The organism is Sphingobacterium sp. BS-2, from assembly GCF_046161205.1.
GTDB lineage: Bacteria > Bacteroidota > Bacteroidia > Sphingobacteriales > Sphingobacteriaceae > Sphingobacterium > Sphingobacterium mizutaii.
Genome location: NZ_JBIXGO010000018.1, coordinates 173015 through 288357 on the forward strand (window position 1 = coordinate 173015; position 115343 = coordinate 288357).

Consider the following 115343-nt stretch of genomic DNA (forward strand, 5'->3'; position numbering starts at 1 on the left):
TTTTAGCGTCTCAGGTTTATGGTGGATATTTTCCTTGGTAGGAATTGGATATGGAGAATCCACATCGATCTTGAAGTCCGAAATGATATATAGGTGATCCCAAAGTTTATGCTTGAAATCAGATACATCACGTAGATGCGGGTTCAATACCCCCATCATATCAATGACAACCTGGGCTAAGCGGTTTCTTTCTTCCCTATCTGACAGCGTACAAATATAGTCGACCATATTCTGTACATTTCTGCCGTATTCCGCCAAAATCAATTTTGGTCTAGTGCTGTTATAATCAAAAATCATATGTTTATTTTGCTTTAACCCTATATAGGTGTTAAATATGTAATGCTAATTTGGGTATTAATTTACTATTCTAAGCTTGGCAAATTTAAGCAACAATTGCTTCTGTCCCAACTCTTTGAAGAAAATAGTTGCTTTTACGTCCGGTTTGTTTCCTTCCAGGTTAATTACCTTGCCAAATCCAAAGCGTTCATGTTCAACTTCCATACCAACCTGTAGACCCGAAGTATCCGATGGTGCAAAGTCCGCACTCGGCTTGTGCGCCTTAGGCAAAATCGAGGTCGTTTTCACCACTTTCGGCTTTGGTTTCGAGAATACATCACCGCCTGTATTGTTCTCCTTACGTTGCCATTGGACCCTTTCCGAGCCAAAATCATCATCCATCATCGCCCCTCCACGAGGTTTGAAGTCTAGGTCCAGACAGCTTGGATTCAATTCATCCAAAAATCTGCTCGGCTCGCAATTGTTCAAGGTTCCCCAACGGTAGCGAGATGTTGCATACGAAATATGCAATTTCTTCTCTGCCCGTGTAACAGCAACATAAAACAACCTCCGCTCCTCCTCCAGTTCCGACCTAGAATTCAACGAAAGCTGCGATGGGAAAAGGTTTTCCTCCAGCCCTACGATATGGACTACTGGAAACTCCAATCCCTTTGAAGCATGGATGGTCATCAATGAAACCGTATCTGCATTCGGATCCTTATCATTGTCATCATTGGTCAGCAAAGCAATGTCCTGCATAAAGACATCCAGACCTTTCTCTTCCAGGTCTTCCCTTTCCGAAAACTCCTTGATACCATTCAATAATTCCTGGATATTCTCATACCTGGCCAGACCTTCAACAGATTTATCTTCATATAGATCCTTCAGGATCCCAGAATGCTGTGCAATGTGCATGGCCGTATCAAATGCCGTGTTGGTTTTTGCGGTCGCCTGGAAACTCTGGATCATCAATCCAAAATTGGAAACCGATGCCGCACTCCTACCATCCAAGAACATTTGGGAATTAGCTACCACATCCCACAAGCGCAATTGCTGTTGGTCGGCAGCCACCATGATCTTTTCAACTGTCGTATCGCCAATCCCTCTACGCGGATAGTTGATCACACGTTTCAGGGCCTCCTCATCGTTCGGGTTGAATGTCAGCCTAAAATAAGCAATTAAATCCTTAATTTCCTTACGTTGGTAAAAGGAAGTTCCTCCGTACAATTTGTAAGGGACATTCAATTTCCGCAAAGCCTCCTCCAATGATCTAGATTGGGCATTTGTACGATAGAGAATAGCGAAATCCTTATACCTCAATCCTTTCAGGGATTTCTCCTGCGAGATGGCTTCAGCCACGATCTTTCCTTCCTCGTTGTCCGAAAAGGCGCGACTTACCTTGATTTTCTCACCATCCTCATTATCAGAGAACACGTTCTTTTCCAATTGATTCTTGTTGTTGGCAATAATGCTGTTGGCAGCATTCACGATCATCTTGGTCGAACGGTAGTTTTGTTCTAATTTGAACACCTTCACATCTGGATAATCCTTTTGGAAATTCAAGATGTTCTGGATGTTAGCGCCACGGAAGGCATAGATACTCTGCGCATCATCACCTACCACACAAATGTTCTCATTCACCGCAGCCAGTCTCTTCACGATCAAGTACTGCGAAAAGTTGGTGTCCTGGTACTCATCCACCATCAGGTATTTAAACTGATGCTGGTATTTATGCAATACCTCAGGATATTTATTGAGCAACACATTGGTCTTGAACAGCAAATCATCAAAATCCATCGCTCCAGCACGGTAACAACGCTGTGCATAAGCCATATAGATCTGACCCAACTGTCCTCTTCCATTTGATTGATCCTCGGCAAGGATCGCTTCGTTCTTATTATATTCCTGTGGGGAAATTAAATTATTCTTCGCTGATGAAATCCTCCCATAAACATGATTCACGTTATAGAGCTTGTCATCCAGGTTCATCTCTTTCAAAATGGTCCGCAACAGGCTCTTGGTATCATCTGTATCATAGATGGTAAAGTTCTTGGGATATCCCAAAAGTTCTGCTTCGACCCGCAAGATTCGCGCAAACACCGAGTGGAATGTACCCATCCATATATTCTTGGCTTCAGAGCCTACCACCTTCATGATACGTTCACGCATTTCCTTGGCTGCCTTGTTGGTAAAGGTCAGCACCAGAACGTTGAAAGGATCAACTCCTTTTTGTATCAAATGGGCTACTCTATAGGTAATTACACGCGTTTTTCCAGATCCCGCTCCAGCAACAATCATCACTGGACCTTCTGTTTGTTCAACTGCGGCTCGTTGTGAGGGGTTCAGTCCTGCTAAAAAATCCAAAATACTCTCCTAAATTTATCTTATGTAATGCCTCAAAAATGGGGACTCAAATTTAATAAAAATAGGCATACTATTTTAGAAAATTATCCACAGACACAAGAAGATAGCAAAAACCTAATCGATTTGATCTAGCAATTGCTGAAATCGCTCCATAAACAGACCCACATGGTAACCGTCGACCAAGGAATGATGCGCATGTAACGAAATCGCCATGGTCTTTTTCCCATTGCGGTCCATTAATTTGGCAAAGGAAATCTTCGGACAGGAATCCGGATAGTTGAAGTTCCTGGCATGGGAAAGCGAAGTGAAATTCACCCATGGCAACGCGGAACAATGTACCTCATTGATCCTCGCACCACTTAGATCCAATCCCGTCGAGGCCTTCACTTTTTCAATCGCTAGATTTGCCCCTTCCAAAAAAGAAGATTCATCTTCATGGAAATCGATGTAAGAGAAACCAAATGTATTATCTGCTCTCAGCACCGTGGTCGAGATATGCACCTGATCATACAGGTACAATTCTCCACTATCGATCCGAAGCCTGAAATTCTCGATCTCATTCATGGCCTTCAGCGCTCGGTACAGATAGTACATAAAGAAAGATTGCGATCTTTTCTTGGCTTCATGGTAAGCAATACTTAAATCCAACTCAGCAGTAATCCCATGGAACGGCTCTGGAAATTGGGAAAAGAACTCGAAATGTTCTCTTCTCGCCCAATTTGCTACATCAAATTTCTTTCTCATATTTCGACAAAACTAATCATTCCGCTTTTTTCCGAAAAACGATTGTGGATATTTACTTAACAAAAACCAAAACCTCCATAGAAGGTTTCAAACTTCCAAAGGTTTTTTACATTTGTCCTATAATCATCAAAACCATAGATCATGAAAACTCGGTATTTATTCCTTATACACCTGCTTGCCCTGAGCCTATTATTTTCTTGCGCCAGCCAGCGCGAGATCCCCAATACCTTTGTCAATCTAAAGGATCAGATCCCCAACCTTGAAATCGATCTGAGATATTATGGAAACCATAATTTCTTGGGAAGACGTGTCAAAGGCTATGAGGCCAATAAAGTCTTTATCAGCAAGGAAGCTGCAAACGCATTGGTCCAAATCCAAAAAGAACTGAACCAACAAGGTTTAGGAATCAAGGTATTTGATGCCTACAGACCGCAGCAGGCTGTAAACAACTTTAAGGATTGGGCTTTGGACATTGCCGATACCGCAGCTAAAAAAGAATTCTATCCTGATGTGGATAAACGAAACCTGTTTAAACTGGGTTATATTGCCGAAAAATCTGGCCATAGCCGCGGTAGTACCATCGACCTCACCATCATCAACCTAAAGGACAAAAAAGAATTGGACATGGGAACAGGATTCGACTATTTCGGCGAACCCTCACACCACGATTATAGCAACCTTTCAGCACAACAAAAGGCCAACCGAAAACTACTCAAGGACATCATGGAAAAACATGGCTTCAAAGCCATCGAAGAAGAATGGTGGCATTATACCCTAAAGAATGAACCCTTCAAGGATCAGTATTTTGATTTTAAGGTGAAGTAGGTTTGGGGAGGGGGGTTGAACCAGGATGGATGGGATAAGGGGTTCGACGGTTATCGAGCGAAGCCGAGATGCCGCTCACCCACCGGATAGACCAAGATCATGGATTGAACCAGGATAGAGAGGATGGGAGGATGGACCAAGATCATGGCATTAAAGTGGCCTCCTAGACTATATTTGGCCACAATTCTGTAGGGGCGTATCGCATACGCCCGCCGCATAAATTTGAATATATATTGCAGATTACATTGGCGTACAGGTTCTTTACCTTCGGTAAAGAATGACAGGCATTAATAATAGAGAACCGTACAGATTCTTCACTAATCGTTCAGAATTGGAGATTCCAGGGAGGGATTCAGAGTGAAACGAAGAATCTATTTTTTATTTTTTTATGGGCCGTTGTCATTGCTAAATCGTAAGATGAGCAAACTATTTTTTCTCTGCTGAAAGTTTTATTGAAAAATATTTCACCCCCGCTAGGGGTTATACGTCAAGCGATATTCCTTCCTACAAAGATTCCACCTGTTGATCTCGGCATCATAGAACCTAGAGCCGTAATCATATACCTACTCTACTTTGAACAATCTACATTAATGAGATAATCTCTTTTATCATAATCTAGCCAATTACCTACACTGTCTCCAACTTGGTAATAAGATACTGATTCCAAAACTCCGTTCTTATCAAACGTTTTCCACTCACCATCCATCTTTCCATTTTTATAGAATCCGATTTGACTAATTACGCCATTTTTATGCCAAATAGTAAATTTACCTTCCCGTATACCAGGTTCAATGTAGTATTCAATATAATTCAAGCTACCGTTCTTAAAATAACGTTTAGATGTATCTATCGGATTACCTAGAATATATCTTGAAGATGATTGTATTTTTCCATTTCTATACCATTGCATAATTTTACCATCAAATTCTCCTCTTAAGTAGTTATATTCTCCCAATTTGCTACCATCTTCATGCCATGTAATCCAATGTCCCTCCTTTTTCCCATTTTTCATATATCCTTCTCCAAACTTCTCACCTGTCGGATAATATTCAACTACTTTACCATTATCATATCGACATGATATAATTAGCAAAAATGCAGTCAACATGCAAAATGAAATTCTCATTATTTAAAATATTAACATCATTACTTATTCGGCCAATAATTCTTTAAAAAATTTAACCCGCCATTTATAACAATCTTAAAATTTAAGATTAATTGACGGACTCCATCAGGTTCAATTTACAAGAATAAGCACAATAAAAAAAACCGAACTTCCAGGGGTTTATACACTATCCTAAAATACCCCAATTCCGTAGGGGCGGATTGCATCCGCCCGCCGTATACATTTGAACCAGGATTAAAGGGATGCGAGGATAGACCAAGATCATACCGGAAAGGCAAGAGAGTTCGTAGGTGTATCGCAACCACCCGCCTAATACAAGCCATCAATAAACACCCATTTTGGGATATGATCTTTTTCAACTTTCCACAAAAAAAAGCACTCTTCCGGGTGCATTTATATTTTGTTTACATGATGGGGGCGTATGCGACACGCCCCTACAGTGTTTTTGCAATTCTAAAACGGTGCATCATCCGGCATATCATTCATTCGGGATGGCATGGTGATCCCTCCGCCGAAGTCGCCGAAATTACCTGATGGTTGGATTGCATTCCCCATTCCACCGCCGAAGTCGTTGAAGCTTCCGCCATCTGGACCCATTCCCGAGAAATCATCCTCAAGATCGACGAACTTCACATATTTACCGACGAAACGCAATGGAACAATACCGGTCTCACCGTTACGGTGTTTGGAGATAATAACCTCTCCCACCCCTACGGTGGATCTTCCTTCCTCATCTTCTAACAATCCGTAGTACTCTGGACGGTACAGGAACAATACCATATCGGCATCCTGCTCAATAGATCCAGACTCACGTAAGTCGGATAACATAGGACGCTTACTGTTACCTGGTCTAGACTCAACCGCACGACTTAACTGCGACAAGGCCAAAACTGGAATGTTCAATTCTTTCGCTACTGATTTTAGGGCACGTGAAATACTACCGATCTCCTGTTCACGGTTACCACCACCTTTACCATCAGCTTTACCATGCATTAACTGCAAGTAATCGACGATTACCATCTGTATATCATACTGAGCCTTCAGACGTCTACACTTAGCACGGAATTCAAACACATTCAGTGCCGGCGTATCATCAATAATCAATGGCGCCTCAGTCAAACGACCAATCCTGGAGTGCAATTGCTGCCATTCATGGTCGGCTAGATTTCCTTTTTTCAGTTTCTCTTGTTCAATCTCTGTTTCACCTGCGATCAAACGGTTCACCAACTGCACGGATGACATCTCCAGCGAGAATACAGCTACCGCTTTATTATGGTCTACTGCAGCATTACGCGCAACAGATAATACGAATGCCGTTTTACCCATCGCAGGACGAGCCGCGATAATCACCAAGTCAGAAGGTTGCCAACCTGAGGTCATTCTGTCCAATGCAGTCAGGCCTGAAGGAATACCCGTCAAACCATCGGTTTTATCACGTAGGGATTCCAATGAAGAAATCGCTTCCCGCATGATATCGTCCATCTTTCTGGAATCTCTTCGCAAGTTGTTTTGGGCAATATCAAAAAGGGATTTCTCGGCATGATCCAATAGATCGAAGATATCCGAGGTTTCATCATAGGATGAATTGATGATTTCCGTAGAAACCTTGATCAATTCACGCTGAATATATTTTTGCGAAATAATACGGGCATGGTATTCTATATTGGCAGCAGAAACCACACGGTCTGTCAACTGTGTGATATAATAGGCACCGCCCACCATTTCCAAGGCTCCCATCTGGCGCAGTTCAGCAACTACGGTCAAAATATCGATTGGGGAAGTCTTCTGGAATAGGTTATAGATAGCCTGGAAGATCTTCTGATGCGACTCTTTATAAAACGACTCTGGTTTCAAGATATCAATGACTTCACTTAGTGCATTTTTCTCCAACATCAGGGCACCTAACACTGCCTCCTCAAGGTCCAATGCTTGCGGAGGGAGCTTGCCTAGTCCGGAGACTAAGTTATTTAAGCTCGTTCTTTTCTTGTTGAAATTTGCACGACTAGGTTGTCCTGACGTACTGTTGTTAAATTCGTTTTCTAAAGACATACTAAAAAATATTTCTCGGCTTGATTCACCCTGTTTTCAAGGATAGGGTAACAAATGTAAGAAAAATAAAAGTCGCCCTACTATCAAGTTTTGAACAGTAAAAAATAGGTGCTCCAACAATCATGCAATAGCAGTTGTAAAACAGGGACTAATAATCAACATCAATTGTGAAGAACCTGTTAATAACTAAATATACGCATTAAAAATCAAGCCTTTACCCGAATGTGGATAAGATTGGCCGATGTGAATAACCTACCCGAAAGGGTCATGCAAACAGTTATTTTCAGGCCTTTTGCCCTCTTCAATTCATAGTCAACGAGTTAAGCGCTTTCAGGTACTCTTTAAGTTTATGAAAGCATTTGCAGGAACAGAAATTTTTAGTCTTTTGTTGTATATTTGTTATGTATCATAATCAAGCATCTACTGAAATTCCGGATCTCCATTCGGGAAAAAAGTATGAAGCCAAGTAAAATAAATTTCAATAAAATGAGGACAGTTTTAATCACGGGAGCTAGCTCTGGAATCGGAGAAGCTTGCGCCCTGGAATTGGCAAAAGAAAATAAATACAGATTTCTTTTATGTGCCAGAAGAGTTGAAAAACTGGAAGAATTGATTCAAAAAATCAAAACCATCAACCCTAATACCGAAACCCATAGCTTTAAATTGGATGTCCGCAATGCGGAAGAGGTAGAAACCACTTTATCCAACCTTCCACAGGAATGGAAAAAGGTCGATATCCTAATCAATAACGCTGGTCTTAGCCAAGGTTTAGACTCCATCCAAGATGGACAGATTGGCGACTGGGACCGTATGATCGACACCAATGTCAAAGGCTTATTGTATGTCAGCAAATTTGTCATCCCCATGATGGAAGGTAGTGAACAAGCTCATATCATCAATATGGGATCTATCGCAGGAAAAGAAGTCTATCCAAACGGGAATGTCTACTGCGCTACTAAACATGCTGTGGATGCTTTGACCAAAGCCATGCGCATTGACCTGCTGGCCAAAGGCATCAAGGTCACCAGTATAGACCCCGGCATGGTAGAGACCGAATTCTCCGAAGTGAGGTTCCATGGCGATAAAGATCGTGCAAAAACAGTTTACAAGGGATTGACCCCCCTATCAGGCCAAGACATCGCCGAGATCGTATCTTTCGTCCTTTCCAGACCAAAGCATGTCAATATCAACGACCTATTGGTAATGCCAACCGCCCAAGCAAACGGTACACTTGTTATTAGAAAATAAATACTATATATATGTCATTAGAAGCAAAAATAAACCAAGATATCAAAGCGGCAATGATCGCTAAGGACAATGTAAGGTTACGTGGATTGCGTGCGATCAAAGCGGCAATCTTATTGGCAAATACCGAAAAAGGCCATACGGAAGCATTGACTGAAGACACAGAGATCAAGGTTTTACAGAAATTAGCTAAACAACGCAAAGAATCGGCTGAAATCTATCAGCAACAAGACCGTAAGGATCTATATACCATTGAAATTGAAGAATTGGAGGTTATTGAAGAATTCCTTCCTAAACAACTAGATCGCGACGCCATCGAAAATGTAGTGAAAGGCATTATTGCAGAGACCGGAGCCTCATCGATCAAAGACATGGGTAAGGTTATGGGTGCAGCAAACCAAAAACTTGCAGGTCAAGCGGACGGAAGAACCATTTCTGAAGTCGTAAAATCATTATTAAGCTAGACGGGAAATGGACTGGAGAATAAAGTCCTTTGCAGAGCTAAGTTCCTTGGAACTCTATAAGATTTTGCAGCTCCGGATCAATGTCTTTATGTTGGAACAGGACTGTCTTTATCCAGAATGTGACGATAAGGACCTCAAAGGGAAACATCTCTTTGCCATGGATGGAGATACCTGCATTGCTTATGCAAGATTATTGCCACCAAATGTGTCCTACCCGGATTGCAGTTCGATCGGCAGAGTGGTCGTTCATGCGGATTACCGCAAGCATCAATATGGTCAGATCCTGATGGACAAAGCCATTGAACAAACAAAAATGGATTTTCCAGAGGTTCCGATCCGGATCAGCGCTCAGGAATACCTGACACGTTTCTATACCGGACTTGGATTCCAGATTGAGAGCGATGTCAATTTAGAAGATAATATCCCCCATTTAGAGATGGCTTTATATCCCTAGGATTAAATACAGCTCATACAAAAGCCCTCGATGTTGGTACATCGAGGGCTTTCTATTTTTATGATATAATATTATCCAATCTGTTTTGGCAGATCCTCTTGCTTTTGTTTTACTCTCATTCGAGGCATATTCGGAAATTTGAAAATATGGCTCGAATAAAACTAAAAGGAGGTCCCTAAAAAAGTCCAAAAAAAAGGTACTTTTTTATCCAACAGTTTATCTAGTCTTTACAGGACGATGGCCAAAGTGCCTGTCCCTTTCAAAGGTCGACATGTGTCTCTCCTTTTTCGCAGGGTAGATATCATCCAAGGTAATCATGATGCCGGTTTCTTCCACTTCCCCAAATTCATTGTTTCTAGCGGTACCGAAAACACGCATGGTTGGAGAAAGGTTCATATAGGTATTGATCAAAGGAGGGATATTCTCATCCAGTTCCCTGACCTTTGCATTCAGTACTTTATAACCTTCTTTATACTCCAAGCCATCAAAGATGCCTTCATGCTTAGAGATATCGGTTTTATATCCTAAATAAAGTTCTTTAGTAGGTTCTACCAAATTATCTTTATCTGGGAAGTAATGGTTCATGAAGTAGATCAGCAGATCCCTGGCTTCAGGGTTGTAATGCGGATACATCGTTACTTTACCGAATAGATATTTCACATCCGGATTGATCAGGACCAATGCCCCAAGACCGTCCCATAGATTGTCTAAGGAGAAGATTCCCTTTCTGTTGTCTATTGCGGGTTGATACTTAGGTTGAACCCAAGAACGTCCCAATTCAATGGTATAGGGCAGGAAATCTTTCTTGAATTTATCGGAGAAGTCAAAATAATGAGCTGTAGAAAGGTGGATTTCACCATCCTCAGCAGTTGCTTGGTCACATTTGATAACACGGTACCCTGCAATGATTTCTTCATCTTCGGGGTTCCAAGCGATCAATTGATCGTAATTATGTGTAGATGTATCGTTTTCGTCTATATCAAGAGGAAGACCAGTACCGCCACCAGCTCCCCTAAAGGTCAGCTCTCTCAATCTACCTATCTCGCGCATTATATTAGGTGCGGTATGATAGTTCACTAAATAGACCTCATTGCTGCCGTTATTGGTATAACGAACGAAGGCTTCTTTAGTAAGTTCTTGCTTGATTAGATCTCTATCTACCGGTTGAATTATTTCTTGCATAAATTATTATTTACCATGAGCCATGGCATAAACCATTTCTTTTACTTCAGCTGCCCATTGACGTTCATTTTTACTGGTGTCAAAATGGGTATAGGGAATTCTCTTCCCAATCCTGATGGTAATGTCCTTCCCCCTTTGGGAAAACATCTCATCAGGTAAATATAACATTTCAATATTTGCTTTTAATCCTATTTTGTGTCTTATTCTCGATAGGTTGTAAAAGAAATTCGAGTTGCGTCCTTCGATGTAGACAGGGACAATGTCTTTTTTATATTTTTTGGCTTTCGTAATAAAGCTTTTTTTCCATTCAAGGTCTACGATTTCCCCTTTAATCTTCCTAGAAACAAGTCCAGCCGGAAAAACAAGCAAAGCATGGTCCGAGGCATAGGCATTTTCGATTGCAGCTATTGCCGTTTTACTTTGACTACCGACTTTATTTACAGGAACGAATAAAGGTTCAAGGTTGCGGACATTCATCAAAATGTCATTGACCAAAAATTTCACATCTTTTCTGTACTTCCCGATGGCTTGCATAAAAGCTACCCCATCTAAACCACCCAAGGGATGATTGGAAGCAAAGATGACACTTTCATCTAAAGGAATATGCTCAGCGCCTTCCAAATGTACGTTAACCTTAAGCTCTTTTAATAATGAGTCGACAAAATCTAATCCCATATCATCATGATAGGTAGTCATGATGTAGTTTATTTCATCTTCGTGGATTGTCTTTGTGAGGTAACTCAATAATGGCTTGGGTATCCATTTGGCTAAACCTGGACTTTTCTTTCGTATTACTTCCCTGATTTCAATAAACTTCTCTTGCTTTTGTAAGCTCATATACTATAATACTCTTTTATAAAAGTTTTGTAAAATTACATAATTAGTTTTAAGATGACTAAAACATCTTTTTATTTTATATCAAAATAATATTTTCACTACCTTAGCGATAATCGCAATTTTAAACTAAAATTAAACGTTTTGCGTTTATTGTAGTTTAATAAATAAAAGGTTTCATGTATATCGGTGAAAACATATCAACGCTCTATACCGAAGTTCACCCGAACGATACGGTTGCTTTTTCGTTAGATAAAGTCAATGAGCTGCATTTCCATCAACTTCCTGTAGTAAAGGGCAAAGAATACCTCGGACTCATCACCGAGGAGGATCTGCTATCGGCCCAAGATGAGGAAACCCTGATCAAAGAACTGAAACTTACCTTTCCTTTTATTTATTTATACGACTATCAGCACATCTATGATGCCCTCCAATACTTGGAAACTTACCAGTTTGACCTGTTACCTATTGTCAACAAACAAAAAGAATACGTAGGGGTCATCACACAGAAAGATTTATTGAGATCGGTCAATCAAACCATCTCTAACCAAGATAAAGGAGCGATCATCGTTCTGGAGATGGAAGATAGGGACAATAGCTTAACCCATGTTGCCCATATCATAGAATCTGAAAACACCAAGATATTGAATACAGGGATCAGGCCTATCGAGAATTCCAGCAAGGTTGAACTGACCATCAAGGTAAATAAAAACAATATTTCCTCGGTCTTGGCTTCCCTATGGAGACATGATTATGTGGTAAAAGCTACCTTCAATGATGGCTCGGATCAAAATGATATTCAAGAAAGATATAATCTTTTAATGAACTATTTGAATATTTAATTCTTAGAATTTTTCATCTTTGCGCAAAATATTATCAAAAGCATGAAAGAGCTGTCCATAGCAGTATACGGTCGAGAGTTTAACCAATCCGTGATAGGATATGTCATTGAATTATTTACCTACCTGCGTGAAAAGAATGTGCAAGTATACATCCATCAGGATTTCCACAGTTTCCTTAAGCGCTTATGCAAGCTAGACTTTACCTTTAAGAAATTCAAATCCCATAAAGATCTTCCTTCGGATATTGCCTTTATGCTCAGCTTGGGTGGTGATGGCACCATGCTTTCTGCCGCGACCTTGATCAAAGATTCAGGGATTCCATTAGCAGGGATCAATTTCGGCCGGTTGGGCTTTTTGGCCAATATCTCCAAGAATCACATGGAAGAAGCATTGGACCAAATCCTTTCTAATAACTACCAAATCCAAAAACGTGCTCTATTACAGGTAGAGAGTTCGGATGGTACCTTTATTAAGGGCGAGGATTTTGCCTTGAATGATATCACTGTATTTAGGTCAGACTCTTCCGCCATGATCACCGTACATGCCGTATTGGACAATGAACTTCTTAACTCTTATTGGGCAGATGGATTGATCATCGCCACGCCAACTGGTTCTACAGCTTATTCCTTAAGCTGCGGCGGACCTATTATTATGCCTGGCAGTGGCAATTTTGTGATCACCCCTATTTCTCCACATAACTTAAATGTGCGTCCTATCGTGGTGAACGAGAATATGCAATTGCGTTTGGAGATTGAAAGCCGCACCGAGAAATATATATTGAGCTGTGATTCAAAAAGCCATACCTTGAGTACAAAAACCAGCTTATTGATCACTAAAGCCCCCTTCAGCATTAACCTGATCCGCTTGCAGAATGATCAATATTTTGGCATCTTGCGCGAAAAACTGCTTTGGGGAATAGACGTGAGAAATTACTAAGAAGAGTCCCTATTCTCCTTAATTCAATAAAATTTATATAGGGATAATCTTAAAACCTGTATCTTTACGATAAAATCTGAAACTATTGGGACCAACATTCGAGATGAAAAGCGAATCAATTTTATTTGATAATTCATTTGCAATCATTCCTATCAACAAAAATTTAGGACAAAAACAACTTGGCCTCCAGAGCGGATTAATTAACCTACATTATCAACAAACTCATAATTTACAAGCTATATTTAACCCTGCTGATTTTTCAGGATGGCATCAAGTATGGACTAGATTAGGGTTGACACAAAACTATTCAAAGAATTAATGAAATTATCTAATGAGTTTTAAAGATAAGATAGATAAAAACAGAATACCTCAGCATATTGCCATCATCATGGACGGCAATGGCCGTTGGGCAAAGGAAAAGGGCGAGCTTCGTGTCTTTGGCCATAAAAACGGTGTGACTGCAGTCCGTGAAGCATTGGAGGCCGCTGTTGAGATTGGCCTTAACTATTTGACCTTATATGCCTTTTCTACTGAAAATTGGAACAGACCGCAATTTGAGGTGGATGCATTGATGGAACTCTTAGTAAATTCATTGAACCAAGAACTACCCACTTTCCAAGAAAACAATATCCGTGTCAACAGTATTGGCCGTATGTCCGATCTACCTGCCCATTGTCAGGTGACGCTTCAGTCTACCATTGAACAAACCAAGAACAATACGGGTTGCACATTGACCCTAGCATTGAGCTATGGATCCCGCCAAGAGATCCTGGATGCGACAAAATCCATCGCTGAAAAAGTTAAAAAAGGTGAAATTTCTGTCGATGAAATCAATGAAGAAATGTTTAGCAACAATCTTTATACACATGGCATCCCTGACCCCGACCTTTTGATCAGAACAAGTGGTGAAGAGCGCATTAGCAACTATATGTTGTGGCAAATTGCGTACTCTGAGCTGTTTTTCTTACCTATCATGTGGCCCGAGTTTTCTAGGGAAACTCTATTTGAATGTATTTACTTATATCAAAATAGAGAAAGAAGATTTGGGAAAACTAGTGAACAATTATAAGAAATCATTACTTTTGCAACATTTTAATTTCGACAGGCTTACTGTCAGAAATTCGTAATATTTCTTTTAACAAAAATTAACAAGACTTTGCTGTACTTTAGCAGACATAATAAAAAGTAGATGAAGCGTATAATTAAACTTTCTATTTTACTCACCTTCTTAATTTGCAATTTCGCGCAGGCTCAGATAACAGGAAATAGGCCTTTGAATTTGAACAATCCAGACGACATCAGTTATTTGGACCCTAAGAACTATGTTATCGGTGGAGTAACCGTTACTGGTGCACAGTACCTTGACGCCGATGTCCTCATCACGATTTCCAAATTATCAGTTGGGCAATATATCGAGGTTCCAAGCGAACAAACATCAAATGTAATCAAGGATTTGATGGCGCAAAACCTGTTCGAAGACGTTCAATTATATGCTACCAAAATCCAAGAAGAAACCATCTTCCTAGAAATCAGGGTGGTGGAAAGACCGCGATTGACGAGGATTGACATCAATGGACTGAGCAAGTCCCAAACTGAGGAAGTCCGCAAGCGATTGAACACCAATGCCGGTAAAATTGTCAACGATAACCTATTGTTGACCACCAAAGCAACCATTGAAAAATTCCTAAGAGAAAAATCCTTCCTTTTCCCAGATATCAAGATCACGACCAAACCAGACTCTGGCCAAGCCAACAACGAGATTGTCGTGGTGGATGTGGAAAGGAATAAAAAGATAAAAGTAAACAGCATCAATTTTACTGGAAATGAGGAATTCAGTAATAAACAATTGACTAAGTTTATGAAAGGTGTACGCCCTAGAGCATGGTTCAGGGTATTTGGACCTGGTAAGTTCAAGGAAGATAAATATGAAGAAGCAAAAACAAACCTGGTCGCTAAAATGCAAGACAAAGGTTTCCGTGATGCGCAAATCTTAAAAGATACTGTAAGACGTCATGACAACAATGAGGTTGCCATTGACATCGATGTATACGAGGGTCCTAAGTACTATGTAGGTAATATCTCATGGTCTGGAAACTCAAAATTCAAAGACTCTACCTTAAATATCCTATTGGGTATCCAACATGGTGATGTCTATAGTGAAGAAAAATTGAACTCTAAATTGAGCGGTCCAACCAGGAACTCTGATGATATCGCTGCGATCTACCAAAACGATGGATACCTAACATTCAGTGTTCAACCAGTGATCAAACGTATCTATCAAGATACTATTGATTTAGAAATCCAGATGTTTGAAGGTAAGCAATATACCATCAACAATGTGATCTTAAAAGGTAACGATGTAACCAATGACCGTGTAGTGTTACGTTCCATCTATACAAAACCTGGACAGAAATATTCACGTGAGTTATTGGTAAGAAGTGTTCGTGAGATCTCCCAATTAGGAATGTTTGATGAGCAAAAGGTTCAGCCTATGCCTACGAACTTGAACTATGAAGAGGGAACGACTGACATTGAGTTTTCCGTTGCGGAAAAACCATCCGATCAGGTTGAGTTATCAGGAGGTTATGGTGCTGGTCAGGTAATCGGTACTTTAGGTTTAACCTTTAACAACTTCTCTACTAGCAATTTCTTCAAGAAAGAATCTTGGAAACCACTTCCTCGAGGAGACGGACAGAAATTGAGCATCCGTGGACAGACTTCAGGAAAACGCTATCAATCGTATAGCTTCTCATTCTCGGAGCCTTGGTTAGGTGGTAAGAAGCCTATTTACTTTGGTTTGAGTGCTTATATCTCGAATTCACAATTACAACGTTATAACTATTTGGAAAACCGTTATGAGGATTATGAGGGTATCCCTAAAATCCAAATGCACGGTGTAACTGCTACCTTAGGTAAACGTCTGCAATGGCCAGATAACTATTTCCAGATCAACAGTTCATTGTCTTACCAACGTTATTTCTTGGATAACTATGGTGGTATCTTCGTGTTCTCGGATGGTACTGCATACAACATCAACTTTACCCAAGAAATCAGCCGTAACTCCATCGATGCGCCGATCTACCCTACTTCGGGTTCAAACATCAAGTTTTCGGTTCAATTGACGCCTCCATATTCATTATGGAACAACATGAATTATGAAACTGTTCCGGATAATGAAAAGTACAAATTCACAGAATACCACAAGTGGAAATTTGACTCACAATGGTATACTAAGATTGCCGGCAAGTTAGTATTTAAAGCTCAGGCACAGTTTGGATACTTAGGAAATTACAGCTCACAGGCACCAATTTCACCATTTGAGCGTTTTAAATTAGGTGGTGATGGTATGCAAGGCTTTGACTTCTTACAAGGATCGGAGATCATTGCGATGCGTGGTTACGCAAATGGTGCATTGATTCCAGCCTCTACAGGAAGTAACCAACAAGGTATTGCCATCCAATCGGGTAGTCCAATTTATGCGAAATACCAAATAGAATTACGTCACCCGATCATGTTGAATGATCAGGCAACCGTATTCGCTTTAGCATTTGCTGAGGCAGGTAATACCTGGAACAAATTTGATGAAGTGAACCCATTCAAGGTTCGTCGTTCTGTGGGTGTTGGTGCACGTATCTTCTTACCAATCTTTGGTATGTTGGGTATCGACTACGGTCATGCACTGGATCCTATCCCTGGATTGACTACTGATCGCTGGAAACAAAACTTCACATTCAGTATTATCCAAAATATGGGTGGATTCTAATTAAACTTTTTAATAATTAAATTGTCTTAAACATAGAATTTAAAAAATAATATGTCGATGAAAAGAATAGGAATATTAATCGTGATGTTAACTATGTTGGCTTCGGTTTCGTTTGCCCAGAAATTAGCATATGTAGATTCGGAATATGTCATGAAGCATATCCCTGAATATAATTCAGCTCAAAAACAATTAGATGATCAATCTAAAGTATGGCAAGCTGAGGTTGATAAACAGTACGCAGAAATTGAAACCATGTACCAGTCGTACCAAAAGGATCAAGCGAACTTAAATCCTGATATGCGCAGACGCCGTGAGGATGAAATCGTGAACAAGGAAAAGGCTGTAAAAGAATTTCAACGCAGCAAATTTGGTTTCGAAGGAGAGCTTTTCAAACAACGTGAAAACTTGATGAAGCCTATCCAAGCTCGTGTCACTAAGGCTATCCAAGATGTAGCCGCTGCTGGTCAGTTTGATTTCATCATGGATAAAAGAAGTGAAAATGCATTCCTTTATGCCAATCCAAATTTGGATAAAAGTAACGATGTTATCACTAAATTAGGGTTGAAACCTAATCCTTCTTTAGCGAATTAATATTTTTTATTATAATTGCGAACTAATTTTATTATTTAACATAAAACAAAACAAGAATATCCTTATATCCGAAAATATAAGACTAACAAAAAAAGCATGAAAAATTTATTGAAAAGTGTAGTATTAGCAACAGGAATTTTATTGGCGGGTAACGCAGTAAATGCACAACAAAAAATTGGACATATCAACACAGCAGAAATTGTTCAGTCTACCAATGAATTCAAAGCTGCTGAAGGTCAAATGAAAACCTTGCAAGAGACTAAGCAAAAGGAAATTCAAGGTATGATCAGTGAATACCAAAAACAACAAAACAACGCGAACGAGAAATTGAGAAACCGTAGTGAAGCGAACAAAGAAACTGTAGACGCAGAGGTTCAAACTATCGCTAACACCATGCGTGAAATGGAAACTCGTATCCAAAGTGTTCAACAAGCTGCACAAGAAGAAATTGGTCAAAAACAACAAGAATTATACGCTCCAATCGAGCAAAAAGTAATGACTGCTATCAATGCAGTAGCTAAAGAAAAAGGCTATGCATATGTTTTAGATATCTCTTCTGGTAGTGTTCCTTACTTCCAAGGTGGTGACGATTTGACTGCAGACATCAAAACTAAATTAGGTGTTTCTGCTACTGCTGCACCAGCTGCTGCTCCAAAGAAATAATTCCAAAAGCTAAAGGATAAAAAAAAGGATCAACCATTGTTGATCCTTTTTTTATTTCCAGCCCTGTGCTTAAATATCTTAAATCTATAGGTTTCCCTTTTTCATTTCATCCATGGCAAAATTAGCAGCTCGGGCTGTCAATGCCATAAAGGTCAATGATGGATTCTGGGTTCCTGTTGAGGTCATGCTTGCTCCATCCGTGACAAAGACATTCTTGCATTCGTGTACCTGATTCCATTTATTTAAAATAGAGGTTTTAGGATCGGACCCCATCCTTGCTCCCCCCATCTCGTGGATATCCAAGCCCGGGTTTTGTTTGCTATTGTGCTGACTGATATTCTTAGCGCCGATATAATCCAACATCTCTGCCCCTTGATCTAGGAAATCCTGCATGCTTTTTTGGTCATTGTCATCATATCCTACGTGGAAAATCAGCTGCGCCATCCCAAATTTATCTTTGAGATCGGGACTTAGGCGGACATGGTTATCCTCTTTGGGAATGGTTTCCCCTTGCATCATCATGCCGATTCCCCAGCCTCCTACTTCCGATAGGCTATCCTTAAAATCTCCGCCTACCTGCATTTCACTGCTTCCTCCCCTTCCTCGATAGGCTCCAAAGAATGAAGCATATCCGCGAAGGAAATCCATTTCCTGCCTCTTTACATTTCTAAAATTAGGGATGATGGGTTGGGTCGGTCTACGACCGTAATAGTACATATCTTCAAAACCTTCAATGCTGGCTGAAATGGAACCAAGATAATTATGGAATGCAATGTATTTACCAAGCAGTCCGGAGTCATTGCCTAATCCATTTGGAAACCGCTTGGAAGTCGAGTTCAATAAAATCTGGTTACTGGCGATGGTAGAAGCATTCACAAAAATCACCTTCGCGAAATATTCGGAAGTCTTCTGGGTTTCGGCATCAATTATCCTCACACCTGTGGCTTTCTGTTGGTCCTCACTATAGATAATAGATTCCACGATGGAATTAGGCCTAATAGTTAAATTACCCGTTTTGGCTGCCCATGGCAAAGTAGAGGCATTGGAACTGAAATAACCTCCAAATGGACATCCCCGTTGACACATGGTCCTGTTCTGGCACTTGGTCCTACCCTGTTCAATATGGATAGGTTGTGGGTCTGTAATATGTGCACAACGACCGGCAATTACCTGACGGTCCTTGTATTTGCTTGGCAATTTCTTTTGGATCATCTGTTCCACGGCATTTAATTCGAATGCGGGAAGGAATTCACCATCTGGCATGGCGGCATTACCATCCCGATTACCTGAAACACCAATGAACTTTTCTACATGGCTATACCAAGGGGCTATATCGGCATATCGAATTGGCCAATCTAAGGCAAAGCCATCCCGGGCTGGTCCTGTAAAATCATGGTCGCTCCAGCGTTGCACCTGCCGTGCCCATAACAAAGATTTGCCCCCTACATGGTAGCCACGGATCCAATCGAAAGGTTTCTCCTGTACGTATTCCTGATCCTTGTCCTTCGTGAAAAAATGCATGGCATCTTCATTGAAAGCATAGCATCGGGCCGCAATGGGATTCTCCTGTTTGATTTTTAGTGGGACTTGCATATGATGGTCAAATTGCCAAGGATCCATATAGGCGGTAGGATAATCTTTAACATGCTGCACATCAAAACCGCGCTCCAAGACCAAGGTCTTGAATCCTTTCTCACAAAATTCTTTTGCTGCCCATCCCCCGGAGATCCCAGATCCAATGACGATTACATCAAAGCTGTTGTTACTATTTGCCATCTCTTGCTTTTTTGTAAAAATTAGCCTCTGTGGAAAATCGCGGTAATTACCAGAAATTCACATTATTTATCACAGGAGACTTGTTTTTTAAGGTTGATAATAGCTTGCAATATACAAAATGGGGCTTAATTTTAAGGGCTATTTGTTGTATCAATTATTATACTTAACTTGATTTCCAGGCTCTTAATCGTTATTGAATCCTGACAATTATTTTTAATCTTTCTAAATAATTTATTATGCATGCATAGTATAATCTGATTAATTATATTTGTTAACCTAAGTATTAAACTATGATAAGTCAACTGATTTTTGGTATTATCTTACTGGCGGCCTTGGTATTATTCTATAGGAACGCGAGTAAAATCTATAGAAATATTAAGCTGGGTAAATCCGTTGATCGCTTTGATCAACCCGGAGAACGGATAAAAATTATGTTGTTGGTAGCCTTTGGACAGAAGAAGATGTTCAAGCGACCGATTCCAGCTTTGCTCCATTTGTTTGTTTATGTAGGGTTCGTGATCATCAATATAGAGATGTTGGAGATCGTGATCGATGGTTTGTTTGGTACTCACCGGGTATTTTCAGAAGCCTTGGGCGGACTCTATGATTTCTTGATCTTCTCGTTTGAGATCTTGGCCTTCTTGGTACTGATGGGCTGTGTGGTCTTTATGATTCGCAGAAATGTTTTGAAGGTAAAGCGCTTGAACCAAAGCGAGCTGAACAATTGGCCAAAAACTGATGCGAACCTGATCCTGACGGCTGAAATCTTATTGATGGCTGCATTTTTAACCATGAATGCTGCCGACCTAAAATTACAGGTCCTAGGGGTAGAAGGATACCATGCAGTGGGTTCCTTTCCAATCAGTTCCTATCTAGTGGGAATCCTTCCAGATTCACCTTCCGTATTGATTGGGATTGAAAGATTCTGTTGGTGGTTCCATATCGTTGGAGTTTTGGCTTTCTTGAACTATCTGCCGATTTCCAAACATTTACATATCCTATTGGCATTCCCAAATACGTATTTCAGCAGATTGGAACCAAAAGGCGAATTTGACAATATGCCTTCCGTAACAGAGGAGGTAAAAGTGATGTTGGATCCAAGCCTTCCCCCTCCTACCGGCGAACCTAGTAGATTTGGGGTAAAGGATGTCCAGGATTTGACTTGGAAGAATCTATTGGATGCTTATACCTGTACCGAATGTGGTCGTTGTACCTCGGCCTGTCCAGCCAATATTACGGGGAAATTACTCTCCCCTCGAAAGATCATGATGGACACCAGGGACCGTGTGGCAGAGGTTGGAAAGAATATCGACAAGAATGGAAGCTTTGTAGAGGATGGAAAGGCATTATTGGACACCTATGTCAGCCGAGAGGAAATATGGGCTTGTACAAGCTGTAATGCCTGCGTGGAGCAATGTCCTGTCAACATCAATCCATTGGAAATTATCATAGGCTTAAGGCAGTATGCCGTGATGGAAGAATCACAAGCTCCATCCAGCATCAATAACATGTTCTCGAATTTGGAGAACAACGGAGCGCCGTGGAAATATTCACAGGCAGACCGTGCGAATTGGGCAAATCAATAAAATTAAAAATCATGGAAAATCAATTACATATACCTACAGTTGCAGAATTGGTAGCAAAGGGCGAAAGTCCAGATCTTTTGTTCTGGGTGGGCTGTGCTGGAAGTTTTGATGAACGTGCGCAACGTATCACTAGGGACATCTGCAAAATCCTCCAACATGTAGGCATCAAATATGCTATTTTAGGTACAGAAGAAAGCTGTACAGGTGATCCGGCAAAACGTGCAGGAAATGAATTCTTGTTTCAGATGCAGGCGATGATGAACATCCAGGTGTTGGATGGTTATGAAATCAAGAAAATCGTTACGGCTTGTCCGCACTGTTTCAATACCATCAAGAATGAATATCCAAGTCTTGGCGGCCATTACGAAGTGATCCACCATTCCCAATTGATCCAATCCTTGATCGATGAGGGTAAGTTGAGACCTGCCGATGGACATGAATTTAAAGGGAAGAAGATAACCTTCCATGATCCTTGTTATTTAGGACGCGGAAATGGAGTATATGAGGCTCCGCGTAAAGCTTTGGAAGTACTGGATGCAGACTTGGTCGAATTAAAGCGCTGTAAGTCAAATGGACTTTGTTGTGGTGCTGGTGGCGCCCAGATGTTTAAAGAACCTGAGAAAGGAGATAAGGACATCAATGTGGAACGCATCGAGGATGTCATTGAATCGAAGGCGAACATCGTTGCTTCCGCTTGCCCGTTTTGTATGACCATGTTGAGCGATGGGGTTAAGGTGAAAGAAAAAGAACAGGAAATCAAGGTATTGGATATTGCTGAAATTACAGCTAAGGCCAATAATCTATAGCAGATATCAGGCTTGTTAACAAGCCACAAAAAATCCCCTTTGTTTTCAGGACAAAGGGGATTTTTGTTGGACTTAATTGATGGAAATTAAAAAGGAGCTATCTAAATCAGATAACTCCTTTATTATTTTTTAGGGTGCCCAGGAGCAGATTCGAACTGCCACACCCAATCGGGCGCCACCCCCTCAAGATGGTGCGTCTACCAATTTCGCCACCTGGGCTTAGACATCGCAAAAATACTCTTTATTTTGATTTTTGCAACGGATTTAGACCTTTTCCTTCTTAAGATTTTTATTGATTAACGTTTGGATAATTCCATCTGCCAGACCGATACGCGGAGCCATGATATTCTTCAGGTGACCGACTTTCATAATCGTCAGGAAGATCTCGGAAGCTGGAATAATTACGTCTGCCCTATCTTGCTTTAATTCAAGGACATTGATCCTATCTTTCAGAGAATACGAATTCAGGTAAACATATAAAGCTTTCAGTTTCGCATAGGAAATGGGCTTATCAGCTTTTTCATTTGCCAATCGAGACAACTTGTTGATGTTGCCACCACTACCGATTCCATAAATATTCTTGTAACCCTTGGTAATATTCTTCACCCAAAGCTTCATATCATCCCAAGTCTCCGGGTTATCTTGGTTATCCAGGATACGGATCGTTCCTAGATTGAAAGATCTAGAAGCCACTAATTCTCCGTTTGCAAACAAGGAAATCTCAGTACTACCACCACCTACATCGATATACAGGTAAACCTTATTTCTATCCATGCTCGTATGGCTATGTACATTATAAATGATCTGAGCCTCAATAGCTCCATCTATGATATCAATATCCACTCCTGCTTCGCTACAGGCCTTGACAACGTCCTTTCCATTATCCGCATCGCGCATCGCTGAAGTCGCGCAAGCCATATAATCGGAAACTTTATAGACATCCATCAGGTTCCTGAAAGCACTCATGGTCTTGATCATGCTCTCAAATTTACCCTCAGAAATATGTTGATGTATAAAGGCATCGTCTCCCAATCGAAGTGGAACTCGAAGTAAAGTGTTTTTGTTAAATGTGATTTCGTTCTCTCTTACAATAATATCGGCAATCAACAGACGGACTGCATTGGAACCGATATCAATAGCGGCATATCTCACGTTATATTAGATTTGAAAAGTTTAACAATGTTAAAAATCCTAAATTAACTAAATGTAAACTTTATATTAAATAGAAGTTTTATTTATTCGGTTCTAAGATCTCCAACTGCCAAAGGATTTGGTCTTTACTGACAAAATAAGGCTCATCTTCACGAATCGTACGGTAGACTTCATTGAACAATCCCATATAATTGCCTAATTCTGCAGGAACAAACTTAGACACTAAATTACCTTCTTCATCAGGAATCGTCAGAACACCTTCCATCCCTTCCGGTTCGATTCCATAGGCTGGATTATTCGGTAACATGCCATCGATCAACTGCGCTTCTTGTACATCGGTCCTGTTCTTGACAAAACTACCTTTGGTACCATGTAGCACAAAACTAGCTTGTGGGTTTGCCACCAATAGACTGGCTGTGATATAAACATTTAATCCAGAAGTGTAATTTAGGATAATGCAACCATAATCGTCTACAATCGATCCAGGCCTATACACGCCCCTGACCTTGGTCATGGCTTTAGGCTTGCCGAACAAAGAAATGGCTTGGTCCAAAAGATGGGATCCAAGGTCATAAATAACCCCTGAAGCGGGCACTTTAGTTTCTTTAAACAGCTTGGGTCCTAAATCGGGTTTAAAACGATCAAAGCGAATATGCAATTCGATTGGACGTCCAACCTCATTGTTTTCTATCACTTTCTTTAACGCAAGGAAATCTGCATCAAAACGGCGGTTATGGAAAGGTAAGATGTGTTTCCCCATGTCTTCAGCTACTTTAAAAAGCACGTTGGCTTCGGGAGCAGTTGGTGCAAAAGGCTTTTCGATCAGCACATGTTTGCCGGCCTTTAGAGCTCTTAATGCGAATTCAACATGGGTATCATTTGGCGTATTGACGATGACCAGTTCAATCTCAGGATCGTTGATCAAGTCGTCCACTGAATCATAGCTGATGATATTTGGGTATCTTTCCTGCGCCAATTTCTTGGATCGCTCTACAATTCCTCTTAATTCGAAGTTGGGGTTAACCTCTATAAATGGCGCATGGAATACCCTTCCGGACATTCCATACGACAATATACCTGTAACTATTTTGTTTTCTGTCATTTATCTTTGCTTAGTGATGCGCATGGGCATCTGCTTTACCACCTACGGCAGTAAACAACTGAGCAACAGTTTCTGTTTGAGATTGCGCAAAATCTCTCAAGTCTTCATTGGTATTACGAGAAAGTCTTCTGAATTGTTCTTTAACCAAAGCAACTTGGTGTTGGATATGGGTTAAGTACTCTTGGTCAGAATAAACTTTTGAATGTTGCAAAGCCAAAGGAGCTACAGAGTCTGCAATAGTAGAATCTTGAACAACCACTGGAGCTTCATTAGGTTCAACTGCGATATTTTCTTGACTTTCACCTGTGAATTTCTCTGTTCCTAAGATTGGGAAATCAACTTTGTACTTGGTAGCCAAAGAATCCATTTTAGGAAGGATATCTGAGAAAAACTTAGCAGCTTTAGCGGCAGCATCTTTTGCTTGTGCATTACCCACAGTAGCTACATGTTCTGCGTAGGAAACCTCATAAGGTGCGATGGACCCTACTTGTCTGAAGAAAGCATACGCATCACCATCAACCAATGTCGTATGTGTGTATTTCAATTGGTTTTCTTCAGCCGTTTTGAAAACACAAGAAGATAAAGAAGTACTTGCAAGAACTGCTGCAACTAATAATGTATTTAATTTCATCGCTTTATTATTTTAAAAACACACAAAAATAAAAAAATATCCCTATTAATGCCTATTTCTATCTAATTCAAATTCAATCTAAGCTAAATTTCTTCCTGCATTCACCACTCCATATATGGTTCGGCCAATTAATTTGCGGTATGTTTCTGCTTTGGATTCCTCCATTTTCTGCTTTTCAAGCAAACGGATGGCATAATGCTGGATAATCAACAATGGAAGGATAATTTTTTCTCTTTCTAAAATTGATGCTCTTTCCACTGGATAATTTTCCATTAATTCTTTCATACCGGTCAGTTTCAACAGATATTTCTTGGTCAAATCGAATTCATCTTTCAACATTGTCCAGAATTCTCCAAATCTTGCATCATCTTTCATGTAAGATGTGATGTCAAAATTGGACTTGGTCATCGACATCATACAGTTGTCGATTACTGTATTGAACATACCGGAAGTTTCATATAGGTTCTTCACATAAGACCAAAGGTTATTGTCCTCTGCCCATTGCAAGGCTGAGCCAACGCCGAAGAATCCGGGGATATTCTGTTTCAACTGACTCCATGAAGTCACAAAACTGATGGCACGAAGGTCTTCCAACCGCAGCTCCCTTCCTGAATTTCTCTTCATTGGTCTACTTGAAATATTCATGCTGGAAAGCGATTTCAATGGACTCAAGGTTTCTAGATATTTCAGGAACAAAGGATGATGCCTTAATTCCAAGAATTTCTGATGGCTCTCTGCCGCCATGCGGTCGATCACATCTTTTTGTTTTGCCGTCAAGGTATCTCCTACCCTTTGTTGCAGGTCAGATATCAGACCAGCATGTAATAATTGTTCGATATTGTATTTTGCGGAATCCAATGAGCCATACTGACTACTGATAGTCTGTCCTTGGATAGTCAATTGAATATGGTTGTTTTCGATTTCTTTACCCATTGAAGCGTAGAAACGTTGGGTTTTACCACCACCACGAGCTGGAGGGCCACCGCGACCATCAAAGAAGATCAGATCCACATCATACTCCCTAGAAATGGCCGTCAATTCAATCTTCGCTTTGTAGATAGACCAGTTCGCCATCAGATAACCACCATCCTTGGTACTATCGGAGAATCCAAGCATAATGGTCTGTTTGTTTCCTCTTTTCTTTAAGTGAGCTGCATACACTGGATTTGAATACAAACTGCGCATCACATCAGCGGCATGCTTCAAATCATCTACGGTTTCAAAAAGAGGTACAAAATCCATGGTCAGGTCTTTCTTGGTCCAGCCTTCCCATAAGAATAGCTGCATCAAGCCTAAGATGTCAGAAGCTTTCTGGCAGTTGGAAATAATAAAACGTTGAACCGCTCTTTCACTTCCAGTGGATTGAATTTCTTTGATCAGACGGATAACCTTGATTGTATCTTCAACAAGTGGGTCAATACCATCTTGCAACTCTAAAGTTGCTTCCGTGAATTTGATATGTTTTTCTTTCTCTTCCTCAGAGCCTTCAATTTCTTTTATTTTAATTCCTGTCTCCTTTGGATAGGTTTGAACTAACCAATCAAAGGTACTTCGCAAGGCACTACTATCCTGACGAATATCAAGTGTCGTGAAATAACAGCCGAAAGTTTGGACTTTTCTTCTCAGGTCTTCCACAATCTCTACGAATAAGCCATCGTGGTTTTCTTTCAGGACACGGATGATCTCAGTTAAGTTATGTAAGATCCGCTGAGTTTCATCGACTGGAGTATCACTAGGGTTGAAGCTGTTTTCATAGAACAATTCTTGAAGCTCTTCCATGTACTGCTCGACGCCCCTGAAAGTAATCCTTCTTTTTACGATCCTGAAGTCACGATAATAGCACCTAAAGAGGATGGTTCTCAATAAATTGGCAACCTTTTTCGTGCTTTCCCAGGTTACGTTTGGATTACCGTCACGGTCTCCTCCTGGCCAAAAGCCCAGCTCTATCAGATGATTTACATCCTTAGGGTTGATTTCTAGTTCATCTTCAATTTTAGCTTCTATGCCTGATGCCACACTGTAGAATACATTCTCAAGAAACCAAGCCAAACTGATCGCTTCATCCACGGGAGTCGGACTTTGTTTATTAATAAATGGAGTCTTTCCTAATTGCTGAAGCAAAAGGTGTATGGTTGGAATATCGTTTTTCTTGAGCTCATCAATCAAGTCATTGATGATGGACAACACAGGTCCTGGATAGAACTGCGTAGGGTGAGCAGTCAACACTAACCTTACGGACATATCCTTCAACCTGGAAACGACCTGTTTCTTCAATTGTGGATTAGTCTGCGCTAGATTAAAAATGGATTCTAATCCGCCGGTTTCATCACTTTTACCAACGGCCTTGAACGCTGAATCTTCAACCGCATCAAATAATACAACTTGACGTTCTATATATTGAACAATGCGAAACAACAAGTCCAAACGGTCATCTTCTTGAACATACTGTTCATACTGACCGAAAAAACTATCAATGATTACCTCCGGTGATAAATGCTCTTCCACTCCCTTTTCACAATGGGTCGTAAAAAATGGCAGAATCGTTCCTGTGTGCTTTACCCGTTGGAAGGGTAAAGTCAAGAACAAACTTTTATATAAATCGAACCTCGTGAGGACTTCATTCTGAAAAGTTAATGTCTTTTGGCTTAATCTCATAGTAAGTAACGTATCTTGATTTTTGATAGTTGATTTGTGAACAAACACAAATATATCATTTTAATATCTTTTTCGATAACTAATTGTATTATTTACACTAACCAAACAAAAAATTTGCTATTTTGATAATGCAGGCAAAGTTTTTAAAATGATAATTTTTTAAGCATTCCCCATTTCCTTCAATTTAAGGAATGGTTATCAGAGTTTTGCATATCCGCGGTTTAAACCTTGAGATAATTAAAGATTTTATTGAATTTCATGCATTTTACTCCATAATTTAACCACTGCTTATGTATCTTTGTTTCAACAAAACATGAAAAAAACCAAAGAATTAAGCAATTTCTTCTACAGTCAGTATTTTGCTGACGGTCTACGCATTACCATTGGTTGTATTGTTCCTATTTTGATTTGTGCATCATTGGGCAAATTCCTTTTGGGAACTTATATTTCTTTAGGTGCATTATTAGTGGGGCTTTCGGATACTCCGGGTGCTCCTTCGCATCGTAGAACAGGTATGATTGCTTGTTTAATCGTCTGCATCTTGACCCAATTCATCACTTTTCTTGCGAATGGAAATATTTGGGTCATGGCCATTGTACTGGGTCTTCTTTGTTTTACCTATTCCATGTTTGCAGTCTTCAATGCCCGTGCTGCTACAGTAGGTTCAATGGGGATTCTGATCATGTTGATCTATGTCGATGACATCAATTCCTTCCAAGAGGAAATGATGCTCCTCTTCTATTTCACCCTTGGAGCAGTTTGGTATATGCTCATCAGTTTCTCGATTACCCAAGCCAGGCCTTATCGACTGGCCCAACAGGAACTCTCAGAAACCATTAGGCACGTTGGTGATTTCATCAGATTACGGGCGAATTTCTATGATATCCATAAATCTATCGACGAGAATTACAGCAAACTCATTGATAAGCAGATTGAGGTCCATGAGCATCAAGAAAATGTAAGGGACCTGCTATTCCAAAGCAAGAGATCCATTAAAGATACCACCAAGATCGGTCGTTACCTGACTTTGACTTTTAACGATGTGGTAGACCTCTTTGAGCAGTCTATGACAACCCATTATGATTATGAACTGATCCAAAAGGAATATGGACATACGGGGATCTTAAAGGATTTTAAGCATCTATTGCTGAAAATAGCAAATGAATTGGACCACCTGGCCTATCAATTGAATGCAAACCGTGTTCCCAAGCCATTATACAATTTCAAGGAAGACATCGAGAATATCATGCGATCTATTGAAGCGCTTGAAAAGAAAGATAAGATCAATAGCATCCCGCTGAAAAAGATTTTGATCAGTGTCAGGAACATCAGCATTTTTATCCATAACATCTATAATTATGCGGTTGTAAGACCGAATAGCATCAAGAAACAGGAAATTGAAGAGGCTTCGAAGTTTATCCAAACCGAGCATATCGACCCGAGAAAATTAAAGGACAACCTTTCCTTCAACTCGAGTATTTTCCGGCATGCACTACGGATGGCTATTGTGATGGCTATCACCTATATCGTGTTCAACCTTGACTTTTTCAACATAGGCACCATGGGCAGTTATTGGATATTGCTGACCATTATGGTGATCTTGAAACCAGGATTCGGATTGACCAAGGAAAGGAATTTCCAGCGTCTCCTTGGGACGATCATTGGCGGTATCATTGGTGCCATAATCTTGATGACGGTACATTCAGAGGTGGCACGGTTTGTCATCTTGATCTTTTTCTTCCTGATTGCCTATAGTCTCTTCCGAGTCAATTATATTATGGCGGTCATGTTCATGACTCCTTATGTCTTGATCATGCTGAGTTTTTCTGGCCTTAACACCTTTGAAGTTGCCAAAGAAAGGATTTTCGACACCTTTTTAGGTGGTATGATCGCCTTTTTGTCGAGCTATATAATTTTCCCTAACTGGGAGAGTTTCCAGGTTAAGAACAATATCAGGCAATTGCTGATTGCCAACTATAAATACCTCGCTCAAGCGGTTCGGATCCTTTCAGGTGAAGAAATCACTGTCACAAGCTATAAGCTTTCCAGGAAGGAACTCTACATTGCTTCTGCCAATATGGGTTCTACATTCCAAAGGATGCTATCGGAACCGAAATGGAGACAGAAGAGCACTAAAGAGGTCAACCGATTGGTGATCTTAAACCACATCCTTTCCTCTTATGGAGCTACATTGCTGACACAATTGACGGAAGCCACGGAAACTAACTACACCAAGGAACACTTAACCCTTCTGAAAAAGGTCCTTCAGAATGTTAGCAAGTCTATTGAGGCTGTTCCCATAAAAGGTGCGGATGAATTTATTCCAGTAAGTGATTTTCCTGAGATCACTCCTGAAACTTTGGATCCGGAGGAATCCAAATTAATTACAGAACAATTGCAATTCTTAAATAAAATTTCCTCAGATTTATACAAATCTACCCTGGATGTGATAGAAAAGGAAAGTTCTATACATCCTGAACAAATCGAAATGGCAAATGGACAACTTAATTGATGTATTGATAGTAGGCGGCGGCCCAATTGGGATCGCTTGTGGAATTGAAGCAAAGAAAAACAACTTAAGCCATGTAATCATTGAAAAAGGTTGTTTAACAAACTCTTTATACAATTACCCGATCAATATGACTTTCTTCTCCACTTCGGAGAGACTGGAAATCGGCGATACTCCATTTGTCACTACAAACCCTAAACCTAGGCGTGCTGAAGCACTAGAATATTATAGACGCGTAGAAAAGAAATTCAATCTTAATACCCATCTATTTGAGGAAGTCCTGACCATCAATAAACTTGATGGCACCTTTCAGGTCACTACCAATAAATCAATCTATAGAGCGAAAAACGTAATTGTAGCCACTGGATTTTATGATATCCCGATGTATTTGGGGGTCCCTGGAGAAGGTTTGGAAAAGGTCCGTCACTATTATGATGACCCACATTATTATGCGAATCAAAAAGTCATTGTCGTGGGAGCAAGCAATTCCTCAATTGATGCTGCCCTGGAAACCTACAGGAAGGGCGCCGATGTAACTTTGATCATAAGAGGCAAGGAAGTTAGTCCTAGGGTGAAATATTGGGTTCGTCCAGATATCGAGAACCGTATCACCAATGGCGAAGTAAAAGTACATTACAGGTCAAACATCGTCAGCATTGGGGAAAGAGAAGTTCAGGTTTCTACTCCAAAAGGATTGATCAATATCGAGAATGATTTTGTTTTGGCTTTGACAGGTTATCGCCCTAACTTTGAATTCCTTGAAAAAATAGGGGTTGAAGTTCCTTCAATAGCTCCCTGCATCCCTGCACATAATCCAGAAACCATGGAAACCAACGTTGAAAACCTATATTTGGCGGGCGTGGTTTGCGGAGGATTGAATACGCATCTATGGTTCATAGAAAACTCTAGGATCCATGCACATTTGATCGTAAAAAGTATTTTGGAAAAGAATCTAAACTCTTAGACCGTTGATGAAAATCTTCGCCAACTTTTTCTGGAGATTTAGGATATAATCAAACTCTTCTTTGGATGGTGGCAGGAAAAGATTCTTGAATTCTTGTAAGATACCGATCCGCATTCCCAATAGAGAAATCAAGAGGATTTTAGCTGTTATTTCAATTTCTTCTACATCGATTTCTTTGGTATCCACTCCTTTTCTCAGAACTAAGCAAACTTGTTTGATTTCTTTTTCGAACAAAGATGGTAGGATGGCTTCAATATCAGGTGGCATTTCATTCCGCAACGAATAACTGAACTCAAACAGATTGAAATTGTCCTTGATAATACGCAACCTGGTACACAAGAATGCTTCCATAGCTTCGTTGACACTTTTAGATTGCGCGATCTTTTGAGTCGTTTCATTGACAATCTCATCCACAGCCATTTCAAATACAGCGGCGTATAATCTATTTTTATCAGGAAAGTAATAGTAAAGTAATGCTTTAGAAAATGACAGGTCCTGGGCAATCTCCGCCATGGTAGTTTTGGCTAATCCATAATGTGCAAACCTACGCTTTGCCGCCTCCAATATCTTCACCCTTTTCGCATCTGCATTTTTTGCCATACACAATAAAATTAGTTTATAATTTGCCGTTTACCTATCTTTACAGCCTTGTAAACTAAGATAGATTAATTTTTCGAACTTTTAAAGGATTCGGTCAAAAAAATGAAAAACGCTACTCAAGAGAATAAATCCCTAAAAAACCTGAATACTTTCGGTATTGAGGCCATAGCAAATCAATATATTCAGGTAGAAGATGAGCAGGTTTTAAAAGACTTATTTTCTGCAGGAGCATTCGAAAATGAATTTTTCATCTTAGGTGGTGGAAGCAATGTTCTATTCACCAAAGATTATCCGGGTTTGATCGTCCATGTAGCTAATAAAGGGATACAGCACTTTATTGAAGGCAATAATGTATTCGTCACTGCAGCCGGTGGAGAAGTGTGGAATGAACTGGTATGGTACTGTATCGAGCATGATTTCCCTGGTTTGGAGAACATGGCACTGATCCCTGGAACGGTTGGTGCATCACCTATCCAGAACATAGGTGCTTATGGTCAGGAACTGATGCATATCTTTTATTCTTGCCGAGCATTTGATTGCAAAACTGGTGAATTTATCACCTTCAACAACCAAGATTGTCAATTCTCATATCGGGACAGTATTTTCAAGAGGGAATATAAGGGCAGATTCATCATCTGCAGTGTTACTTACAAGCTTGAACTATTTGGCAAGATCAACACGAGCTACGGCGCCATTGAAAGCGAATTGGAAAAGAGAGGCATCAGCAACCCAAGCATCAAAGATGTAGCTGAGGTGGTATCTTATATACGCGTAGAAAAGCTTCCAGATCCATCAACTATTGGCAATGCTGGCAGCTTTTTCAAGAACCCAATTATCCCAAAATCGCAGTTTTTAGAACTTCAAAAACAATTTCCCCAAATCGTACATTATACCATGGACCAAGACCATGAAAAGCTGGCGGCTGGCTGGCTGATTGAACAGTGTGGATGGAAAGGAAAAACGGTTGGCCAGGTGGCTGTGTGGAAAAATCAAGCTTTGGTTCTCACAAACATTGGAAAAGCAACTGGTAATGAAATATTTGAAGTATCGTCTACTATTGTGGACGATGTGAATACACAGTTTGCTGTTGTTTTGGAAAGGGAAGTCAACATACTATAAAAGTTTTCCACATTTTCTTGACTCCGATATTTTTTTTATTATAAAACAATAATCATCGATTATAATACAATAAAAGCCGTTACACGTTTTTATTCCACTTTCGTGTCGCGAAAATTCCTTCTGCTAAAATATCGATATCCACAATTTTATTAATTTACTGCACAAGAATTGTATAGTGTACCGTAGAAATATTATGGCTTAATAATTTTTTCGGTTGTTCAGCTTAAATCAGGCACTTGCCTGGAAACATCGCATCATTTAACTATACTATAATCGCTAATTGTATGAACAAGATCGAATTTAACTCACTAGTTGTTAAGCATTCAGAATCACTTCGAAGTTACGCCAGAAACTTCACCCGTGATCACGAAGATGCTAACGACTTAGTACAAGACACCTTACTCAAGGCAGTCACGTACTTTAAGAACTTCAGGGACGGAACCAATTTGAAAGGTTGGCTTTATACCATTATGAAGAACACCTTTATCAATAATTACCGTCGCGTCGTAAAAACCAATTCCTTTATCACGAAGGAAGAAGAAATCTCACAAATTAACCTTGTTGTTTCTGCAGCAAAAAACAATGGTGAAAACAAGTTCATCATGGAGGATATCAACTATGCGCTATCCAAATTATCCGATGAATATTACATCCCGTTCACCATGTATTTTGAAGGTTATAAATACCATGAAATATCTGACCATCTGCAGATTCCAATAGGAACAGTAAAAACAAGGATACATGTAGCAAGGAAGTCAATGAAAAAGACACTTACTGCATATAAATTCAAAGAGAATTAATCTCTTTAAAACATCCGAAAAAATATTATTAAAGGTTTATTCAAATTAAGCCGTAGACCCCTTGTACAATTTTAAATGTCGCAAAGGGAGCTTAAAGAAATTCGAGATAAGCTTATTCGCTTATCTCGAATTTTGAAAGTTTCACAAACTCTTGTATACGGTTCGATATTTCTTCATTGCTTAGATTCTGTAATCTTTCCGTTCCAAATTTCTCTACACAAAAAGAAGCTAAAGCAGATCCGAAAATAATCGCATTCTTCATGTTGGCAAAATTAATGGACTGTAGCTTTGCTAAATATCCAATAAAACCACCTGCAAATGAATCTCCTGCACCTGTTGGATCAAATACATCGGCTAATGGCAATGCTGGTGCTGAAAAGACCTGACCTTCTCCAAACAACAATGCTCCGTGCTCTCCTTTTTTGATGATGAGGTATTGAGGTCCCATTTGAAGGATTTTCTCAGCAGCTTTAACCAAAGAGTATTCACCAGACAATTGTCTTGCTTCAGCATCGTTGATCGTCAAGACATCAACTTTCTTCAACACCTCTTTCAATTCATCCAATGCTACGTCCATCCAGAAGTTCATGGTATCCAAAACAACCAGCTTTGGTTTATTTTCCAAACGGTTCAAGGTAGCCATCTGTACTGCTGGAGTCAAGTTACCCAACAATAAATACTCACAATCTTGGTAGGATGCAGGAATCTTCGGGTCAAAATCTGCCAATACGTTCAACTCGGTGATCAAGGTATCACGGCTGTTCATATCATTATGGTATTTTCCGGACCAAAAGAAAGATTTCCCTCCAGGGATCACTTCTACGCCTTCCACATTGATTCCTCTTGACTTGATGATGTTTAAGTTATCATCTCCAAAGTCTTCTCCAATAACAGAAATTAATTTAACATCTGGGAATAGATAAGATGCTGCTAATCCAGCAAATGTAGCTGCTCCACCAACGATTTTATCGGTTTTGCCAAATGGGGTTTCAATGGCATCGAAAGCAACTGTTCCAACGATTACTAAACTCATGGATATAAATTATGTTATAAAAAAAATGCCGGCGATTGGCCGGCTGTTTTATTTTTGCTCCTGAAGCTGGGCTCGAACCAGCGACCCTCTGATTAACAGTCAGATGCTCTAACCAACTGAGCTATTCAGGAATTCGAATTGATAAGGTTGCCCTCATCTTCAAAGTGGTACAAAAATAGGTTTTTAATAATTAATACACAAACAAAAATTTGAAATATTTATCAAAAAAAGCCTTTAAACACGTAATCCACTCATATCCAATGAAAATTATCTTATCAATTCGATCGACTAAATATAACGATTGACTAAATTCTCTAAGAATTCCTGTTTTCCACTTCTCATTTCAGGTTCTCCGTTCTCAACTGCATAGGTTCTCAAATCTTCCAAAGTCAGTTTCCCTTGCTCGTACTCTGCTCCTTTTCCTTTATCAAAACTTGCATAACGATCTTTTCGGATTTTCTTGTAATCAGATTTCTGAAGGATGTTATCTGCAGTAACCAAGGCTCTCGCAAACGCATCCATACCGCCGATATGAGCATAGAACAAATCTTCTGGGTCAGTTGAATTCCTTCTGATCTTAGCATCAAAGTTCACACCTCCCCCTTGCAAGCCTCCTGCTTCCAAAATAATCAACATAGCTTCTGTCAATTCATTAAGGTCATTTGGGAATTGGTCGGTATCCCATCCATTTTGATAATCTCCACGGTTAGCATCGATTGAACCTAACATACCTGCATCTGCAGCTACTTGTAGTTCATGTTGGAAGGTATGGCCAGCTAATGTGGCATGGTTTACTTCAATATTCAATTTAAAATCTTCCAATAGATCATATTGCCTTAAGAAACTGATCACAGTTGCCGAGTCATAATCATATTGGTGCTTTGTTGGCTCACATGGTTTTGGTTCAATAAAGAATGTTCCTTTGAAACCGTTCTTGCGCGCGTAATCCTTTGACATGTGTAAGAATTTTGCCAAATGCTCCTGTTCGCGCTTCATGTTGGTATTCAATAAGGACATATATCCTTCTCTACCACCCCAGAACACATAGTTCTCACCTTTCAACGCAATCGTAGCGTCCAAAGCTGCTTTCACTTGTGCTCCTGCATGTGCCAATACATGGAAATCAGGGTTGGTTGAAGCACCATTCATATAACGATGATGGCTGAAAAGGTTAGCAGTACCCCACAGCAACTTAATTCCGCTTTCTTTTTGTTTCTCTTTGGCGTATTCTGCAATAGCTGCCAGATTCGAGTCATTCTCATTGACGTCATTTCCATAATCTACTAGATCGACATCATGGAAACAATAATACGGCAATTGCAATTTCGTCATGAACTCAAAAGCTGCATCCATCTTATCTTTTGCACGGTCAAGTGCCTTTGATTTCTCATCCCAAGGAAAGAAGTGGGTCTGCCCACCAAAAGGATCCGCTCCATTTCCATTGAATGAGTGCCAGTAGGCACATGCAAATTTAAAATGCTCTTCCATCGTCTTTCCCCCAATGACCTTTTTTGCGTCATACCAACGAAATGCCAATGGATTATCGGAATCTAAACCTTCGTATTTGATTTGCCCGATGTTCTTAAAATACTCTTTTTCTCCAATTAAAACTTTCATATTTATAGTTGATTATAATTTCTGTTGTAAACTTTCCTTCCAATTCGCATAGAGCTCATTATAGGTTTCCTTATCCTGAGGCTCGATGGTCTTTATCTTTTTCAAACCTGAGAATGCCTCTTTTTTATCTTTATAAACCTGAGCACCAATCCCTGCACCCAAAGCCGCTCCCACACTGCCATCATTCTCATACAGCTCGACAGGTACATTGGTCACTCCTGCAAAGGACTGCTGAAACACGGGACTCAAGAACATATTGGCATAACCGGCTTTGATGACCGTTGGATGGATTTCATTTTCCTTAATGATATCCAGTCCATATCGAAAAGAATGGGCAATGCCTTCTTGGACTGCTCGCCAGATATGCGCCGCATCATGCCTCACAAAATCAAGGTTTTCAATATGTCCATTAACGGTTTTATTGTTCAGCATCCGCTCAGCGCCATTACCAAATGGCAAAACAACGATGCCTTCAGAACCAATAGCTATATCGGCTGCCTTTTGGTTAATCTGATCGTAATCTAGACCCTGGGCAGTCAATTTTTTAATCCAGCTATTCTGTATTCCGGTCCCATTAATGCACAACAGTACGCCAATATTACTTTGGTCTTTACTATGGTTGACATGGGCAAAGCTATTTACCCTCGATTGTTTATCAAATATCAAATGGTCGGCTACTGCATAGATCACACCCGAGGTCCCAGCCGTAGCTGCTACTTCGCCAGCATCAATCACCCCTAAGGAGAGTGCATTGTTGGGCTGATCGCCCGCTTTATAACTCACAATAGCCTTTTCAGAGAGCCCTAATTCTGCGGCAACCCCTTTATCGATAGAACCGTAATTCGAAAAAATAGGCTGCACATCAGGAACTAAAGCTTGGTCAATTCCATAATAATCCAACAAGGTATCCGATAAGGCATCTTTTTCAAAATCCCATAATATCCCTTCAGAAATAGAACTCGGATTAGAATTGATCTGCTTGGTCAAGCACATACAAAGAAAGTCGCCCGGAAGCATGAACTTATGCACCTTTTCGTACAGAGCAGGTTCATTGTTCTTAACCCAAGAGAGCTTAGACGCTGTAAAATTACCAGGAGAATTAAGGTGAGATTTTAGAAATCCTTGGGGTTCTAACGATTGAAAAGCTTCATTTCCAATTTCCACTGCCCGACTATCACACCAAATAATGGAATTGCGGAGAACATTTTGTTCCTTATCGACCACAACCAGACCATGCATCTGATAGGCAATTCCAATTGCAGCAATGTCTTTAGGGTCATACTGTCCGCTTCTATTGGCTTTCAATATGGCTTTCTTGGTATTCTGCCACCAAAGATCGGGATCTTGTTCAGCCCAACCCTTTTGTTGCGATATGATTTCAGATTCGGTTTCCGGATATTGGGCAGAAACTATTCGTTTCCCAGTCTGTGCATCCAACACAGAAACTTTAATAAAAGAAGTCCCTAAGTCAATCCCTAGTAATAGCATAAATTGTTTATAATGGGTAAGTTGATTCCACAATATAATTATTTTTAGAATAAGAGAGGCACCCAATTGTGAATTCCTGAAATCCCCTGATTTTTTGAGATGGTCAACAAAGCAGGCAAACAATCCGTCAAAACACTGATAACCAACAACAAACCATCCAAAACATTAGCACTTTTCAACTATAACGTTTTCGTAAATAAAGATATATCGGTTTAGCAATCTCAGGTAATTTATTGGTTATAATTGTGTTATAAACCAGAATACATCAATCATTATCTAACAACATTTACCGCTTCGAAGGCCTATCTAAACAGCTTTTGAAGGTGAAAATGCAATGTAAACCTTAAACTCTTTAAATTATGACAAAACAGTACGTTTTACTCATCCTATTCTCTTTTGGGATGATTCTGCTCTCGGCAGCTCCCTGTTTTTCTCAACAAAACCAAAACCTCATACGAGGGACTGTAAAATCAACCGATGGAATGCCTGTTGAAGGGGCCAGCATCATGCAGTCAGGGACTAAAAATGGAACCCTTTCAGATGGGGACGGAAAATTCGAGCTTGAATTAACAGACGGCAACAGAGGAACCTTGACCATTACCCACACAGGTTTCAACAGCCAAACCGTCAACATCAACAGCCAAGACCTTCAAATTACCCTGCAACCTAAAGCCGAAGATCTTGATGAAGTCGTGGTGGTAGGTTATGGCACTCAAAAACGAAAAGACCTAACAGGGGCTGTAGCTTCTGTACAAGCCGAGAAGCTTGAAAAAGAAGCGCCAAGATCGGTTCAAGATCTTTTAAGAGGGAATGCCGCAGGTATTGTAATCAGTCAAGGAAATACAGCCAAGGGCGATGCTGATCTTTTGGTCAGAGGAAGAGGAACTCTAAAGGCTGGCGCCAGCCCACTAAACGTTGTGGATGGGGTCATCTTTGATGGAACCTTCGCCGACATCAACCCAAATGATATTGCTTCCATTGATATCCTTAAAGATGCCAGTGCTACTGCTGTCTATGGAGCCAGGGCGGCAAATGGGGTTGTTTTGATCACAACAAAACGTGGAGCTTCAGGAAAGCCAACTATTACCCTAAATGGCAATTTTGGCTTCGTGGAAAACTCCTATATGCCTAAAGTCATGAACGGACAGGAATTCCTGGCTTATCGCTATGACTACGAAATGGGCAAGAGAGCTCAAGATTACCACGACAAATACCCTGAAATGTTTGTAGATCCACGAAAATTATCGAATGTAGACCAATTGGCTTGGTACAACTACGATCAAAAAGATCCTGCAACGACCGTAACTGAAGAACAATTAATCCGTTCCTGGTTGGCTAGGCTAGAAATGAGATCCCCTGAGATTGAAAACTATCTGATCGGAAAAGAAACAAACTGGCAAGACCTTGTTTTTCACAAAGGAATCCAACAAGATTATACTGCCAGTATTTCCAATAAAACAGACAACCTAAACTACTATTTCTCCCTAAACCATGTAGATCGAGAAGGGTTTATCGTAGGAAATAGATTCAAGAACTTTAGAACAAGAATTAACCTCGAGTCCAAGATCACTAATTTCCTGAAAGTAGGAACCAATGCGAATTTCGCCGCTAGAAACGAAGGTTTCCTTCAAGCGGATTGGGGACAATCAGCAATTATCCCGCCTTATGGTTCTGATAATATTGGTGATCCTAATAGCCTGTACCAAAGATTACCGACTGGCGATGTTACACCAGTCAATCCATTCTTTGACAATATGTTCAGAGACCGTGTGGATCGCTACAACACCTTAAATGCAACTTTATATGGTGTGATTACCTTGCCTTATGGATTTGAAATACAATCCAACTTCACTCCATCATTTATCTGGAGAGAATACTATAACCATGATTCTTCTTTAAATCCAGAGTGGGCAGCCAAGGGTGGAACTGCTGAACGTTCCTTTTTTAGAACTTATAATTGGCAAATAGATAATGTCCTTCGTTGGAAAAAAGCATTTGGAGACCACAATTTCGAAGTTACTCTCTTGCAAAATGCTGAAAAAGGACAGTACTGGAGAACTAAAGCTACAGCATCCAACTTTGTCCCTAGCGATATCTTAGGTTGGCACAGAATCCAAGCAGGAACAGTGCCCCTCAATGAAAGTGATGACACCTACCGCACCGGAGATGCTCTCATGGGCCGTTTATTCTACTCTTTCAAGGATACCTATCTTTTCACGGCTTCCGTACGTCGTGATGGTTATTCCGCATTTGGATCCCAAAACCCAAGGGCAACCTTTCCAGCATTGGCATTTGCATGGAACTTCACGAATGAGAAATTCATGGAGGGAACAAAATCATGGTTAGATTACGGAAAACTAAGATTGACCTGGGGTAGAAATGGTAACCGTGATATCCCGCAATATGATGCGCTTTCGGATATGACCTCAGGCTTACATCCTTACATCGATTCAAAAGGAAATATTTACCTAGGCTCCCAACTATATGTAAACCGAATGGCCAACCTTGGCTTAAAATGGGAAAATAAAGCCTCTTATAACCTAGGTTTAGACTTCGCGATGTTCAAAAACCGTTTATCCGGAGCTATTGACCTATACACCGCAACAACCCATGATCTTTTAGTAGATCGCGAATTACCTGAAATCATCGGATTCAGTAGCGTAGCAGCCAATTTAGGTGAACTGAAAAGCCATGGTATCGATGTAAGCTTAACTGGAAATATCATTCAAAAAGAAACCTTCAACTGGTCCTCTAATTTCATTTTCATGCTCAACCGCAGAAAAATAGTAACCCTATATGGGGATATGGTAGACATTAAGGACGATGCAGGAAATGTTATTGGACAAAAGGAAGCAGATGACATTAAAAACAGATGGTTCATTGGCCAAGATCCAGACAGAATTTGGGATTATGAAAGACTAGGAGTCTGGCAACAAAATGAAGTGGATGAAGCCGACAAATTCGGATTGCAACCCGGCGACTTCAAATACTTAGACCAAAATGGCGATGGCGTGATGACTGATGCCGACCGTATCTTCCAAAGATACAAAACACCACGCTTCCGTTGGTCTTGGAGGAATGACTTCAATTATAAAAACTTCAACCTATCTGTATTCATTTACTCCAACTGGGGTCAAACTGACGGATTTAATCGTGCAGCAAATAACAGCAACTTCGCTGACCGTACGACCGATTATGTTATGCCGCGTTGGACAGCAGAAAACCCGATCGATGACTATGCGAGAATTGGTTCAAAGAACATCGGAACAAATTACATCAACAAATCCTTTGTAAGGTTAGAGAACATTTCCCTTTCTTATTTGGTGCCATCCAACATCTTGGAGAAAGCAAGCATCCGTAACCTAAGGATTTCAGCCTCTGTAAGGAATGCAGCCATGTGGGCTCCACATTGGGAATTTGGAGATCCCGAAGGATTCCCTGTCCCTAGAACTTACAACCTAAGCCTTAATTTCTCACTATAACCTATTGACCATGAAAACTTATAAAAAACTTTTATATATCGGCTTATTCGGTACTGCTTCTATCACCTTGATGGAAAGTTGTAGCAAAGATTGGCTAAAACCTCAACCGCTATCCTTCTATGCACCTGAAGTTGCCCTTTCCACTCCTGAAGGCCTATACTCTGCATTAACGGCTTGTGAGCGGAATATGCGCCATGAATTCTTCGGTGATGGTGCCCCGATCCTTACAGAAATCATCCAATCTGATGTTGCTGTGGAGGGAACAACAGATAAAGCAGGCCCGCAGATGAACATGGACATTGCGCTCCTTCCAGATGCACAACTCAACCATGAAAACAATACGCGTGTTGGCTGGTATTGGTATGAATCCTATAAGGGAATCAAATATGCAAATACGGTAATTTCTAGAATCGACAATGCAACTTTCAAGGATGATGCAGAAAAGAACGCTATCCTCGGAGCTGCCTATTTCCAACGTGCTTACCGCTATTATAAATTAGTCCATCAATTTGGAGATGTTCCTTTTCTAGATTGGGAAATCAATGAACCGAAATACGATTTCTACTCTTATGACAGATGGAGTATTTTGAAGAGATTGAAAAAAGACTTGGAATTCGCGTATCAATGGGTCCCTGAAATAGTTGACCGTGGAAGGACATCAAAAGCTGCCTGTGGTATTCTTTTGATGAAAGTAGCCATGGCTTTGGAAGATTTTGACCTTGCTATCAAGGTTGGAAATGAAGTAGTCGCCAAACACCCCTTAATGAGAAACAGGTTTACAGTAAACCAAAACCGACCAAATACAAATTTGATGTTTGACTTGCACAGCGTAGAAGCAAAACTAGACATGAGCAATACAGAAGGTTTAATGTATGTGGTCGCCTATCCAGAAGCTGAAGGATCGGCAAAAATTGAAACCATGCGTAATGCCGTACCTTTTTGGAACAACGGGAACATCAAAACTCCAGATGGACAAACGGGAACCAATATCAACCTTGCACCCGGTGAAACAGACCCCTCCATGGATCTTAATAAATCTTATGGTAGAGGAATTGGCAGGTTGAGGCCTACTTGGTATTTCAGTAATTCAATTTGGAGGGCGGATAAAGAAAAGAATGACCTTCGCGGAATCCATAACATGAACAGTTGGAAGCGTATGGAAGATCTGAAATACAACAGTCCTGACCTCAAAGCTAAAGGCAGCCAATGGTATGGAAAGAACTTCGTCAAAAGTCCTAGCATGAGTCCTGAAGACACTATTCGTCTTTGGTTCTCTTGGCCACATTACAAGGTTTTTGTACCAGATCCATTGAGCTCTACATGGACTGGCGGTGAAACCCCATGGTATGTATATCGCTCTGCAGAAGTTTATCTACTTTTAGCTGAATCATATTACTGGAAAAACCAACCTGGAATGGCTGCAACTGCACTGAATGAAGTAAGAACAAGAGCTGGGGCTACTCCACTCCAAGCTGGCGAGGTGAATATCGGTGAAATCTTGGACGAACGTGCAAGAGAGTTGTATTATGAAGAAAACAGACATCTTGAATTGGTGAGGATATCATACACCTACGCGAAAACCCGAAAACCTTGTGAAATTTTTGGAGGACGAGTTTACAACTTAGAAAACATCAGTGGACCTGGTGGCACTAATTCCAATATCAAGCAAACTGGAGTCAACTTCTGGTATGATCGCGTGGTTTCAAAAAGCAATTTCTACAACAAAGGAGTGAAACAAAAATGGGCAGAATACAAAATTTCAGTCCACCATATCCTTTGGCCAGTCCCTGCTAGTGCAATCAATACAAACTTAAAAGGGATCATCAACCAAAACATTGGGTATCCGGGTGCCGAAAGAAATGAAAAACCGCTCATCGTACCTGATGAAGGAACAGTATTAGGACCAAAAGCAGAATAAGAAAAATCTATATGTTGAATACCATTAATAATCAATCAATGAAAAGAAGAACAATAATCAAATCCATCTCCTCACTAGGGCTTGCCCTATTATTATCCGCCCAAGGATATGCGCAATCCGCGGACAACAAAGGATTCAAACCTCTGTTTGACGGCAAAACCCTAGCCGGTTGGAAATCCGCAGGTGGAGCTGCCCCATATACCGTTGAAGACGGAGCCATTGTCGGAAGAATGACGAAAGGTACTCCCAACTCCTTCCTGATCACGGAAAAAGAGTTTGGCGACTTTATCCTTGAACTCGACATCAAACTCGAAGGTGACAAGACCAATTCAGGGATTCAAACCCGAAGCCATATAGACCCCAATGCCAATAACGGAAAAGGAAGAGTATATGGTCGTCAGATCGAAATCGATCCTTCCGCACGTGCTTGGGCAGGCGGTGTCTATGATGAAGGCAGAAGGGGCTGGATCTATCCATTAGATTTAAACGAGCCTTCAAAGTCAGCTTACAAAAAAGATGAATTCAACCATATCCGGATTGAAGCCATCGGCAATGAACTACGTTCTTGGGTAAATGGGGTTCCTGCAGCTTATGTTGTGGATACCGTTGATGCTTCTGGGTTTATTGGTTTGCAAGTCCACAGCATCCCTGCTGAATTGGACGGAAAAAAGGTTTATTTTAAAAACATTAAAATCAAAACCGAAAACCTGAAACCTAGCCCCTATCCCAATGGCCAATATATCGTGAATCTGACTCCCAATTCATTAAGTCCTACGGAGCAAAAGAACGGCACGACACTTCTATTCAATGGCAAGAACTCCGATGGATGGAGAAGTGTAAAAGGCGAAAGTTTCCCAGAAAAAGGTTGGGCCATCAAGGACGGAATCATAAAAGTCCAAAAGTCCGATGGTGGTGAGTCAACGAATGGTGGCGATATCATCACAAAAGATAAATACAGTGTATTTGACCTTTCCTTTGAATTTAAACTAACACCTGGCGCAAATAGCGGTGTAAAATACTTTGTCACCCTTGCCGAGAAAACTTCGGGGTCTGCAATCGGACTAGAATACCAGATTCTCGATGATGCCAAGCATCCTGATGCAAAATTAGGAAGAGATGGAAATCGTACCATCGCCTCTCTTTATGATCTTATTACATCCGACAAAGGCCGTGGTGCCACAAGACCTATAGGCGAATGGAACCGCGGACGCGTAGTGGTAGACAAGGACAACCAAGTCACCTACTACCTAAACGGGGTCAAAGTATTATCCTATGTACGGGGATCAAAGGAGTTCAAGGATTTGGTGGCTATCAGCAAATACAAGGACTGGGATAAGTTCGGGGAAGCTTCTGAAGGACACATCCTTCTTCAGGACCATGGCGATGAAGTTTCATTCCGATCGATTAAAATCAACAAAACTAAATAACCATAAGCTGTCAATAAATATGAACCATTATTTATCACGCAGGAGCTTTATTAGCAAATCCATTATGGCAGGCGGTGCTGTCTTGCTTTCCAACAGCGTTCTGGGCAAAGTAAAGCTCGCTAGCCCCAATGAAAGAGTTAATCTGGCCTGCGTAGGAATAGGAAATAGAGCCAACGAGATCATTAAGGAACTTTACAAGACCGGACAATGCAATATTGTCGCGCTTTGTGATGTGGACATGGGTGCAAAACAAACCCAGGAAATCATCAAGATGTTCCCCAATGCGCCACGATACCAAGATTTCCGGAAAATGTTTGATGAGATGGGCAACCAGTTTGATGCTGTTGCCATCGGTACGCCTGACTTTGCCCATTTTGCCATTACCATGCAGGCTCTCGACCAAGGAAAGCATGTCTATGTGGAAAAACCCATGGCAAGGACCTTCAACGAAGTGGAGCTCATGATGCAAAAAGCCAAGAAAAACCCTAAGCTAGCCACCCAAATGGGTAACCAAGGTCACTCCGAGGCAAATTACTTCCAGTTCAAGGCATGGAAAGATGCTGGCATCATCAAAGATGTCACACGAATCGATGCGCACATGAACAGCCCTAGGAGATGGCACGGCTGGGATCCCAACCCTACAGGCTTTCCCTATCCTGAGAGGATACCGGAGACCCTAGATTGGGAAATCTGGCAAATGCAGACCTTAGGCCATCATTACAACAAAGACTTTGTCAATGGACAATGGCGCTGTTGGTTTGACTTTGGAATGGGAGCTTTAGGCGATTGGGGAGCTCATATCCTAGATACTGCCCATGAATTCCTAGAACTAGGCTTGCCAACAGTTGTCGAAGCAAAATCTTTGGAAGGACACAACTCGTATTTCTTCCCAATGTCTTCTACGCTGAACTTCCATTTCCCAAAAAGAAAGAATATGCCTGCAGTAGATATCAACTGGTATGACGGACTTACAAACCTTCCTCAGATCCCAGAAGGATATGGCGTCTCTGGATTGGATCCCAACATCCCACCGCCAAGCACGGGGAAAATAGAACCCGCAAAACTAAATCCTGGAAAAATCATCTATTCCAAAGATTTAATTTTCAAAGGAGGTTCCCACGCCAGCACCTTATCCATCATTCCGGAAACCAAAGCGAAGGACATGGCTTCCAAACTTCCTGAAGTTCCAGCAAGCCCGTCCAACCACTTCGCCAATTTCCTGAATGCCTGCAAAGGATCAGAAAAGACCAGATCATCCTTTGAAATCGCCGGACCACTCAGCCAAGTATTCTGCCTTGGGGTCATCACCCAAAAAATGAATAACAGAATTGAGTTCGACCCCAAAACCAAACAGATCACTAATGACCGCTTCGCCAATGAAATGCTTTACGGACCACCACCAGCAAAAGGATGGGAGGAGTATTACAAGGTTTAAGGAGATTTGAGAATTGAGATGTGAGTATTGAGATAGTAGAAATACCTCTCAAATCTCGCATCTTAATATTTTAAACATTAAAGGTGAATATGAAATTCTTTAAGGAGATATGAGTATTGAGACATGAGTATTGAGATAGTAGAAATACCCTCAAATCTCGCATCTTAATATTTTAAACATTAAACGTGTACATGAAATTCTTTCCAATTTCTCAAATCTCATATCTCACATCTCAATACTAAACAAAAAAAGATCTGCAAAAATTTTGCAGATCTTTTTTTGTTTCCGGCTCCTGAAGCTGGGCTCGAACCAGCGACCCTCTGATTAACAGTCAGATGCTCTAACCAACTGAGCTATTCAGGAGTTTAAACCGTCCCTTTCGTTTTCGGTGATGCAATTATCGGAAGTTTCTCCGACAAGTGCAAATATTTTTTGGCGATTTATCGCAAGTTATTCAAAACCAATTAGAATTAATTAAACAGAACATCTCGCAGGATATAGGTCGCGAAGCTAAAGTAGATCACCAAACCCGTCACATCGACAATCGTCGATACAAAGGGAGCTGATGAACTCGCTGGATCCGCTCCAAACCTACGCAGGATAAATGGCAACATCGCTCCCACCAAAGATCCCCAAAGGACCACGCCGACTAAGGAACTTCCGATAGCAGCACCATACAGGTACCATGCATCACCATAAGTATCCTTGAATACTTCCTCGACCCCAATTCTTAAGAAACCTAACACCCCTAAGATTACCCCAAGGAGCAATCCCGAAAGTATCTCGCGCTTCATGACCATCCACCAGTCCCGAAGGGTGACTTCACCCATAGCCATCGCCTGAATGATCAGGGTGGATGCTTGAGAACCGGAGTTACCCCCGCTAGACATGATTACAGGCATCAACAAGACAAGAACAGTGGTGAACTTAGCCTCATAGTGCTGAAGCACATTAAAAGTCAACAGCTGGCCTAAAAACAACACGATAAGCCATCCTGCCCTTTTCTTCACCAAGTGAAAGATCGAAACATCCAAATAGGGCTCATCCAAAGCCTCGGTACCCCCGATACGTTGCATGTCTTCGGTGTACTCTTCGTTGGCCACCCATAAGATGTCATCGATCGTCACAATACCCAACATGATATCCTGTTCATCAACTACAGGAAGAGCTACGCGATTGTTCATCCGGAAAATGGTTACTGCTTCCTCTTGTGGGTCATCGGCATGCAAAGAGATCAGTCGATTGTCGATCAAGTCACCGATCACCTTATCTGGTTCCGCCACAAGGATGTCCTTGATCCGAACGTCATCGATCAGCTTTCCATCAGAGTCGATGACATACAAGACATCGATCGTTTCAGAAGCCGAACCGTATCGACGGATGTGATCCAACACGCGTGGCATGGTCCAATGTTCCTTGACCGTGATATAGTCAGGAGTCATCAGACGACCCACTGAATCTTCAGGATATCCAAGCAAGGACAATGCTTCCTTTCGCTCCTCCGGTGTCAACAGAATAATGAGCCTTTTTACGACATCACCTTTCAGTTCCGAGAAGAAGGAAGTACGGTCATCCGGAGGCATCTCGTTAAGGAGCTCACGGATCTTGGAAGCCGGTAATTTTTTGAGAATTCTTTCTTGGGTGGGGAAGTCTAAAATACGGAATACATTCACCGCTCTTTTAAGACTTAAAGTTTCTAAAAATAAGGGACCGTATTCGGGAAGTTCATCGATCAATTCTTCAACATCCGAAATATTTAGTTCGTTCAAATAATCCGCAAGCTCAGTATGATCTCCACGTTCAATCAATTGCTCAACATGTGCTACAAGCATTGCTAATTCTTCCATACGCCTCCTTTATTTTACAATCCTACATTGGTCCAAAAATCGTTTGTGCAAAAGTCGTTTTTTTTGGCATAATAATATAATTAATTTTTAATCAATAAATCTGACCCCCAAATACAACAGGACCTTTACCCATTATCCAAACAGAAACATGTCATTATGTCACTATTAAATTATAGCCTTATAGCATGAATTTAAAGAAAGAAAAACACCTTCAAATCTATGCGCTAGAAAATCCTGAAAAATACCAACCCAAAAATTCCTAAAAATAAATCCGGTCGAAACCTCCATTTATTAGGCAGCAAATTCTACCAAAAATTTTCGAGTTCAAAAATCCATTCATTGATCAAGTCCTTAAACATTTTCAAAACTCCTTTGTAAACGTCAAACATTTGAATTTATTAACAAATTAACCTACATTTACAATGCAAAAAGTTAACTGAATTTTTAATCACAAACAAGTGATTTACATACACAAATACACATAAAACAGTGTAAATTATGAAAGAATTAAAAAACACATTAAATACTATTTATCAATCCTTTACAATTTTATTTAAAACCATTAGTTTAACTAAAACAGCAATTCTCTACTAATATATTTAGCATATGCTATTTTCCCCATATTTTAACGTGAATAAAAATCTATTTATCAGTATATTAACCATACTTATAGTAAGTTTAAGTACACATCATGCAAATTCTCAAATAATCGACAACGAACAAGCCTCTACTAAGGTTAAATGGAGACAGATAAATAGCAAAAAATTCCAACTCATATTCCCTATGGAGTTTGAGAAATCTGCCCTGCTCCTCTCCCAGCAAATCGACAGCATGATTAATTTCTCCAGTCAAGATTTAAAGAGAGAACCTAAGAAGATTTCAATAATTCTTCACGAAAACCACATCGAACAGAATGGATATGCCCAGCTTGCTCCCCGAAAAGTGGAGGCTTTTTCTACACCTGGACCTGCAAGTGACAATACCCAATGGCTCCCAAATCTGATCCAACATGAGCTCAGACATGTAGCCCAATTTGACAAGTTGACAGGTAGAATTCAAGGCCCGTTTTTCCAACAATTAGCCTTCGCTTTATATGGTCTTCACCTCCCAGCTTGGTACTTTGAGGGGGATGCCGTCTCTATAGAAACTCAATTTTCAGACGGTGGTCGAGGCCGAAGTAGCTCCTGGTTCATGCCACTTCGGACCAATTTGCTATCCGGAAAAGACTACTCTTTCAGTAAAAATATCTTAGGTTCATTCCGTGACCTGACCCCTACTTACTACCTCACTGGCTATACCATGAACAGCTACTTGACCAACCATTTTGGATATGGCATTAAGGAAGAAATCTTGGATAACATGCGGGCTAATTTAAGGCGACCATTCAACTTCAATTTAGCCCTGAAAAAGTATACAAAATTGAACAGTAAAAAACTCTATGAGGCCACGATTTCTGAACTCAAAGAGGAATGGGAATCTTCAAAAGTCGACCAAAATTTCAACTTGATTTTTGAGGAAAACAACCGCTACCCTACCCACTATTTCCTTCCACAAACCAACTCTTCAAAGGCAATATTTACCTTGGCTCAGTCAGCAGATATCATCCCAGAAATTCGAAAAAGGAAGGATGAAAAGGAAGAAACTTTAACACAAATCGGCTTCCAACTCACGCCATATTTCCATTTAAACGATCAATATTTGGTCTGGGATGAACTCCGAAAGGATGCTCGATTTGGCAAACAGACCTATAATATTATCCGGATTTTTGACCTCAAGACTGGAAAAACAGAGGACCTTTCAAAGAATTCTCGATTTTACAGCCCTATATTGAGCGATAATTCCCAAAAGGTATATACAGTCCAAGTGGACCAAAACAACCTATCCAGCCTCTTCTATATCGACCGAGTTTCAAAGATATCCACAAAAATCATGGATTTTCCGCAAGGATATCTTATCCAACAGCCTAGTTTGAACACTGAGGAAACCAAGATTGCCGCCATTTCGATCAGTCCAAAAGGAACCAATATCATCGAGATTGACCTCCAATCCAAGCAGTTTAAGGAGCTGTTCCCTTGGTCAAACCAAGAATTCCAACGCCCTATTTTCATAGGAAATGACTTAGTTTTTAAAGCTCAATTTCAAAAAATTGACAATATTTATAGATACTCTAGCGCTGAAGATAAGCTCTATTTGATCACAAATTCTCCCTTTGGCGCCTTTCTTCCTAGCCCTGGAAACGACCATTCTCTACTATATAATGAGTACCAATTCAACGGATATAAGGCCGCTTACCTCGATTCAACACAGCTCATAGGACAAGAAATTACCGCGAAATTTGAGGTCTCAGCACTGACTGACCAAAGGATCACAAGCCTTTTTAGCAACCCGGCACCCGATCAATCACAATCCTATCAGGTAGAAAAATACAACAGTTTAAGCCATCTATTCAACTTCCATAGCCTGAGCATAAGCAGTAATAATTTCGAAAGTTTCGATAATTATAGACCCGGAATCTTCTGGATAGCGAATGATCTGCTCAATACTTCACAGCTAAAATTAGGGTATGAATATGATCTGGACATGGAAAAAAGCATCTATTCAGCAGAAATTTCTTATCAGAAATACTACCCAAAATTCAATTTTTCCTATAGAAACAGAGGTCAAATCGGCTATGCTAAAAAGCAAAATACGGAAAATGAATATACCAAATTTGACTTCCGGGAACATGTTTATAGCCTAGATATGCAGATTCCAATGAGCATATATAGAGGAAAAACAACTTATAGTTATGGTCTAAACCTTGGTACATCCTACCAAAAAAGGTATGATTTGAGCTTAAATACACTCAGGGGATTTCATTATGAGATTGCTTTTCCACTCAATTACCAGGTCTATTTCAACCGAAACCGCCGAAGAAGCCAGATGGATCTGATCCCTAAATGGGGGCAGAATATCAATGTCCTTTACAGACATGTACCATTCGAGAACACGCTCGAAGGTTCACTATTTGCCATCAGGACTAACTTCTATTTCCCGGGCTTCTTTAGAAACCATGGCTTCCAAGCAAGGCTTTCCTACCAAAAAACTGATGGAAGATACAATGACACCTATGATATCCCGATGGTATCGGGCTATGCTCATTTCGACTCTCCTAAGGTTGAAAACACCTTATTGATGAACTACAGATTCCCTATTGCCTATCCAGATTGGGCTATTGGACAATTGGCTTATATCAAGCGATTCCATGGTAATTTCTTTGCAGACTACCAGAACATCCAGGACAGCAAGGCCGAACCTACCTCTTTTGGAATAGGGCTTTCAGCAGACTTCAATATGTTCAAATATGTGCTTCCCGACTTCGGTGTGGGCGCCAAACTCAGCTATATCAACCAGGCCAGTGCGAGGCAGCGGCTGGTTCCAAGCTTCAGTTTGAGTTACAGCTATTAAAACAAGAAAGGGGAACCAAATGGTTCCCCTTTCTTTATTTTATAGATAATATTAGTCTAAAATTGCTTTTACACCTGGAAGGGTTTTTCCTTCCATATATTCCAACAATGCACCACCACCGGTACTTACATAGCTTACGTGCTCAGTCATTCCAAATTTAGATACCGCAGCAGCTGAATCACCACCACCGATCAATGAAAATGCACCACGCTCTGTTGCAGCAACTACGGCATTAGCAACCGCACGAGTACCTTTAGCAAAAGTATCCATCTCAAATACACCCATAGGACCATTCCATAAAAGTGTATTGGATGCCATGATAACATCATTAAAGTGCTCTGAAGAATCCGGACCGATATCTAAACCTTGTTTATCAGCAGGGATTTCATCATTTGGACCGTCATATACATTAGCATCATTCGCGAAGCGATCAGCAATTTGCGCATCAGTAGGTAGAACCAAGTTCACCCCTTTTTCATCCGCTTTTTTCACTAATTCATTCGCCAAATCCAATTTATCAAGCTCAACCAAAGACTGGCCAATTTCACCACCACGCGCTTTTACAAAGGTATAAGCCATACCCCCGCCAATGATCAAATTATCAACCTTATCCAACAAGGCCTCGATCAATTCCAACTTATCAGACACCTTAGCACCACCCATAATAGCGGTAAATGGACGCTCAGGTTTATTCAATACTTTTTCGGCGTTTTCAATTTCCTTCGCCATCAAGTAACCAAAGTACTTATTATTAGGGAAAAATTCAGCAATAATCGCTGTAGAAGCATGGGCCCTATGTGCAGTACCGAACGCATCATTAACATATACATCACCTAAATCAGCCAATTTCTTAGCAAATTCACGGTCTCCTTTTTCTTCTTCTTTGTAGAATCTTAAGTTCTCTAACAACAATACCTGACCCGGTTGAAGGTTTTTTGCTTTTTCAACAGCTTCAGCACCAATACAGTCGTTTGCAAATTGTACATCCACACCTAATACATCTGATAGATGCTTTACAATATGTTTAAGGGAATATTTATCTGTAGGTCCTTCCTTTGGTCTTCCCAAGTGGGACATTAGGATAACGGAACCTCCATCATTTAAGATCTTTTTAATGGTAGGCAGCGCACCTTGAATACGGTTGTCATCAGTAATGTTGAAGTTCTCATCTAAAGGAACATTGAAATCAACTCTTATTAAAGCTTTCTTTCCGTTGAAATTTAAATCGTCGATAGTTTTCATTTTATTTTTATTTCCGGTTGATTTTAGAGTTTAAAGATATAAAAAACTTTCATTTTTCTTTTCAATCTGTAAATCTCTAGCATAATTCTAATTCTATATGGTAAGAACCTCTTCTGGCTGAGCCTATCGTCCCACAAACTCGGACACAAAAAAAGCGCTGATTTCTCAATCAGCGCTCTTTATTAATAGATTTCTACTAAATATGGAATCCTAGCTTGTACGCCAGATTGCTGACTTATCCTCTTCAGCTCCGACAAATACTTTACATAATCCCCCATCTCATCTTCCAACATCCACATTTTTATCTTGTCTCTCGAAGTAGACCATAACGAGGCAAAAGGATCTTTCGCTCTTGGGTACTCCGAAACTCTATAATTCTCAATTTTTGCTTTCTTCGCAGCAGCTTCAATAGCTTGGTCCAAAGTAGCTATACGGTCAACCAATTTCAATTTAACGGCTTGCTCACCGGTCCACACACGACCTTGACCAATACTGTCCACATCTGCCACCTGCATCTTTCTACCATCAGCCACACGCTTCAGGAATACTTGATAGATCTTGTTCACACCACCTTGAATAATCCCTTTTTCCTCTTCAGACAAAGGCCTATCCATATCTACGTCCATGTCTGCAAACTTAGCAGTCTTCACGGCATCGAAATGGATCCCTAACTTCTCATTGAACAATTTCTGGAAACTCGGGATCAAACCGAATACTCCGATGGAACCCGTAAGCGTAGTCGGATCTGCAAAGATAGAATCCGCTGCAGCTGAAATATAATATCCACCAGATGCCGCATAATCGCCCATTGAAACCACGACAGGTTTTACTTTTTTGGTCAGGTCAACCTCTCTCCAGATAGATTCTGAAGCCAATGCTGAACCTCCCGGGGAATTCACGCGCATCACGATCGCCTTTACCTTATCATCCAACCTCAACTCTCTCAGTTCCCTTGACAATTTATCGCCACCAATCTGCCCTTCGATACCTTCTCCATCAATAATCTCCCCATAGGCATACAATACAGCGATGCGATCGCCACCAGCCTCACCAGCACTAGCTTTATTATTATAATCTAATAAGGAAACAACAGGAATATCTTTTTTCGTATCAATCCCTAACTTATCCTTGATCTTTGATATTACCTGATCCTTGTACAATAAATCAGTCACAAAACCATATTTCTTTGCATCTTCCGGTTCACGAATCAAATAGCCATTCGCAATACTCTTTAAGCTATCAGTTGAAATCTTCTTTACAGCCGATATATCAGTCAAGAATGTACCATAAATACTGCTCAAATACGAATTCACCTGTTCCTTATTGGCCTCACTCATGCTGTTCAGGATAAAGGGCTCCACTGCACTTTTATAGGTTCCCACTTTAAGGACCTGCATATCAATCCCCAACTTATCCAAAGCCTCTTTATAGAACATTACTGAAGTAGCCAAGCCCCTGAAGTCCAAATTACCTTGTGGATGTAAGTAAACTTCATTGGCAACAGAATTCAAGTAATAGCCTTTTTGACTCATTACATCACTGTATGCTACAATAAATTTATCCGAAGTCTTAAAATCCAATAATGCCTCACGAATTGCTTTCATTGTGGCAAAACCAGTCCCTACACTGGATACATTCAGATAGATACCTTTTATATTATTGTCTGTTTTTGCTGCTTTTATCCTGGAAACGATATCGTTCAAGCCAATGGATTTAGAACCAGCATAACCCGGGATATCCAAACCTTCAAATGGATTTGCTTCTGTTTTTTCAGTGATGGCATGCGCTAGGTCGATCAATAAAACCGAGTTACTGGCTGTTACAGTTTCGGTCTTACTGCCGACCGAACTGATCATCATCCCAATGATTCCCATCAGGATAAAAAACATTAATATACTACTGATAATAATTCCTGTAATGGTCGCAAGTACATATTTAAAAAATGATCTCATATAATTAATTTAAGTAGTGTCCGTAAATTTAAGCTATTATTCCGATTATCATAAAACAATTCCTATATTATACTCATGAATAAAGTTTACCTACTTTTAGGGGCAAATATTGGTAATCCTATTAAACAACTAGAAGACGCAAAGGTTGAAATTGAAGACAGAATTGGGGAAATCACACTGCAATCAAAAATTTATGAATCCGAAGCTTGGGGCGTAGAAAACCAACCGGTATTTTTGAACCAGGTAATCCTGCTGGAGACTGAACTTTCCGCCAATAAGGTCTTGAACGAAATCCTGAAGATCGAAATCCTTTTGGGCAGGATCCGTGGTCAACGCTGGGGATCCAGGATCATCGATATCGATATCCTCTACTATAACGAAGACATTATTCATACCGAAGACCTTCAAGTTCCACATCCATATATCCAAGAAAGAAACTTTACGCTGATACCGCTCGTAGAAATTGCTGAAGATTATTTACACCCTATTTTTAAGAAATCAAATAAGGAATTGCTTGAAGAATCAACTGATCAACTGAAAGTAAAAACAATCTAACATGAATCCTTACCTAATTATTAATCCGGACTCCATCCAAGAGAACATGATGAACAACACGGAGGTTATCAAGCAGATGATCCCTTTGTATCTTGGTCAAGGGGTAGAAGATTTTAAGGCTTTAGAAGTCGCAATAGAATCTCAAGATCATGCAGATATCAAGTCAAAAGCTCATCACATCAAACCCACCATGCAATATCTAGGCGCCACGGCTTTAAGGATGAAATTCCAGGACCTGGAGGACAAGGCTGGCGGACAGGGACCGATGGCGGACATCCTTGACCTATTTGAAACCATCAGAAATGACTTCCAATTGGCCATGTCTGAACTTCAAGATTATCAGACTAAACTTGGCTAACTTCTTTCTCCGAAGCAAAGTGGATTTTTGAGAAGACAATATACAACAGCAAAACAATTGGTAAGGCCAAAAACTTAAGGATTACCAATAATATTACGCTGATGATCAGGAAAAGGTATTTGTACTTGTTAACTCCCCAGCTCAAACTGCTCAGCTTCATCGAAAACAATTTAATTTCCGAAACCAATAACAAACTGGTCAGGATCGCTATGCCCAATAAAAGCCAGGTATTCTTTAGGACCGGATAATCTTCCAAGATAAAAGGTAGGGAAACGATAAAGAAGGTATTCATCGGTGTATTGACCCCAATGAAATCCGTGCTCTGTCGGGTATCGATATTGAATTTCGCCAATCTCAATGCTGAAAATACAGTAATAATAAATCCTAGGTAGGGAAGATAGGCACTCGAACTGGTATCTTTTAACAAGGTAAAGATTATTGCTCCCGGTAAGAATCCAAAACTGATCACATCTGCAAGGGAATCTAATTCCTTCCCGATCAAAGACTTGACATGCAATGCCCTAGCCGACATACCGTCAAAAAAGTCAAATATACCCGATGCCAACACACAATAAAAAGCCAACATATATTCTTGGTTCAAGACCATGACAGTACCGATGCAACCTGAAAAGAGGTTTAGGGAAGTAATCGTATTTGGAATGTATTTCTTCATAAAAAAAAGCCACCTTTTCGCAAAGATGGCTTAAAAATATCAATTTATGATGGCTTTTTAGCCATTCATGCTAATTAAAAATTCTCCGTTGGATTTAGTTCCACGCATTTGGGTCAACAAAAATTCCATTGCTTCTTGCGAGTTCATGTCTGCAAGGTGGTTTCTCAATACCCATAGACGTTGTAATTCATCACGGTCAACCAATAGGTCATCACGTCTTGTGCTTGACGCTGTAAGGTCGATCGCAGGGAAGATACGTTTGTTAGACAATTTACGGTCTAATTGTAGCTCCATATTACCGGTACCCTTGAATTCTTCAAAGATAACTTCATCCATTTTTGAACCTGTTTCTGTCAATGCTGTAGCTAAGATAGTCAATGAACCACCGTTTTCGATATTTCTGGCAGCACCAAAGAAACGTTTTGGTTTATGCAAAGCATTTGCATCCACACCACCGGAAAGGATTTTTCCTGATGCTGGAGCAACGGTATTATAAGCACGTGCTAACCTGGTAATCGAATCCAATAGGATTACAACATCATGTCCACACTCTACCATACGTTTTGCTTTTTCCAATACGATGTTGGCAATTTTCACGTGTCGGTCCGCAGGCTCATCAAATGTAGATGAAACAACTTCTGCACGTACGCTTCTTGCCATATCTGTTACCTCCTCTGGACGTTCATCGATCAATAAAATGATCAAATAAACCTCAGGGTGGTTTTTCGCGATTGCATTGGCAACCTCTTTCAATAAATTGGTCTTACCTGTTTTTGGTTGTGCAACGATCAAACCACGTTGTCCTTTACCAATTGGGGTGAACAAGTCCATGATCCTGGTGGAGTAATTGCTAGGACCTAAATCCAAATTCAATTTCTCATCTGGGAACAATGGTGTCAAGTAATCAAAAGGCACACGGTCTCTTACTTCAGCAGGGTCTTGACCATTGATGGCCTCAACTCTTACTAAAGGAAAATACTTCTCACCTTCTTTTGGAGGGCGGATGCAACCTCTAACATTATCTCCAGTTTTCAAACCAAATAACTTGATCTGGGATTGAGAAACATAGATATCATCCGGAGATGTCAAATAATTATAGTCTGAAGACCTTAAGAAACCATAACCATCGGCCATAATTTCCAATACACCTTCGTTAATAATTACGTTATCAAAATCTGTTGGAGTGGAAGCTTTAAGGGCAGGTTCAGGAGAAGGAGTAGTGATGGGTTCTGCGGGAGTGGAATCTGCTGCTGGTTTGCTGGCAAATTCCATTTTCGTTTGCTCATCATCAGCCGCCACTCTGTTTCTACCTACTGCTACAGGTTCTGCAGCTTTTACTGTACGTACTCTTTTTCTTGTTCGCTCTGCATTGGCTTTATCCGAATCAACATCAGCAACTTCTAGAGGCTGCTCTTGTTGAGACTCTTTGGCTATTTCAGAAATACGATCAATCAACTCTTGTTTTCTAAGCTTTTCAGCATCAACAATGCCTAGAACTTTCGCAATCTCGCGCAATTCAGACACGAGCTTCGTATTCAATTCATTAATATCCATTAATATTAAAATATGATTTTTAAGGATTTTTACTTTTTTTGAAATATATCTTTCAGCTAATACATAAAATTCATATGTCTTATTGGGTAACTAAATCTTTTATAGAGATTTTATACTAGCGTCCCGAAAGATAAATTTAAGAACCGCCACAAAGAAAAAAAGAACTATTGTAATTTCAAAAGAAAATCAGCACTTTTTTTTATTTATAGTTTATTATATAACGTTAAGTAGCAGTAAAATGTTTTAGCAGCCGTCGAAAAACTTTAGAAATCAAAAAAAAGTTCTTTATTTGTACGATTAAATCATAAAGTTAGACATTTTTTTTATGAATAACCAACAAACAAACACCAATTACCCAGCTCTTTACACCTTAATTGTGGTGTTTTTTTTCTGGGGATTTATCGCAGCTGGAAACAGTGTATTTATTCCGTTCTGTAAAAATTACTTTCACTTAGACCAATTTCAATCTCAACTTATTGATTTTGCTTTCTACTCGGCCTATTACATTGGCGCACTTCTTCTCTTTATTTTCGGAACCATTTCTGGAAAGGACCTCGTTGGAAAATGGGGTTACAAAAGAAGTATTGTCTATGGCTTGTTATTCTCGGCATTAGGAGCTGCCGCAATGATCGTCGCCGTAGAAGTCAATGTGTACACCGGGATGTTAATAGGTCTATTTATCGTAGCGCTAGGTTTCTCCTTACAACAAACCGCAGCTAACCCCTTCGCCGTTCTATTGGGTGACCCTAAAACAGGTGCTTCCCGTGTGAACCTTGGTGGGGGTATCAACTCCTTCGGGACGACCATCGGACCATTGATCGTTGGATTTGCCCTTTTTGGGACTTTCGAAACCATTTCCGATGCTGAAATCGCAAACCTTCCCCTAAACAAAGTCGTATACCTATATATAGGTGTAGGTCTTCTTTTCGTTTTAGCAGCTGGTTTGTTCCATTTCTCTAAAAAAGTACCTCCAGGATTCAACCTGGAACAAATGGAGCCCGCAAATAAGGCCAGAACAACATTGATCATAATGACCATCTTGTTGTTATGTGCATTTATCCCTGTATTCACCAGTTATAAATCTGATACGGCTCTTCATATCCTTGACTTAAAAGAGCAAGCCGCAAACAACAACAATCAAGAACTATTAGCTCAAATCAAGGACCTTTCCCATGGTTTGGAAATCAAGCGTATGCTATGGTTACTGGGAGCTTTAGCCGTTATTGTTTTCGGATTATTGTTCTCTTATAATAGCGCCAAGAAAAACCCTGAAGGATGGGGTGCGATGAAATACCCTCAACTGGTTTTGGGTATGTTGGCATTATTTATCTATGTAGGTATTGAAGTAGCCATCGGAAGTAATTTAGGAGAATTATTAACCCTGGAAGAATTCGGCAACCTTCAATCCTCTCAGATTACACCATACGTTTCCATGTATTGGGGCGGTATGATGATCGGTAGATGGGCAGGCGCCATTACAGCCTTTAACCTGACAAAATCTAAGAAAAAATTATTGACCATCATTGTTCCTGTTATCGCTTTCACCATTATAATCGGTGTGAATTCATTAGCTGGTTTTGATATGTCGGTATTATATTACTTCATCATCTGTGTAGCATTACAAATTGCTGCATTCTTCTTGAGTAAAGAAAAACCTGTTCGTACCTTGATCATATTTGGAACATTTGGTCTCTTGGCCATGATCGTAGGTTTAATGACTTCAGGAACCGTTGCTATCTATTCCTTCCTAGCGGGTGGATTAGCATGTTCTATTATGTGGGGTTCCATCTTTAGTCTTTCCATTGTGGGATTAGGAAAATACACCGAACAAGGTTCTGCATTCTTAGTAATGATGATTCTTGGTGGTGGAATTATCCCTCCTATCCAAGGAAAACTTTCGGATATCATTGGTATTCACAACTCTTACCTCGTGCCAGCAATTGGCTTTATCTACATCATCGTCTTTGCGGTATTAGTTCGTAAATTCTTGTCTAAACAAGGAATTGCAATTGACGAAATTGAAGCTGAAGGGGCGCACTAAAGCGAAACTAATTGTAAAAAATACACTAAGTATTTTTTACGCTAAAATAATTATAAAAACCTTATAACCAATAAGTTATAAGGTTTTTATTTTTAATCAATGCCCTAGCCTTCCTAAATTATTTCAATATATCAAATAAAAATTCTTATTTTTATTAATAAATACCGTATTTTGGGATTTAAACTTAGAACAATACCATTGTAAAACGAAAAAACAAGTTACTTTAAAACTAAATTTATAAATAATGATAATAATTGCAGATGGAGGGTCTACAAAAACAAACTGGTGTTTGCTAGATGATAACAACAAGAAGATTTACTTCAACACCGAGGGTTATAACCCATATTTTGTAGATAGCGAATACATTATTGCATCCCTTAAAAAAGGACTACCTCAAGATATTCCATTTGATAAGATCAGCGAGGTAAATTATTATGGTGCTGGTGTACACAACGAGGAGAAGGCAAAAATTGTCGAAGATGCTATTCAAGCGGTATTCCCAAATTCTAAAGTTGAAGTTGGACATGACCTATTAGCTGCTGCACGTGCATTATTAGGTACGGAGGCTGGTTTTGCTGCAATCCTTGGAACAGGTACCAATACTTGTATATACGACGGAAAAGACATTACTCATAATATTGATTCTGCTGCTTACATCCTTGGTGATGAAGGATCTGGTAGCTTCATCGGTAAAAAACTTTTGGTAGATTTTATCAGAGGTTTAATGCCTAAAGATGTTGCTGAAGTGTTCTTTAACACTTACAAACTTACACCTGATGAAATCATGGACAACGTGTACACTAAACCTTTAGCAAACCGTTTCTGTGCTAGCTTCAGCAAATTTGTTTACGACAATAACGTAAACATCGAGTATACTCGCAAAATCGTTGATGATGCTTTCGAAGCTTTCTTCAACAACCTAGTGAGCAAATACCCTGACTACCAATCTTACACTTTCAACTGTATCGGTTCTGTGGGTTACAACTTCAGAAACGTATTGGAAGATAAAGCTGCTCAATATGGAATGAAAGTTGGAAAAATCTTACGTTCCCCTATTGACGATTTGGTACAATTCCACATCAACAGATCAAAAAGCGTTGCTTAATCATTAGCAGCCTGAACATAAAAAAAGCCCAATTGCTATCAAACAATTGGGCTTTTCTTTTTATCAATCTTTTACAGCTCTACCGATTCGCCGATTTTTGGCAATGCCAAGTAAACCTCTGATTCATTGAACTTCTTCTTTGCTTCTTCATGGTTGATCTTGATCGGAGGAAAGGAATCATAATGTATTCCGATTACATTATTGCAATTCACAAACTCAGCTGCAATGACAGCATCATCCACATCCATTGTGTAATGACCTCCGATAGGCAATAATGCCCAATCTATCTTATAACGTTCCAACAATTTCATTTCCATCGTCAAAGCAGTATCCCCAGCAAAATATATCGTCTTATCTTTCAAAAAGAACACATAACCCACAGGAAATCCTGCATAAGCACCGTCTGGGGTACTATTGCTGTGCGCCGCATACACCATCTTTACCTTAGCAAATGGCAGGTCCAAAGTTCCACCCAAGTTAAATTCGATGACCTTATCATCAGGTACTCCTTGTTTCCTGACCCAATCTGCCGTTTCCACAATGGTTGCCACCGTGGCACCACTCTGTTGTTGGATACTGAACATGTCGGCCACATGATCCTGATGGCCATGACTTAAAAAAATATAATCAGGCTTGATCTTGCTGATATCGACATCTTTGGCCAATGGATTATAACTGATGAAAGGATCCATCAATACCTTGGTACCATCAAAATCAAACTCTACACATGATTGTCCGTAATATGTTGCTTTCATTTTCTTCTATTATTTACCAAATAAGTTGCCTAATCCTCCCAATCCACCTAATAGATCCTGGGAAGCTGCTTGCATTTCAGTTTGACTGATACTTTCAGCCTGAACCAACGCCTTGTTTAAGGCAACAACCAATAGCTCTTCTATCTCCTCTTTATCCGCATCCTTAAAGAAATCTGGGTCAATTTGAATTTCCTTGATTTCCTTATTCGCCGTTGAAATTACGCGAACCTTTCCCCCTTCAGCCTCTCCTGATACCGAAATATGATCCAATCTAGCTTTGATCTCCTGTGCTTTCTGCTGTGCTTCAAATAACTTGTCAAACATAAATACTCCTTAATTTTTAAACCCCAAATTACAAATTATTTATGAATCTCGACAATTGCTTGGGTCTTTTGAACAGCTTGTTTACCTTTGTAGGATAATTGTCTATCATAATGATTCAACTAAAACACTATACAGCTATAGCAAACGAATTACAAGAGTCTGAACCCGAAAAATTCGAATTACTGGAGGAAGAAATCAACATCATTATCCATAAATTAAAATTTATCCATATTGAAAACCGACCTATGGTTGAAATCGTAGACCTTTCCAACCCTACAGCTGACCCAACCTACATCGAAGAAATCAGTGAAATTGCCGGAGCGCAGAACAACCCTTTGGTAAAAGAGCCTGAAAACACCGAAATCCTGATCTTTATCAACGATAATCCTGCATTCCTAGGAACACTCCCAGATTTACTGAACGATCAATACAGCGACTATAAAGCCGTTAAAAACAACAATATATTTATCGTTCAAAAACCTGAATTCGCAAAACATAAAGAAGACTTTTTATTGGATACCGAAATATTCGCGGAAATCATCCAATCAAAATATTTTGTATATGGACATGAAGGCAAGCATTGGATCAAATTTGATCTTTAACCTTCGCCTTGAACCAAAAAAAGGTCGCTTCTTTATCGGAAGCGACCTTTTTTTATTCGTATAGAAATTAAATGTATTTCTTTCTTAAGATAGCGTAAAGCTTATCTACGGTCTGTGGTTTCGACGCCCAATTATTTTTCAAGGAATAGTTCGATTGCAAGAAGGCATCCGCTTCCGCGAAATTGTCAAATCTATTGAGCAATTCAATAGCTTCCGAATAAGCCAAGCTATATCCATTGAACAGATCTTTAATGAACAATAGCTTATCATTTAAGCTAACCGCAACTTTCAGGTCACCGATTTTTTCTGTAGATCTATCCTGTGAAGTGTTGAATTGGTTGGCATTGGTCAAACCTGCTCTTTTTTGCTGTTGGATCAACTCATTCAAGGTCAATGGTCGACTAGGTTTAACCTCTGCTTGTTTAGCCAGATCGTTCAGTGAAACAACCTCTTCTGGTTTTTCCTCTTTAATCTCGACCTGCTTTTCTTCAATAACCACTTCGTTCACCGTCGGCTCAACTTCCGTTTTCTGCTCCACATTCTTCTTGTCTTCTTCAGCTTCATCAGCAGAAGCAACTGAGGTATAACCCGAAGATGCTGTATGAACAGGGTTAGATGAGATATTAAAATCTTTGAAATCCGAAACTTCTTCAACAGGCTCGGCATCCTGCTTCTCCTCTTCCCTAGGCTCTTCCTCTTGTGGCTCTTCTACCAATTCCTCTTTCTCCTCTTCCACTATCGCCTGGTTTTCTTCGTTGGAAACCTCGCCATAGTTGGTCGATTCTGGTGCTTCTTCATCGTATTCTTCGACAAAAGGTTTCTTTTCGCTCACTGGCTCTACGGCTTCCACTTCTTGGATCTCTTCCTCTACAGGTTGCTCATCAGCTTCATGCGCTTCATGTTCAACTGCAGGCGTAAAGCTACTCTCTTCAGCTTGTACCGCTCCTGCTGCTGCCGAAGTCAATAAATGCGTAGGTTGAGTCTGAAGTGATGCTAAAGCTTCGATATGTGCAGCCAAATATTTGGCCTGAGCAGCCAACAATAAAATATCTGCTTTTTTGCTTGCTAGATTGTTCTTGTCCAGTCCTGCATAATGCTCATTGATTTCTACCAAAAGATCCCCAATTTTCCCTAAAATATCCTGATCTGAATAAGCCATGTTTTATGTGTATAGATTGAAATTAATTCTAATATTAAATGATCAATAAAAAAATAAACAAACTGATTGACACCTCGTTTACGCTTTTATCCTATCTCCTTAAACCAAAAATAAGATTAAATTTCGATATTCGTAAGCTATATTAGCTAAGAATTTCATATTATATGAAACTTCTGAAATCAGGTTTTTAGTATAAAGTTTTATCAAAATGATGTTGTTTTCTGAGCATAATTTCCCCCACAGAAGAGGTCCTATTGGAAGTATCGAAGTGATCTGCGGGTCTATGTTTTCTGGAAAAACCGAAGAACTGATCCGTAGGATGAAAAGGGCACAATTTGCCAAACTTCCTGTAGAGATTTTCAAACCTGAAATCGATGTGCGCTATGGCCTGAATGAGGTTGTCTCCCATGACAGTAATTCCATCCCTTCTACCCCAGTTTCACATTCATCCGCCATATTGCTATTGAGTGCTGACACCAAAGTAGTAGGAATTGATGAAGCCCAATTTTTCGACGAGGAACTTCCTAATGTCTGCGTTGAACTAGCCAATCGCGGCATCCGCGTCATCGTTGCTGGCCTAGATATGGATTACTTAGGAAAACCCTTCGGACCGATACCTAGCCTAATGGCCATCGCAGAAGACGTCACTAAAGTCCATGCAGTCTGTGTAAAATGCGGTGCTCCAGCCAACTATTCCTACCGTTTACAGCAAAATGAATCCCGAGTCCTTCTTGGCGAAAAAGAAAGCTACGAACCTAGATGTAGAGCTTGCTATTTTGGCTTGGATAGACAGTAAATAGTCCGTAGGAGCGTATCGCATACGTCTACCATCCTGGATAAATTTAGCTGAATGAAATACCGCAAGTAATCTTGGTCCATCCTCCAATCCTCGGTGGGGAGCGGAGCCGAACCCTCATCCTGGTTCATCTGGCGGGCGAATTCAATTCGCCCCTACCATCCTGGATAAAATTAACTATATGAAATACCGCAAGTAATCTTGGCCCATCCTCCGATCCTCGGTGGGGGAGCGGAGCCGAACCCTCATCCTGGTTCAAATGCATCTGGCGGGCGAATTCAATATGCCTATCATCCTGGATAAATTTAGCTGAATGAAATACTGCAAATAATCTTGGTCCATCCTCCGATCCTCGGTGGGCAATGTCATTAAGTTAAGGTTTTTTGTGCTGAGGTTCATCCGAAGCATCTCGAAGTGCGAACCTTCAAACTCAACGACGCCCTTTATTGAAATGGCGAACAGTTCTTCAATCTTCGATTGAAGATGACATAGCCTTTAGGAGGAGAATCGTACAGATTCTTCACTATTCGTTCAGAATTGGAAATGAATTAAGAAGGGATTTTCAGAAAAATATTTCACCCAAGCTGTGGGTTATCCGTCAAGCGATTTGATTTTCTACAAAGATTTCACCCCTTCCAGGGGTTCCCAATTTATACAAACAACCATCCTTCCGAAGGAAGTCCTTTAGCCTCCGGCTCATTTCCTTGGCGGAAAAATGGAAAGAATGCCGTTGACTTGCGCGATGGGATTGCTCGGTGGGGGAGCGGAGCCGAACCCTCATCCTGCAAATGCATCTGGCAGGCGTATTCAATACGCCTACAAAATGGTCTCCTTGACTAAAAACAAAAAAGACGCTCTCTGGCGTCTTTTTGTTTTTATAAGATTTGCGATGTTATCACCTTATCAAGCGGTGTAACTTTTGAACGATATCGATGTGCTAATTTGCCATCTTTATCGATCAGGAATTTCTCGAAGTTCCAATTGATATCACCTTTGAAATCTGGATTATCGGTTTCTGTTAGGTATTTGAAAAGGGCAGTTTGTTTATCGCCTTTGACATCTACCTTTTCAGAAAGGATAAAGTTCACCCCGAAATTCTTTTCACAGAACTCAGCGATCTTTTTATTGTCTCCGTATTCCTGATTTCCAAAATTGTCTGAAGGGAAACCGATCACTACCAATTTGTCTCCATATTGTTCATGTAGTTCCTGTAGCTCTTTATATTGCTTGGTGAACCCACATTTGGACGCTGTGTTGACGATCAAAAGTTGTTTTCCTTTGAAATCAGCTAGATCCACTTTCTTTCCATCAATGGAAGTGAAAGAATAGTCATATACGGTAGGCTGTTGGAACAGCATGGTATAAAACATTATCATGGCCATTATCATAATCTATATATTTTTAAAGTTGAACATTCAGCTCTCTGTCCACCACATAATGGAACAGCTCTTCTATTGGGCTACTCAATATCTTGCCCACACGTACACCATGCAAAGAACATACCTCTCTTAAGTGAATATCAAAATAATAAGCTATTCTTCCCACAAAATGACATTCATATTCCCAAAAGTTCGGATAGGTCATGATATTGGTCCGAACAAACTCGTCAAAACCATTTCTCAAAAGATTATCTATATAGGGATGTTGTCTGTTCTGTCCCATAAATTCCGCAAACGATGCGAGGTAGGCATTCGGCCTGTCCCTTTGGTAGACGTTTTTGATAATGATATCCTTGGTAATAGGATGTGACTCCTTGAAGGTCCTTGCCAAATCCCTAGGCATGGTCTCATAGAGATAGGCAGTTATCAATTGTTTGCCAAACCAGGCACCTGAACCCTCGTCCCCAAGCACATAGCCATTGCCATGCAGACTTGCTGACAATTTTTCACCATCATAAAAACTGATGTCAGAACCAGTTCCTAGGTTGGAGATCAACCCTTTTCCGGCACCAAAGGTGGCATAAGCAGATCCTAACAGATCGCTTTCAACAGAAATAAAGGATGATGGAAAAATTTGGGTCAAGGCATTGGATACTAATTCACGGCGGTCAGGAGTGGAACATCCCGCTCCGAAAAAATAGACCTCATGAACCTCTTTTATATATGGGATAATTTCGGGAACCTCCGTCAAAATGGCTGCAATTTCCTTCTCGCTAACGAAAAAAGGATTTAAGCCTTTGGTACTGAATCGTAATGGTTTGCTATCTGGAAGATGGAGCATCCAATCTGATCGTGAGGATCCGCTATCTGCAACTAAAATCATATGCTACTAAATGTCATCATCTCAAATATACAAATTCCAAGAGAATAAAAATCGTTTTGTGGATTTAAACAAAAACGATTCTTCGGTTTCAAAACCCTCCCCCTTCCCATATTCCTAGTCTTCATTTATTGCCGAAGCACCTGTCTGTAATATTCTTGTGAAGGTCCAGCTTTAGCTGTATCTTTCTCCTATGAATCTGCAAGCGATTCTTATCTTTAACCAATAAATTATTACCTAATAGAATTATGAAGAACTCAATTAACCTTATTCGGTTACTGTTGTTTTCATTTGCTTTTATTCAAACAGTGTTTGCTCAACAAATCACTAGCCCGAAGGAGCATTTTGGATTCAATATTGGCGATGATTACCAATTGGCAACATTCACCGAAACTGAACAGTATTTCAAGAAATTAGACCAGCAATCCGATCGCTTGCTCTATACCGTCATTGGGAAGACCGAAGAAGGTAGAGATCAATGTATGTTGATCATCAGTTCTCCTGAAAACTTAAAAAACCTGGAAGAATTCAAGAACATTTCGACTAAATTGGCTCATGCTGACCTATCCGAAGCGGAAGCGCGTGACTTGGCTCAAAAGGGTAAGAGCATTGTCTGGATTGATGGCGGCCTACACTCCAACGAAGTAGTCGGAACGCACCAATTGATCCAAACAGCTTATCTATTGGCATCATCCAATGATCTTGAAACCAAGAAAATCTTGGAAAATAGCATTGTCTTAATGGTACATGCCAACCCTGACGGGCAAGAGTTGATCTCCAATTGGTACATGCGTGAAAAAACGCCAAATAAAAGATCAGGGAACTATGTTCCTGTCCTTTATCAGAAATACGCAGGCCATGATAACAACCGCGATTTTTTCATGCTGAACCTGAAGGAATCCCAAAATATGGCAAGACAGCTATTTGTTGAATGGATTCCACAGATCATGTACAACCACCATCAAACAGCCCCTGCCGGTGCTGTAGTGGCTGGTGCGCCATATCGCGATCCGTTCAACTATGTTTTCGACCCAATCTTGATGTCTGGCATCGATGCTTTAGGAGCAGCTATGTCTTCAAGGTTGAATGCAGAAGGCAAACCTGGCTATACGGCTAAGGATGGTTCGGTATTCTCTACTTGGTATAACGGTGGATTGAGAACGACCACTTATTTCCACAATATGATGGGCCTATTGACTGAAATGATCGGTAATCCTACTCCATTTGAAATCCCGCTAGTTCCTAACCGACTGATCCCAAACAATGATACTCAAAACCCAGTGATTCCACAGGTATGGCATTTCCAACAGTCTATTGATTATTCTGTTTCCTTGAACTATGCCGTATTGAACTATGCGAGTCGCTATAAGGATGAGGTCTTGTACAACATGTTCAGAATGGGCAAGAATTCCATCGAGCGTGGATCCAAAGATTTTTGGCCTTTATCTCCAAGCAAGGTTGCTGTCATTGATACAGCTTTCCAGCAAGCCAAGAGAAAAGACCCAAAAATCGAGAACAACCGAGAAGCTGAAAGGAAGCTATTGGGCAGTCTTTTCGACAACAAATCACTTCGTGACCCAAGGGGATTTATTATCCCTGCCGACCAAGCTGATTTTGTAAAAGCTACCGATTTCGTGAATGCATTGATCCAAAATGGAATCGACATCCAACAGGCCAATGCAGACTTTACCGTAAATGGCAAGAAATACGTTAAGGGTTCTTATATCATCAAGACCGATCAAGCATTCCGTCCTCATATTTTGGACATGTTTGAGCCCCAGGATCACCCGGATGATTTCCAATACCCAGGAGGCCCTCCTATCCCACCTTATGATGCTGCCGGATGGACATTGGCTTACCTGATGGACGTGAAGTTTGACCGTATCTTAGATGACTTCAACGGTCCTTTCCAAGACTTGACGAATGGAAAAGTGATCCAGTTGGCTGAAGTGGCTAAACCAAAAGGCAAGTACTTGAGGCTACCAGCCACTATCAATGAATCATTCCGCGTAAGCAATGATTTGTTAAAACAAGGCAAGAATGTATGGCGTGATGAATCCAATGGCGATATCTATGTAGAAAACAATGCGAATGTTAAATTGATCTTTGCTGCAGAAGCTAGTAATAGCTTGCCAAAACAAAGCAAAAAAATCAAAACTTTGCGTATTGCACTTTGGGATACCTATGGCGGAAGTATGCCATCAGGATGGTTAAGGTTCCTAATGGAGAAATACCATTATAACTTTGATGTCATCTATGCACCAGATATCGACAAGGGTAATCTGAATGCAAAATATGATATCATTATCTTTCCAGGAAACTCCATACCAAGGTTCAACAGCAATGCAAATGCATCATCCTATTATGGTCGCATGCCTGCAGAAGCCCCAGAAAACATCCCTTCTCCTTACAAAGAGAGATGGGGCCGCTTAACTGAGCAGAAGTCCATTCCAGTATTGAAAGCATTCTTGGAAAATGGCGGTAAAATCGTGACCATAGGAAGCAGCTCTGATTTAGCAGAACATTTAGAATTAGGGGTAGAAAACCATTTGGTAGACGCGCAACACAAAGCCCTGAAGAGAACAGACTTCTATACGCCAGGTTCGGTGTTGACAGCTAAAGTGGCAAAAGGAATTGCCAGTACTTGGGGATATAATGATCAAATTGATCTTTATTACAGCAATGACAACCTGTACAGAATCACGAATAACAACATCAAACCATTGATGTGGTTTGATTCCGAAAAAGTGTTAAAGAGTGGTTGGTCATGGGGACAGAAGTATTTGAAAGATGGTGTTATTGCATTTGAAGCGCCAGTAGGCAAAGGCAAATTGGTATCATTTGGGAATGATATTAATTTCCGTGCGCAGACTCATGGAACTTTCAAGTTATTGTTCAACCAATTGCAGTAATTAAAATCAACATAAATTTTAAGGCCATATCTCTACCGATATGGCCTTTTCTTTTTATTTGTAACATGATTTGAGTTTCGAAATCCAAAATTTACCTAGCGTTTGGAATTGACCTAATTCGAGACATATTCGGAATTTTCGCAAAATGGCTAAATCAGATTAACCCATATTCCCGAATCATTCTCGAATGAGTCCCGAATGAAACCCAAAGGAAATAGCAAGAAGTAAATAGGAAAAATGAGGAAAATTTTGAGGATTTTTTAGGCTATGATTATAGCAGATTGGAAACCATAAAGAAAGGCAAAGAAAATTACTTCTTTGCCTTTCCTATGTTAAGTATATTTTAAATATCGTTTTTAGCGGCTTCAATCAATTCCGAATAGAACGCTGTTTCAGTACGTCCAGCTGCACGGACTTGTTGTGGAATAAAGCTTTGTGCCGTTTGTCCTGGAATGGTATTGATCTCAATGAAGTAGAATTTATCCGTATTATTTTGGATAAAGAAATCCACACGGACCATGCCTTTGCAATTTAAGCGGACATAAACCTCACGTATAATGGCATCCGCCCTGTCTTTCTGTTCTTGGTTCAGATCGGCTGGAGTAATCTCCTGAGTCAGTCCAGGTGTATATTTTGCTTCAAAGTCAAAGAATTCCCTCGTTGTGATTACTTCTGTGGCAGGAAGTACTTGAAGCTCGCCTTTGGAATCCCTGAAGATCCCTTGGGAGAATTCCCTTCCTTTCACAAACTCTTCTACCAACACTTGCATACCGGTCCCTTCTGCATCGTAAGCTTCATCTAAGGCTTTAGGAAGTTCTTCCCAGGTATTTACCTTGTTCATACCGATGCTGCTACCACCTGCATTTGGTTTTACAAATAAGGGTAACGTTAATTTTTCTTTGACCAGATCAAATGCTTTGGGTCTGTCGATATCAAATAAAAGAACTGATTTTGCGACGTTCAATTCCGGAATGTCCTGGATAATAGCCTTGGTATAGCCCTTGTTCATGGTCAAGGATGACGTCAAAGCGCCACAAGAAGTATAAGACAATCCGATCATATCCAAATAGCCTTGCAACCTGCCATCTTCACCTGGCGTACCATGTAAAATGATAAAGGCAACATCAAAACGCAGCTTTTCATTATTGATGTTCAAGGAGAAATCTTGACGGTCAATTTCGTGTTTTTGGCCGTTTTCATCTGTATAAGCCCAACTTTCCAATGTAATATCAATTAGATACACATCGTATTTTTCCTTATCAATTTTGGAGTAAACAAATGCCGAACTTTTATAAGAAATTTCAGCCTCTCCAGTGTAACCACCCGTAATTAATGCTACTTTAGTTTTCATATGTAATAATCGAGAAGCAAATATAATTTGAGATACGAGGAAAAACGAATATTTTTGCCTTTATATTAGCAGTATTTGCGTGAAATTGTAAAATTGGAATTAATATTGTTAATAGGATAATCAAAAAAAACTCATTAATAGATGTCGAAGTTCTTTTTATACTTGAGAACGAGTGCTTTTAGGAAAAACTTAATTGCAGGGCTCATTTTCATTGTCATTCTTTTTATTTTAGTTTATTTCGGATTAAAGATCTACACTAAGCACGGTGATTCTCAAGAAGTTCCTCTATTGAAAGGCTTGAACATCAGTGAAGCTTTGAACGTATTGGACAAGGCCGGGTTAGAGGTTGAGATCGATTCGATCTACCAAATGGATGCAAAACCAGGCTTGGTAATCGACCAAGATCCGGACCCTAAGAGCCATGTGAAAGGTGGTCGTACGATTTATTTGACCATCATTACCCAATCTGCACCTGAAATTGCATTCCCAGAAGTAATTGATAAGACTTTTATCGAGGCATCTGCCATTTTGAAGAACCATTCTTTAAAGATTGCTGATACCGTTTATAGAAATGATATCGCCAGAGATGTGGTATTGGACGTAAAATTTGCCGGTCAACCGATCCGTCCGGGACGTATGGTTCCGAAAGGCTCTAAAATCAGCTTGATTTTAGGAAATGGCCGAGGAGATGATGAGGTTGAAATCCCAGTTTTGATTGGATTGAACTTGACAGAAGCAAAATTTGCTTTGGCTGGAAAAGGATTGACCTTAGGTTCGGTTTCCTTCGATGGCAACTCCAATGATACCCTAGGTTCTGTGGTAGTCAAACAAAACCCAGACACCAGTGCTAAGATTATTTCAATTGGTAATGCCATCCATGTTACTTTAGGAAAACCGGCAGAACCAGCTCCAACAACGACTACTCCACTAAACCCATAACATGGCTGAGAACAGAAAAAAAAGAAAAGGATTAGGGATTGTACTTATCATTATCTTATTGATAGTTCTGGTAGGTGCATGGATAGGATACCAAGCCTTTATGGCTCCAAGTATTTCCACGGATGAGGAATACTTCTATGTAAAAACCGATGAGCCCTATGCGAGTGTCATCTCGAGGATTGAGTCGGAAGGTATTGTCAAAAACCCAACCTATTTCAATTATGTAGCAAAGGCCATGGATTTGGAGAGCAGCGGCATTAAAGCGGGACGCTATAAACTATCTCAGGACATGAGCAATCGCCGATTGATAGGGAACTTACGTGGCGGTTATCAGGACGCTGTGAAATTCAGGTTCCAAAATGTACGCTTGAGACAGGATTTTGCAGGTTTATTGGGCAAGGACTTTGAAGCAGATTCACTGACTTTCATCAACCTTTTGAATGATGAGAAATTGGCTGAGAAATATGGCTTCAACAAGGAGAATTTCTTCAGCATGTTCGTTCCAAATACGTATGAAATCTATTGGAATACCAAGCCTGAAGAAATCATTGATCGTTTTTCAAAGGAATATGAGAAATTTTGGAATGCAGAACGCAGAGCCAAGGCAGACTCATTAGGAATGACGATCCAAGAGGTGAGCACCTTGGCATCCATCGTGAAGGGAGAAGCCTTGCACGTGGATGAAATGCCAAAAATTGCCGGTCTATATATCAACAGATTGAAGAAAGGGATGCTTTTGCAAGCAGATCCAACGGTGATCTTTGCCAATAACGACTTCACGATCCGTAGGGTGCTGAACAGACATTTGACCATTGACAATCCATATAATACTTACCGATTTAAGGGATTGCCTCCGGGACCGATCATGATGCCAAGCATTGCTTCTATTGATGCGGTATTGAATTATGATCAGCATCCATACATCTATATGTGTGCTAAGGATGATTTTTCAGGGTACCATTTATATGCAGAAACGGTTGCTGAGCACTTGATCAATGCGCGTAAATTCCAAAAAGCACTTGACGCAAGAAATATCAAGAAATAATATGTTTCATTACCAGCATCATATCAGGGTTCGTTACGCGGAGACAGACAATATGGGTTATGTCTATTATGGGAACTATGCGACTTATTACGAAGTTGCCCGTACTGAAATGTTAAGGAGCACGGGGATTTCCTATAAGCAGCTAGAGGAAATGGGTGTAATGTTGCCTGTGATCGAATTGAGCTGTAAATTTAATAAGGCGGCGAAATATGATGATTTAGTAACCATAAATATTTATATTAGAGAAAAACCAGGAATAAGGATTAAATTTGAATATGAGCTGTTTAATGAATCTGGAGAGCTGCTGAATACAGGCTCTACCCAACTGGTATTTGTGGACATGGAAAGAAACAGACCCTGCAAACCTCCTCAGATTTTCATAGATAAGATGGCTCCATTTTTTGGAGAATAATGAAAAAAATTCACCAGCATCTTCTGTACGTCAAACCTTATGACAGATTTATCGAGTGGACCAAATCTGCGACCTTACCGGGGTTTGGCAAATTACCACTCTATACGGTCATGGTATTTTTCTTTCAGGAGATCGCCCGTGAGTCCATTATCAACAAAGCCTCTTCCCTAGCCTACAATTTTATGTTGGCTGTATTTCCTGGAATCATTTTCCTATTTACGCTGATCCCCTATATACCTGTTGACAATTTCCAGGAACAATTGATGGAATTGATCCAGTTGGCCCTGCCCAACAGCGCTTTTGAAATCTTGGAGACGACCTTGGAGGATATCATCAAGCGACAGAACGGAGGTTTGCTTTCGGCCGGTTTTGTGCTCTGTACATTCTTTGCGACCAATGGTATGACCACCTTGATGATGAGCTTCAATAAAGCGTCTTTATCCAAAGAGTCGAGAACCTGGTTTCAAAGAAGAGTGGTGGCTCTAGCCCTTTCCCTTGCCATCGTTTTGGCATTGGCCGTGGGAATCGCACTTTATGCGGGGTCAAACTACTTGATAAATTACTTGAAGACACATATTGATTACGATCTGAAATGGTTTTGGGCATTTGCGATCAAGCTAGCCCAATGGATCATTTTGTTTGGTATCTATTTTTTTACAGTGAGCCTTATCTATAAGTTTGGGCCAAGCTCCACAAAAAAATGGAAGCTATTTACACCGGGTGCAACTTTGGCAACTTTATTGGCCATGTTGTCCTTTTCATTTTTCACCTTTTATATCAATAATTTTGGCGCCTACAACAAATTATACGGTTCCATCGGCACATTGATCGTGGTGATGATCTGGATGTATATCAACGCCCTTATCCTGATAATTGGCTTCGAATTAAATGCTAGTATCGCGCTCTCAAAACAGAGTATTAAAATTGTTAAACCGAGGGTATACAACTCGTTTAAACCAAACTAAATTTAATTTATTATAAATTTATTATTATTGTAATCGTATTGTGGAATTTGTTAGCGCAAATCACCAATTATACCGAGATATTTACCGATGGAAGACAAGGATTTACAAAAGCGGAATAAGCGGAACCAGAACGTAAGGAATATCCTGTTGAGTTCAATAATTTTATTGTTCATCACTTTTGTTATTTTTTTTATTTTTTCCTATATCCAGTATAAGAGTATTCAGAACAAAATCCAGAACATTTATACTTCGGTAAACAGTGACCAGAATAATTTCTCAGAATTATTGACCATATTCAGTGAGGCAGAGGATCATTTTAGGGTGTTCTCCATTACCTATAATATCCAAGATTACAATTCGTATCGCTCCAAACTGATCACTTTAAAATCAGCGGTCGATTCCTTGATCAAAGTGAGGAATGCAGAATCCCAAACCTTCAGCGACAAGAATTATAAAGGGCGCAAATTGGAAGACCTCTTGCCTAAATACACCCAATTGAATTCTAAATTGGACTCTATTTTAGTGGCCTCTGAAACTTTGAAGACCTTTAACATCCAAGCGAACAATGAAACAAACATCACGCTTCCGAAAGCAAAGGAACCCGCAGCCATCGTTCCGAATGAACCAAAGAAGGTCGTAGTCAAAAAGAAATCCTTGCTCAAGCGGATCTTCCAAAAGGGGGATGATACCATTACGGTTGAAACCGGTGTTCCTACCCATACCCAACAAGTAACAGAGCAAAATGCAAACCTGAAAAACATCATCAGGCAAGGAAATACACAAGCGGAGAACAGGTTAAAAGAACTGAAGCAGACCCTGACCGATATCCGTAAAAATGAAAGATCATTACTGGCGGATAACTTTACCCTGCTTCACAGTGCCAACCAACTGATCCGTATCATTCATGAAGAGCGTATCCAGATCCAAAGAGATAAAACAGACCATGAACTGAGCATCTTGATCGCGAGAACAGATACCTTTAAATGGCAGATCATAATTTCCCTGACCTTTGTTTTCATCGTGATCTGTATCTTGGTATACTACCAATTCTTTACGAACTATTATGAGCGAAAATTATTGGATGAGCGTGTATATGCTTCGAAATTAGCCGAGCAAAAAACGGATATCCTCGCAGAGATTACCCATGAGATCCGAACGCCTATCAATTCCTTGATTGGGATCGTGGACTTATTGAAGAGCCGTAAGGACCTTTACCAAGCCAATGATATCCATCTATTGGAATCAGCTTATACTAATATTACAGCGACATCAAAAACCATCAATGATATCCTGAACTTGAGCAAAATAGACCAACAGAACAATATTGAAGCAATCCACTTTGACTTTGTTGACCTATTGATTGATGTTGTGGAAACGCACCGCAACCATGCTGAGATGAAAGGGATAGAATTGGCCTATGAAGTTGACAAGGATCAACCGACGGTGATTTTCTCGGATGAATTTAAGGTGCGTCAGATCATGAGCAACCTAGTGAGCAATGCGATCAAATATTCGAATGCCGGAAAGGTGGTGGCAAGTGCGATCGTTGACGATCAAAGCAACCTTATCTTTAAGGTATCGGACCAGGGGCAAGGAATTCCAGATGCATTGAAGAAGAACATATTCAAGAAATATTATACGGTCAATAAATCGAATAAGGTTGAGGGCGGTGTTGGATTGGGTCTATATATAACCAAGAATATCGTCAGTACCTTGAAGGGTAAGATCAACTTTAAAACCAATGCTGGCCAAGGCACGACCTTTAAGGTAGAAATCCCGATTCCTAAGCCGAAATTCCGTCGGAAGACCTCGATGAATATCCAGAAGATCAGTGATTTTTCAAAGGATTTAAGTTGGTTGATCGTGGATGATAACGCCCTGAATTTGCTGTATTTGAAGCAGTTTTTCTCGTTACATACCCATGTCAAGACGGCGACGAACGGAAAAGAGGCTTTGGAGATATTGAGCAGGTTTCCGATTGACGTTGTTGTTACCGACATCAACATGCCGATCATGACGGGCGACGAATTATTGGCGACCGTGAGGGCTAACCCTGCTTACAATTCGGTTAAAATAATAGCCACATCTTCTGATAATGAACAAGTTAAGAAGCTAGAAAAAGAGCGTCAGGTTTTATTTGACGGGATTTTGATCAAGCCATTTAACGAGCGGAAACTGACAGAAGTGATTGTAAAAACGATCTATCCTATCTTTGAGGACAGCGACGAGTTACGTCAAGAATCCTAAACATTTAAATCTTTTTAAACTTTTTTACATCTAAACTCTTGTAAATAAAAGTTTTTCGTATCTTTGCAATCCCTACATTGTAGGGAAAAGGAGATTATTAATTAATGGCAAAAAAACAAGAAGCAGAAAAAGAGTTAGCGGCGAAAAACGCAGAGCTACAAGGTGCTGACACAAAAGTTGTGAAGGACACTGAAAAGATTGAGTCTGAGGCAGATTCAAATTTAATCGATGAGATTAAATCAAACACTTGGAGTACTCCATCAGGAGACTTCGACTGGGATCTTGATGAAAAAGCTTTTGGTAACTACAGTGATGCAGAACGTACTAAACTAGAAGAGCAGTACGCTGGCACATTCAACCAAATCAATCAAGGTGAGATTATTGAAGGTATCGTGGTATCGATCAATAACAAAGATGTTGTTTTAAACATCGGTTTCAAATCAGACGGTCTAGTAGCATTATCTGAGTTCCGTGACTTACCTGACTTAAAAATCGGTGATACGGTTGATGTATTTGTTGAATCGCAAGAGGATGCAAATGGTCAATTAGTATTATCACGCAAACGTGCTAAAACACAAAAATCTTGGGAAGAGATCAACGAGGCTTTGGAGAACGACAAAGTTATCGATGGTTTTGTTAAATCACGTACTAAAGGTGGTTTAATTGTAGACATCAAAGGTGTTGAGGCTTTCTTACCAGGATCTCAAATTGATATCAAACCTATCCGTGACTATGATGTTTACGTAGGTAAAACTATGGAATTCAAAGTTGTTAAGATCAACCATGAATTCAAAAACGTTGTTGTTTCCCACAAAGTATTGATCGAAGACGATTTGGAAAACCAAAAATCAGAGATCGTTGCGAAATTGGAAAAAGGACAAGTATTGGAAGGTACTGTTAAAAATATCACTGACTTCGGTGTGTTCATCGACTTGGGTGGTGTTGACGGATTACTTCACATTACTGACATCTCTTGGGGCCGTATCGAGCATCCAAAAGAGGTATTGGCATTAGACCAAACGATCAACGTGGTAGTTCTTGACTTTGATGACGAGAAAAAACGTATCGCATTAGGTTTGAAACAACTTTCAGAGCACCCTTGGGAATCTTTAGACAAGAACTTAGAAATCGGTTCTAAAGTAAAAGGTAAGATCGTTACTGTAGCTGACTACGGTGCATTCTTAGAAATCATCCCAGGAGTAGAAGGATTAATCCACGTTTCTGAAATGTCTTGGTCTCAAAACTTACGTTCTCCACAAGAGTTCTTGAAAGTAGGTGACGAAATCGAAGCTGAAATCTTGACTTTAGACCGTGAAGAGCGCAAAATGAGCTTAGGTATCAAACAATTGACTCCAGATCCTTGGCAAAACATCACTGAACGTTATCCAGTTGGTTCAAAACAATCAGCAGTTGTTAAGAACATGACTAACTTCGGTGTATTCGTTGAGTTAGAAGACGGAATCGATGGTTTAATTCACATTTCTGACCTTTCATGGTCTAAGAAAGTTAACCACCCTAACGAATTCACTAAAGTTGGTGAAAGATTAGACGTTGTGGTATTAGAATTAGACGAAGAAAACCGCAAGCTTTCATTAGGTCACAAACAATTAGAGGAAAACCCTTGGGATACTTTCGAAACGATCTTCACTGAAGGTTCAGTTCACGAAGGTACTGTAATCAAAGTTGGTGACAAAGGTGATATCGTTGCTTTACAATACGGTGTTGAAGGATTCTGCCCTAACAAACACTCTGTAAAAGAAGACGGATCAGCATTGAAAGTAGACGAAGTTGCTGAGTTCAAAATCATCGAATTCAACAAAGAAAACAAACGTCTAGTGATTTCTCACTCTCGTATTTGGGAAGATGCTAAAGCTGAAGCTCGTATCGAAGAGTTCAACGCTCGTAAAAAAGAAGCTAAAACTGCTAACGCAGCAGTGAAAAAAGTTAAAGATTCAGTTGAGAAATCAACTCTAGGTGATCTTGACGTATTAGCTCAATTGAAAGAGCAAATGGAAGACAACGAGAAAAAATCTAAATAATTTTAGATTTCTCTAAATACTTCGAAGCCCCGATTGCAAAATCGGGGCTTTATTGTTTTTTAGACTTGAGATGGGAGATATGAGATGTGAGAAATTGGAAGAATATTATTTTTTGAATGTAGAATAAGGGATTTAGGTAATGAGATGAGTGATTGTAAAAGATTAGATATAGATGTTCAAAGTCTTATTACATTTTGCATATCTTTAACATGAGAAGTTTAATATCTCAATACTCATATCTAAAATCTCATATCTATATACCCATGAGAACAGCAGCGCTAATCAGTACCGACGAGGCCCTCAAATTGATCAATGAGGAGCATGCCTTAGTTTTGGATGCCACTATCGATAAGGTCAACCAGAAAATAGACAACACGAATTTGGAACTGTTGCCAAACAGTTTGTTTTTGGATATAGAAGGTTCTTTTTCGGATCACCATAGCCCCTATCCGCATACGATGCTTTCGGCTCAGCAATTCAGCAAGGAAGCACAAAAATTGGGCATCAACCAAGATTCTACCTTGATCATCTATGATCGTTGGGGGGTCTATTCCAGCCCAAGGGCATGGTGGATGTTCAGGTATATGGGATTGGACAAGGTTTATGTGCTTAATGGTGGTCTGCCGGCTTGGAAAGCTGCAGGTTTGCCCATCGATAAGCAGTTCGCTGAAGCTGCCAGCTTAGGCAACTTCAAGGCAAAGCCCAATTATGAATGGTTTATCACGAAGGAGGAATTGGTGGAGCGCCTTGGAGATGACGATATCAGCATTACCGATGCTAGATCTTCTGGACGGTTCCATGGCACTGCTCCTGAACCAAGACCGGGTCTGCGATCAGGACATATCCCAGGATCAAAGAACCTGCCCTTTGATCTGGTACTGGATGGAATTCAATATCAGGACAAGGAAGAACTGGAACGTTTGTTTGAAGGTAAGATCGATAGCGCAAAGCAAAATATATTTACCTGCGGTTCGGGGGTTTCTGCAGCCATCATTGCATTGGCTGCCTATGAACTTGGAAATGACTATGTAACTATTTTTGATGGCTCCTGGAGTGAATGGGGAGCAGATGAGAATACTTTGGTGAGTAAATAATAATTAGATATTAGTATCTAGTATTTAGTATTTAGACTTTTCTGCAAGTGGTATAAGGAATTTTAAATTTTCAACTTCCTTTTTATTAAAGATAATATAGCCTTTGCTATTCTTTCAATCGGTGTCTAACTACTAAATACTAACTACTAAATACTTAATACTATCTTACTGGAAGCGGCACATAGCCGTCATCGCCTGGTACTTTGGGGAATTCATGGTTGATCCATTTTTCTTTGGCTTCATCGATTGTACTTTTATCGCTGGCTACGAAGTTCCAAGAGATAAAACGTTCTTCTGGGAAGGGTTCTCCTCCGAATATATAGACGGTAGTTCCGGCTTTCATTTCAAAGGTACATAGATGTGCGTCTAAGGTGATCAAGATCTGCTTTGGACCGTAGTTAAAGCCATTGCTATCGACTTCTCCTTCTAGGATATACAGACCGCTTTCGCCGTACAACTCTCCTCTGATATCAATTAAGGCATCTTTCTCGGCTTTAACTTCAATCATGTAAAGTTTGCTGTAAACAGGGACTGGCGATTTCTTACCGAAGGCTTCACCAGCGATCAGTTTGTAGGCAACATCGCCATCTTTCCAAGTGGGTATTTCATTGGCTTCAGTATGGTGGAATTCAGGTTCCATAAACTCTAGATCTTTTGGTAGTGCGACCCAGATCTGCAAGCCATGGAGATATTTATCCTTTTGGCGAAGGTATTCGGGTGTTCTTTCGGAATGGACTACTCCCTTCCCTGCTGTCATCCAGTTTACTGCACCGGGTTTGATTTCCATGGCAGTACCTAGACTGTCACGATGAAAGATCGAACCATCAAACAGATAGGTCAAGGTAGATAAACCTATATGAGGATGGGGTCCAACATCCAAATTCTCATGGTCTGCTAAACAAGCAGGGCCCATATGATCAATAAACACAAAAGGGCCAATGGAACGTTTCTGACGGAAAGGCAATAACCTGCCTACCATAAAGTTTCCGATGTTGGCTGCTGTTTCTTCTCTGATGAAATCAATATTTGACATGTGTCTCCTGTTTTTATGTTTCTTTAAAGTTACATATTATCGCTTATTATTCACTAGGCGAAAAATGAGATCAGCAGCCAACTTTGTCGTCCTATTGTCAATATCATAAAGGGGATTAATTTCGGCGAAGTCTATGCATTTGAGATTTGGGAGATTCATTATGCTTTGGAATATTTGCTGAAAGCCATGGTCAGGAACAATTCCATTGAACGCTGGCGCACTCACTCCAGGCGCATAGGATGCAGCAAAAACATCCATATCCACTGTAAGGTAGATAGCGTCCGTATGTTCGGCAAAGGATTGTATCTGTGCAATGACCTTATCGATATTTCCTGGAAAGATTTCTTCTCGTTTGATGACCTGTACGCCTTTTTCTTTTGCATAGTTGAACAAGGCTTGGGTATTGCTGATATCTTGGATACCTATGGCTAGGTAACTAGGTTCGAAGCCTTCTTTTGCAGCATCTTGAAAAATCTGATAGAATCCAGTTCCTGAATTCCCTTGATTATTCGCTAAATTCCGTATATCAAAGTGTGCATCCAAATTGATCACCCCGAGCTTTTTAGATTTACTATGGGCTTTCAGTCCATTAAAATGACCATAGTTCACTTCATGACCACCTCCTAAGACAATGGGGAAACCGCCATGATCAAGGATCTGGGCTACTCTTTTGGCGAGTTCATTTTGTGCAGCTTCCATATCTTCAGCAATGCAGATTACATCGCCAGCATCGGCTAATTTAACTTCAGCTTGCAAATGGTTTGGGAGTCCTGCGAGTACCTTGCGTAAAGCCGCCGGTGCATCCTTCGCTCCTATTCGTCCTTGATTTCTCTTGACGCCTTCATCACAACAGAATCCCAAGAACACAATCTGCTTTTCAAGAAAAGGAAGATCAGTGTCAAGATCAATACAGGAAATCAATTGATGCCATCGAAGAAATTCAGGAGTTTCGCCATCGATTCGGCCAGTCCATATCTGTTTTTCAGAAGGCTTGTAAAAAACATTACCTAGTGCTTCCATAGCAGGTTTATTCAAATAGGTTATCTATTAATTGGTCATCTACTAATTCTGCTTTGGTAACTTTAAGCGTAGATGTCCTTTCCAATTCAGTTTCAATAGCGCTGATGGCTTCCTTATTTCTAGCCCATGCTCTTCTGGCAATACCATTATTGACATCAAAGAATAGCATTTGCTTTAATTTAAGATCACTAGCTTCCGAACCATCTAAGACCATTCCGAAACCACCATTGATTACTTCTCCCCAGCCTACTCCACCACCATTGTGGATCGACACCCAAGTAGCGCCACGGAAACTATCTCCGATAACGTTATGGATAGCCATATCGGCTGTAAATTTACTGCCATCGTAAATATTGCTGGTTTCGCGATAAGGTGAGTCGGTACCACTCACATCGTGGTGGTCACGGCCTAAAATGACTGGCGCCGACAATCGACCATCTGCAACAGCCTGATTGAAAGCTTCTGCAATCTTCATCCTACCCAATGCATCTGCATAGAGGATACGAGCTTGCGAACCCACCACCAATTTATTGTTCTCCGCTTCGGAAATCCATTTGATATTATCTTCCATCTGTTGGAATATCTCGGAGGAAGCATTTTTTTGAAGTTCTTTCATCACTTCCAAGGCTAATTGGTCTGTTAATCGAAGATCCTCTGCCTTTCCTGATGTACAAACCCATCGAAAAGGACCAAATCCATAATCAAAGCACATAGGCCCAAGGATGTCCTGCACATAGGAAGGATATTTAAAATCGATTCCATTGCTAGCCATTACATCCGCACCAGCACGACTGGCTTCCAAAAGGAATGCATTCCCATAATCAAAGAAATAGGTTCCTTTTGCCACATGTCTATTGATAGCATCTGCATGGCGAACTAAAGTTCTTTGTACCTCTTTCTTAAATTGCTCTGGATTATTGGCGATGAGGTCGTTTGACTCTTCAAAACTTAGATCCACAGGATAATATCCTCCAGACCAAGGATTATGTAATGAGGTCTGATCGGAGCCCACTGTAATTGGTATATTCTGCTTATCAAATTGTTCCCAAACATCAACGATATTACCGATATAAGCTATTGAAATCACTTCTTTCTTAGCCATAGCTGCTTTTACCGCCAGGATAAGACCTTCCATATCTTCCAGCAAAAGGTCTACCCAACCTTGCGCATGTCTTTTCCTTGCTGCGGCGGGATTAACTTCCGCACATACGGTGATACAACCAGCAATATTACCTGCCTTAGGTTGTGCACCACTCATTCCACCCAAGCCAGATGTCACGAAAACTTTGCCTTGTATTGATTCACCTTCAGGAAGGTGTTTTCTGAAAGCATTCATCACAGTGATGGTGGTCCCATGAACTATTCCCTGTGGACCAATGTACATATAGGAGCCGGCGGTCATCTGTCCGTATTGGGTTACCCCCAAGGCATTGAATCTTTCCCAGTCATCAGGCTTTGAATAATTCGGAATCATCATTCCATTTGTCACGACTACCCTTGGTGCATTTTCAGATGATGGGAAAAGTCCCATAGGATGACCTGAGTACATGTGCAGGGTTTGCTGCTCGGTCATCTGCGACAAGTATTTCATGGTCAATAGGTATTGCGCCCAGTTTTGAAATACAGCACCATTGCCACCGTAAGTGATCAGTTCGTGTGGATGCTGCGCGACTGCAGGATCCAAATTGTTTTGGATCATCAACATGATAGCTGCAGCTTGCTGACTATTTGCTGGATAGGCTGAAATAGGCCTTGCAAACATTTCGTATTGAGGTCTAAACCGATACATGTAGATACGTCCGTAAGTTCTCAGTTCTTCCAAAAACTCAGAAGCCAGTTCAGAATGCCATTCTTTTGGAAAATAGCGCAATGCATTTCGAATGGCTAACTTTTCTTCTTCCGGACTTAATATCGCCTTGCGTTTTGGGGCATGGCTTACTTTATTATCTAGAATAGCTTTTGCAGGTAATTCTGAAGGAATACCCTGCAAGATTGCTTCCTTAAAATCTTTTTCTATCATGTTATTAATCATTTCTAACAAATACTTCTATTCCATTTTTCCACACGGCCTTTGGCTGTAATCCGCCTTGCAGGTAGGTGATGTTTTGATAATTATCCGTATCGTATACAACGAAATCAGCCAGTTTTCCTTCCATCAATCGTCCCCTATCGTCCAAATTCAAGGCCTTAGCAGCCCTGTAGGTTATCCCTGCCAATACCTCAGCATTGCTAAGCTTTTCCATCGTTGCCAAGATACTTGCGCTTTCGATCAATTTACCCATTGGGGCAGAACCAGGGTTCCAATCCGTTGCAATGGCCAAGCTAGCGCCAGCATCCAATAGCTTCCGCGCTGGGGTAAAGGCACAGCCTATACCTAATGAAGCCGCGGGCAATGCCACCGGAATCACATCTGAACCAGCCAGCAAACTGATTTCATTTTCGGTGGATGCTTCTAGGTGGTCAGCAGATACTGCTGCTAGTTCAACTGCCAGTTTAGAGCCAGAGGTACTGAACTGATCGGCATGAACCGTAAGATCAAAGCCCATTTCTTTGGCTTTTTGGTAATAAGGAAGAATCTGTTCTGCCGAGAAGGCACTCTTCTCAACAAAGGCATCAATCCGATTAGTTAATTTCTCTGATTTAAGGATAGGAAAGAGTTTCTCCCCCATCTCAAAAAGATAGTCCTCGGCATTGCCTTCATGATCCTTTGGATGCATGTGCGCAGCAAGGCAGGTCGAAACCAGATCTACATAAGAGGATTGGTTTGCTTCTTTGATGGCGCGAAGGGTTTTCAATTCTTCTTCAACTTGAAGACCATAGCCGCTCTTTACCTCCACAGTCGTTATACCTTGTCTCAACAGGGCATCAGCACGTTTCAGGGTCAAAGCTTTTAATTCTTCTTGGCTACAAGCACGAGTATGTTTTACGGTGCTCCAGATACCGCCACCAGCTTCTGCTATTTCTAGGTAGGAGCTTCCGGCATTACGCATGGCAAAGTCATTAGCTCGGTTTCCACCGAAGGCAATATGGGTATGGCAATCTATATATCCAGGAAGAGCAACAAAATCGCCTTTGAGTTCAACGATTTCAATATCCTTTGGCAAAGCCTCTTTCAGGCCATTAAAATCGCCTACAATGCTTATTTTACCATCAACGACATAAATACCCGCTTGTTCTATGATTTCCAGCTGTTCGTCTTTTAAAGCACCCTTTAGAGGCAAATGCTGCATAGTCAGCACTTGTTTGAATGGTCCTATTAATTTTCCGTTCTCTTTCATGATCAATAGTTTTCAAAATATTCAACAGCATCACCAAAATATGGGATATTATTTTCTTTGGCAGCCTTTTTTGCTACCTCGATCAACTCCCCTGATTTAATGATGGCCAAAGCATTGTCCAAGATATCCTGCATAGGTTGATCCTCCTCAATATGTGGAATCCTTGTCCTGATATGTTGATGGATAGCCTCGATCACTGCAGTCGACTGTTTCGGATTGTGGAAATCCTTCGCTTGAGCTGCACAAAGCATTTCAATACTTAATATCTTATCCACGTTATCCAACACCTGCAGGAGCTTCCTACCTGAGATAGAACCCATGCTCACATGGTCCTCTTGTCCTAGAGAAGTTGGGATACTATCCGCACTAGCCGGGAAACAAAGCCCTTTGTTTTCACTGGCGATGGCAGCGGTACTGTATTGAAGGATCATAAATCCAGAGTTTAAACCTGTTGCCTTCATCAACAATTTAGGGACACCATTAGTTTCACCTTCAAGGGATAAGTAAACCCTACGGTCAGAAATATTTCCCAATTCAGATACTGCAAGCGTAGCATAGTCTAAAGGCAAAGCAATCGGCTGACCATGGAATGAACCACCACTGATGGTTAGTTCGCTATTGATGATGATAGGATTATCGGTTACCGAATTGATTTCAGTCTCAATGATTTCCTTAAAGTGCAACCAAGCATTCCTAGAAGCCCCGTGCACTTGTGGTATACAACGCAAGGAATAAGGATCCTGAACACGGGAACAATTTTTATGGGATTCCAGAATCTCAGATTCTTTCAACAAATTGAATATAGTCGAGGCGACAAAAGTATTCCCTTTATAAGGTCTCAATTGATGCAATTCTGCAAAGAATGGCTTAATGGAACCATTCAAGCCTTCGATCATCAAGGTAGCAATAAGATCGGCATTGTTCATCAATCTATTCATTTCCACCACAGCTTTCACGCCATGAGCAGCCATAAATTGAGTACCATTGATTAATGCTAAACCTTCTTTGGCGCCCAATTGGATAGGTTCCATTCCAAATTCCTGAAGAACAGATGCTGCATCCACCGATTTACCATCTTTCCAAACTTTCCCTAATCCAATCAAAGGCAAAAACAAGTGTGATAAAGGGGCCAAATCTCCAGATGCACCCACAGAACCTTGTTTAGGAACAACTGGAATCACATCATTCTGAATATGCCAGATAATACGTTCTACTGTAGTCAATTGGACTCCCGAAAAACCTTTTGATAAGGCGTGCACTTTTAGGATGAGCATGAGCTTGCTCAATTCCTTATCAATAGGCTCGCCTACTCCAACGGCATGGCTTTTCAATATATTTTCCTGTAATTTTTTAGTATCCTGAGGACTGATCAAAGTAGTACACAATGGTCCAAAGCCCGTATTAATTCCATACACCACCTTACCAGCATCCACAATCTCCTGCACATATTGTGCACTTTGGTTTATTTTACTGATGGTTTCATCAGTCAATACCCCTTGGCATGCTGAATTCGCAATAGCCATAGCTATTGAACTATTCAAATAATCTTCTCCGTATTTAAAAGTTTTCATAATATTTCCCTGTGTAACCCAAATTTACCTGCTATATTTGATAATTGGCAATATCAATTTTAGCAACAACTGATAACCATGAATTATCAAATAGAACTTAGACATCTCTTATATTTCAAGGTCGTAGCCGAGGAATTACACTTCAGAAGGGCAGCTGAGAGGCTTTTCATCGCTCAGCCGGGACTTTCCAGACAGATCAAGCAACTGGAGGAGTATTATGGCACAAGGCTCTTTATTCGCGACAAGCGCAATGTGGAATTGACCGAAACAGGGATTTACCTTAAAAAAGAGGTGGATTTGATTTTCAACCAATTGGATAATGTCAAAGACCATATCCAAAAGATCTCTGAAGGCAAGATTACCTCATTGAAGCTCGGTTTTATCGGTTCTGCCGTCCAAGCCATGTTGCCCCAATTGCTGGTGGAGCTGAAACAGAAGCAACCACTGATCGATATCACGCTAAATGAACTCGCCAATGAGATTCAGATTGACATGATCAATAAACAAGAATTGGATTTCGGATTTGTACGGGTCAAGGACACGCCGATTGGCTTAAAATCCATTCCCATCTTAACGGAACATTTCTCCTTGGTGGTTCCTAAGAATTCAATGCCTAGGCCAAAGGGAAAAGTAAATCTCCATGATTTTAAAGAAGAATCCTTTATCCTCTTTTCCAAGGAATACAGCAACTCCTATTATGAACTGGTGATGAGTATTTTCGAGGACCACGATTTTGATCCACACGTTGCGCTCCGCACAGTCAATGCTTTAAGTATCTTCAATCTAGTCAGCCAAGGCTTGGGCGTGGCCATTGTACCTACTTCCTTGAAAAAAGGTTACCATACCCATGTTGATTTCTTAGAATTAAACCACCTGCCACAGCGCACCACACTCTCCCTTATCTGGAGTAAAAAGAACAGAAACCCTGGCATTCCATTCCTATTAGAAATCGTTGAAGGCTTAATAAAAAAGCAATAATTCTAAATATAAATTCCCCAATAGAGATTTCTTTCAATTATAAAATATCAGCTTTTCTCCATTATTTTTTTTCTAGCTTTATGGAATAACTTCCTTTTCTGCATCCATCGCAAAAACAAGGTTATGAACTTTAAGGTTTATGTTATATGAAACAATTATTCATCCTATTATTCGCCCTTACACCCATCCTGCTATTCAGTCAAGAATCTAAAACGACAACCATGATAGAAGAAAAATGGAAAGAGGTAGACAGACTAATTTCCATTGGGAATTATGAACAGACAGCTCCTCTTCTGAATGAAATAAAAACTTACGCCAAAAAATCTAAAAATGGCCCAATGGAGCTTCGAGCGATTATTGCAGAGAGCCAATTGCTTCAAGTCAATACCACGCAAGAAGATCTTTTCGATAAAGTAGACAAACATTTCCAAACCAACATCAACCAAACAGAGGGGGTTCAAAGAAGCCTACTCTATAGTTTTTATGCCCAGTTTTTAGGAAGCAATATCGATTACTACAGCGAAAGCAAGAATAAATTTTTAGCAGCTGATGAGGAAACCAAGTATAAAATCTTGGACTCCCTGTTCAATAAATCCTTGGAGAACAAAGATCTTCTCTTGAAGCAACCTATTGAAAACTGGAAATCGCTCTTTGCAACCTGCAAAAATCTAAGCCTCAGTCCTACGCTATACCATTTCAATATTAATCCATACCTCGCTTTTTTGCGAAGGGATAGGGAAAAGAATGCAGCAAAAATCAAAAATATATCAGAAGATTTGCTCAGTATCAATAAAAAAGCAGGATACGCTGATGCGACCTCCTATTTATTGGTGAACAATATTTCCCCTAGCTATCAAAAAAAAGATGGCTATGTTGATGCTTTGAAAAACGTAATTGCCCAAAACAAGAGTGCTTATAACGCATTCATCTATGCCATCATTGCAGAAACCTTGAACAGCAACAATGAAACAAAAAAGGCAGTCGAATTCCTAACCAAAGCAAAACAAGAGTACCCAACATCCCCTTGGATCAATGATGTTGAGCTCATGGATCAACAATTAAAAAGTGTTGAAATTCAGTTTTATAATCCTCAGATTAATCCTTCCAATGTCAACAGTCCTGTCCAGCTATCCTTTAAAAATGCGGAAAAGCTCTACTTGAAGGTTTTCAATGTGACCAATACCCCAACAAACTATAAGAAATTTGAAGTAAAATTAGATAGCATAACGAAAAAAGTAGGGGTAAATGCTGAAGAGGTGTATGCAGAGGAAATCCCAATAAAATCATTTGATGATTATAAAAGACATTCAACCATTTACAAGATAAATTCTCTTCCTTTTGGCAATTATGTAGCCCTTATTTCAAACAATCCTGAATTCAAAGCTGATGGTCTATTCAATACCGTATCCTCATCAAGCTTTATTGTTTCAGATTTATTTAACTACACAGAACTGGAGAAAGGGAAGAATACAGCATATCTTTTCAAAGGTTTGCTGATTAATCGAAAGACTGGTTTGCCTTACGCAGGTAAATCCCTGGAGATCTATGATGTAAACAAAGGAAAAGCACCAAAACTGGTTCATAAAATGAAAACTAATCAGAACGGAGAGTTTTCAGTAGATATCAATAAGGATTCATATTATCGCTATCAATCTGGGGCGATGCTTTACCTTGCCGAGGAAAAGCAGATCATCGATTTGGCTGCCCCTTTAAATTATAGCTTTTCGCAGATCGAGAAAGAGGAGGCTAGAGAAAGGTTCAATACCAAGATCTTAACCGACAGAAGGATTTATAGACCCGGTCAAAAGCTATACTTCAAAGGGATCGTTTATAACAGCAGCTCATTAAGTGGAAAAGTGATTGAAGGTAAAAAACTAGATGTTATCCTTCAAGATGCCAACGGTCAGAAGGTAGACTCCTTGTCTTTGACCAGTAATGCATTTGGTTCTGTAAACGGAGAACTTCAAATCCCTGCCAATACCTTGGCGGGCGGATTCAATATCCTGATTATGGATAAAGGAACCCAAATTGGCTATCACTACCTAAGTGTGGAAGAGTATAAGCGTCCTACCTTTAGCGTTAAATTTGAAACCAATAAGGAAACCTATAAACGCTCTGATATAGCCGAATTTGTTGGAAAAGTGGAGTCCTATTCCGGTGTGCCCCTAGTAGGTTCATCAGTGAATTACAAAGTACAAATAAACTCCTATGGTCGTAATTATACCAGTTTCACCTTAGCGGATAGCTCAATTATCGCTGATGAGCAAGGAAAATTTACCATCAGGATTCCATTAGAAGATACCGCATTAAATAAATTGGAAGATTTCAACATCAGTGTAACTGCTGAAGTCGTAAATCAGACCGGTGAGATGCAGCAAGCATCTGTTTTTTACACCTATTCGGATAAGCCTTGGGTCATCAATATTCAAGGTCCAAGAATAGAAGAAGCAGGTAAATGGAATAAACTATTCATCAGTACCGTAAATAAAAACAACCAACCCTTGCCCTTGACCGGTGAGATAAAAATCTATAAGTATCCTGAGCCTAATATTGCTTTACCGGATCGATATGACAATATATTTAAAGATGTGGATTACCATATTTTCAGTAATGCAGAGTACAAAAAACTATTCCCAACCTCATTTGATGAGTCTTTAATCATCAAGAAACCATCAGAATTGGTAAAAACCTATTCCTTTGACACAAGGGATACAAGTCTTGTGAAAATAGACTCCAACTTGTTTCCAAAAGGAAAGTATTACGTTGAAGTCATTTCAATCCAAGGAAAGGATACCATAAGAAGGCAAGCTGATGTGAGCATTTTCGACCCTGTTACCAAAAAGAGCAGCGATCATGACTTCCTCACCTACAGTTTTGATAAACCAAATTATGGTCTGGATGAACAGGTCAAATTAAATTTCTACACAGATGTCCCTAATGCAAAGGAAATAATTCTTTTCCCAAGTAACTCCTTTGGTAAACAAGAGACTTTTACCATTCCTGTAAAGAATGGTCGAGCAACCCATGAATTCAAATTTGATAAGGAAAAGTTTGCACGAGGTTATCAATTGGACGCTATATTAATTGTAGACAACCAGATTGAAAATAAATTCATCAGCGCTCCTAAGCGAACTGATGATCAAGATTTAAAGATTAAAATCAGCAGTTTTAGAGATAAAATTACGCCAGGAACAAAAGAGAAATGGAGCTTTAGCATCTTGCAAAAGGACAAGGTTATTCCTTCAGAGGTATTGGCTACCATGTATGACATGTCATTAGACGTTTTTGGAGCTAATTATTTCCCTACCTTTTTTGACAGATATAGCCCATCCTATTACAGGCGATATAATTTTACCAATTTATTCTACGCTTCATCAGCCTCAAGTCCTTTTGGCTTCAATGAACAAATTATCAATGCAGTAGGCAATGAATTACCTTTAGTCAACAATTATGGTCTTTGGGATAATTATTGGTTAAATCGCGGTGTCAATAACCTGCATAACTATTATGATGGTCCCCTTCTAAATAGAGCTGGTTCCGCCGTTGCAGTGAAAGGTATGCAAAGAATGGCTAAAAACACAACATCTGCTGTCAATCTTGAAGCAGCAGCCGATGTACATGAAGTAACGGAAGAAACTGTACAATTATATGATGAACTAAAAGACCCTAATCTTAGGGCACAAGTTGAAGAATTAAAGAATAAGAAACAAGGAGTAGACCTCTCTCAGGTCCAAGCACGCAAGAACCTTCAGGAAACGGCCTTCTTCTACCCGAACCTGTACACCGACAAAGATGGCAACATCAGTTTCGAGTTCGACAGTCCCGAGGCCCTAACCAAGTGGAAGCTCTTGCTCTTTGCCCATGGCAAGAACCTCGAGGTGGGTTCCGAACAGTTCTATACCCAGACCCAGAAGCAGCTGATGGTACGTCCTAACCTGCCAAGGTACTTCCGTGAATCCGACCAGATCGAGATCATCGCTCAGGTACAGAACCTCAGCGGCAAGCCACAGCAGGGTAAGGCCAAGATCGAGATCATCAACCCGGTCGACAATGCTGATATCAGCGAACAGTTCGTGTTGGGGGACATCACGACCGACTTCAGCGTAGAAAAGGACAACAACCAAACGGTATCCTGGAAGCTCAAAGTACCTGAGGGATACCCAAGCGTGCAGGTCAAGATCGTCGCTGCAAGCGGGGAACATTCCGATGGTGAGATCGTGGAACTGCCGGTACTGTCCAACAAGGTGCTGGTTTCCCAGACCGAGAAGATCGCCCTGAAAGCCGGCCAAAAACAGGACTTCAGCATCGCTTCTGCCGGCAAGGACAATCTACAGGCCAAGGTACAGGTACAGAGCAACCCGATCCTGGAGATCATCTCTGCCCTCGACTACCTCAAGAACTACCCTTACGAATGTACCGAACAGTCCAGCAGTAAATGGTTCGGTCTCAAGATGGTTCAATACATAGGCAAGCACTACCCTGCCATTTCCGATTATTTCAGGACCATCAAGGTAAAGGATACCAAGAGCAGACTGGAGGAGAATACTCAGCTCAACGAGCTGAAGCTGCAGGAAATGCCTTGGCTACGCGACATACAGCATGACAGCAAGCGCTTGGAGGCGTTGGCTGAACTCTTCAATTCCCATATCGAATCCGAACTCAAGGGTATTGAGCAGAAGCTGCTCCGCGGACAGCTTGATAACGGATCCTTCCCTTGGTTCGAAGGCGGAAAGTCCGATACCCATATCTCCATGAGGATACTGGAGGTCGTGGGCAAGGTATTCTACCTAGACCACATCCTAGTGAACCCGCAGATGAACGGTAGCATGAGACGCTTGGCCACCTATCTGGACCAGGACAGCAGCATAACTAGGGAAAAGGCATCCGCCAATATCGCCCTAGACTACCTATACGCTCGCCACTTCTGGAACTCGGAAGTCAAGGTCCCTGAGAAGAACAGCAAGGTCCTTCGGACCAAGATCGCCAAGGCACCAATCATCACCGCCAAGGGACCTGCCGGCTATGCAGCCAAGGCATGGATCGTCAACCAATTGTTCGGTGATTCCAAGGAATCCAACGAGATCCGCAATAGGATCCAACAGGAGGTCATCCTGGATCCCGACAGGGGCATGTATTGGGAGAGCAACGGAAAGCAGTACAACGACATCAGCCTGCATAGTTATATGCTGGAGGCCTACAAGCTCCATGACCCGAGCAAGCTCAATCCGATCAGCCAATGGATCTTCTTCCGCAAGGAAGCCAACTACTGGCGCAACACTTGGATGACCGTGGATGCCATCTACAGCCTGTTGCTGGCCAACAATCCAAAGGACTTCAACTTGGATAACGCCGTAACCGTACTGGTCGACGGTCAGAACGCCAAGATGGACTCGGTGGTACTGGGACAGGTATCCAAGACCTTCAATAAGCAGGATCTTGACCGCAACAGGTCCGTACAGATCGAGAACCACAACGACCGCACGGTATTCGGTGGAGTTTTCCATCAGTACTTCCTGCCAGTATCCGAAGTGAAGGCATCGACCAACGACATCAAGGTCAGCAAACAGTACATGGTAGAGCGGAACGGTAAATGGGTGGAGAGCAATCAGGCAAAACTGGGCGAAAAGATCAAGGTGATCATCACCGTCATCAACGACCAGGACCTGGAATATGTGCACCTGAAGGACAGCCGACCTGCAGGCGTGGAACCTGTATTCGTACCTTCGGGCTACAGCTGGAGAAACAACTACTATTTCACCCTGAAGGATGCATCGACCAACTACTTCTTCAATTCCCTGCAAAAAGGGAAAAGGACTTTCGAGTACGAGGTCAAGGCTAATAACGTAGGTGAATTCAATTCCGGGATAACCAGCATCGAAAGCATGTACGACCCGACCGTGAATGCTAGGTCAGATAACAAGGTCATCAGGATCGTTAAGTAAAAATATAATTACTATTGGAAGCTCCTAAAGAACAGGAGCTTCCAGTAACAAAAAAAACATTGGTGGCAATTTTAAAACGTTTGGCTTGCTGACATTATTCAAATTCGAATAATAATTTCAATATTTCATATCTGAAAATTAAATTATATTTAACTTTTAGCCAGGAGGAGATACAATTTTAATGTTATTGGGCGGCGCATTCTTAACATATCAAGTATCAGCAGCAGGAATAATTGATGATGCCCCCCCTTTTTAGTTGGTTGTCGATAAATTGAAAGCCCAATCAATTATATTATATTATACGACATCAACAAACTAGGGATAAATGTTAAACTGAGATAATTATTTCTAAAAAACAACTATTAAATTATCAAATTGTGAAAGAAAAGAAAAGAAACAAATCATATTCAATTGTTTTAAAAATTATTACAGGTATTATATTTATTTATGGCTTATATTTTGTCATAAATTCATTTATTTTAATAAATGATTCTAAAAATTATTCTAAATACATTACAAATAATATTAATACCTTGGAAAATGATACTCTTTTATACAATTTGTTGCCAAAGGATACCGGAATAATTGAAGATTTCAATTTTGAAGAATTAAAAAATTCAGAAAAAATTGTAAAATATAGTTTAAAAAATGAACAACATTTAATTTTTAAATTTCCTCTAAAAGTTAATGAAATTAAATCCAATAAGGGGAATCCTAGCACTTTAACTGGACTTAACAAAGTGCTAAATGTTTTTCCAGGAACCCAGTTAAACTACAAATACAAAAATATTGATAAACTAAAAGTACATTCAACAGATTTACAAATAATATCGAATGGAAATGTTATTCAAAAAGAAAATTCAATAACTTTTGATAAAACAAGTTTTATTGATTATAAATTTAATGATGTTTCATTACTTTATTTACAGACGAATAACCCAAATTTAACAATCACTTGTCAATATTATTTTTTTGAAAATTATTTTGTTATCGAATTTTCCGCCAGGGACAAAAGCCTTACTACCTGAAACCATAAAAATAATGCGAATGAAAGGTGATTGAAGTTTGTCTTGAATTGAATATGAAGATTAAACTAGTAAGAACTAAAATCTTACCTCCTAAAATTAATTGCTATAGCTTTTATTTTCGGGTCAGATTTAGCCTTGTTAACAAGGCTACTGGATTCATTTAATATCGCTTGATCTCCTTTTTTAGAATTTTTAGACGACATTATGTCCTTTAATAATTCTTGTTTTGAGACATTTTTACATAATACCAGACATAGATCAGTAATCAATTTCCTGTTGAATATCTTGAGGGCATTAATTGGATATACTTTCTTCTTTAAAATAGTATGAACAGCAAGAAAACCAATTATTCCTAGCAGCTTAACGAATCACGTTATTCAAAAAAAGAAAGCCCTCTGTCGCAATTTGCTTGACAGAGGGCTTTTATTTTAGAAAGGTTTAATGCTTATTTATTTTTTGTGATTATCGGTTTATGATCAACCATAACCACTTTTTCTTTATTCTCTACCTTATCCTTCTTTGCATTTTCTGCCAGGTGATGGCCGCCCAAGATTGGAGCAATGACCAACCCTACCAGACAAGTTAATTTAATCAAGATATTCATGGAAGGACCAGAAGTATCTTTGAATGGATCACCAACGGTATCACCGGTTACAGCTGCTTTATGCGCATCAGAACCTTTAAAGGTCATCTCACCATTGATCATAACACCTGCTTCAAAGGATTTCTTGGCATTATCCCAAGCTCCACCGGCATTGTTTTGGAAGATCGCCCACATGACTCCTGAAACTGCAACTCCCGCCATATACGCTCCTAATGCCTCTGCACCCATCACAAACCCAACAATGATTGGCGTGATAATGGTAATGGCACCCGGCAACATCATTTCGCGCAATGCGGCTTTGGTGGAAATATCCACACATCTTCCATAATCAGGTTTTCCAGTTCCTTCTAAGATGCCTGGAATTTCACGGAATTGCCTTCTCACTTCGTTCACCATATCCATGGCGGCTTTACCTACCGACTGCATTGCCAAAGCTGAGAATACAACTGGGATCATACCACCAATAAACAAGGCTGCCAATACATCGGCTTTGAAAATATTGATACCATCGATTCCGGTAAAGGTCACATAAGCTGCAAATAAAGCGAGTGCGGTCAATGCTGCTGAAGCAATGGCAAAACCCTTTCCTACCGCAGCTGTAGTATTACCTACCGAATCCAAAACATCCGTACGCTGACGCACCTCTTTTGGCAATTCGCTCATTTCCGCAATACCGCCCGCATTATCGGCAATTGGCCCAAAGGCATCGATTGCTAATTGCATCGCCGTAGTTGCCATCATGGCTGAAGCCGCAATAGCAACGCCATAGAAACCTGCCAGTTCGTATGAACCCCAGATTGCCAAAGCAAATAGGATGACCGAAGAGGCTGTAGATTTCATACCGGTCGCTAAACCGGCAATAATATTGGTCGCCGCACCGGTAGAAGAATTCTGTACAATATTCAAAACTGGTTTCTTACCCAAACCGGTATAGTATTCCGTAAAAGATGAAATCAAACCTCCAACCGCTAAACCAACAATGGTTGAATAGAAAATATTCATTCTAGGGACATCCTGATAGCCTTCACCAAAAAACTTCATCTGGATAACCTCTGGCAACATATACTGGATCAAAAAGAAACAAGCAACCACCGTCAATAGGATCGATGCCCAGTTACCCATATTCAAGGCCTTCTGCACTTGGTTTTCACGGGCATCATTTGATGAAACCTTAACCAAGAAAGTACCGATGATAGAGGCTAAAATACCTACACCAGCAATCACGATAGGCAGCAAGATCGGTCCCATGCCATTAAAAGCATCCGTGAACTGCGACCCATTTACTTCCGACATGTCCTTGATGATATAGTTACCCAGCACCATCGAAGCCAATACGGTTGCCACATAAGATCCAAATAGATCGGCCCCCATCCCAGCAACATCACCCACATTATCCCCAACGTTATCGGCAATGGTCGCCGGATTACGAGGATCATCCTCTGGAATCCCAGCTTCTACCTTACCTACTAAATCCGCTCCAACGTCAGCTGCTTTGGTATAGATACCACCACCTACCCTAGCAAATAGGGCAATGGATTCCGCACCTAAGGAAAAACCTGCCAGGGCCTCCAAAACAACGGTCATCTCCATATAGAAATTTCCGCCTTCGGTCAAAAACATCTTAAGGAACAATAGAAAGAAAATGCTCAATCCCAATACCGCCAATCCGGCTACGCCTAATCCCATAACGGTACCTCCAGAAAAGGAAACCTTTAGGGCTTGTGGTAGACTGGTTCTGGCTGCTTGGGTTGTTCTGACATTTGCCCGCGTCGCTATCCGCATCCCGATGTTCCCTGCCAAAGCCGAGAAAAAGGCACCACAGATAAAAGCAACAACGATAATCCAATGGGAAGTCTCTACCAAAGTAGATACGATGAAAAGTGCAATCGATGCGATCACAACAAAAATTAACAGGATTCGGTATTCCGCCTTCAGGAAAGCCATCGCCCCCTCTTGGATACTCTTGGAAATGGTTTGCATCTTGCCGTCGCCAGCATCTTGCTTACCAACCCATCCTGCTTTGACAAACATAAATAACAGACCCAATACAGCGAGTGCTGCTGGTAAATAGATGATAAATTGTTCCATACAAAGTTTATTTGGTTAGTATTAAAGATAACACATTTTTTTATCAATATACAAGCGTACAAAAACTTGTTTGATTTCGTACTCAATCGATAAACCTTGGAAGAACAATTACTTAGGATCGGCTTTTTTTAAGGAGACGGATCAGAGGGCATTCCAACTATACAGCTCGTTTTCCAATTTCACTTCATCAGAATCAAGCAGCTTTCGGAGGACTTTGAGGCGGTCCTCATCTTTGCCTATTTCTATTGCCTCGATCAGATCATGTAGCACCATGGGCTTTGCCAGTAAAAGGAATTGAATCTTCTTTTCAATGGATTCTGCCAAACCAGATTTATGCTCACGAACCACACAAAGATCGCATACACCACAAGGTTCCTTGGCTTCTTCCCCAAAATAATGCTGCAAACTCAAACTACGGCAATCCTTGGCATCCAGGTAATGATAGATGGCCTTTACCTGATCTTCTTTGATCAGTTTTCTTTCGGCAATAAACGCAGTATCAATGTAGAGGTTCTTATAATCTACCCGGGGTTGCAAAAATTGGAGCTGTGGGGAATCCGTCTTGGCCACATAGGTCATCAATTCCTGCTGTTGCAGGTACCGCATCATCCGCACAATCTCTTCATAGGGCTTGCTCAGTTTCTTGGCAAGTTCAAATTCATTGATCGGGACATAATAGTCAAAAACACCGCCATAAATCCTCAAAATGGCTTTGATCAATGGGTCATAGGCAGCACTCTGTACCTGGAATTTATAAAGTTCCTGAAAATCCACCTCGAATTTAATCCTTGCCGGAATATAGACCGCTTCACTCAATGACAACCATTTATCCCTTTCCAAGAACTTCAGGGAACTCAGGGTCTTGACCACCTCCAATTTATATTTCTTCGCAAAATCGACCACGTCGAAATCATAGGTCAAGCCTTTTCCAGCACCATAAGCGATCTGAAAGTAATTACAGAGATGATGGTAGACCTGTTGTATATATTGAAAATCCGGAAAGCTCAGGTCTATATTTTCCCAGAGTTCATTGCGATCGGCCTGCTGATACAATAAGACTGGATAGGCTTTTTTTCCATCTCTACCGGCCCTTCCAGCTTCTTGATAATAGGCCTCTAGCGAATCAGGAATGTCCAAGTGAATGACGAAACGTACATCAGGTTTATCTATTCCCATCCCAAAGGCATTGGTGGCCACAATAACGCGAACTTGGTTACTGGTCCATGCATCCTGTTTTTTGGAACGGCTTTGCATATCCAAACCTGCATGATAGAAATCGGCCGGTATGCCATGGTTCAACAGATAGCGAGCCACCTCTTGGGTTTCCCGACGGTTTCTTACATAGACTATTCCCGTTCCTCCGATCTTCGAAATAATCTTCAACATCCGACCCATCTTATTGTCTTCCTTGAAAACCATATAGCCCAGGTTTTCCCTTCGGAAACTCTTGGATAGTACATTTGGCTTAGCAAAGCCCAACTTCTCTTGGATATCTTCTACCACTTTAGGGGTAGCAGTAGCAGTCAAGGCAAGGATTGGAACTTTGGGCTGTAATTCCCGTAGTTTGATCAGCTCCAAATAGGAAGGTCGAAAATCATAGCCCCATTGTGAAATACAATGCGCTTCATCAATGGCAAAAAGATTCACTTTCATGTGGCGGATCCTTTCCTGAACCATATCATTGTATAGCCGTTCGGGAGCCAAATAGAGGAATTTGATATTGCCGAAAATACAATTGTCCAAAGCAATGTCCACTTCTCGGTGCGACATGCCTGAATAAATAGCAATTGCCGAAATATTCCTCTTCCTGAGGTTTTCGACTTGGTCTTTCATCAAGGCAATCAATGGACTGATCACGATGCAAATCCCTTCTTGGAGCATGGCAGGAACCTGGAAACAAATGGATTTTCCCCCACCTGTTGGCATCAATGCCAAGGTGTCATTTCCCAAGAGGATCTCATGGATAATTTCCTCCTGCAAAGGGCGAAATTTATCATATCCCCAATACTCTTTTAATATGGATAAGCTAGTTTTTTCCATCGTGATTACTCTCCCAAACATACGCAAAATTATCCTTCAATATGTAATAAGCCCTGTTTACCCTTTTTAATTCTGCAACCGACTTTTCAATATGCTGATCTGAATTGGACCCATCCAAAATGGTTATGGAGGCTTGCAATTCCTTGGGTAACCGAGCATTGTTCCTGAGCAGTAAAACTTTAGATGAGCGATGATCCTGAACACTGGAATTCTGAATATATAGATCCAGATCATCAGTGATATGTAGCAATTGATTTTCATTTTTAGGATGCAATCTATCGAACTGTACATCTTTGCTATCGACATATTTCTTTAAATCTGGAAACACAGAAGACGTAAGGCTTTTATGCTGGAGCGAATCACAGGTACTGATCAAATGCACATTCCCTTGCCTGATATAGGCAAGACACAGTTCTTTTCGGGTATTATATATTTTTAGGCCTTCAAATGATCGATGCTCCAGCTGGGTCTTAAGGACCATGGAAAAGAGCACAACAAAAGACAAAATCGCAGAATAGATAAAAACTTTAGCCTGCTTCTGAAAAGCTATAAAGAGAAAGATTAGGCTTATGTAGGAAAGTACGGTAATGGAAGCATCTATTATGATTCCATGTATACTAGAAAACGGAATGGAGTCCATATACTTAAGCATCTGATAGGAAAACAAAATGCATTGATTCAATAGCTCTCCAAAAAACTCACCTATTCCATCCATCGGAAATACGACTAATGCTAAGCCAGCATATAGGATGATAGTGGAAGGCAAGCTGATCAATAAATTGGATAGCAAAAAGAAAGTCGGGAACTGGTTGAAATAGAAAATTGCTAAAGCTGTAGTCATCAATTGTGCAGCAATAGAAATGTAAAGTAGATCCAAAAGCTTATTGACCCCATTATTGGTTGAATAATACAAATGTTGAAGGATAGGAATAAACAGTAGAATGCCAATAACCGCAAGATAGGATAACTGAAAACCTATATCAAAAAGCATAAAGGGATCAAACAGCAACAGAAGAAATGCGGAGGAAAAGACCGTATTTAAGGAAAAAATTACCCGACTGCGCCAATGCCCAATCAAAAACAAGCTAAACATTAAGGTGGCCCGCAATACGGCTGGCACAAAACCACAGATAAGAGCATAAAACCATATCATGCAAAGGGTAAAAATATATCTGGCCTTCCTGCCCTGCTGAAATCGATCTATTGGTTTTAGGATCATATTCAAAAGAAAAAACATCAAGCCTACATGCATCCCTGATACACTCAGCACATGAATGGTTCCGGTGTTAGAGAAGACTTCCAACAATTCATCAGACATATCTGTACGATACCCAAAGGTGATGGCACTGGCAATCTGAAAAGCTGAAGGATCCCTTATGAATTTCCTGAAATTAATCTGTAGCCTTTCCTGGAATTGCAAAACCCAGCTTTCAAATCCATTCATCTTTCCTTTTCTAAGCAGCAATACTTGTTCGCTTGGAATGAATACCTGATAGAATATCCCTTTCCCTTTCAAATAGGATGAATAGTCAAATTGACCAGGATTAAAAGCAGGGTCCAGCTCCTTGACCTTGGCTTTAAACCCAATGATATCCCCTTTGTGTAAATCAGTAAGGACGGAATCTTGATCCCAAATAGTAGCCATAAGGCGGGTACTATACGCAATTGAGCCAGCAGCTTGATGTTGGAATTCCAGTTCAATCCGACATCGTAAAACCTGGCCTTTTCTAATGGGTTCATCCAGTAATTTTCCAGAATAGATTAGCTCATGGCTTAAATCCATTTTTTCTTTGGGCATTTTTAGCGCAAGGCTGAACATCCCCAGCAGAAACAACAAAGCATAGCTCAGCAAATGGAGTTTCTTAGGCTTTTTAATCCAGCAATAAATGACCAGAAGAAAGAAAAGGATTAGGATCAATAGGGCCAGGCCTTGGAAATAGGCATAATCCCAAGTAACGTGAAAGGAAACTAAAATGCCAAGGGTAAAGAAAAGAAATATCCGAAAGAATGGAACCTGCTCTAACTTCAAATCCCGAAATTCCATGCTTACCAAGAATATCGGATTTGTACCTTGATATCTGATTTATTATTCCCTGCAATCTCATCCAGTCCAGAGCCTAACTTATCATCAGCAAAATAATGTGTCAAGGCATATCTTAGCCAAATATCAATTCCTTTAATAGGTCTCAACTTCTGGTTCAAATAGGTCCGAAAACCTTTCCGGAAATAAGATGGAAAGGAAAAACCATATAACACATCCCTTTCATAAGCAAACAATCTGGCCTCATAGGAATCCGAACTAAAATAGGCCAAGCGAAGATTCCCGCCAATTTTCCATTTGGGTCGATTCCAGATCAAATCCTGATAAACCATGATAGCATGCTGCTTACCAAAATTCGTTTTATGGAATTCCTTGACTTCCACTTGATTTCCAATCTGCAAGGAATTATTGAGCTTATAGAGGAAAATCAACCTCAATTGTTGCCTAGACACATCCGCGATACCTTTGAATTCTTTCTGATCGGCATTGAAGTTTTCCTGATAGAATTTATATTGATAACGTAATCTCAAGTGCCCTTTTCTATACCAGATATAACTCAATTGGGTCCTTCCCAAAAAGGAATATGAGGGTAATTTAGTGCGGTATTTCATCCACGGAAATTTCACATAGTCCAATCCATTCATCCATTCTGTTTTTCGAGTTGGATGGAATGTAAATCCTAGATTGAGGCCCTCTTCATTGGCTAAATTGGATTGTGCCTGAAAAGACTGGGCAAAAAATGCATGGTAATCTTTTGCATAATTTCTATAAGAAATGGATATGGAAAACTTCCTGCCCAGTGCCCCGATCAATCCATGATTATGCGCCCAACCCGTCCCGATGGAATGCGCTGACTCCCCAAACATCAAGATATTGTACAGGTAATATTGATAATAGGCCGAAACATTCTGTAAGTATTGACCTTCAAATCTGTGCTGACTGTATGGTCGGGTATTGAGCTTAAGGGGTAAGTCAAATTGGGTATGCAATAGGTTAGCACCAATTTTTAGGCGGGAAGCCATATAACCTAATTGGAGCCCATAAACCATTTGATGCAGCCTTTTTCGGTTGTTCAATTCGCTTGGCGTTCGATGTAAACCAGAATAATTGATGCTACTGACAAAAGGATAAGCGCCATCAGTATTTAGGCTGGCTGAAAGTTTATTGAATGAAAAAAATGGCGTAAACTCAAATGCCTTTCTTTTGACCTGTACGGCTATGCCCCGCATAAATTTACTTTCCATCAATCCAGTATGGGGTCTAATTCCAAAACCCTTCTGCATGATATTTGCCACGGAAGCAGATCTGCCCAACACTGCTCCATTCCATAAGGACAGGCCTTGGCCAAACTGCAAAAGGTAGTCGCCAACAATAAGCTTTTCAAAGGGACCGATCTTATTGATGAGAACGGAGCCTGAATAATAATCGAAACCCATCCTTTTTTGGTAAACAAGAAAAGGTTCGCCGGCATCCTTTTTCATATTGAGGCTAATCTTGAGTTTCTGACGGGCATTCCAACGGATACGGTTGATAATCTTATCGGGAGTGCCCAAATACCTTGACCTTTTGGGATCCGCGATCTCATAACCCCTAGGCACCTGTAATCCTCGGCTATAGGTCATCATCCAAGATCCATTAGCTTTCTTGACCAATCCCCTTAAATCACCCTCTCCATCCAGTAGATTTTCATTGACCTTGACAAAAGGAAGCAATTGTTCCAGTACTTCCAGATTGATACTGGGAATAACCTGAAGTTCTAATGTGGAGATAAAGGGTCCAGCTTTCTCCCGATGCCTTAAGATCTGCTGCACCTGAACTGGGGTAAGGAAAAATAATTGATGCAGGTCTTCTGCGGTAGCCTTATTCAAATCTATGGGTCGCTTTAGGTAGTAGGATAAGGTTTCTGCATAATCGGATAATTCTGTAGGCACTTCACTTTCATCCTGAATATTGTTGACCATTATTTCCTCGGCTTCAGTTTCATTTTGGGAGTATACAGATAAAGGAATAAGGTATAGGACGAAAAGAAAAAACAAACTTGGAAAAACACTGTACATTCAAAAAAGCAATAAAAATCCATACTTGGGCTTTCAAGCTAAATATCGGAGCACATTGTTAACTGGGCATCATTTGAGTTTTATAATATGACTAAGGGTACGGTGCTGTATAATAAATTTTGGTAAAGAATTTTTAAAGGGAGGACGAGCCTATAGCGATAAATACAAGGGGATTAGCAAGGATGAAAGATCAAAAATTCGAAAAATGATGCAGGGTTTTAGCTTAGTCTTATTCGAGGCATGTTCGAGACATATTGCGAAAATTCCGAATATGGCCCGAATAAAACTAAGACCATAATCGGGAAATAAATCACATCAGTTTTCATGTTAAGAAAAAATAAAGGTGGTCGAAAATAATCTCGACCACCATTAATCTGTGAAACTTATATTTTGATCTATTCTTAGATATCAATTTTTGCGTAACGTGCATTCGCTTCGATAAACTCTCTACGAGGAGCAACTTCATCACCCATCAACATAGAGAAGATACGGTCACATTCTGCAGCGTTTTCAATGGTTACTTGGCGAAGCGTGCGTCTTTCAGGATCCATGGTGGTTTCCCATAATTGCTCAGCGTTCATCTCTCCAAGACCTTTATAACGTTGAACATGTACGCTATCTTCTTTTCCTGCACCTTTCAGACGTTGGATTGCTGCCAAACGTTGATCTTCGGTCCATGCATATTCAAAGTCTTTACCTTTCTTCACCAAATATAATGGTGGCGTAGCGATATAGACATAACCACGTTCAATCAATTCTTTCATGTAACGGAAATAGAAGGTCAACAACAAGGTTGCAATGTGCGAACCATCGACGTCGGCATCCGTCATGATGATGATCTTGTGATAGCGAAGTTTATCGATGTTCAGCGCTTTGGAATCTTCGGCAGTACCGATCGACACCCCTAAAGCGGTAAACATATTCTTGATCTCTTCATTTTCGTAGATCTTATGTTCCATGGCTTTTTCCACGTTCAGGATCTTACCACGCAAAGGCATGATGGCCTGCGTAGCACGGTCACGGCCTTGTTTAGCTGTTCCACCCGCTGAATCCCCCTCGACGAAGAAGATCTCACATCTTTCAGGGTCTCTATCCGAACAGTCAGCCAGTTTTCCAGGAAGACCAGAACCGCCCATTACGGTTTTACGTTGAACCAATTCCCTAGCCTTACGAGCAGCAGCACGCGCTTGGGCAGCGATCACAACCTTTTGAACGATTTGCTTAGCCTCTTTCGGGTTCTCTTCCAAATAAGAGCTCAAGATCTCGCCTACGGCAACATCTACGGCACCCATTACTTCCGAGTTTCCTAATTTGGTTTTCGTCTGACCCTCGAACTGAGGTTCTGCAACTTTAACAGAGATTACCGCAGTCAATCCTTCGCGGAAGTCATCACCTGTGATCTCTACTTTTAGGTTTTTCAATAGACCAGAATCGTCAGCGTATTTCTTCAAGGTACGGGTCAATCCTCTACGGAAACCAGCAACGTGAGAACCACCTTCGATGGTATTGATGTTATTTACGTAAGAATGTACATTCTCGGAGTAAGTATCGTTGTATTGAAGGGCAAGCTCAACAGGAACCCCTTGTTTGATACCTTCCACATAGATTGGTTCAGGGATCAAAGCGGTTCTGTTTCCATCCAAGAATTTCACGAATTCTTGAAGACCACCTTCAGATAAGTATACATTTTTCTTGAACTCGCCGTTATCCAAGATTTCCCTTTCATCGATCAAGGTCAACTTAATGCCTTTGTTCAAGAAGGAAAGCTCTCTAAGACGGTTTGCTAAAGTATCGTAGTTATAAACGGTGGTAGTAGTAAAGATTTCCGAGTCAGGGATAAATGTAACAATGGTTCCGGTGACATCACTGGTACCGATTTCTTTTACATCATCCTGAGGCTTTCCTTGTACATATTCTTGGACAAAGATTTTACCCTCTCTATGTACTTCAGCGCGTAAATGAATAGAAAGGGCATTCACACAGGATACCCCCACACCGTGCAAACCTCCGGACACCTTGTAGGTATCTTTGTCGAATTTACCACCGGCGTGCAATACAGTCATTACAAGCTCTAAAGCAGATTTCTTTTCTTTCTTATTGATTCCTGTCGGAATACCGCGACCATTATCGCGAACCGATATACCGTTAGATTTTAGAATGGTTACGACAATGTCGTTACAATAACCGGCAACAGCTTCATCGATAGAGTTATCGACTACTTCATAAACCAAGTGATGTAGGCCTTTTACGCCTGTATCACCGATGTACATGGAAGGGCGCTTACGTACAGCTTCTAATCCTTCTAATACCTGGATATTATCCGCTGAATACGTAGATGCATTTTTAATTTCTTCGCTCATGAAAATCCTTTAAAATTACTGTTGATTAACTTTCAAAAATACGAAATTTTCCCCTAATAATCAAATAAAAAAGGCAACGTGAACGAGCAAAATTAACATAATTTCACTATTTAAATTCCATAGGAAATAGCAGCGTTTTTAGAATAATTGAATTTTTTATATTAGGTTTGTCATTAAGAAAATCGAAATATAAAACACAGAATGAATAAACTATTAAAAATTACCTTAGGTCTTGTTGCCACTGCAGCAATCGTATCTTGTAATCAACAGGCTAGTACCCAAGCTGAAAAATCACCTTCTGCAGCGACAACTACCGCTACTACACCTGACCCTACTGACAAAATCGCATATGTAAACTCGGATACTTTATCTGAGAAATACCAATATTTCAAAGACGTTCGCACCAAATTGGAAGCTAAAGTGAAAAAAGCACAGAGCGACCTACAAGCGAAAGGACAAGCTTACCAACGTGAACTGGCTGAATACCAACAAAAGGCAGCTACTATGAGTGCTTCGGAGCGTCAAGCTACGGAAGAACGTTTGGTAAGACACCAAAATGACCTGGGCCGTATGGACCAAAATGCTTCTACTTCCATTGCACAAGAAGAACAGACTGAATTCACTAAAGTATACACCACCATTACCGACCATCTGAAGAAACACTCGGAAGGTAAAGGATACAAATTGGTTTTGACCTACTCAAAAACCAACCCTGCGGTATTGTATGCTGACCCTAAAATGGACATCACCAACGAAGTTTTGGATGCCCTAAACAAGGAATACAAAGACAAAAGCGCTGCTGATAAAAAATAAGCAGTAAAGGATATCATGTAAAAGCCCCGATCGATCGGGGCTTTTTTTATGCTTTCTAAATCGCGGCAAAACAAGGAAAAGAATGCTAGGCCTTACAATTCGAATTTGTAATTTGCTATAATCTCACTAAATTTCATCTTTAAACCCAATACATGGTACGACATATAATCCGAAAAGAAGAAAATGGTTACGATTGGTACGAGATCCTTGACCCTACGCTAGAGGACTTTACCGAACTCAAGGCAAAGTACAACCTGAACGATGCTTCCATCAAAGACTGTCTTGAAATCGGCCATCTTCCAAAGATTGAGGAATTCGAAAATTACCATTTCCTGATCCTGCGTTCCATTGCGGATGCCTTTCCGGAAAATTCGGATACCCTCGCGGATATTACCCTTCGTATTTCGGTTTTTTATGATGAGGATTTCATTATTACTGTCCATAGAAATGAAATTCCCCTACTGAATGAATTGATTGAATTGGACAAGACCAACAAAAAACTGAAGTCCAGCAAGAGTTTGGTCAATAGCTTGGTCTCCCAATCGCTGAAAACATTTGAGAACCTGGTCATCAATGATCTGGCGGAGAAGCTGGATGATTATGAGGAGATCGTGTTTTTGCACCGCAAGCGGAAGCCTTTCTTGATGAAGCTATATTACCTGAAGAGACAGGTGGACCTTATCAAGATTATCTTGACGCTATACAAGGATATTGTGGACTATTTCCATATGCCGGAATACCAAAACATCTATACGCAGGACTTGCGGGATATCTATTCAAGAACCAACACCCTTTATCGGAATATTGGCGAAAATACGGCTCAGTTGCTTTCCGTTTACTTTAACATAGAATCCAACCATACCAATGAGATTATGCGAATCCTGACCATTATCTCCGTGTTCTTTATGCCATTGACGTTTATCGTTGGGGTATATGGCATGAACTTTAAATACATGCCCGAACTGGAATGGCTATTTGGCTACCCTGCAGTCTGGATCGTCATGGTATTGGTTTCCCTGATGATCTATATCTGGTTCAAGCGGAAAAGATGGTTATAGCAAAGGGGATTTCTTGGGCGTGGTAGCCACAAAATCTTTCAGATAGAATGGCTCGAAATAAGCCACATCTTCGAATTTTTGCCCCACAAATTTCTTATAAGAAACTTCATCTTGATAGTTGGCAATGGAATCGAATTGAGCCACTACTTGGATCTTATCGTTATGCTCAAAAGTCGGGATAAATTTATCGGCACCTGAGCCAAAGAGGATCAACCGGTAACCCTCATTGAGGTAGGCATCAAAAGTGTGCTCATCGATGATCAAGGCTTCGGTTTCCTTATACAGGCTTCCATCAGCATGGAAAATAGCCGTGTACACCTCTCTCCTCCTTGCATCAATCATGGGCAACAACAGGACTTTATCCTTGGACTGGGGATTTTTAGCGATAAAGCCATCTTTTAGGGCTTCTAAGGTATTATTAGCGATAAGCGGGATATCTAAGGCGTAACAAAGTCCTTTGGCAGTAGAGACGCCGATTCGCAATCCGGTATAAGACCCAGGACCCATACTAACCGCTACTGCGGACAGCTGATCAAGGGACATTCCAGCCTTTTCCATTAATTCCTGGATAAAAACGGTCAATTTGGTCGCGTGAAGATTAGGTTCATTGCCGACCACACTGAATAGATTTTGACCATGATTGGAAAGGGAAACTGAGCAAAGATTGGTAGCAGTTTCGATGGAAAGGATGTAGGAATTTGACATATTGAATTAAGGAACTGGATCATGCCCATGACCACCCCAAGGATTGCAACGGGCAATACGTTTAATAGTTAGCCAACCGCCCTTAAAGGGTCCGTGCTTAAGAATTGCTTCTTTGCCGTATTGGGAACAGGTTGGGGAATAACGGCAACTAGCGCCTAACAGTGGGGACAGAAATAGCTGGTAAATCTTGATAATGAGTAAAAAAAGCCACTTTAGAGGCAACTTAATCCCTTTTTCCCAAATTAGATTTAGATATTTCATGTTCTAGTTTACCGATCAATTGACCAAGCTTGCCCTGAAGCGTATCCATAGGTAGCTTTTCATTACTGACGTATTGAATGGCCAACAACAAATTTAAGGAATGATCTTGTAAAAAGGAATAGAGTTTGCCTTTCTCGAGTCTGTAACCTTCCCGGGTAAGTCTTTTGATATGGTTCCGGTCCACCGCTCTTTTGAAGCGTTTCTTGGGAACGGAGGTAATGACCTGGGCGGGGAATTTCTGTTCGGGATCGGCGGGTTTGCTGAGGAAGACCACTCGGAACGGATATACAACAAAAGAAGAACCATTATGGAAAAGATCGTCAATAGACCTTTTGCTACATAATCGTTCTTCTTTTTTAAATGTATATTTTTTCATCACGATGACCATAAAGCCGGCTAAAACAGCGCGGTCCCTATATCACCGGCGAGCGCAAGATTAACCTTTGTGACGGCTTTCGTCAGAAACTGAAAGGCGTTTTCTTCCTTTTGCTCTACGAGCAGCAAGTACTCTTCTACCATTTGCAGAGCTCATACGCTCTCTGAATCCGTGTTTATTTCTTCTTTTTCTTTGCGAAGGTTGAAATGTTCTCTTCATGACGCTTTTATGCTTGTTTTAATACTTTTAATCAAATTATCCCTCAAAAGAGGAATGCAAAAATAAAGTTTATTTCACACATACGCAACACTCTAAATCTAATAAATAAAAAAAAGCAAATTATTTAGGCGAATAACCTGCATAATTTGCTTTAGAGCATATATTTAATGCTTATTTATTTTTTAAAATATCGCGGATCTCAGTAAGCAAAGTTTCTTCTTTTGTAGGTGCTGGAGCTGCTTCTGGTTCTTTTGGTTCTTCTTTTTTCAAGGAATTGATCCCTTTGATCACCAAGAAAATACAGAAAGCGATGATCAGGAACTGGATCAACACGTTGATGAAGTTACCGTAAGTAACGGCCACTTCAGCCACACCTGCAGCTTCGTTTCCTTCTTTGATCACATACTTCATGGCAGAGAAATCTACACCACCAGTGAGATATCCGATTGGGGGCATAATGATATCGTCCACCAAAGAGGTCACGATCTTTCCAAATGCACCACCGATAACAACACCGACAGCTAGGTCAATCACGCTGCCGCGCATAGCGAATTCTTTAAATTCTTTTAAAAATCCCATAAGTTAAATAGTCTAAAAGTGAATATAATATGTTTAAATTGTTTTTGCTTAAATAGTCGTGCAATGTATTGAATATCTTACAAAAAAAGCTGTTTACAATCATAAATTGAAATTAATTTAAAAATAAATGAGTATTTTTAATGTACACTAAGTACTTCTACCATGGAGACTGTACGCAAAACTTTAATTTAATTTTTATACAGAGCGAATACATATAAAATTATTATATTTGAGGAAACAAATTAACTACTAAATATAATTTTTCAACCCTATTCCAACTGTTGGGAAATTATTAAAATCATGTGGATCTAGGGTAATTTGTGTAATAACTTTATGAAAAAAATATTAATAGCCGACGACCATATTATTGTCCGACTGGGGGTTTCAACTGCCATTAAAGAGACTTTAAAGACTGTTGAGATTGTCCATGCGCAGACATATGATGAGGTATTTGCACAATTAAAGACAACAAATTTTGATTTACTTCTCCTAGATATCAATATGCCTGGGGGTAATAACATCAAGGTGATCAAAGAGTTGTTGGACATGCAACCTGACTTAAAAATCTTAGTCTTCTCTTCGTATGACGAGACCCTGTATGCTCTTCGCTATATCGAGGCAGGTGCTGCGGGATATGTCAACAAAACTACGAGCATGACCGAATTCACCAATGCCATCAACAGCATTTTTGAACGGGGACGCTATATGTCTGAAGCCATTAAGGACCTTTATGTTCAGAAACTGACCACCAGCAAATCCAAGGTGGATAGCTTGAACCCATTGTACAAACTATCTAACCGCGAAATGGACGTGGCAAGACATCTAATCGAAGGATTGGGCATTATTGAGGTTTCAAACAGGTTGAACTTGAGTTCTTCCACCGTGAGTACCTATAAAAGTAGGATTTTCGAGAAACTGGGTGTGCACAACATTCCAGATTTGATATCGCTGTTCAAAATGAACGCAGATAAGGAATAACCAAATGGTTATTCCTTATTTTTTTATAGGTTCTTTTTTAGGATTTTGATCTAGCTAGGTCAAATCACCCATGCTTTTCACGGGAATGTCTTCTCGTGAGACTAATTTCAGCGCTTTCTGTTCAGTAAACTCATAGCCTTGGGAGTCTAGCTTCCATAACAAGGGGGAAAGGAAGCTGATACAGGCTTTGGCGCCTTGGTTAATGGCAGCCAGGTTATGGGTGTCCTTGGAGTTCTTTGCTTCGTTTTCGATTTCAAAAGGTCCAGAAAAACCGCGGTCATGAAGGGTTTCCACAAAACTGTTCCAGTCCATATCATCCGTACCTCCGAAGCCTGGAAGCATAGCCGTATAATGATGGCGGTCCCAATCACTTTGGGGAACACTTACACCTGCTAATTGAGCCAGATCAGCATTGACCTGTTGCATAGGGTACATCCCACCCCACTCAATCCTACCTTTGCTGCTCAACATCCTCGTGGTCTTGACATGCACACGTTTTAAGCGATCAATATCCATTTCTTCAATGACTTCAACCGGGTCGGTATTTTGCCAGATATCATGGGAAGGATCATAAATCTCGCCATGTGCCTTGCTCGGAATCATGGCATACATCAACTTGCGCGCAGCCAAAACCCCAGGGAGATTATTGAAGGTGCTAGTGTAACGGGAAGATCGCCAACCTTCCATCGGGCAGTTCTCATAGACCACGGTAACCCCTAAGTCTTCTGCATAGCGAATAATGGGTTCAAAGACCCTTTTATACTCATCCAGGTTCTTTTGGAAGCCGTCGATCTGATTTCCAAGCTCATGGTTATAACCTACAAAGGTCCCAACCATTACATTGTTCTCATCACCACCAAGCAAATGGGCTATTCTAATCAGTTTTAAGAGATGGTTTTGGTTTTTCAGTCTTTCCCCTTCATCACCGCCGATCATGTTCTCAAAGGCGCCCAAAGACAGCCTAAGCCCTTTGTTATTGAAGGCCTCCAAGGTTCTCTTGGCTTCCTCTGATCCAAAGCCATCATAATCTAAATGGGTGGCGGTATGGTCGGCTCGTGCGCCATCCTTACGGAATACACAGAGATCAATGCCCTGCGCGCCTAAACGGGAAGCGGTATCTAAAAGTTCTGCTTGTCCCAATTGATCGTAAGCGGAGCTCATCAACCAAATGGGATTCTGGATCTGTTTCATCTTATATCTAGTTTATTCGAATATACACATAAAAAAAGCCCAAAAATGGGCTTAGTTCTTAATAGGGTTTAAAGATCTTTATTTTTTGTTTTTGAGATCTTGGATTCCTAGGCGTAGATCCTGGGCTAAAGTCTTAATATCCTGCAGACCTTTTCTTACGCGTGTACCAGCGGCACTATTTCCTTTTGCAAAAAACTTGTCTGCGTCATGTTCTAATCCGTCAATTAGAGACTTCAACTCTTTGAATTTATCAATACTTGCCATAACTTTTAGTTTTGTTTATAATTTTTTATAGTAACTCACTTAAAATTAGCATCTTTTTTCTATAAACAAAATCTAAAAAACAAAAAAGGTGACCTTTTCAAGCCACCCTTTATTTATTAAATAGGATAAGATTAATCTACATTATCGTGTAGGAAAGAGTTGTTTGGTCTGATTTCAGTCTCACCATCATCAAAAGATAGGGTAAAACGGGAAACCTGAGACTCGGATGAATGAGGCACATCGTCTAATGTTTTTTGCTTTCTTTTGTAAGCAGGCTCATTCTCAAGCTCTTGAAGACCATTTGAAGATTTCAATTTCATGCTCAACTCTTTCAAACGAAGGATACGTTCCTTGGTTTTCAACAATTGATCTTCGAAATTGCTTTCTTCTTTCTTAGCTTCTTCCAACTCGATTTCAGCTTTTGGCTGAGCTACTTCGTTCACCGGTTCTGGAGTTGGCTCTTCCTTCTCTTCAGCAGGCTTGTATGTATCAAATACAGTAGGCAACTTGAACTCGAACAAAGAAGGTGAAGTTTTCAATTCAAATCCGTGTGGATTTGCATCTTCTTCAATTTCTTCCACATCAGAGTTATCATCTAATTCCAAGGTATGGCGAACGATTTGAGAATCGTTTTTCTCCACCGCATTTGCTTGAGCAGCTACTGCTGCCTTGTTTGAAAACAAGTCGCTCTGTGGAGCTTGATTCGTAGGGGTATCCACTGGAGTACTAGGCTTTACGAAAGCACTAGCTTCAGTATTGGTTCTATCCACGAATTGATTGGTAGTTACCGGTTTTACGAAAGCTGAAGTCGACACCTCGGGAGTCAAAGGAATGGCAATCTTTTCCATTTCTTTTTCCTTCACGCGCTCTTCAGAAGTTTGAAAACCAGTTGCTATTATAGTTACTGAAAGTTCCTCTTCGTAGTTTGCATCGATACAGTTACCCCAGATTAAGTCAGCCGAAAGACCAGCTTTTTCTTGGATGTAATCGGTAATGATCGCAACCTCATCCATTGTTACCTCACGAGTACCGGAAGTAATGTTCAATAAAATGTAACGAGCACCTTCAATTTCATTGTCTTTTAATAATGGTGATGCCAACGCGCCAGTTACAGCATCTAATGCACGTTGTTCACCTGTTGCCACGGCATTACCCATGATTGCAACACCAGAATCGTTCATTACGGTACGAACGTCCTTGAAATCGACGTTTACATATCCAGGGATGGTGATGATTTCTGCTATACCTTTGGCAGCAGTGGTCAAGATATCATCTGCCTTAGCAAATGCAGCAGTCATCGTCAAGTTCCCGAAGATTTCGCGCAAACGGTCGTTTGAAATAACTAAATAAGAGTCAACGTATTTGCGAAGTTCTCCCAAACCGTCTTCTGCTTGCATACGACGACGTTTACCTTCGAATGTGAATGGAGTTGTAACGATCGCAACGGTCAAGATTCCTAATTCCTTTGCTGCCTTAGCAAGCACCGGACTAGCTCCAGTACCAGTACCACCACCCATTCCTGCAGTAATGAAAAGCATCTTTGTATTGGTACCCAACATACGTTTGATATCCTCAATACTTTCGATAGCTGAGTTTTCACCAACATCAGGATCAGCGCCAGCACCCATACCTTCTGTAAGACTCGCTCCCAATTGCACCTTGTTTGGAATAGGGCTCAGTTCCAAAGCTTGCGCATCCGTATTGCAAACTATGAAATCCACACCACTAATTCCCTGCTTATACATGTGATTGACTGCGTTTCCGCCGCCCCCACCTACACCAATTACCTTGATAATTGATGAGTTCTCCTTTAACATTTCAAATTGTATCGACATATATTTTATCCTATTTAATTCTTCATCAAGCCTTTACGTTAACACAACGCAAGTCAACAATTCTAATGTAATATTACCAAATTCTTAACAAGAGTTTTCCACATTTGTTAAAATGTGGAAAAAACAAGCTGATGTTGATAATTATTTCTTACCGATGAAAGTGTCGTCGTCTATATCCGCTCCATCTTTGATCCAATCGCCTAAAAAACGAGTCAACCACCCTTCTTTTTTGTTTTGACCTTCCGCTATTTCTTTAACGCCTTCTTTCACTTTTACGTGTGTAGTGGCCGTCTTTTTGATGAATTTTTCCTCATTTCTTTTCTCTTCCTCTTCGATAGACTGAATCCCTTTGATCAACAATCCGATACCTGTTGCATACAATGGGCTTTTCAATTCTTCGAAAGCCTGCTTGTTCAACATATCGGTTTTTGCAAGGTATTCATTCGGGTAGCCAATGCGGCAATCGATTCCTGTGATATATTCTACCAACTGAACCAAATGCTTCAATTGCGCACCACCTCCAGTGATCACGATCCCGGCAATCAATTTGTCTTCATATCCTGAAGATTTGATTTCATAGAACACGTGCTCAATGATCTCTTCCATTCTCGCTTGAATGATATATGCTAAGTTCTTTACAGAAATCTCTTTAGCTTCCCTTCCTCTAATACCAGGTACACAGATAACCTCGTTTTCTTTGTTCTCATCTGCTAAAGCTGATCCGTATCTTACTTTCAATTGCTCTGCTTGATTGCGCAACACTGCACAACCTTGACGGATATCTTCCGTCACGATATTTCCGCCCAAAGGAATTACTGCCGTATGGCGGATAATACCTTCATGGAAGATTGCAACGTCTGTGGTACCACCACCGATATCCACCAACACAACAC

General features: G+C 40.4%; 88 protein-coding genes and 3 tRNA genes (2 of these 91 running past the window's edge). 42 read left to right on the plus strand and 49 right to left on the minus strand.

What is annotated here, in order from left to right:
• The 3 genes from ACK2WI_RS11045 to ACK2WI_RS11055 form a co-directional block, all read right to left on the minus strand.
• Positions 1–297, minus strand: partial view of a DUF4290 domain-containing protein gene (locus ACK2WI_RS11045; protein WP_409150819.1) — the 5' end (the start) only. 435 nt of this gene lie to the left of the window's left edge; 297 of the gene's 732 nt are visible here — the first part of the coding sequence; its start codon is at positions 295–297; the stop codon falls past the left edge of the window.
• A gap of 57 nt (positions 298–354) precedes the next feature.
• Entirely contained in the window at positions 355–2640 is a 2286-nt protein-coding gene (locus ACK2WI_RS11050; protein WP_409150821.1) for an ATP-dependent helicase, read from the minus strand.
• Positions 2641–2754: 114 nt separating this feature from the next.
• Positions 2755–3384 carry a CatA-like O-acetyltransferase gene (locus tag ACK2WI_RS11055; RefSeq protein ID WP_409150822.1) on the minus strand — a complete coding sequence of 210 codons (630 nt, stop codon included), beginning with the start codon at positions 3382–3384 and terminating at the stop codon, positions 2755–2757.
• Between the two features lie 141 nt (positions 3385–3525).
• On the opposite strand from ACK2WI_RS11055, the gene ACK2WI_RS11060 reads away from it, so the two are divergent.
• Positions 3526–4209 (plus strand): M15 family metallopeptidase, encoded by a 684-nt coding sequence (locus tag ACK2WI_RS11060; RefSeq protein ID WP_409150824.1) that lies wholly within the window; start codon positions 3526–3528, stop codon positions 4207–4209.
• A 568-nt stretch (positions 4210–4777) separates the two neighbouring features.
• On the opposite strand, the gene ACK2WI_RS11065 is transcribed toward ACK2WI_RS11060, so the two are convergent.
• Entirely contained in the window at positions 4778–5335 is a 558-nt protein-coding gene (locus tag ACK2WI_RS11065; RefSeq protein ID WP_409150826.1) for a toxin-antitoxin system YwqK family antitoxin, read from the minus strand.
• Between the two features lie 453 nt (positions 5336–5788).
• Positions 5789–7384, minus strand: coding sequence for a replicative DNA helicase (dnaB, locus tag ACK2WI_RS11070; protein WP_093098264.1), 1596 nt, complete (start codon positions 7382–7384; stop codon positions 5789–5791).
• A gap of 486 nt (positions 7385–7870) precedes the next feature.
• Between dnaB and ACK2WI_RS11075 the strand changes: the two genes are divergently transcribed.
• The 3 genes from ACK2WI_RS11075 to ACK2WI_RS11085 are packed head-to-tail and all read left to right on the plus strand — an operon-like array spanning position 7871 to position 9547.
• Complete coding sequence (locus ACK2WI_RS11075) at positions 7871–8632, plus strand: SDR family NAD(P)-dependent oxidoreductase (RefSeq protein ID WP_093098265.1); 762 nt, start codon at positions 7871–7873, stop codon at positions 8630–8632.
• Between the two features lie 11 nt (positions 8633–8643).
• Positions 8644–9093 (plus strand): GatB/YqeY domain-containing protein, encoded by a 450-nt coding sequence (locus ACK2WI_RS11080; RefSeq protein ID WP_093098267.1) that lies wholly within the window; start codon positions 8644–8646, stop codon positions 9091–9093.
• Between the two features lie 7 nt (positions 9094–9100).
• Positions 9101–9547 carry a GNAT family N-acetyltransferase gene (locus ACK2WI_RS11085; RefSeq protein WP_409150828.1) on the plus strand — a complete coding sequence of 149 codons (447 nt, stop codon included), beginning with the start codon at positions 9101–9103 and terminating at the stop codon, positions 9545–9547.
• Between the two features lie 216 nt (positions 9548–9763).
• Here the strand turns inward: ACK2WI_RS11085 and ACK2WI_RS11090 are convergent, their stop codons facing one another.
• Entirely contained in the window at positions 9764–10729 is a 966-nt protein-coding gene (locus ACK2WI_RS11090) for a GNAT family N-acetyltransferase (protein WP_312696930.1), read from the minus strand.
• A 6-nt stretch (positions 10730–10735) separates the two neighbouring features.
• Positions 10736–11566: a 1-acyl-sn-glycerol-3-phosphate acyltransferase gene (locus ACK2WI_RS11095; protein ID WP_093098271.1), complete on the minus strand. Its 831-nt coding sequence runs from the start codon at positions 11564–11566 to the stop codon at positions 10736–10738.
• A 176-nt stretch (positions 11567–11742) separates the two neighbouring features.
• Between ACK2WI_RS11095 and ACK2WI_RS11100 the strand changes: the two genes are divergently transcribed.
• The 7 genes from ACK2WI_RS11100 to ACK2WI_RS11130 all read left to right on the plus strand — a co-directional run bounded on the left by ACK2WI_RS11100 (position 11743) and on the right by ACK2WI_RS11130 (position 18358).
• Positions 11743–12405 carry a CBS domain-containing protein gene (locus ACK2WI_RS11100; RefSeq protein WP_093098273.1) on the plus strand — a complete coding sequence of 221 codons (663 nt, stop codon included), beginning with the start codon at positions 11743–11745 and terminating at the stop codon, positions 12403–12405.
• A gap of 42 nt (positions 12406–12447) precedes the next feature.
• Positions 12448–13341 carry an NAD kinase gene (locus tag ACK2WI_RS11105; protein WP_307724195.1) on the plus strand — a complete coding sequence of 298 codons (894 nt, stop codon included), beginning with the start codon at positions 12448–12450 and terminating at the stop codon, positions 13339–13341.
• A 103-nt stretch (positions 13342–13444) separates the two neighbouring features.
• Positions 13445–13660 carry a hypothetical protein gene (locus ACK2WI_RS11110; protein ID WP_093098274.1) on the plus strand — a complete coding sequence of 72 codons (216 nt, stop codon included), beginning with the start codon at positions 13445–13447 and terminating at the stop codon, positions 13658–13660.
• 12 nt (positions 13661–13672) lie between these two features.
• Positions 13673–14410, plus strand: a complete 738-nt coding sequence (locus ACK2WI_RS11115) for an isoprenyl transferase (protein ID WP_409150831.1) — start codon at positions 13673–13675, stop codon at positions 14408–14410.
• A 120-nt stretch (positions 14411–14530) separates the two neighbouring features.
• Positions 14531–17104 carry an outer membrane protein assembly factor BamA gene (gene bamA, locus ACK2WI_RS11120; protein ID WP_409150832.1) on the plus strand — a complete coding sequence of 858 codons (2574 nt, stop codon included), beginning with the start codon at positions 14531–14533 and terminating at the stop codon, positions 17102–17104.
• A 57-nt stretch (positions 17105–17161) separates the two neighbouring features.
• Positions 17162–17695: an OmpH family outer membrane protein gene (locus ACK2WI_RS11125; protein WP_093098503.1), complete on the plus strand. Its 534-nt coding sequence runs from the start codon at positions 17162–17164 to the stop codon at positions 17693–17695.
• 96 nt (positions 17696–17791) lie between these two features.
• Complete coding sequence (locus ACK2WI_RS11130; protein ID WP_093098279.1) at positions 17792–18358, plus strand: OmpH family outer membrane protein; 567 nt, start codon at positions 17792–17794, stop codon at positions 18356–18358.
• A gap of 84 nt (positions 18359–18442) precedes the next feature.
• Here the strand turns inward: ACK2WI_RS11130 and ACK2WI_RS11135 are convergent, their stop codons facing one another.
• Positions 18443–20134 (minus strand): GMC oxidoreductase, encoded by a 1692-nt coding sequence (locus tag ACK2WI_RS11135; protein ID WP_409150833.1) that lies wholly within the window; start codon positions 20132–20134, stop codon positions 18443–18445.
• A gap of 290 nt (positions 20135–20424) precedes the next feature.
• On the opposite strand from ACK2WI_RS11135, the gene ACK2WI_RS11140 reads away from it, so the two are divergent.
• Both ACK2WI_RS11140 and ACK2WI_RS11145 read left to right on the plus strand, forming a co-directional pair.
• Positions 20425–21720, plus strand: a complete 1296-nt coding sequence (locus ACK2WI_RS11140) for a 4Fe-4S dicluster domain-containing protein (RefSeq protein WP_409150835.1) — start codon at positions 20425–20427, stop codon at positions 21718–21720.
• Positions 21721–21731: 11 nt separating this feature from the next.
• Positions 21732–22526 (plus strand): (Fe-S)-binding protein, encoded by a 795-nt coding sequence (locus tag ACK2WI_RS11145; RefSeq protein ID WP_093098283.1) that lies wholly within the window; start codon positions 21732–21734, stop codon positions 22524–22526.
• Between the two features lie 135 nt (positions 22527–22661).
• On the opposite strand, the gene ACK2WI_RS11150 is transcribed toward ACK2WI_RS11145, so the two are convergent.
• From ACK2WI_RS11150 to ACK2WI_RS11170, 5 genes are all read right to left on the minus strand, one after another.
• Positions 22662–22745, minus strand: a tRNA-Leu gene (locus ACK2WI_RS11150).
• A 45-nt stretch (positions 22746–22790) separates the two neighbouring features.
• Complete coding sequence (locus ACK2WI_RS11155; protein ID WP_093098285.1) at positions 22791–23678, minus strand: hypothetical protein; 888 nt, start codon at positions 23676–23678, stop codon at positions 22791–22793.
• 79 nt (positions 23679–23757) lie between these two features.
• On the minus strand, positions 23758–24780 hold the full coding sequence (locus tag ACK2WI_RS11160) for a Gfo/Idh/MocA family oxidoreductase (RefSeq protein ID WP_409150837.1): 1023 nt from the start codon (positions 24778–24780) through the stop codon (positions 23758–23760).
• 10 nt (positions 24781–24790) lie between these two features.
• Positions 24791–25411, minus strand: coding sequence for a hypothetical protein (locus ACK2WI_RS11165; protein WP_312696935.1), 621 nt, complete (start codon positions 25409–25411; stop codon positions 24791–24793).
• A 78-nt stretch (positions 25412–25489) separates the two neighbouring features.
• Complete coding sequence (locus ACK2WI_RS11170) at positions 25490–28066, minus strand: phosphoenolpyruvate carboxylase (RefSeq protein ID WP_409150839.1); 2577 nt, start codon at positions 28064–28066, stop codon at positions 25490–25492.
• Positions 28067–28379: 313 nt separating this feature from the next.
• Between ACK2WI_RS11170 and ACK2WI_RS11175 the strand changes: the two genes are divergently transcribed.
• Positions 28380–30578 carry an FUSC family membrane protein gene (locus ACK2WI_RS11175; RefSeq protein ID WP_409150840.1) on the plus strand — a complete coding sequence of 733 codons (2199 nt, stop codon included), beginning with the start codon at positions 28380–28382 and terminating at the stop codon, positions 30576–30578.
• Complete coding sequence (locus ACK2WI_RS11180; RefSeq protein ID WP_409150841.1) at positions 30562–31539, plus strand: YpdA family putative bacillithiol disulfide reductase; 978 nt, start codon at positions 30562–30564, stop codon at positions 31537–31539. The genes ACK2WI_RS11175 and ACK2WI_RS11180 overlap by 17 nt, the downstream gene beginning before the upstream one ends.
• On the opposite strand, the gene ACK2WI_RS11185 is transcribed toward ACK2WI_RS11180, so the two are convergent.
• Positions 31528–32139: a TetR/AcrR family transcriptional regulator gene (locus ACK2WI_RS11185; protein WP_409150842.1), complete on the minus strand. Its 612-nt coding sequence runs from the start codon at positions 32137–32139 to the stop codon at positions 31528–31530. The genes ACK2WI_RS11180 and ACK2WI_RS11185 overlap by 12 nt on opposite strands.
• Before the next feature lie 102 nt (positions 32140–32241).
• Between ACK2WI_RS11185 and murB the strand changes: the two genes are divergently transcribed.
• Both murB and ACK2WI_RS11195 read left to right on the plus strand, forming a co-directional pair.
• Positions 32242–33258, plus strand: coding sequence for a UDP-N-acetylmuramate dehydrogenase (gene murB / locus ACK2WI_RS11190; RefSeq protein ID WP_409150843.1), 1017 nt, complete (start codon positions 32242–32244; stop codon positions 33256–33258).
• Positions 33259–33542: 284 nt separating this feature from the next.
• The gene (locus ACK2WI_RS11195; RefSeq protein ID WP_093098297.1) at positions 33543–34058 is read left to right on the plus strand and encodes an RNA polymerase sigma factor; all 516 of its coding nucleotides are present in this window, start codon (positions 33543–33545) and stop codon (positions 34056–34058) included.
• A gap of 112 nt (positions 34059–34170) precedes the next feature.
• On the opposite strand, the gene ACK2WI_RS11200 is transcribed toward ACK2WI_RS11195, so the two are convergent.
• From ACK2WI_RS11200 to ACK2WI_RS11215, 4 genes are all read right to left on the minus strand, one after another.
• The gene (locus ACK2WI_RS11200; protein ID WP_093098298.1) at positions 34171–35091 is read right to left on the minus strand and encodes a PfkB family carbohydrate kinase; all 921 of its coding nucleotides are present in this window, start codon (positions 35089–35091) and stop codon (positions 34171–34173) included.
• Between the two features lie 57 nt (positions 35092–35148).
• Positions 35149–35222: transfer RNA gene (locus tag ACK2WI_RS11205), tRNA-Asn, on the minus strand.
• A 157-nt stretch (positions 35223–35379) separates the two neighbouring features.
• On the minus strand, positions 35380–36708 hold the full coding sequence (xylA, locus tag ACK2WI_RS11210) for a xylose isomerase (protein WP_409150846.1): 1329 nt from the start codon (positions 36706–36708) through the stop codon (positions 35380–35382).
• Positions 36709–36720: 12 nt separating this feature from the next.
• The gene (locus ACK2WI_RS11215; RefSeq protein ID WP_409150848.1) at positions 36721–38196 is read right to left on the minus strand and encodes a xylulokinase; all 1476 of its coding nucleotides are present in this window, start codon (positions 38194–38196) and stop codon (positions 36721–36723) included.
• A 359-nt stretch (positions 38197–38555) separates the two neighbouring features.
• On the opposite strand from ACK2WI_RS11215, the gene ACK2WI_RS11220 reads away from it, so the two are divergent.
• The 4 genes from ACK2WI_RS11220 to ACK2WI_RS11235 are packed head-to-tail and all read left to right on the plus strand — an operon-like array spanning position 38556 to position 46458.
• Complete coding sequence (locus ACK2WI_RS11220) at positions 38556–41678, plus strand: SusC/RagA family TonB-linked outer membrane protein (protein WP_312696943.1); 3123 nt, start codon at positions 38556–38558, stop codon at positions 41676–41678.
• Between the two features lie 10 nt (positions 41679–41688).
• Entirely contained in the window at positions 41689–43596 is a 1908-nt protein-coding gene (locus ACK2WI_RS11225) for a RagB/SusD family nutrient uptake outer membrane protein (RefSeq protein WP_409150850.1), read from the plus strand.
• A 38-nt stretch (positions 43597–43634) separates the two neighbouring features.
• Positions 43635–45023 carry a DUF1080 domain-containing protein gene (locus ACK2WI_RS11230; protein ID WP_409150852.1) on the plus strand — a complete coding sequence of 463 codons (1389 nt, stop codon included), beginning with the start codon at positions 43635–43637 and terminating at the stop codon, positions 45021–45023.
• Between the two features lie 19 nt (positions 45024–45042).
• Entirely contained in the window at positions 45043–46458 is a 1416-nt protein-coding gene (locus ACK2WI_RS11235) for a Gfo/Idh/MocA family oxidoreductase (protein WP_409150854.1), read from the plus strand.
• Between the two features lie 289 nt (positions 46459–46747).
• Here the strand turns inward: ACK2WI_RS11235 and ACK2WI_RS11240 are convergent.
• Both ACK2WI_RS11240 and mgtE read right to left on the minus strand, forming a co-directional pair.
• Positions 46748–46821, minus strand: a tRNA-Asn gene (locus ACK2WI_RS11240).
• Between the two features lie 107 nt (positions 46822–46928).
• Positions 46929–48305 carry a magnesium transporter gene (gene mgtE / locus ACK2WI_RS11245; RefSeq protein WP_093098307.1) on the minus strand — a complete coding sequence of 459 codons (1377 nt, stop codon included), beginning with the start codon at positions 48303–48305 and terminating at the stop codon, positions 46929–46931.
• Positions 48306–49088: 783 nt separating this feature from the next.
• Between mgtE and ACK2WI_RS11250 the strand changes: the two genes are divergently transcribed.
• Positions 49089–51752: a hypothetical protein gene (locus tag ACK2WI_RS11250; protein ID WP_409150856.1), complete on the plus strand. Its 2664-nt coding sequence runs from the start codon at positions 49089–49091 to the stop codon at positions 51750–51752.
• Between the two features lie 51 nt (positions 51753–51803).
• Here ACK2WI_RS11250 and ACK2WI_RS11255 read toward each other — a convergent pair whose 3' ends face one another.
• The gene (locus ACK2WI_RS11255; protein WP_409150858.1) at positions 51804–52994 is read right to left on the minus strand and encodes a phosphoglycerate kinase; all 1191 of its coding nucleotides are present in this window, start codon (positions 52992–52994) and stop codon (positions 51804–51806) included.
• Between the two features lie 182 nt (positions 52995–53176).
• Entirely contained in the window at positions 53177–54946 is a 1770-nt protein-coding gene (gene sppA / locus ACK2WI_RS11260; protein WP_409150859.1) for a signal peptide peptidase SppA, read from the minus strand.
• 75 nt (positions 54947–55021) lie between these two features.
• Here sppA and folK point away from each other — a divergent pair, with 75 nt between their 5' ends.
• Both folK and ACK2WI_RS11270 read left to right on the plus strand, forming a co-directional pair.
• Positions 55022–55501 carry a 2-amino-4-hydroxy-6-hydroxymethyldihydropteridine diphosphokinase gene (folK, locus tag ACK2WI_RS11265; RefSeq protein WP_409150861.1) on the plus strand — a complete coding sequence of 160 codons (480 nt, stop codon included), beginning with the start codon at positions 55022–55024 and terminating at the stop codon, positions 55499–55501.
• Position 55502: 1 nt separating this feature from the next.
• Positions 55503–55859 (plus strand): Hpt domain-containing protein, encoded by a 357-nt coding sequence (locus ACK2WI_RS11270; protein ID WP_409150862.1) that lies wholly within the window; start codon positions 55503–55505, stop codon positions 55857–55859.
• Here the strand turns inward: ACK2WI_RS11270 and ACK2WI_RS11275 are convergent.
• On the minus strand, positions 55846–56532 hold the full coding sequence (locus ACK2WI_RS11275) for a CDP-alcohol phosphatidyltransferase family protein (protein ID WP_312696950.1): 687 nt from the start codon (positions 56530–56532) through the stop codon (positions 55846–55848). The genes ACK2WI_RS11270 and ACK2WI_RS11275 overlap by 14 nt on opposite strands.
• 57 nt (positions 56533–56589) lie before the next feature.
• Positions 56590–58086, minus strand: coding sequence for a transcription termination factor Rho (gene rho, locus ACK2WI_RS11280; RefSeq protein WP_093098318.1), 1497 nt, complete (start codon positions 58084–58086; stop codon positions 56590–56592).
• A 325-nt stretch (positions 58087–58411) separates the two neighbouring features.
• Between rho and ACK2WI_RS11285 the strand changes: the two genes are divergently transcribed.
• Positions 58412–60127, plus strand: a complete 1716-nt coding sequence (locus ACK2WI_RS11285) for an MFS transporter (RefSeq protein ID WP_312696951.1) — start codon at positions 58412–58414, stop codon at positions 60125–60127.
• A gap of 244 nt (positions 60128–60371) precedes the next feature.
• Positions 60372–61232: an N-acetylglucosamine kinase gene (locus ACK2WI_RS11290; RefSeq protein ID WP_093098321.1), complete on the plus strand. Its 861-nt coding sequence runs from the start codon at positions 60372–60374 to the stop codon at positions 61230–61232.
• Between the two features lie 71 nt (positions 61233–61303).
• On the opposite strand, the gene ACK2WI_RS11295 is transcribed toward ACK2WI_RS11290, so the two are convergent.
• Positions 61304–61987 carry a metal-dependent hydrolase gene (locus ACK2WI_RS11295; protein WP_313367527.1) on the minus strand — a complete coding sequence of 228 codons (684 nt, stop codon included), beginning with the start codon at positions 61985–61987 and terminating at the stop codon, positions 61304–61306.
• Between the two features lie 9 nt (positions 61988–61996).
• Positions 61997–62311: a YbaB/EbfC family nucleoid-associated protein gene (locus ACK2WI_RS11300; RefSeq protein ID WP_093098324.1), complete on the minus strand. Its 315-nt coding sequence runs from the start codon at positions 62309–62311 to the stop codon at positions 61997–61999.
• A 110-nt stretch (positions 62312–62421) separates the two neighbouring features.
• On the opposite strand from ACK2WI_RS11300, the gene ACK2WI_RS11305 reads away from it, so the two are divergent.
• Positions 62422–62913, plus strand: a complete 492-nt coding sequence (locus ACK2WI_RS11305) for a hypothetical protein (RefSeq protein ID WP_409150864.1) — start codon at positions 62422–62424, stop codon at positions 62911–62913.
• 67 nt (positions 62914–62980) lie between these two features.
• On the opposite strand, the gene ACK2WI_RS11310 is transcribed toward ACK2WI_RS11305, so the two are convergent.
• A complete protein-coding gene (locus tag ACK2WI_RS11310) occupies positions 62981–64072 on the minus strand; it encodes a hypothetical protein (RefSeq protein ID WP_409150866.1) in 1092 nt (363 codons plus the stop codon).
• Between the two features lie 211 nt (positions 64073–64283).
• Between ACK2WI_RS11310 and ACK2WI_RS11315 the strand changes: the two genes are divergently transcribed.
• Positions 64284–64868, plus strand: a complete 585-nt coding sequence (locus ACK2WI_RS11315; protein ID WP_093098328.1) for a thymidine kinase — start codon at positions 64284–64286, stop codon at positions 64866–64868.
• Positions 64869–65743: 875 nt separating this feature from the next.
• Here ACK2WI_RS11315 and ACK2WI_RS11320 read toward each other — a convergent pair.
• Together ACK2WI_RS11320 and ACK2WI_RS11325 are read right to left on the minus strand one after the other, a co-directional pair.
• A complete protein-coding gene (locus tag ACK2WI_RS11320; protein WP_093098330.1) occupies positions 65744–66256 on the minus strand; it encodes a glutathione peroxidase in 513 nt (170 codons plus the stop codon).
• Positions 66257–66269: 13 nt separating this feature from the next.
• Entirely contained in the window at positions 66270–67130 is an 861-nt protein-coding gene (locus ACK2WI_RS11325) for an N-acetylglucosamine kinase (RefSeq protein ID WP_093098331.1), read from the minus strand.
• 245 nt (positions 67131–67375) lie between these two features.
• On the opposite strand from ACK2WI_RS11325, the gene ACK2WI_RS11330 reads away from it, so the two are divergent.
• Positions 67376–70039, plus strand: a complete 2664-nt coding sequence (locus ACK2WI_RS11330) for a M14 metallopeptidase family protein (RefSeq protein ID WP_093098333.1) — start codon at positions 67376–67378, stop codon at positions 70037–70039.
• Positions 70040–70382: 343 nt separating this feature from the next.
• On the opposite strand, the gene ACK2WI_RS11335 is transcribed toward ACK2WI_RS11330, so the two are convergent.
• Positions 70383–71390 (minus strand): D-alanine--D-alanine ligase, encoded by a 1008-nt coding sequence (locus tag ACK2WI_RS11335; RefSeq protein ID WP_409150867.1) that lies wholly within the window; start codon positions 71388–71390, stop codon positions 70383–70385.
• A gap of 141 nt (positions 71391–71531) precedes the next feature.
• Between ACK2WI_RS11335 and ACK2WI_RS11340 the strand changes: the two genes are divergently transcribed.
• From ACK2WI_RS11340 to ACK2WI_RS11370, 7 genes are all read left to right on the plus strand, one after another.
• The gene (locus ACK2WI_RS11340; RefSeq protein ID WP_093098336.1) at positions 71532–72329 is read left to right on the plus strand and encodes a PASTA domain-containing protein; all 798 of its coding nucleotides are present in this window, start codon (positions 71532–71534) and stop codon (positions 72327–72329) included.
• Between the two features lies 1 nt (position 72330).
• A complete protein-coding gene (gene mltG / locus ACK2WI_RS11345) occupies positions 72331–73374 on the plus strand; it encodes an endolytic transglycosylase MltG (RefSeq protein ID WP_409150870.1) in 1044 nt (347 codons plus the stop codon).
• A gap of 1 nt (position 73375) precedes the next feature.
• Positions 73376–73786 (plus strand): acyl-CoA thioesterase, encoded by a 411-nt coding sequence (locus ACK2WI_RS11350; protein ID WP_409150872.1) that lies wholly within the window; start codon positions 73376–73378, stop codon positions 73784–73786.
• A complete protein-coding gene (locus tag ACK2WI_RS11355) occupies positions 73786–74751 on the plus strand; it encodes a YihY/virulence factor BrkB family protein (protein ID WP_093098339.1) in 966 nt (321 codons plus the stop codon). The genes ACK2WI_RS11350 and ACK2WI_RS11355 overlap by 1 nt, the downstream gene beginning before the upstream one ends.
• Positions 74752–74838: 87 nt before the next feature.
• The gene (locus ACK2WI_RS11360) at positions 74839–76998 is read left to right on the plus strand and encodes an ATP-binding protein (RefSeq protein WP_312696533.1); all 2160 of its coding nucleotides are present in this window, start codon (positions 74839–74841) and stop codon (positions 76996–76998) included.
• Between the two features lie 104 nt (positions 76999–77102).
• Positions 77103–79037 (plus strand): 30S ribosomal protein S1, encoded by a 1935-nt coding sequence (gene rpsA, locus ACK2WI_RS11365; protein ID WP_093098342.1) that lies wholly within the window; start codon positions 77103–77105, stop codon positions 79035–79037.
• Between the two features lie 263 nt (positions 79038–79300).
• Entirely contained in the window at positions 79301–80131 is an 831-nt protein-coding gene (locus ACK2WI_RS11370) for a sulfurtransferase (RefSeq protein ID WP_409150874.1), read from the plus strand.
• A gap of 160 nt (positions 80132–80291) precedes the next feature.
• Here ACK2WI_RS11370 and ACK2WI_RS11375 read toward each other — a convergent pair whose 3' ends face one another.
• The 5 genes from ACK2WI_RS11375 to hutH are packed head-to-tail and all read right to left on the minus strand — an operon-like array spanning position 80292 to position 87033.
• Entirely contained in the window at positions 80292–81164 is an 873-nt protein-coding gene (locus ACK2WI_RS11375; RefSeq protein WP_093098345.1) for a pirin family protein, read from the minus strand.
• Between the two features lie 36 nt (positions 81165–81200).
• The gene (hutG, locus tag ACK2WI_RS11380; protein ID WP_409150876.1) at positions 81201–82184 is read right to left on the minus strand and encodes a formimidoylglutamase; all 984 of its coding nucleotides are present in this window, start codon (positions 82182–82184) and stop codon (positions 81201–81203) included.
• A 7-nt stretch (positions 82185–82191) separates the two neighbouring features.
• A complete protein-coding gene (locus ACK2WI_RS11385) occupies positions 82192–84204 on the minus strand; it encodes a urocanate hydratase (protein ID WP_409150878.1) in 2013 nt (670 codons plus the stop codon).
• Positions 84205–84208: 4 nt separating this feature from the next.
• Positions 84209–85462, minus strand: a complete 1254-nt coding sequence (gene hutI / locus ACK2WI_RS11390; protein ID WP_409150880.1) for an imidazolonepropionase — start codon at positions 85460–85462, stop codon at positions 84209–84211.
• A gap of 2 nt (positions 85463–85464) precedes the next feature.
• Positions 85465–87033: a histidine ammonia-lyase gene (gene hutH / locus ACK2WI_RS11395; RefSeq protein WP_409150882.1), complete on the minus strand. Its 1569-nt coding sequence runs from the start codon at positions 87031–87033 to the stop codon at positions 85465–85467.
• 78 nt (positions 87034–87111) lie between these two features.
• Between hutH and ACK2WI_RS11400 the strand changes: the two genes are divergently transcribed.
• From ACK2WI_RS11400 to ACK2WI_RS11410, 3 genes are all read left to right on the plus strand, one after another.
• A complete protein-coding gene (locus ACK2WI_RS11400) occupies positions 87112–88011 on the plus strand; it encodes a LysR family transcriptional regulator (RefSeq protein ID WP_093098351.1) in 900 nt (299 codons plus the stop codon).
• A 146-nt stretch (positions 88012–88157) separates the two neighbouring features.
• A complete protein-coding gene (locus ACK2WI_RS11405; RefSeq protein WP_409150884.1) occupies positions 88158–93953 on the plus strand; it encodes an alpha-2-macroglobulin family protein in 5796 nt (1931 codons plus the stop codon).
• Positions 93954–94330: 377 nt separating this feature from the next.
• Entirely contained in the window at positions 94331–94981 is a 651-nt protein-coding gene (locus ACK2WI_RS11410; RefSeq protein ID WP_409150886.1) for a hypothetical protein, read from the plus strand.
• A 445-nt stretch (positions 94982–95426) separates the two neighbouring features.
• Here ACK2WI_RS11410 and ACK2WI_RS11415 read toward each other — a convergent pair whose 3' ends face one another.
• From ACK2WI_RS11415 to gyrB, 5 genes are all read right to left on the minus strand, one after another.
• Positions 95427–97673 carry a sodium-translocating pyrophosphatase gene (locus ACK2WI_RS11415; RefSeq protein ID WP_409150888.1) on the minus strand — a complete coding sequence of 749 codons (2247 nt, stop codon included), beginning with the start codon at positions 97671–97673 and terminating at the stop codon, positions 95427–95429.
• Between the two features lie 141 nt (positions 97674–97814).
• Positions 97815–99713 (minus strand): ATP-dependent DNA helicase RecQ, encoded by a 1899-nt coding sequence (locus tag ACK2WI_RS11420; RefSeq protein WP_409150890.1) that lies wholly within the window; start codon positions 99711–99713, stop codon positions 97815–97817.
• Entirely contained in the window at positions 99700–101757 is a 2058-nt protein-coding gene (locus ACK2WI_RS11425) for a ComEC/Rec2 family competence protein (RefSeq protein WP_409150892.1), read from the minus strand. The genes ACK2WI_RS11420 and ACK2WI_RS11425 overlap by 14 nt, the downstream gene beginning before the upstream one ends.
• Positions 101758–101759: 2 nt before the next feature.
• The gene (locus tag ACK2WI_RS11430; RefSeq protein WP_409150894.1) at positions 101760–103811 is read right to left on the minus strand and encodes a ComEA family DNA-binding protein; all 2052 of its coding nucleotides are present in this window, start codon (positions 103809–103811) and stop codon (positions 101760–101762) included.
• A gap of 401 nt (positions 103812–104212) precedes the next feature.
• Entirely contained in the window at positions 104213–106171 is a 1959-nt protein-coding gene (gene gyrB, locus ACK2WI_RS11435) for a DNA topoisomerase (ATP-hydrolyzing) subunit B (RefSeq protein WP_093098362.1), read from the minus strand.
• Positions 106172–106372: 201 nt separating this feature from the next.
• Between gyrB and ACK2WI_RS11440 the strand changes: the two genes are divergently transcribed.
• Complete coding sequence (locus ACK2WI_RS11440) at positions 106373–106984, plus strand: OmpH family outer membrane protein (RefSeq protein WP_093098363.1); 612 nt, start codon at positions 106373–106375, stop codon at positions 106982–106984.
• Positions 106985–107136: 152 nt separating this feature from the next.
• Positions 107137–108042 carry a CorA family divalent cation transporter gene (locus ACK2WI_RS11445; RefSeq protein WP_312696520.1) on the plus strand — a complete coding sequence of 302 codons (906 nt, stop codon included), beginning with the start codon at positions 107137–107139 and terminating at the stop codon, positions 108040–108042.
• Here the strand turns inward: ACK2WI_RS11445 and tsaB are convergent.
• The 5 genes from tsaB to mscL form a co-directional block, all read right to left on the minus strand.
• Positions 108037–108747: a tRNA (adenosine(37)-N6)-threonylcarbamoyltransferase complex dimerization subunit type 1 TsaB gene (tsaB, locus tag ACK2WI_RS11450; protein WP_093098366.1), complete on the minus strand. Its 711-nt coding sequence runs from the start codon at positions 108745–108747 to the stop codon at positions 108037–108039. The two genes, ACK2WI_RS11445 and tsaB, sit on opposite strands and share 6 nt — an antisense overlap.
• A 6-nt stretch (positions 108748–108753) precedes the next feature.
• Positions 108754–109008, minus strand: a complete 255-nt coding sequence (gene yidD, locus ACK2WI_RS11455) for a membrane protein insertion efficiency factor YidD (RefSeq protein WP_093098368.1) — start codon at positions 109006–109008, stop codon at positions 108754–108756.
• Positions 108971–109384, minus strand: coding sequence for a ribonuclease P protein component (locus ACK2WI_RS11460; RefSeq protein ID WP_093098510.1), 414 nt, complete (start codon positions 109382–109384; stop codon positions 108971–108973). Before ACK2WI_RS11460 ends, yidD begins: the two co-directional genes overlap by 38 nt.
• 60 nt (positions 109385–109444) lie before the next feature.
• A complete protein-coding gene (rpmH, locus tag ACK2WI_RS11465; RefSeq protein WP_093098370.1) occupies positions 109445–109603 on the minus strand; it encodes a 50S ribosomal protein L34 in 159 nt (52 codons plus the stop codon).
• 171 nt (positions 109604–109774) lie between these two features.
• Positions 109775–110182: a large-conductance mechanosensitive channel protein MscL gene (gene mscL, locus ACK2WI_RS11470; RefSeq protein ID WP_093098372.1), complete on the minus strand. Its 408-nt coding sequence runs from the start codon at positions 110180–110182 to the stop codon at positions 109775–109777.
• Between the two features lie 333 nt (positions 110183–110515).
• Between mscL and ACK2WI_RS11475 the strand changes: the two genes are divergently transcribed.
• On the plus strand, positions 110516–111160 hold the full coding sequence (locus ACK2WI_RS11475; RefSeq protein ID WP_093098373.1) for a response regulator transcription factor: 645 nt from the start codon (positions 110516–110518) through the stop codon (positions 111158–111160).
• A 54-nt stretch (positions 111161–111214) separates the two neighbouring features.
• On the opposite strand, the gene ACK2WI_RS11480 is transcribed toward ACK2WI_RS11475, so the two are convergent.
• From ACK2WI_RS11480 to ftsA, 4 genes are all read right to left on the minus strand, one after another.
• Positions 111215–112351 (minus strand): sugar phosphate isomerase/epimerase family protein, encoded by a 1137-nt coding sequence (locus ACK2WI_RS11480; RefSeq protein ID WP_409150900.1) that lies wholly within the window; start codon positions 112349–112351, stop codon positions 111215–111217.
• Between the two features lie 78 nt (positions 112352–112429).
• Positions 112430–112615, minus strand: a complete 186-nt coding sequence (locus tag ACK2WI_RS11485) for a histone H1 (RefSeq protein ID WP_093098376.1) — start codon at positions 112613–112615, stop codon at positions 112430–112432.
• Between the two features lie 131 nt (positions 112616–112746).
• Entirely contained in the window at positions 112747–114450 is a 1704-nt protein-coding gene (gene ftsZ, locus ACK2WI_RS11490) for a cell division protein FtsZ (protein WP_093098377.1), read from the minus strand.
• A 141-nt stretch (positions 114451–114591) separates the two neighbouring features.
• Positions 114592–115343, minus strand: the 3' portion of a protein-coding gene (gene ftsA / locus ACK2WI_RS11495) for a cell division protein FtsA (RefSeq protein ID WP_093098379.1). It continues 631 nt past the right edge of the window; 752 of the gene's 1383 nt are visible here — the last part of the coding sequence; its start codon lies off the right edge, out of view — the gene reads right to left on this strand; the stop codon is at positions 114592–114594.

Bases quoted from the DNA above. Each gene is read 5' to 3' on its own strand.
- ACK2WI_RS11275 (WP_312696950.1), bottom strand. From the start codon at position 56,532: ATGAAGAAATACATTCCAAATACGATTACTTCCCTAAACCTCTTTTCA.
- ACK2WI_RS11270 (WP_409150862.1), top strand. From the start codon at position 55,503: ATGAATCCTTACCTAATTATTAATCCGGACTCCATCCAAGAGAACATG.
- ACK2WI_RS11305 (WP_409150864.1), top strand. From the start codon at position 62,422: ATGATTCAACTAAAACACTATACAGCTATAGCAAACGAATTACAAGAG.
- ACK2WI_RS11425 (WP_409150892.1), bottom strand. From the start codon at position 101,757: ATGGAATTTCGGGATTTGAAGTTAGAGCAGGTTCCATTCTTTCGGATA.
- mltG (WP_409150870.1), top strand. From the start codon at position 72,331: ATGGCTGAGAACAGAAAAAAAAGAAAAGGATTAGGGATTGTACTTATC.
- ACK2WI_RS11320 (WP_093098330.1), bottom strand. From the start codon at position 66,256: ATGATAATGGCCATGATAATGTTTTATACCATGCTGTTCCAACAGCCT.
- ACK2WI_RS11475 (WP_093098373.1), top strand. From the start codon at position 110,516: ATGAAAAAAATATTAATAGCCGACGACCATATTATTGTCCGACTGGGG.
- ACK2WI_RS11080 (WP_093098267.1), top strand. From the start codon at position 8,644: ATGTCATTAGAAGCAAAAATAAACCAAGATATCAAAGCGGCAATGATC.
- ACK2WI_RS11480 (WP_409150900.1), bottom strand. From the start codon at position 112,351: ATGAAACAGATCCAGAATCCCATTTGGTTGATGAGCTCCGCTTACGAT.
- ACK2WI_RS11075 (WP_093098265.1), top strand. From the start codon at position 7,871: ATGAGGACAGTTTTAATCACGGGAGCTAGCTCTGGAATCGGAGAAGCT.
- ACK2WI_RS11140 (WP_409150835.1), top strand. From the start codon at position 20,425: ATGATAAGTCAACTGATTTTTGGTATTATCTTACTGGCGGCCTTGGTA.
- ACK2WI_RS11295 (WP_313367527.1), bottom strand. From the start codon at position 61,987: ATGAAAGCAACATATTACGGACAATCATGTGTAGAGTTTGATTTTGAT.
- ACK2WI_RS11215 (WP_409150848.1), bottom strand. From the start codon at position 38,196: ATGCTATTACTAGGGATTGACTTAGGGACTTCTTTTATTAAAGTTTCT.
- ACK2WI_RS11460 (WP_093098510.1), bottom strand. From the start codon at position 109,384: ATGAAAAAATATACATTTAAAAAAGAAGAACGATTATGTAGCAAAAGG.
- ACK2WI_RS11175 (WP_409150840.1), top strand. From the start codon at position 28,380: ATGAAAAAAACCAAAGAATTAAGCAATTTCTTCTACAGTCAGTATTTT.
- ACK2WI_RS11085 (WP_409150828.1), top strand. From the start codon at position 9,101: ATGGACTGGAGAATAAAGTCCTTTGCAGAGCTAAGTTCCTTGGAACTC.
- mgtE (WP_093098307.1), bottom strand. From the start codon at position 48,305: ATGGAAGAATTAGCAATGCTTGTAGCACATGTTGAGCAATTGATTGAA.
- sppA (WP_409150859.1), bottom strand. From the start codon at position 54,946: ATGAGATCATTTTTTAAATATGTACTTGCGACCATTACAGGAATTATT.
- ACK2WI_RS11160 (WP_409150837.1), bottom strand. From the start codon at position 24,780: ATGACAGAAAACAAAATAGTTACAGGTATATTGTCGTATGGAATGTCC.
- ACK2WI_RS11195 (WP_093098297.1), top strand. From the start codon at position 33,543: ATGAACAAGATCGAATTTAACTCACTAGTTGTTAAGCATTCAGAATCA.
- ACK2WI_RS11355 (WP_093098339.1), top strand. From the start codon at position 73,786: ATGAAAAAAATTCACCAGCATCTTCTGTACGTCAAACCTTATGACAGA.
- ACK2WI_RS11310 (WP_409150866.1), bottom strand. From the start codon at position 64,072: ATGGCTTATTCAGATCAGGATATTTTAGGGAAAATTGGGGATCTTTTG.
- ACK2WI_RS11485 (WP_093098376.1), bottom strand. From the start codon at position 112,615: ATGGCAAGTATTGATAAATTCAAAGAGTTGAAGTCTCTAATTGACGGA.
- ftsZ (WP_093098377.1), bottom strand. From the start codon at position 114,450: ATGTCGATACAATTTGAAATGTTAAAGGAGAACTCATCAATTATCAAG.
- gyrB (WP_093098362.1), bottom strand. From the start codon at position 106,171: ATGAGCGAAGAAATTAAAAATGCATCTACGTATTCAGCGGATAATATC.
- ACK2WI_RS11420 (WP_409150890.1), bottom strand. From the start codon at position 99,713: ATGGAAAAAACTAGCTTATCCATATTAAAAGAGTATTGGGGATATGAT.
- bamA (WP_409150832.1), top strand. From the start codon at position 14,531: ATGAAGCGTATAATTAAACTTTCTATTTTACTCACCTTCTTAATTTGC.
- murB (WP_409150843.1), top strand. From the start codon at position 32,242: ATGAAAAACGCTACTCAAGAGAATAAATCCCTAAAAAACCTGAATACT.
- yidD (WP_093098368.1), bottom strand. From the start codon at position 109,008: ATGAAATATCTAAATCTAATTTGGGAAAAAGGGATTAAGTTGCCTCTA.
- ACK2WI_RS11100 (WP_093098273.1), top strand. From the start codon at position 11,743: ATGTATATCGGTGAAAACATATCAACGCTCTATACCGAAGTTCACCCG.
- ACK2WI_RS11440 (WP_093098363.1), top strand. From the start codon at position 106,373: ATGAATAAACTATTAAAAATTACCTTAGGTCTTGTTGCCACTGCAGCA.
- ACK2WI_RS11290 (WP_093098321.1), top strand. From the start codon at position 60,372: ATGATAATAATTGCAGATGGAGGGTCTACAAAAACAAACTGGTGTTTG.
- ACK2WI_RS11225 (WP_409150850.1), top strand. From the start codon at position 41,689: ATGAAAACTTATAAAAAACTTTTATATATCGGCTTATTCGGTACTGCT.
- hutI (WP_409150880.1), bottom strand. From the start codon at position 85,462: ATGAAAGAGAACGGAAAATTAATAGGACCATTCAAACAAGTGCTGACT.
- ACK2WI_RS11135 (WP_409150833.1), bottom strand. From the start codon at position 20,134: ATGGCAAATAGTAACAACAGCTTTGATGTAATCGTCATTGGATCTGGG.
- ACK2WI_RS11065 (WP_409150826.1), bottom strand. From the start codon at position 5,335: ATGAGAATTTCATTTTGCATGTTGACTGCATTTTTGCTAATTATATCA.
- ACK2WI_RS11090 (WP_312696930.1), bottom strand. From the start codon at position 10,729: ATGCAAGAAATAATTCAACCGGTAGATAGAGATCTAATCAAGCAAGAA.
- ACK2WI_RS11255 (WP_409150858.1), bottom strand. From the start codon at position 52,994: ATGAAAACTATCGACGATTTAAATTTCAACGGAAAGAAAGCTTTAATA.
- ACK2WI_RS11165 (WP_312696935.1), bottom strand. From the start codon at position 25,411: ATGAAATTAAATACATTATTAGTTGCAGCAGTTCTTGCAAGTACTTCT.
- folK (WP_409150861.1), top strand. From the start codon at position 55,022: ATGAATAAAGTTTACCTACTTTTAGGGGCAAATATTGGTAATCCTATT.
- ACK2WI_RS11340 (WP_093098336.1), top strand. From the start codon at position 71,532: ATGTCGAAGTTCTTTTTATACTTGAGAACGAGTGCTTTTAGGAAAAAC.
- ACK2WI_RS11110 (WP_093098274.1), top strand. From the start codon at position 13,445: ATGAAAAGCGAATCAATTTTATTTGATAATTCATTTGCAATCATTCCT.
- tsaB (WP_093098366.1), bottom strand. From the start codon at position 108,747: ATGTCAAATTCCTACATCCTTTCCATCGAAACTGCTACCAATCTTTGC.
- ACK2WI_RS11185 (WP_409150842.1), bottom strand. From the start codon at position 32,139: ATGGCAAAAAATGCAGATGCGAAAAGGGTGAAGATATTGGAGGCGGCA.
- xylA (WP_409150846.1), bottom strand. From the start codon at position 36,708: ATGAAAGTTTTAATTGGAGAAAAAGAGTATTTTAAGAACATCGGGCAA.
- ACK2WI_RS11415 (WP_409150888.1), bottom strand. From the start codon at position 97,673: ATGGAACAATTTATCATCTATTTACCAGCAGCACTCGCTGTATTGGGT.
- ACK2WI_RS11360 (WP_312696533.1), top strand. From the start codon at position 74,839: ATGGAAGACAAGGATTTACAAAAGCGGAATAAGCGGAACCAGAACGTA.
- ACK2WI_RS11405 (WP_409150884.1), top strand. From the start codon at position 88,158: ATGAAACAATTATTCATCCTATTATTCGCCCTTACACCCATCCTGCTA.
- ACK2WI_RS11285 (WP_312696951.1), top strand. From the start codon at position 58,412: ATGAATAACCAACAAACAAACACCAATTACCCAGCTCTTTACACCTTA.
- ACK2WI_RS11445 (WP_312696520.1), top strand. From the start codon at position 107,137: ATGGTACGACATATAATCCGAAAAGAAGAAAATGGTTACGATTGGTAC.
- rpmH (WP_093098370.1), bottom strand. From the start codon at position 109,603: ATGAAGAGAACATTTCAACCTTCGCAAAGAAAAAGAAGAAATAAACAC.
- ACK2WI_RS11375 (WP_093098345.1), bottom strand. From the start codon at position 81,164: ATGTCAAATATTGATTTCATCAGAGAAGAAACAGCAGCCAACATCGGA.
- ACK2WI_RS11145 (WP_093098283.1), top strand. From the start codon at position 21,732: ATGGAAAATCAATTACATATACCTACAGTTGCAGAATTGGTAGCAAAG.
- ACK2WI_RS11315 (WP_093098328.1), top strand. From the start codon at position 64,284: ATGTTGTTTTCTGAGCATAATTTCCCCCACAGAAGAGGTCCTATTGGA.
- rpsA (WP_093098342.1), top strand. From the start codon at position 77,103: ATGGCAAAAAAACAAGAAGCAGAAAAAGAGTTAGCGGCGAAAAACGCA.
- ACK2WI_RS11125 (WP_093098503.1), top strand. From the start codon at position 17,162: ATGAAAAGAATAGGAATATTAATCGTGATGTTAACTATGTTGGCTTCG.
- hutH (WP_409150882.1), bottom strand. From the start codon at position 87,033: ATGAAAACTTTTAAATACGGAGAAGATTATTTGAATAGTTCAATAGCT.
- ACK2WI_RS11250 (WP_409150856.1), top strand. From the start codon at position 49,089: ATGGAGTTTGAGAAATCTGCCCTGCTCCTCTCCCAGCAAATCGACAGC.
- ACK2WI_RS11330 (WP_093098333.1), top strand. From the start codon at position 67,376: ATGAAGAACTCAATTAACCTTATTCGGTTACTGTTGTTTTCATTTGCT.
- ACK2WI_RS11430 (WP_409150894.1), bottom strand. From the start codon at position 103,811: ATGTACAGTGTTTTTCCAAGTTTGTTTTTTCTTTTCGTCCTATACCTT.
- ACK2WI_RS11350 (WP_409150872.1), top strand. From the start codon at position 73,376: ATGTTTCATTACCAGCATCATATCAGGGTTCGTTACGCGGAGACAGAC.
- ACK2WI_RS11105 (WP_307724195.1), top strand. From the start codon at position 12,448: ATGAAAGAGCTGTCCATAGCAGTATACGGTCGAGAGTTTAACCAATCC.
- rho (WP_093098318.1), bottom strand. From the start codon at position 58,086: ATGGATATTAATGAATTGAATACGAAGCTCGTGTCTGAATTGCGCGAG.
- ACK2WI_RS11400 (WP_093098351.1), top strand. From the start codon at position 87,112: ATGAATTATCAAATAGAACTTAGACATCTCTTATATTTCAAGGTCGTA.
- ACK2WI_RS11200 (WP_093098298.1), bottom strand. From the start codon at position 35,091: ATGAGTTTAGTAATCGTTGGAACAGTTGCTTTCGATGCCATTGAAACC.
- ACK2WI_RS11115 (WP_409150831.1), top strand. From the start codon at position 13,673: ATGAGTTTTAAAGATAAGATAGATAAAAACAGAATACCTCAGCATATT.
- ACK2WI_RS11325 (WP_093098331.1), bottom strand. From the start codon at position 67,130: ATGATTTTAGTTGCAGATAGCGGATCCTCACGATCAGATTGGATGCTC.
- ACK2WI_RS11180 (WP_409150841.1), top strand. From the start codon at position 30,562: ATGGACAACTTAATTGATGTATTGATAGTAGGCGGCGGCCCAATTGGG.
- hutG (WP_409150876.1), bottom strand. From the start codon at position 82,184: ATGGAAGCACTAGGTAATGTTTTTTACAAGCCTTCTGAAAAACAGATA.
- ACK2WI_RS11335 (WP_409150867.1), bottom strand. From the start codon at position 71,390: ATGAAAACTAAAGTAGCATTAATTACGGGTGGTTACACTGGAGAGGCT.
- ACK2WI_RS11230 (WP_409150852.1), top strand. From the start codon at position 43,635: ATGAAAAGAAGAACAATAATCAAATCCATCTCCTCACTAGGGCTTGCC.
- dnaB (WP_093098264.1), bottom strand. From the start codon at position 7,384: ATGTCTTTAGAAAACGAATTTAACAACAGTACGTCAGGACAACCTAGT.
- ACK2WI_RS11130 (WP_093098279.1), top strand. From the start codon at position 17,792: ATGAAAAATTTATTGAAAAGTGTAGTATTAGCAACAGGAATTTTATTG.
- ACK2WI_RS11300 (WP_093098324.1), bottom strand. From the start codon at position 62,311: ATGTTTGACAAGTTATTTGAAGCACAGCAGAAAGCACAGGAGATCAAA.
- ACK2WI_RS11235 (WP_409150854.1), top strand. From the start codon at position 45,043: ATGAACCATTATTTATCACGCAGGAGCTTTATTAGCAAATCCATTATG.
- ACK2WI_RS11055 (WP_409150822.1), bottom strand. From the start codon at position 3,384: ATGAGAAAGAAATTTGATGTAGCAAATTGGGCGAGAAGAGAACATTTC.
- ACK2WI_RS11370 (WP_409150874.1), top strand. From the start codon at position 79,301: ATGAGAACAGCAGCGCTAATCAGTACCGACGAGGCCCTCAAATTGATC.
- ACK2WI_RS11170 (WP_409150839.1), bottom strand. From the start codon at position 28,066: ATGAGATTAAGCCAAAAGACATTAACTTTTCAGAATGAAGTCCTCACG.
- ACK2WI_RS11385 (WP_409150878.1), bottom strand. From the start codon at position 84,204: ATGATAGAAAAAGATTTTAAGGAAGCAATCTTGCAGGGTATTCCTTCA.
- ACK2WI_RS11060 (WP_409150824.1), top strand. From the start codon at position 3,526: ATGAAAACTCGGTATTTATTCCTTATACACCTGCTTGCCCTGAGCCTA.
- mscL (WP_093098372.1), bottom strand. From the start codon at position 110,182: ATGGGATTTTTAAAAGAATTTAAAGAATTCGCTATGCGCGGCAGCGTG.
- ACK2WI_RS11220 (WP_312696943.1), top strand. From the start codon at position 38,556: ATGACAAAACAGTACGTTTTACTCATCCTATTCTCTTTTGGGATGATT.
- ACK2WI_RS11095 (WP_093098271.1), bottom strand. From the start codon at position 11,566: ATGAGCTTACAAAAGCAAGAGAAGTTTATTGAAATCAGGGAAGTAATA.